Below are 111,219 nucleotides of genomic sequence, written 5' to 3'. Positions count from 1 at the left end.
GGGGAGTCGTCAAGCGGTTAAGACACTGGATTTTGATTCCAGCATGCGAAGGTTCGAATCCTTCCTCCCCAGCCAAATAAAAGCGTGTAAGTTCTCTTACACGCTTTTTTACGCTAAGAGCAAAATAACGCTGAAAAACTTTTTTTTACCCGTCTTTACGCGTATAATCGCGTAATTAGTGTCTTAGACATAGGGCAAAGGGAAGCGTAATGTTTTCTGCGCGTAAATCAAATCTAGAATCAGGTGAAGATATGGCCGCTTATGACAGTTTAATGGTGTTTACCGGTAATGCAAATCCGGAATTGGCGCAACGTGTTGTCAAACATTTGGATATTTCACTCGGTGAAGCCACTGTTTCCAAATTCTCTGATGGCGAAGTAGCCATTGAATTGTTGGAAAATGTGCGTGGTCGCGATGTGTTTATTTTGCAACCTACCTGCGCGCCAACCAATGACAACCTGATGGAAATTTTGACGATGGCTGATGCACTTAAACGTGCTTCTGCCGGTCGTATTACTGCCGCGATTCCTTACTTTGGCTATGCGCGTCAAGATCGTCGTCCTCGCTCTGTCCGTGTGCCGATTTCTGCTAAATTAGTGGCAAATATGTTGTACTCAGCAGGTATCGACCGCGTATTGACTGTTGACTTGCATGCTGATCAAATTCAAGGTTTCTTCGATATTCCGGTAGATAATATTTACGCTACCCCGATTTTGTTGAACGATATTAAACAACAGCGCATTGAGAACCTGACTGTTGTCAGCCCTGACATTGGTGGTGTTGTACGTGCACGTGCTGTTGCTAAATCTTTAAATGCTGATTTGGCGATTATCGACAAACGTCGTCCTAAAGCCAATGTGGCTGAAGTGATGAACATTATTGGCGATATTCAAGGCCGTACTTGCTTGATCGTAGATGATATGATCGATACAGCAAACACCTTGTGTAAAGCAGCCGTTGCCCTGAAAGAGCGCGGTGCAGATCGTGTACTGGCATACGCCAGCCATGCAGTATTCTCCGGTGAAGCAGTGAATCGAATTGCTTCTTCCGAAATTGACCAAGTAGTTGTGACAGATACGATTCCGTTGTCTGAAGCAGCTAAAAAATGTGAACGCATCCGTCAAGTTACTATTGCCGGTTTGCTGGCTGAAACGGTACGCCGTATCAGTAATGAAGAATCTGTCTCATATCTTTTCAATGAAGATGTGATGACTGGCGGCATGTTGCTGCCATAACCCGATGTCGTCTTAAGCTGGTCGCGGCCGATGACGACGATTTTATCTAAATTGGAGTATTAAACATGACTTACGAAATTCAAGCCTCTGTTCGCGAAGCCCAAGGCACTGGTGCGAGCCGCCGCCTTCGTCGCGAAGGCCAAATCCCTGGCATCCTGTACGGTGAAGGTCAAGAGCCTGTTGCTATCGCTGTAGACCACAAAACTGTATTCTACGCATTGGAAAAAGAATCTTTCCATACTGCTTTGATTAAACTGTCTTTGAACGGTGAAACTAAAGACGTTATCGTGCGTGACTTCCAAATGCACCCATTCCGTCGCGAAGTTCAACACATCGACTTCCAAGCTGTAAAAGCTGATCAACCTGTACGCATCCGTGTTCCTCTGCACATTGTTAACGCTGAAAACTCTCAAGCTGTTAAATTGCAAGGTGGTCGCGTATCTCTGTTGAACACTTCTGTTGAAGTAGTTGCTTTGCCTGCAAACATTCCTGCTTTCTTGGAGTTGGATTGTGCATCAGTAGTTGCCGGCGACATTCTGCACTTGTCAGACGTCAAATTGCCAGAAGGTGTTGAAAGCGTTTCCCTGAAACGTAATGAAAACCTGGCTGTTGCTACTGTTACCGGTAAAAAACGCTAATCGGTAGTTAATATAAGAAAACCGTATCAGATTTATCTGATACGGTTTTTGTTTTACATATAAAATCATTTGTTATAAAACTTGGGTAAACGTAACAGCATATGTACTTTATAAAATTGAAGCAATTTCATTGCGAAGTTTATTAAGAAAGCGGCCATGCCGTACCCATTGTGCGGCTGATTCATAATCCTGTTGTTCAAATGCTTGTTGTAAATCTTGATATAGGCTGCTTTGTACTTCTTGAATTTCTTGATCCAGTGCCCGGATGGCATCATGGTTTTGTTCTATTTGTGCATCCATCAATGTTTCCCGCCATTCCATTTGCTGCATGAGGAATTCTGGTGAAAACGAAGTGTGTTCAGGTGCATCAGCATCGATATTTTGGCTTTTCAAGAGATAAGCAGCCCGATCAATAGGACTTTTTAATGTGCGGTAGGCATCATTAATTGTAGAAGACATCATAACGGCTTGTTTCTGCTCAAAAGCTGAAGCAGAAGCAAATTTATCAGGATGAAATCGGGCAGCTAAAGCCCGATAGCTTTGTTCGAGTGCTTCGGTATCAATATTGAAAGATGGCTCAAGCTGGAAGAGGTTGAAGTATTGAGACATGATATTAAAGGAAAAAATCTAAAGAAGAGGATTATTTTACGATATAATCCGGAAACTGTTTATATGAAAGGAAAACAATATGACCGGTAAGGTGCAACACAATAAAGGCAAAATACGAGACAATACCTTAAAAGCCTTAGTCAAATCTGATTTGTTCCGACACAAAGTAGAACGAAAAAGAAAAGGCAAGGGTAGCTATAATAGGCAAGAAGCCAAAAAATGGCGGGATGGTTTTGATACTTTCCCGCCATTTTTTATATTTTAAACGTGGAAGCTCTCACCGCAGCCGCAAGAGTCTTTGACATTTGGATTTTCAAATTTGAAACCTTCCTGCAAACCTTCTTTAGTGTAATCAACTTGCGTGCCGTCTAGATAAACCAAGCTTTTCGGATCGATATAAACTCGTGCGCCGTGTTCTTCAAAAATCAGGTCATCCTCGTTCACTTCATCGACAAATTCAAGGTTGTATGCCATGCCTGAGCAGCCGCTGGTTTTGACACCCAAGCGCACGCCCAAGCCTTTGCCGCGTTTGGTCAAGTAGCCGTTGATGTGTTTGGCTGCGTTTTCTGTGATGGTAATCATGCTTTTTTCCTCATTTCGCAATCATTTTCTGTTTTGTCTGCTTTTTATTTCAGACGGCCTCTTGATTTTCAGGCCGTCTGAAAACGCTGTTTTGCCCACTCTATTGCGGTGGCAATGGTAGTTTTTGCCTGCGGACTGTTTTTCCAACAGGTCGAGCCGGTCAATTGTGCGCCCTGTTCCAAAATATCGTCTAAATCCGCAACCGCCAAAGTGGCAATATCATCCAATCCCATTTGCTGCAAACGCTGCAATATGGTTTTACCTATGCCTTTGACAGCAAGTAGGGATTGGACTTCTTTATCAGTAAAAGGCATATCGTCTTCTTTGATTTTGCAGGTATAACGACTAAATATAAGCTGTAGCTTATTGCCCTCTCCCTAACCCTCTCCCGTGGGGAGAGGGGATAGATTGGCAGGTAATCCCAAACTTGGTAGCAACTTCAAAACGATTAAGTTTCTGTACAGTTGGTTTTGTCTCACAAAAGAAGAGGGGGGAAACCATTAGATTTGCTTTTCTCGAAGATTCGCCGGGAATCTTGGGCACCTGCCGATAAGGGTTCGTTAAATCCGGTTATTTGTTTTCCTGACGTTTGCGATAGTCTGCAACGGCCGCTTTTACCGCATCTTCAGCCAAGATGGAGCAGTGGATTTTAACTGGAGGTAATTCCAACTCTTCGGCAATTTCGCTGTTTTTGATTGCCAGTGCATCGTTAAGGCTTTTGCCTTTAACCCACTCTGTGATCAGACTGGAAGAAGCGATGGCGGAGCCGCAGCCGTAAGTCTTGAATTTTGCATCTTCGATAATACCCTCATCGTTTACTTTGATTTGCAGACGCATTACGTCACCGCAGGCCGGAGCACCGACCATGCCGGTACCGACAGATTCGTCGTTTTTGTCGAAAGTGCCGACGTTGCGGGGGTTTTCGTAGTGGTCGATTACTTTATCGCTGTATGCCATGATGTGGTTTCCTTTGTGTTTTTAGTGGTGTAAATGGTTTGTTTACGAATATTCAGACGGCCTGAAGTTTAGATTTTGCATGCGCCGCCTTCGCAGCCGTCATCATTCTCTGAATCAACGCCGCCTTCTACGGTAACGTCGTCAAAATCTTCGAGCAGGTTGTCGAGATTGTCGAGGTCGATTTCTTGTTCGTTCATGGGTTGTATCCTTGATTCTAATGTGGTGGCTTTTAGGTCGTCTGAAAAGGCCTTTGGGGATTTTCAGACGACCTTTTTTTATTTATAGGTAGGTTGGGTTATTAAACTCAACATTTCAGGCGCTTTAATAGACTCGTTGGGTTTCCAACCCAACCTACGCTTGCTTAAAATATCGTGGTTTGTTGATGTTTTAGTCGTCTGAAAAAGACGATTGTTCTAAATTTTCTAAAATTAGGCGTGCCAATAAGCTGCTATCGACATGGTATGCCTGAATACAGGCTTGAATCATTTGTTCGGCAGAGATATTTTGCCAATGTATCTGCAAACCGTTTTTCATTGCCAATTGCGTCATAAACAGGCGCAATGTTCTGCCGTTTCCTTCACGAAAAGGATGTAGGACGTTCAACTCGCCCAAATAATAGGCCACACGCTCGGCGAATTTATCTTTATCCAACCCCCGCAAATAGTTTTCGCTTTGCAGCTTCTCCAAAAGTGTACGGCTTTCGTTTTCGATAAAAGCAAAATTGGCAAATCGGGTATTACCTTTGGAAATATCAATTCGCCGGATTTCTCCTGCCCAATCATAAACATTGCCAAACAGTTTGCGATGAATGGTCTGTAAATGCGCCAAATCGAAATTGCCTGTAATGGGTTGCAAAAGCAGATTTTGGGCGGAAATAGCAGAAATGTCTCTTTCGACCTTTTCTAATTTAAGTGGATCTTGAATGGCTAATTTATTTCTAAATACACCATCATTCATATAGATTATGTCTTCACCACCGTATTTACTCATTTTTTTAGAACCTTTGTTTAATTTTTCTTATTTCTTTCTCAATATTTGTTTTACCAATCTTTAGAAGTTGCATTGCATATTGAGTTTGTCGACTAATTTCTAAATTCTCCATTTTCCATGAACCAGTGATATCATCAACATCTTTTGTCCAATGATCTTCAATAGTTAACCATTCCAAACTTCCTTTATCACGATCAATAATATCAAGATGATGTCCTCCTTGATAAACAAAAATGTTTTTACTCTTAAATAAGGAAGAGAATTTATTGAATATAGATCGATTGTATTCAATAACAGATAAAGCAAATTCAATATCTTTTTTTAATACGTCTAAATCTTGTTCATAATCTAAGTCAAATTGTTCAAAATATTTTCCATAAATAATACGTTTATAACCATTTGGCAAATTAATAATTTTAACTTTCATGGTATTCTTTCTATGAAAATAGCATACAAGACTGTCTATAAAAAGTGTTTTACTGTATTCAAAAATCAGACTCACTTTCTTAGACAGCCTTTGTTTGACATCAATCTTAATGCGCTGCCCATTCAATCGAGTTCAAATCAATCCCGTCTTTGAACATTTCCCACAGCGGCGACAGTTCGCGCAGTTTGCCGATTTTGGATTTGATCAGTTCTGCCGCAAACTGCACTTCTTCTTCGGTGGTCATGCGGCCGAAGGTGATGCGCAGGGAGGAATGTGCCAATTCGTCGTTGCGGCCGAGTGCGCGTAAAACGTAGCTTGGCTCAAGGCTTGCGGAAGTACAGGCGGAGCCGCTGGATACGGCGAGTTCTTTCACTGCCATAATCAGGCTTTCGCCTTCGACGAAGTTGAAGCTGACGTTTAGGTTGTTCGGAGCGCGGTGTTCGAGGTCGCCGTTGATGTAGACTTCTTCAATGCCTTCGATACCTTTGAGGAAGATATCGCGCAGTTTCAAGTAGTGCGCAGTGTCTCGTGCCAATTCTTCTTTGGCAATGCGGAAGGCTTCGCCCATGCCGACGATTTGATGGGTCGGTAATGTGCCGGAACGGAAACCGCGTTCGTGACCGCCGCCGTGCATTTGGGCTTCGAGACGCACGCGTGGTTTACGGCGTACATACAGGGCGCCGATGCCTTTAGGGCCGTATACTTTGTGGCCGGACATAGACAACAAATCAACTTTGGCTGCGTCAACGTCGACAGGCACTTTGCCGCATGCTTGTGCTGCGTCAACGTGGAAAATGATTTTGCGTTCGCGGCAGATTTCGCCGATGGCAGGAATATCTTGAACCACGCCGATTTCGTTGTTTACCCACATGACGGAAACAAGGATGGTGTCTTCGCGGATGGCGGCTTTTAGTACGTCTAAATCAACCAAGCCGTTTTCTTGTACGTCCAGATAAGTTACTTCAAAGCCTTGGCGTTCGAGTTCGCGCATGGTGTCGAGCACGGCTTTGTGCTCGGTTTTGACGGTAATGAGGTGTTTGCCTTTGGTTTTGTAGAAGTTTGCCGCGCCTTTGATGGCAAGGTTGTCGGACTCGGTCGCGCCGCTGGTGAAGATGATTTCTTTGGGGTCGGCGTTAATCAGGGCAGCGATGTCGGCACGGGCTTTTTCGACGGCCTCTTCTGCTTCCCAGCCGAATGCGTGGCTGTTGGAAGCGGGGTTGCCGAAGGTTTCGGTCAGGTAGGGAATCATTTTTTCGGCAACGCGTTTGTCAACGGGGGTTGTAGCGGCGTAGTCGAGGTATACAGGGGTTTTGACGGTCATGGTTTGCTCTTTCGTTTGGTCATCTGCCTGCGGTCTTTGCCGTAGGTCGGTTTAATGAATGTGTGTAAAGGTAACGACATGACTGCTGTCGCTGCAGTTTTTTTGTTCAATGATGCTTTGCAGCGTAACGCCGCTGAGGTAGTCATTGATGGTTTTGTTTAAGTTTTCCCAAAGGTCATGGGTCAGACAGGGGGCGCCGTGGTGGCAGTTTGCTTTGCTGCCGCATTGTGTGGCATCCAGTCGGTCTTCGGCTGCGGAGATGATTTGTGCAATATTGATTTGCTCGGCGGGCGCGGCAAGGATGTAGCCGCCGCCTGGGCCGCGTAGGCTTTCAACCAATCCGGCACGGCGCAGCTTGCTGAATAATTGTTCGAGGTAGGAGAGCGATATGCTTTGTCGTTCGCTGATGGCACTGAGTTTGACAGCACCGGTTTGCGCGTTCATCGCCAAATCTATCATGGCGGTTACTGCAAATCGCCCTTTGGTAGTCAGTCTCATGGTGTGGTTGCCTGTGTGGGGCGTTTTTATTAGTGGGGGAATTGTCTAATATCTGAGTGTTTCAGTCAAGTATGTGGCGGCTCGGTTTGATTGTTTGTTTAAATGGTGGCATGGGTTGATTTTTAAATCGGAAAATATTTTCTTTATTTTTCTGTAATTTGGATTTTAGGCCATCTGAAAAAAGGCTATCAACCCTACAAATGGCAGGGTTAAAATGTTTTGATTTAATATTGATACTGATATAGATTATCAAAATTATTCTTAAAATTTAGTTGTTTTGATGGAGCAAAGTGAAGGGTTGTTTGAAATGTTCAGACGGCCTGAACCATCCGTCTTTACCTTAACAGAGGCAATCGACAATGAAATGTGATTTAAGCAAAATAACCTGTATCGAAGACTTGCGCCTTGTTGCCAAACGTAAAATGCCGCGTATGTTTTATGACTATATCGATTCGGGCTCTTGGACAGAAACTACTTATCGTGAAAACACTTCGGATTTCAAAGACATCCGTTTCCGCCAAAAGGTATTGGTTAATATGGAGGGACGCAGTCTCGAAACCAAAATGATTGGGCAGGATGTGAAAATGCCGGTAGCGATTGCGCCGACCGGTTTTACGGGCATGGCGCACGCCGACGGTGAAATTTTGGCGGCACGTGCGGCGGAAAAGTTTGGTATTCCGTTTACGCTGTCAACCATGTCCATTTGTTCGATTGAGGATGTGGCTGAAAACACCAGCGCGCCGTTTTGGTTTCAGCTTTATGTGATGCGCGACCGCGAGTTTATGGAGAACCTGATTAAGCGTGCGAAAGATGCCAAATGTTCAGCTTTGGTATTGACCGCCGATTTGCAGGTTTTGGGTCAACGCCACAAAGACATTAAAAACGGCCTGTCTGCGCCGCCGAAACCGACCATTGCCAATTTAATCAATTTGGCGACTAAGCCGGAATGGTGCATGAAAATGCTGAACACGGAACGCCGCACCTTCCGCAATATTGTCGGACACGCTAAAAACGTCGGCGATTTGTCTTCGCTGTCTTCATGGACTTCCGAACAATTCGACCCGCGCCTGAGCTGGGACGATGTGGCGCGTATTAAAGATTTGTGGGGCGGCAAGCTGATTATCAAAGGCATTATGGAACCTGAAGACGCGGAAAAAGCAGCGAAAAGCGGTGCGGACGCATTGGTCGTTTCCAATCATGGCGGCCGTCAGCTTGACGATACTGTGTCTGCCATTAAGGCTTTGCCTGATGTGGTCAGCGCGGTGGGCAGCGACATCGAGGTTTGGATGGACAGCGGTATCCGCAGCGGTCAGGATATTTTGAAGGCTTGGGCTTTGGGTGCGAAAGGTACGATGATAGGCCGCGCGTTTCTGTATGGTTTGGGCGCCTATGGTGAAGAAGGCGTAACCCGTGCACTGGAAATTCTGTATAAAGAAATGGATATTTCTATGGCGTTTACCGGCCATCGCAATATTCAAGATGTGGATTCCAGCATTTTGCGTTCTACGCGTTGGCATCAAGATGAATTTTAATCTTTGAACATAGGAAAAGGCCGTCTGAAAATCTGTTTTCAGACGGCCTTTTCCTAGACGGCTATTTTTCGTTTTGGCGATACCATTCAATGAAGGCATCGGGTTTGACAAAGCCTAATAAGGGTTCGCTATGACTGCCGTCGGCGCGGACAACAAACACGCCCGGAGGGCCGAAGAGGCCGTATTCTTTCAGTAAGGCCTGATGGTCGGGAGTGTTGGCGGTTACGTCGATTTGGAAGAAGCGTTGCATATCGACTGCTTCGTGTACCTGCGGCTGGTTGAGCGTATAGGCGGCCATTTCTTTGCAGGATACGCACCAGTCGGCGTAGAAATCAATCAGCACGGGCTTGCTTGGGTCGGCTTTCAAGGCGGCATCCATAGCGGCTTTAAGTTCGCCGATATCGGTAAACATCTTGCCGTGGTCGGTTTCTTGGCCGGCTTCGGATGGAGGAACCAGCGTTAAGAAGTGGTGCAGGGTGGTGGTTTGTTTATTGAAGCTTTGCCAGCCAAACCACGAGCCGCCAATCAGCAGTAAAAAGCCCAATACGGCGGCAACTGTTTTCAGACGGCCTTTTTGTTTGCCGGATTTCGCCAAAAGCATCAGGGCGGGAACAATCATCAGCAAGGTGTAGAGGCCGACTACTGCGAAATAAGGCAGATGCGGTGTGGCAAGGTATACGGCAACGGCCAGCAGAATGAAGCCGAATGCGTATTTGATGCCGTTCATCCAGTCGCCTGCTTTAGGCAGGATATGGCCGCCGAATGTGCCGATGATGATGAGCGGTACGCCGGTGCCGAGTGCCAAGACATAAAGCGCAAGGCCGCCCAATACGGCATCGCCGGTTTGGCCGATATAGCCCAAAGCAAACGCCAGCGGAGGCGCAACGCACGGGCCGACAATCAGCGCAGACAAAATACCCATGATAAAGACGGAAACGATTTTACCGCCGGAGAGTTTGCTGCTTTGATTTTGGAAATAGGATTGGACGGAGTTGGGCAGCTGGATATTGAAGAAGCCGAACATTGACAGCGCCAATACCACCATCAACGCAGCGGCGGCAAGTACGACCCAAGGCTGTTGCAGCCATACGGTCAACAGCGCGCCTGTCAAACCGGCAATCACGCCGACCAAGGTATAGGTCAATGCCAAGCCTTGTACATACACCATCGACAAGGTGAACGCGCGGCCTTTGCCGGCTTTTTTATCGCCCACAACAATGCTGGAAACAATCGGCAGAAGCGGATACATACAGGCGGTAAAGCTTAAGCCCAAACCTGCGACAAAAAACGCCAATAGGTTGGCGTTTAAAGTATCCCAAGAGAGCTTGAAGCGGCTGCTGTCGGGATTGTTTGTACTGGGTTGGGCGGGCATTTGGCCGTCTGAAGAGGCGGATGGTTGCAAAAAGCGGTCTTTGGCAGAAACCGGCTCGTCGCTTTGAGGCTGGTAAACCCCGTTGCCTTTTACGTCAAATTCGGTGTCCACAGGCGGATAACACACACCCACTTCGGCACAGCCTTGATAAGTCAGCGTCAGTTTGTATTGCGGCGCGGCTTGTTTGTAAGGCAGGTCAACCTGTGCGGTATGGTGGTAAACCGTTTGTTTGCCGAAGAATTCGTCTTCTTTTTCTTCGCCTTTGCTGAATTTGGGTTCGGCCAAGACTTTGTCAGGATTGGTCGCTGCAACGATTTTGGACTGGTACATATAGTAGCCGTCAGCGATCTTGAACTGCACGCTGATGCCTTGATCGGTTACATTGACTTGAGGCACAAAGGCTTGCTCTGGAGGCAGCAAATCATTGGCATCTACTGCAAATGCGAAGCTGCTCAAGCCTAAAAATGCAATGAGGAAATAAAGGAATTTTTTCATAGTATCTACGGAGATGCCGTTGAGGAACCGTCATTATAAATGATGGAAAAACAATCGGCTTAATTTATGTCAAATATTGCGAGAGAAATCTAATACTTTTGAATTATATCGAAATAGGGTTGCCCATATATGACCGATAGTCTCATGTTATCGTTCAATTTATGCCAAAGGCCGTCTGAAATTTTCAGACGGCCTTTGTTTCTATTCGGCTCGGCTTTTAAGGATAAGCGATATAAGCGTAAGCGGAATGGTTGTGTATCGATTCGAAGTTTTCGCTTTCGACAACAAACGATTCAATGCGTTTGTCGGCAATCAACGCAGTGGCCACATCGCGAACCATGTCTTCGACAAACTTAGGATTTTCGTATGCTTTTTCCGTTACATACTTCTCGTCAGGGCGTTTGAGCAAACCGTAGAGCTGGCAGCTTGCTTGCGCTTCGACGTAATCGATGATTTCTTCAATGTCTACATCCGCGTTTGCAATCAGGCTGACGGTCACATGCGAACGTTGGTTGTGCGCGCCGTATTGGGAAATTTCTTTGGAACACGGACACAATGAAGTAACCGGAACCATTACTTTCAGATTGTGGCTGTATGTGCCGTTTTTGATTTCGCCGGTCAGTGTGACATCATAGTCCAGCAGTGATTGGATGCCGGAGACGGGCGCACTTTTCTTGCGGAAAAACGGGAAGGAAACGCTGATTTTGCCGGAATGCGAATCCAACAGGGCAACCATATCGGCAGTCAGTTTGTGCAGCGTATCGAAATCCAAAGCATCGGTTTGTTTTTCCATCAGGGCGACAAAGCGCGACATATGCGTGCCTTTTTGGTCGGCAGGCAGGAAAACCGTCATGGTCAGGCGGGCGACGGTGGATTGTTCGCCTTCTTTGCTTTTGAGGGAGATTGGAAAGCGCAGGTCTTTGATGCCGACCTGATTAATCGGCAGGTTGCGTAAATCGCGGCTGGATTGCACGTCTGCAATGGCGTTCATGCGTGGTATGTCCTTCATGATAGGATTGTTGAGATGCGTGTGGAGGGAATCGGCTCGTGTCGGCCGATTTGCAAATGCGAGATTATATCACTTGCTTTATCCGCCTGCATTGATTGTTTCTATTTTTCAGATAGTGATAAAATCTTCGATTATTCACATCTATATAGGCAGAGACCAAATGAAATTCGCCACGAAAGCCATTCATTCCAGCTACGATTGCGACGAACACAACCGTGCGCTGATGCCGCCGATTTATCAAAACAGTATGTTTGCGTTGCACGAGATTGGCGAAAATGTGCCTTACCGCTACTCGCGCCTGAGCAACCCGACCCGTCAGGTTTTGGAAGATACCGTTGCCGATTTGGAGCATGGTGCGGCCGGTTTTGCGTTTTCCAGCGGCATGGCGGGGATTGATGCCGTGTGGCGCACTTTCCTGCGCCCGGGCGATACCATTGTCGCCGTCGCCGATATTTATGGCGGCGCTTATGATTTATTGGTCGATGTTTATCAAAAATGGGGTGTAAACGTTGTTTTTGCCGATTTGGGAAATCCGGATAATTTGGACGAGTTGCTCAAAGTACACAATGTCAAACTGGTTTGGCTGGAAACGCCGTCCAATCCGCTTTTGCGCTTGGTAGACATCAAAGCGCTTGCCGCAAAAGCCAAAACAGCCGGTGCGCTGGTCGGTATCGACAATACTTTTGCTACGCCGTATTTGCAACAGCCGTTGGATATGGGCTGTGATTTTGTGTTCCATTCCGCAACCAAATATTTGTGTGGCCATTCCGACGTATTGATGGGTGTAGTCGTTGCCAAAACCAAAGAGCTGGCTCAGCCTTTGCACGACATGATGGTTCATACCGGCGCGATTGCAGGTCCGATGGACTGTTGGCTGGTGTTGCGTGGTATTAAAACGCTGGCCTTGCGCATGAACGCCCATTGCCAAAACGCACTCGAAATCGCACGCCGTTTGGAAGCCCATCCTGCCATTGAAAAAGTGTTCTATCCCGGCCTGCCGTCGCACGAACATTACGAACTCGCCCAAGCACAAATGCCCAAAGGCATCGGCGGCGTGGTTACGGTTTATCTCAAAAACGACACGCGTGAAGCGGCCAATAGCGTGATTAAAAACATGAAACTGGTCAAAATGGCTTCCAGCCTCGGCGGCGTGGAAAGTCTGGTCAACCATTGCTATTCCCAATCCCACAGCGGCGTGCCGCATGATGTGAAAATGGAAATGGGCATCAAAGTCGGCCTGCTGCGTTTCTCTGTCGGTATTGAAGATGTGGACGATATTTGGAACGATATTTCCAAAGCATTGGATACGACTTTGTAAATAAGGCGTAAAGGCCGTCTGGAGGTAAATAGTTTTTCAGACGGCCTTTAGTAATACATAAGGAATAGATATGAAAACATTATTCGGCGCATTGATAAGTATGGTAGTTTTGGCAGCTTGTACATCTCCTTCAGCATCTAAGCCTGAACAAGCCTCTAAAGTGCAGGTACAAACTCAACAAGCTGCGCAACCTACTTTAGCCGCCAAATGGCGTGTTGTCGCTTTCAATAAATTCACTGAAAAAGAATTGGCAGATAAAAACGCCTATTTGGATTTCAGCAAAATGCCTAAGGCGTATGGCAAGATGGGGTGTAACGGTATGATGTTCCAAGCCAATACGATTGGTTCGGACAAAATTGATTTTGGCCATATTGCGGTAAGTATGATGCTGTGTGAAGACATGAAGCTGGAAGATGCGTTTTTGCGTAAACAAAGCGTGTGGAACTATCGTTTTGACGGTAACGATTTGATTTTGGAACAAAAAGGCATCAGTATCCGTTTGCGCCGTGAATAATCTTAAAGGCCGTCTGAAAATAAATATTTCAGACGGCCTTTTGAATCTTTATAATAAGCCCTATTTGAAACTGATACCGAATATCAAGGAAACCTATTATGGCAGCTTCTCCAGAAGCCAAGTTTACCGAAGAAAAAGTCTTGTGGATCAAACACCATACGCCTAAGCTGATGACTTTTGCCATCAGCCGCCCTGAGTCCTACCGTTTTTCAGCAGGGCAGTTTTCTCGCCTTGGTTTCCGTGACGGCGAGGGCTTTATTTGGCGCGCGTATTCCGTCGTGTCTGCCGAATACGCCGATACGCTTGAGTATTTCGCAGTATTAATCGAAGGCGGCCCGATGTCGGCGCGTTTTGCTGCGATGAAAGAGGGCGACACTATTTTATTGGATAAAACGGCTACCGGTTTCCTCTTGCCCGAGCGTTTCCCCGACGGAAAAGATTTGGTCATGCTCTGCACGGGTTCCGGCATTGCGCCTTTCCTTTCCATTATCGAGCAACCTGAAATCTGGCAGCGTTTCGACCGTTTGGTTTTGGTGCATTCAGTTTCTTACGCCGACGAGTTGATTTTCAACCAACGCCTTGCTGATTTGAAAAAGCATCCGCTGATTGAAGAATATTTCCATAAATTCACTTTTGTTCCGGTCACTACGCGTGAGGAAACGGAAGGCGCATTGAGCGGCAAACGGATTCCCGAATTGCTGAAGAATGGAGGCTTGGAAGAAAAAATCGGCTTCAAGTTCACCAAGGTCGATACGCGCTTTATGGTTTGCGGCAATCCGGCAATGGTCAAAGACACTTTCCAAGCCCTGATGGATTTGGGCTACGCCATGCACCGCAACCGCATCCCCGGCGAAATCATGATGGAAAATGGTTTTTAACAGGTAAATGTTCAAAGGCCGTCTGAAAGTTTCAGACGGCCTTCAATATTAAATATAAACCGAAAATTAGAGAAAATGAGACCTTTGCAAAAATAGTCTGTTAACGAAATTTGACGCATAAAAATGCGCCAAAAAAATTCAATTGACTAAAACCTTCCTGATATTGAGCAAAAAATAGGAAAAATCAGAAAGGTTTTGCATTTTGAAAATGAGATTGAGCATAAAATTTTAGTAACCTATGTTATTGCAAAGGTCTCAAAATATGAATATCAAACAAATTATCCAAGCCCTGCCCAAAGCAGAGTTGCACGTCCACATCGAAGGGACGTTCGAGCCGGAGTTGATGTTTGAAATCGCCAAGCGCAACCACATAGCGATTCCTTATGAAAATGTCGATGCGGTACGGCAGGCTTATGATTTTCACAATTTGCAGTCGTTTTTGGATATTTATTATGCCGGTGCCGGCGTATTGTTGCACGAGGCGGATTTTTACGATTTGACCCGCGCGTATCTTGAGCGTTGCCATGAAGACAATGTCGTGCATACGGAAATATTTTTCGATCCGCAAACCCATACTGTGCGGGGCGTGGCGTTTGAAACCGTGATTAACGGCATTGTCCGTGCCTGCCGTGAAGCCGGGCAGCAATGGGGCATAAGCACGCGTTTGATTATGTGTTTCCTGCGGCATTTGTCGGAAGAAAGCGCATTTGAAACGCTGTATCAGGCTTTGCCTTATAAAGAACACATCATCGGCGTAGGCTTAGATTCAAGCGAACTGGGGCATCCGCCGTCCAAGTTCGAGCGCGTGTTTGCGCAGGCGCGGGCGGAGGGTTTGTTGACAGTGGCTCATGCCGGAGAAGAAGGCCCTCCCGAATATGTTTATGAGGCTTTGGACTTGCTGCATGTCCGCCGTATTGATCATGGCGTACGGGCGGAAGAAGACGAGGTGTTGATGGCGCGTTTGATTAAAGAGCAAATGCCGTTGACCGTTTGCCCGTTGAGCAATTTGAAATTGAAAGTATTTTCGGAGATGGCAAAACACAATTTGCGCCGTATGTTGCAACGCGGCGTGTTGGTAACCGTCAATTCCGATGATCCGGCGTATTTCGGCGGCTATATGAACCACAATTTTGAAGCGCTTGCCGAGGCATTGGATTTGAGTGCGGAAGAAACCAAAACCTTGTGCGCCAATTCGTTCCGCGCTTCGTTTTTGAGCGAGGCGGAAAAGGAAGAATGGATACGGAAGATTGAAAGTTTTGATGTTGAATAACGATAAAAGGCCGTCTGAAAAAGTTTCAGACGGCCTTTTATGATGGCGGTTAATAGTCAACTTTGATTTTGGGCGTTTCCTGCGCGGCTTTGTATTCTTCTTCCAATTCAAAGCGCAGCGGATACAAATTCAATTTTTCCATCAGCAGGCGGTCGCCGTCTTCGTCCGGATTGCCCGTAGTCAGCAGCTTGTCGCCGTAGAAAATCGAGTTTGCGCCAGCCATGAAACACATGGCCTGCATGGATTCGGGCATATTGCTGCGGCCTGCGGAGAGGCGGACGTAACTGTGCGGCATGGTAATGCGTGCGACGGCGATGGTACGGACAAATTCCGTCCAGTCCAAATCTTCGGCATCGGCCAGCGGCGTGCCTTCTACTTTGACCAACTGGTTGATCGGCACGCTTTCAGGCTGCGGGTCGAGGTTGGCAAGACTGGCAATCAGGCCTGCGCGTTCGGCGCGGGTTTCGTTCATGCCGACAATGCCGCCACAGCAGACTTTCAAACCGGCATTGCGGACTTTGCCCAAAGTATCCATGCGGTCTTCGTGTTTGCGGGTGTGGATGATGTCGTTGTAGCGGTCGGGGTCGGTGTCGAGGTTGTGGTTGTAGTAGTCCAAACCGGCTTTTTTGAAGTCTTCCGCCATGCCGTCTTCGAGCATGCCGAAGGTGCCGCACACTTCCATGCCCAAGCTTTTCACCGCGCTGATGATTTCGGAAACGACAGCCACGTCTTTAGGTTTAGGGCCGCGCCATGCCGCGCCCATGCAGAAACGGCTGGCACCGCGCGATTGGGCAATTTTGGCTTTTTCGACGATTTCGTCCACGTCCATCATCTGCTCTTTGCCCAGATTGGTGTTGTGGTGTGCCGATTGCGGGCAGTAGGCGCAGTCTTCGGGGCAGCCGCCGGTTTTGATGGAGAGTAGGGTGGAAAGTTGGATTTCGCGCGGATTGAAGTTTTGGCGGTGGATTTCGGCGGCTTGGAAAACGAGGTCGAGGAAAGGCAGTCCGAACAAAGCCTCGACATCGCATTTTTTCCAATAACGCGCAGTCGGATGCGGCTTGCGCTCGGTTTGACGGCGCAAGGCTACGGGAGATACGGTCATAGTGTGTTCTTTCGTGTTTACAGCGGCGCAGTGTCGCTGACGGCTTGACTGCCGGCGCAATGACGGCAGCAGCAGGTTTGAAATCAATATAAAAGGCCGTCTGAAACGGCGCAGCAAGTGTAACGCTTTTGATAATGTAGGGCAAATGTTTCAGACGGCCTGAAATATGGTCTGCCCGGGTTTGCTATAATCGCATTTTTAATTTTTCCGTTTTCTTATGAACGCGCCCAAAGCCTTCGCCGTACTCGGCCCGACTGCCGGCGGTAAAACCGCACTGGCCTTAAATATTGCCCAATCGTTGCCGGTGGAAATCATCAGTTTGGATTCCGCGCTGGTGTATCGCGGTATGGACATCGGTACGGCCAAGCCGACTGCCGAAGAGCTTGCCGCCATACCGCATCATTTGATTGATATTATCTCGCCGCTGGAAAGTTACAGCGCGGCGGATTTTGTCGGCGACTGCGTGCGCTTGGTGAACGAAATACATGCGCGCGGACGCTATCCGCTGATTGTCGGCGGCACGATGATGTATTTCCATGCGCTGACGGAAGGTTTGAACGATTTGCCCAGCGCGGATGCGGCGGTGCGCGCACAGCTTCAGGCGGAAAAGAACGAACACGGTCTGGCAGGACTGTATCGCCGTTTGCAGGAAGTTGACCCGATTACGGCAGGCCGTCTGAAAGCCAATGACAGCCAGCGTATTGAACGCGCTTTGGAAGTCTATCTTCTGACCGGCAAGCCTTTGAGCGAACATTTCACAGAGCAGAAGCAGGCTGTGCCTTTATTGGATTTATGCACGGTTGCCCTTATCCCCGAAGACCGTCATTTGTTACACCGCCAAATCGAAAAACGCTTTTTAAATATGCTGGAACACGGTTTCCTCGATGAAATGCACGCCTTACGCCGCGTTTATCCGCAACTGCATGCGGATATGCCGTCTATGCGCTGCGTGGGCTACCGTCAGGCTTGGGATTATCTCGAAGGCGAAACAGATTATGACACCTTTGTCGAAAAAGGCATTGTTGCCACGCGCCAGCTTGCCAAACGCCAGTTGACCTGGTTGCGAAAAATTCCTTTGGCGCACACGCTAGACCCTTACGCAGACAGTGATTATGTTCAGACGGCCTTAGCCTTGGCGCGACGGCATTTTCAGGAATAATCCATGCTGACCACGCCACCACTTGCGCCTAAAACATTGGCAGCATTAAAAGAATTAGGTATTTACACACTGGAAGATTTGCAAAAAATCGGCGCAGTCCGCGCGTTTCTATTGCTGAAAGCGTCGGGTTTGACCGTAACCAAAAGCACCTTGTGGCAACTGGCTGCGTTGGTTTCGGGTGTGGATGTCCGGCATATTTCCGAGGAGAGAAAGACTGAGCTGGGCGAAGCATTAAAAAACCATCCGCCTGTTGTCGTTTTCCCTTCGCAAAACGATATGGAAGCCTTTATGTGGTTGGCGATAGAGCAGGCCAGACAATCGGCAGCATTGGGCGAAGTACCCGTTGGCGCGGTCATCGTATATCAAGGCGAGGCAATCGCAGCGGCACACAATACCTGCATTGGCGACCACAATGTCAGCCACCACGCCGAAATCAACGCGCTTGCCGCCGCAGGAAAAGCCTTGCAAAACTATCGCTTGGAAGATTGCGATGTGTACATCACCTTAGAACCTTGCGCCATGTGCGCATCTGCCTTGATACAGGCGCGGGTCGGGCGCGTGATTTATGGTGCGGCCGAACCCAAAACCGGTGCGGCAGGCAGCGTGGTCGATTTATTTGCCGACAAACGTCTGAACAAGCATACTGCAATTTTCGGCGGCATATTGGCGGATGAATGCCAAAGCGTATTGCAGGATTTCTTTGCGGCCAAACGGAAGGCCGTCTGAATTTCAGACGGCCTGTCGGCAAAAATACTTTATTTTAAATTTTCGGATTTCCCATGTCAGTCAATCATTACGAAAATTTCCCAGTCGGATCCATTGTGCTGCCGCGCCGTTTGCGTAAGCCGGTTCACGCCGTTTACGCTTTTGCACGGACGGCGGACGATATTGCCGACGAAGGCAATGCAGAAGCAGCCGAACGCCTGCGCCAACTGGACGAACTGAAATCAGAGTTAGACCGCATTGCACAAGGCGGGAAACTGCAAACGGCTTTGATGCAGCGTTTGTATAACGAAGCGATTGAGCCGTTTCAATTGCCGTTGCAGCCGTTTTATGATTTGCTGGCGGCGTTCAGTCAGGATGTGGTCAAAACCCGTTATGAAAACTTTGGCGAATTGATTGCCTATTGCCGTTTGTCCGCCAATCCGGTGGGGCGCATTATGCTGCATTTGTACGGGCAAACCGATGAAGTGAGTATGGCGCAAAGCGACGGCATTTGCACTGCCTTGCAGCTGATTAATTTCTGGCAGGACGTGGCGGTAGATTGGCAAAAAGGACGCGTGTATATCCCTCAGGAAGATTTGCAGAAGTTCAAAGTCAGTGAAGAGCAGATTGCGGTCGGCAAAGCCGACTTTGCTTTTCAACGATTGATGGCGCACGAGTGTCAACGTGCTTTTCAAATGCTGAAGGCCGGCTCGCCGTTGGGCAAAACCCTCAAAGGACGAATCGGTTTTGAGTTGCGCATGATTATTGTCGGCGGCCAGTTGATTTTGCAGAAGCTGGACGGTTGCAAATATGATGTGTTTAACCAGCGGCCGCTGTTGGATAAAAAAGACTGGATGATTATCATCAAGCGGGCTTTGATGAAGAAATAAAAAAAGGCCGTCTGAAATTGATGTTTCAGACGGCCTTGATGTTTTCTATTAGCGGTTTTTCAAACGGTTGATGCGATTGTCCAAAGAAGGATGGGTGCTGAACCAAGAATCTTTGGCTTCGCTGGCAATGCCCATTGCCGTCATGGTTTGCGGCAAATCGCTGGGGTTGCCTTTCAAGCGTTGCAGGGCGGCAATCATTTTCGGCGCGCCCACCAGTTTTGCAGCACCCGCATCGGCACGGTATTCGCGTTGGCGGCTGAACCACATCACAATAATGCTGGCAAGGAAGCCGAATACAACCTGCAAGACCATGCTGACCATGAAATATGTGCTTTGGGAAGTGCTGCCGTCATTGTTGCGCGCCACCATGCTGGAAACGATACGCGCCAAGAAGACGACAAAAGTATTCACAATACCTTGAATCAGCGTCAGCGTTACCATATCGCCGTTGCCGACGTGCGCCATTTCATGCGCCAAAACGGCTTCGACTTCATCGCGGGTCATGTGGTCGAGCAGGCCGGTACTGACAGCGACGAGCGAGCTGTTTTTGGTTGCGCCGGTTGCGAAGGCGTTAGGCTCGGGCGAGTTGTAAATGGCGACTTCCGGCGTTTTCAGATTCCATTGGCGGGCTTGCGCTTCAACAGTTGCCAACAGCCAAGCTTCTTCTTCGTTTTGGGGCTGGTCGATGACGACGGCGCCGACCGAATGTTTGGCGATGGTTTTCGACATCAGCAGGGAGACAATCGAGCCACTGAAGCCGACGACTGCGGAATAAGCCAACAGGCTGCCGACTTGGTCGGTACTGTTGATGCCCAAGATGGCCAAAACAACACGGATGACAACCAAAACGGCGATATTGGTTGCAATAAACAAGAAAATGCGTTTCACCGATTATTCCTTTTTAGTGTGGTTTGTGAGGTGATTTTTATATGGGCGCATTGTCTCAAAAACTCTATAGAGATGAAACAGCATGATAGGCAAAGGTATGCAAATTCAAAGCAATTGAAGCAAAGGCCGTCTGAAAAGGCAGTCTCAACCAGTGAGAATCGCTTTTCAGAAGGCCTTTGATAGGTAAAACTATCTGCCGGCTTCTTCTAGCCAGTTGCGCGGTATGAGGAATTGATTGAGGCGTGCTTCGGGCGAACCCTCTTCCGGCACATATTGATACTCAAAGCGCACCAAAGGCGGCATGGACATCAAAATGCTTTCCGTGCGTCCACCGCTTTGCAGGCCGAACAGCGTGCCTCTGTCCCAAACCAAGTTAAATTCCACATAGCGTCCGCGGCGGTAGAGTTGGAAATCGCGTTCACGTTCCCCATAAGGCGTGTTTTTGCGTTTGGCCACAATCGGCAGATACGCTGCGATATAGCCTTCCCCAACTGCCTTGATAAAATTCAGGCAGGTATCGAAATCCCAGCAGTTTAAATCGTCAAAAAACAGACCGCCCACGCCGCGTGTTTCGTTACGGTGTTTCAAGTAGAAATATTCGTCACACCATTGTTTGAATTCAGAATAAACCGATTCGCCAAATGGCGCGCATACGTCTCGCGCTACGGTGTGCCAGTGCACAATATCTTCTTCAAACGGATAAAACGGCGTCAAATCAAAGCCGCCGCCGAACCACCAAACCGGCTCGGCATTTTCAGGATAGGCAATAAAAAAGCGTACATTGGCATGGCTGGTCGGGACATAAGGATTTTTCGGATGAATGACCAGCGACACGCCCATGGCTTCAAACGCCGCACCCGCCAATTCAGGACGATGGGCAGTGGCAGAAGCCGGCATTTTGCTTCCCTTTACATGCGAAAAATTCACACCGGCCTGCTCGAATACCGCGCCGTTTTTTAATACGCGTGTTTTACCGATGCCCAGTTTCCCCGTCCATGCTTCATGCACAAATTTGGCTTCGCCATCTTCTTGCTCCAGCGCGGCGCAGATTTGGTTTTGCAGGGTTTTGAGGAGGGTTAGAACGGATTCTGTGTGCATGATATATCCTTGATGGTTTCGTATTTGTAAAATGACAGGGCGGAAGATGATTTAAGTTTTTGAAACTAATTGTTATTTTTCTGTTTTCTTTATTATGGGTAAATTTTTGCATGGGCGTATCTTGCAATCAAGCGTTACTCATCGGCAATAGATTGAAAGGTATTACGGGGTTAAAAATACAGTTGCTACTCTTGCTGCATGATATTGGCAAGATTTAATTTAAATGTTTGTTGAATCTTGTTTACATCCTTAGCAAAAATATGATAATCACTCGAAGAATAGATAGATTTTATTCTATCCAAATTAGTTTGTTGATAACATTTTTTCATTTCCGCGATGAAAAAATTATCTTTTCCTCTTTCATTGAGACAGTTATTTTCTAACAGATAGATTGCCCATGCTGTAAAAATAAATGTACTATCTTCCGGATATTCAGATAAATAAATTTCGAATTCAATTATAGAATATTCAGCTGCTTCAATTAATGTTATATCTAAATCTCTGACAAATTTTTCCGTTATATTTTTAAATAATTTCTTGAATTCTATATAATTTTTTATTTTTTCCATGATTCTATTTTCCTGTAAAAATATTTAATTGAATATTTGGATAGCGATTTCTAAACTCTAAAATAACATTGCTGCAAGATTGACAGGCCTTTAATGATGATATTGCGATACCTTTCAGATGGCCTTGATTTATTCAGTAAAAAAGGTATGTGCGCCCAAATAGTTTTTGGCATAAAACGGGGTGGAAAGTTTTTCGGTTTTGATGGTTTTGCCGCTGCTGGGGGCGTGGATGAATTCGCCGTTGCCGATGTAGAGGCCGACATGGGAATATTTGTGTGCGCCGCCGGTGTTAAAAAAGACCAGATCGCCGGCTTTTAATTTGTCATCGGAAATTTTACGGCTGGCGGCGGCCATATCGCGTGCGGTGCGTGGCAGGTTGACGTTGAGGGCGTTTTTATAGACGAATTGGATCATGCCGCTGCAGTCAAAGCCTGTGGCTGTGGTACTGCCGCCCCATTTGTAGGGCGTGCCGATCAGACCCATGCTGTGAAGCATCAATTCCTGTGAACCTTGTGTGCGGTCGATATGGGAAATGCGGACAGGTTGGACTTTTCTGGCGGTTGTTTGCGGCTTGTGGGATTTGTGCTTGCCGGTGGTGCCGCAAGAGGCCAACAATAGGCCGGCGGTACAAACAAATAGGGTTTTGCAGATGAGTCGAGACATGATGAATTCCTCCGGCCGCATGATTTATGTTTTCAGACGGCCTCTATAATAATCCTTCTATAGGCAGGATGGACAAGATTTTTGAAGTAACCCGTTTCCAGAATTTGGCTTCTGGTTCTTGTGCGTAAGTTCGTTTTTCACTTGGGTCATACCAGTATAGTTTATTGTAATTGCCAAGCGTTACCTGATAGGCGTAGTTTGGGGTGGTCGTAACGAGGGTGCGCTGCATTTGGCCTGCGATTTCGGGACTTTCGATGACGACACCCATTTCGGTATTGAGCCGTGCGGAACGTGGGTCGAGGTTGAATGAGCCGATGAAAATGCGTTTCTCGTCTACGATGAATGTTTTGGCATGCAAGCTGGTGGCGGAGCTACCGGTCAAGCCGCGGTCTTTAGAGGTCGGAACGGCATGATTGGGTTGGAGTTCGTATAGTTTGACCCCGGCTTTGAGCAAGGGCTTGCGGTATTTGACGTAACCGGAATGGACGGCGGCAACGTCGGTTGCTTGAAGCGAATTGGTCAAAACGGTAACGTCTACGCCGTTGTGTATCAGCTTTTCTATGGCTTTGACACCTGATTTTGTGGGCACAAAATAAGGCGAGACAAGGTAAACGCTTTTTTCGGGTTGCTTGAGGGCGTCTTGTAGGCGTTCGGAAATAGGCGGTTTATGCCGGTCACGGTCTAAGCCTTTGGCCGGATCGTCGCTGATTAAACGTGTGCTGACGCTTTGCCACTCCATAAGGTTACTCTGTATTTTTTGATAGAGGTTGGAGTGTTCGATGCTTTGACGGTAGCGGATGAGCGTTTGGTTTTTATCTTGGTCGGTGTAATTAAGCTCTGCCAATCCTTTTTGCAGGTTTCCCCGTTTGATGACGCTGGTCGCGTTATAGGCGGAATGGCTTGCCCAGTAGCGGTCGAAGTCTAGGGAAACTTCTGTTACTACGCGGCCTGTGGCGAGGATATCGAGGTCGGCAAAGATGGTATCGTCGTTAACCTTAAAATATTCGTCGCCGATATTGCGTCCGCCCAAAATGGTGGCACGGTTGTCGGCGGTAAACGATTTGTTGTGCATCCGGCGGTTAAGTCGCGGAAAGTCAGCAACGTAGCCGAGTGCACGCCATTTTCTGAAAATAAAGGGATTAAACAGACGGACTTCAATATTGGGATGATTGTCGAGTGCCAGCAGGAGATCATCCATGCCGTTGGTGTTGTTGTCGTCCAGAAGCAAACGCACACGGACGCCGCGTTCAGCTGCACGATGAATCAGGTTGAACAGAAGCTTGCCGGAGATGTCGTTGTGCCAGATATAGTATTGTAAATCGAGGGTATGGTCGGCGGATTCAATCAGGGTAGCACGAGCGACAAAGGCTTCATGGGCATCGTTCAGCAGATAGATATGGGAAACATCAGTCTTGGAGGATGTAGAAGGAATACCTAATGCGCTGTCCAGCCGCGGGGTTGCAGGTATGTCAAGATAACTGCTTTGGGTGCGTTCGTCCAATGATGGCAAAAACGCGGCGCAACCGCCCAATAGCAGGGTATAAAGAAAGGGAAGATGAAATTTCATGGGAAACCGGTACAAACAATCCCTACCTAAATGACATTTAGGCAGGGATTGAATTGAAATTAGGTTGCTTGAATCAGCTTAGAAGGCAACATAATTTGCCGGATTGACCGGTTTGCCGTTTTGACGGATTTCAAAGTGCAACTGAGTACGAGATGCATCGGTATTACCCATGTGCGCAATGGTTTGACCGCGTTTAACGGTTTGGTTTTCATTAACCAGCAGACGTTGGTTGTGGCCGTATGCGCTCAAGAATGAGGAGTTGTGTTGGATGATGACCAAGTTGCCGTAACCGCGCAAGCCTGAGCCTGCGTAAACGACTTTACCGTCTGCCGCTGCAACGACAGGCTGACCTTGTGTACCAGCAATATCCACGCCTTTGTTGCTGCCGCCGAAGTTGGCAATAACGTTACCGGTAGTCGGACGCTGCCATGTGATGCCGCTGACGTTGCGGCTGCTGCCGGTAGATACGGTTGGTGTATTGGCAGGAGTGCTTGGAGCCGGAGCAGTGGTTGTCGTTGTTGGCGTAGAAGGTTTGCTTGCAGAAGCTGCAGGTGCAACGTAGCCTTCAGGTTTCACGCGCAGGGTTTGACCAATGCTGATGGTGTTGTCGGCCAGGTTATTCCATGCACGCAGATTGTCTTGGGTAATATTGTAACGTTTGGAGATGTTGTAAACGGTATCACCACGAACAACGGTATGTGTCGCTGCATTAATATCAACAGGCGCGTAAGAAGGCGTGTAAGTGCCGGTGCTGCCGCTGTTGTATGTTGGAGCAGGTGTACTTGCCGGCGGAGTGTATGGAGCATCTGCCGCTGGGCTGGTGTTGGTATTGTAAGGCGCTGCGCCGTAAGGATTGTCAACGGTAGAGCCTGTTGTTGAACCACCGCTTTGTGTGCCGACGACTACAGGAGCCGGTTGTTGGCTGGCACAGGCTGCAAGTAATAAAACCAAAGCTGCCGATCCGGCATAAGATACACTTTTTTTCAACATGTTAATGACTTTCGTATTCGGGTAATTGTTCTCGTCGAGGCATATCATAATAAAAATATGCTTGATTCTCAAGTGTTCGGCTGTTAGGGACTGTTAAGGCGCAGGGATTTCTGACCAAAAGGAAGCAGTTTGCTCCATTTGTCCGTAGGCAGTCAAATCGACTTGCAGGGGGGTTATCGTGATGAAGCCGGACGCGCATTCGCCAAAGTCGGTACCTTCTTCGCTATCGGAAACATCGCCGACCGGCCCAATCCAATAAATTTGTTCGCCACGTGGATTATACATGGGAACAATGCTTTGTTCATGATGACGGCGGCCGAGCCGTGTAATTTTTATGCCTTGGATATCCTCAGGTGCGACGGCAGGGATATTGATGTTCCATAAGATGGGTTCGGAAATAGGGCGTTTGAGAAAGTAGGAAAGCAGTATCCAAGCGGCTTTTTCTGCGGTTTCCCAATAACGGCCGCTGGAGTCGGCAAGTGAGAAAGCAATGGCGGGAATGCCCATCAGGTAGGCTTCCGTCGCGGCGGCAACCGTACCGGAATAAAGCGTATCGTCGCCCATGTTTGCGCCGTTGTTAATGCCGGACAAAACTAAGTCGGGTTTGAAATCGGCGAGGGCGTGTTGGCCGACATGAATGCAGTCGGTGGGCGTACCATTCACATAGTAAAACCCGTTTTCCGCCTGTTTCAGTTGTAAAGGACGGTCTAAAGTCAGGGAATTGCTGACGCCGCTGCGATCGCGTTCGGGCGCAACCACCCTAACATTGGCAAATTCCGAGCACACTCTTGCCAAAATAGCCAAACCGGGCGCAAGATAACCATCGTCGTTTGAGATTAATATGTTCATGTGACAATATTGTGTCTATCGGTAAGATAGGCCGTATTGTACTGGTTTGCTTGAGCGATTGTCCATGAATCGGCAACGTTTGGGCGGAAAGGATAATAATGAAACATTATGAGTTAGACCCCAAAGCTTTATTGGGCGGCGTGATTGCTTCAGACGGCAATCAGGAGATTGTTCAGCTTTCACTGCAGAAGAATAATGAAATTCCGGCATATGAGGCGGATGCGATTATTTTGCTTTTGGTTTTAAACGGCAAAGCCGAAATCAAAACGGTGGACGAAGTTTTGCAAACCGAAGGCTTGCAAGTTATCCGTCTTGAGCCAATGGAAGCGCATAGCATTCGCGCGTTGGCCGATAACACCAATATTTTGGTTATCAAACAATTGATTCATGAAACAGGTCTCAGCAAACGTTTGAGATTTGGAAGTTGCTGTCTGTGATGTCAATAAAGGCCGTCTGAAAAGTATCAGACGGCCTTTTTAAAATCAACCAGATTTATTTCAAACCTTTTTTCACCAAGTCTTCATAACCGCCATGGTTGGTTACGTTGGTGTAGCCCGCTTTTTTCAGCTCAGTCAGCGCGGCTTCTGCACGGCGGCCACTGCGGCAGTAGAGGTTGACCGGTGCGTTTTTATCCGGGCTGACGGATTTGATGCGGTCAACGATTTGGTCATGCGGAATATTGAGCGCACCTTGCAAATGGCCTTCTTTAAATTCTTCGGCAGAGCGGACATCAATCCAAACGCCTTTTGCTTTTGCAGGTTGTGCCGCAATTTTTTCAATTTTAGGCATAGAGGCAGCGGAAGCGGCCAAAGGAGTGGCAACAGCGGCGGCAAAAAGTACGGCGGTCAGCAGTTTCTTCATGGTTCAATCTCCTATTAGACAGAAAACAATATGATAACTTTATCAGTTTAGCATTTCATCAGGCCGTCTGAAAGGGGAGTTGGCTTTCAGACGGCCTGATTTTACAAACCGATTAGCGTTGGGTTTCTACTGCTTCCAAAGCGCGCAAAGCGTAGGTATAAGCGGCACCTGCATTCAGAGCGATAGCGGTGGCCAATGCGCCGGCGATTTCGCTTTCGGTTGCACCTGCTTTAGCTGCAGCGGCAGCATGCACGCTGATACAGCTTTCGCAACGTGTGGTAATGGCAACGGCGATGGCGATCAGTTCGCGTGTTTTGGCATCCAGTGCTTCGGCAGCGGCTGCTTGATCCAGTGCGCCGTAGGCTTGCAGCATTTTAGGATGGTTTTTACCCAGTTCACCGAATGCTTTTTTTACCAAGGCGGTATGTTCAGGCCAGTCTTTAAACATGATATGTCCTTTCTTAATGTGAGTGGATAAGATAAAAAATCCTATCCGTTTGTGTTTAGTGTGTGTATTATTGCAATAATTGGAAGAATAAAATCGTCAAAACATCTCATTTATTGGTAAAAAACACTATGGATATTTTGGATAGGCTGGTCGAATTGGCGCAGGTAAAAGGCAGCGTGGATGTTCAATGTCTTTTTCGGGGGAAGTGGTATGTGCGGCATGAGCCCAAGCGTGCGCATGGTTTGGTGCATATCGTAACTGCCGGTTCGGGTTATATCCGAATTGATGGGGAGCAAGAGGCAAGGCTGCTGAGTGCGGGGGATGTCATTTTTTTCCCGCGTAGTGTAGGGCATACTTTGAGCAGCGATAGCAGTTGTGAAAATCTTGGTGTTAATGTGCTGACGAGTGAAAAAGGCGCATTTAAAGTCAAGCAAAGTCATGCAGGAGGCGATGCGGCTTTGCATCTTTTCTGTGCACGGTTTGAATATGAAGCGCAGGCGGATATTATGGCGGGGCTGCCTGATACGGTTTTACTGAATATCAACCATCCTTCTTTGCAGTATTTGGTGGCGTTATTGCAATATGAGAGCGGTCAAGCTTTGTCAGGTTCGGTAGCGGTTGTGAACGCATTGGCTTCGGTGTTGTTGGTATTTCTACTTCGAGCCAGCCTAGAGAAAAATGGGGAAGCGCAATTAAGCGGTTTGCTGAATGGTTGGCAGGATAAACGCCTGCGGAATCTGCTTCAGGCAGTAGTGGATAAGCCGGAAGAGGAATGGAATATCGAGAAAATGACCGCGATGGCCAACTTATCTCGCGCCCAGTTGATGCGGGTATTTAAGCAGCAGACGGGAACAAGCCCGCATGCCTTTGTAAACAGTATCCGCTTACAGCAGGGGGCATTATTGTTGAAACAGACGGCGGATTCGGTTTTATCGGTTGCGCTCTCGGTGGGTTTTCAATCGGAAACGCATTTTGGCAAGGCATTTAAAAAGCAATATGGGATATCGCCGGGGCAATATCGAAAAAATGATCGCGCTGATGAAGCGGCAGTACAAGCGGAAGAAATACCGATTTACTTTATTTGAACAGATGATAAAAGGCCGTCTGAAAGTGTGAAAATGAAATCTAGGATTTCTAAAACACTTTTCAGACGGCCTTAATTTTAAAACGTATCAATCAAACAGAATTAGTCCAGTTTTTTGAAATGACGGCGACGTTCCAATTCGCTCAGGTAGCGTTTACGCAGGCGGATGGATTGTGGCGTAATTTCAACCAGTTCGTCATCGTCGATGAACTCAACTGCGCCTTCCAAAGTCAATTTGATCGGCGTAGTCAGGCGCACGGCTTCATCTGTACCGCTGGCGCGGACGTTGGTCAGTTTTTTACCTTTCAGAGGGTTTACCACCAAGTCGTTGTCGCGACTGTGAATACCGATAATCATACCTTCGTAGACTTTGTCGTTTGGAGAAACGAACATACGGCCGCGGTCTTCCAAGTTCCACAGGGCGTAAGCAACGGCTTCACCTTGCTCTTGAGAAACCAGTACGCCGTTGTGACGGCCGGGCATATCAGGTTTAACCGGAGCATAGTCGTCAAAAACGTGGCTCATCAAGCCGGTGCCGCGGGTCAAAGTCAGGAATTCGCCTTGGAAACCGATCAGACCGCGTGCAGGAATGTGGTATTCCAGACGGGTACGGCCATTACCGTCGCTTTCCATATTGGTCAATTCGCCACGGCGACGGCCAAGCTCTTCCATAACGGCACCTTGGTTGTCATCAGGTACGTCCACGGTCAGGTTTTCGTAAGGCTCGCATTTTTGACCGTTGATTTCACGGAATACCACGCGCGGTTTACCGACTGCCAATTCAAAGCCTTCACGGCGCATGTTTTCCAACAAAATGGTCAGGTGCAATTCGCCACGGCCGGAAACGCGGAATACATCAGCGTCGGCAGTATCTTCAACACGCAGGGCAACGTTGGTCAGCAATTCTTTTTGCAGGCGGTCGCGGATTTGGCGGGAAGTCACGAATTTGCCTTCAGTACCGGCCAAAGGAGAAGTATTGACCATAAAGTCCATGGTCAAGGTAGGCTCGTCCACGCTCAACATAGGCAAGCCTTTAGGATTGTCTTTGTCGGTAATGGTTACGCCGATACCGATGTCTTCGATACCGGAAATAATCACGATATCGCCGGCTTCAGCTTCTTCCAAAGGTACGCGTTCCAAGCCTTGGAAGCCCAACAGCTGGTTGATGCGGCCTTGGGCAACTTGTTCTTCATGATTCATCACGGCAACAACTTGGCCGGGTTTGATGCGGCCGTTCAGGATGCGGCCGATACCGAGGCGGCCGGTATAGTTGTCGTAGTCCAGTTGGGAAATTTGGAGTTGCAGCGTTTCGTCCGCGCTGCCGCTTGGTGCAGGCGTGTGTTTCAAAATGGTCTCGAACAGAGGACGCATATCGCTGCTCTCGTCGTTCTCATCCAGTTTGGCAAAGCCGGACAGGCCGGAAGCATAGACGATAGGGAAGTCCAATTGTTCGTCGGTTGCGCCCAGGTTGTCGAACAATTCGAATGTTTGGTCGATAACCCAGCTTGGACGGGCAGACGGTTTGTCGATTTTGTTGATAACAACGATAGGTTTCAGACCCAAAGCCAAGGCTTTTTTGGTCACGAAACGGGTTTGCGGCATAGGGCCTTCTTGTGCGTCAACCAACAGTACGACGCAGTCAACCATGCCCAATACACGTTCCACTTCGCCACCAAAATCGGCGTGTCCCGGGGTATCTACGATGTTGATGTGGTAGCCTTCGTATTCGATGGCGGTATTTTTAGCGAGAATGGTAATGCCGCGTTCTTTTTCAAGATCGTTGCTGTCCATGACGCGTTCTTCGACTTGCTGGTTGGAACGGAATGTACCGGACTGGCGCAGCAATTGGTCAACTAATGTGGTTTTGCCATGGTCGACGTGGGCGATGATGGCAATATTGCGGATTTGTTTCATGATAATTTATAAGGTTTAGCTGGTTGCTTAAAAAAAAGATAACTGGCGATTATAGCACGATTCGCAAGTGATGACGGAATGGGAGATTCAAAAAAATCAGGTAAAAGCAGTTGAGAATAATTCATAATTAAATTTGATTGATTTTGTTGGATTATTTGCTTTTATTTATGGTTAACGAATGTAAATGTTTTTGAATAATGCAATGGATTCTTAATACTAATGTCAAAAAATTGTTATTAAAAACAGGGGATTAATTTTTCAGACGGCCTTTTAAGCGGGTTAAATTTTTTGATAATTGTTTGTATTTTAAATAGAAAATTTGTCAAAAGTGCTACTTGTGCATACAATTACCTCATTCCATAACAACACACGAATCTTCATTTCGTGATTATCAACTTTTAAAAGAAAGAGAAAGAATTATGCAAGGCAACCAAGCAGTTATTGATTACATGAACGAATTATTGTCTGGTGAGTTGGCTGCTCGCGACCAATATTTTATCCACTCTCGCCTGTACTCTGAATGGGGTTACACCAAACTGTTCGAACGTTTGAACCACGAGATGGAAGAAGAAACCACTCACGCCGAAGACTTCATCCGTCGTATCCTGATGTTGGGCGGTACGCCTAAAATGACCCGTGCCGAACTGAACATCGGTACTGACGTAGTCTCTTGTCTGAAAGCAGACTTGAATACTGAATACGAAGTACGCGATGCGTTGAAAAAAGGCATCAAATTGTGCGAAGAAGCTCAAGACTACGTTACCCGCGATTTGATGGTTGCCCAACTGAAAGACACTGAAGAAGATCACGCTCACTGGTTGGAACAACAACTGCGTCTGATCGAATTGGTCGGCGAAGGCAACTACTACCAAAGCCAACTGTAATCTAGCCTATAACATATAAGGAGCTGAATATGAAAGGCGATCGCTTAGTTATTCGCGAGCTGAACAAAAACTTAGGTTTGTTGCTGATTACCATTAACCAATACTTCCTGCATGCCCGCATTTTGAAAAACTGGGGTTTTGAAGAATTGGGCGAACACTTCTTCAAACAATCCATCCGCGAAATGAAATCCGCAGACGATTTGATCGAGCGTATTTTGTTCTTGGAAGGCCTGCCTAATCTGCAAGAATTGGGTAAACTGTTGATCGGTGAATCTACCGAAGAAATCATTGCCTGCGATCTGAAAAAAGAGTATGAAAAACATGATGCTCTGGTTGCAGCCATCGCTCTTGCAGAAGAGCAACAAGACTACGTCAGCCGTGATTTGTTGGAAAAACAAAAAGACATCAACGAAGAACACATCGACTGGCTTGAAACTCAGCAGGAATTAATTGGTAAAGTTGGTTTGCCAAACTACCTGCAAACAGCGGCGCAAGAGGACTAAAACACAAACCACTGCCAAATATAGCAGTCCCTGCTCCCATCAACGGCATATCTTTACGATATGCCGTTTTCTTTTGTGGAAATGCTTAAAGGCCGTCTGAATGTTCAGACGGCCTTGATTTTATATCGCTTTCAAACAGTATAGATAAGTAGTTTCCTTGTTTCTGGCAAACGCCAAAGGATCGGATTCATCTATTGCTTTTTTGTGTTGCGGTTTGGTTTTCAAAATATCGACTACATTGAGTGAGGCCGTCTGAAAGCATTGGTTTAGAAAGTCTTTATCACGCAAATGCAAGTGTTCTGCCAAATCTGAAATAATCAGCCAAGCTTCGCCGTTTGGATTTAAGTGATGACGTACGCCGTTGAGGAACGCAGTCAGCATGGCATGATTGGGGTCGTAAAGGGCAGTCTCAATAGCGGAGGTCGGTTTTGCCGGCAGCCAAGGCGTATTGCAGACGATAAGGTCGGCGCAACTTTCGGGAAATAAATCAATCGATTGAATGTTTACGGCTTTATCAAGGCCTAGGCGTTCGAGGTTTGCTGTGGCGCAGCCTATTGCTTTTGGGTTGGTGTCTGTAGCAATGATGTCGGGTACGCCTCGCTTGGCCAAAATGGCGGCAATAACGCCTGAGCCGGTGCCGATGTCAAAGGCCGTCTGAATATGGGGAGCGAGTGGTGCTTGGGCGATTAAATCCAAATATTCGCCACGCAGTGGAGAGAATACGCCGAAAGGAACATGGATTTTTCCGTCTAGCTGCGGAATATCTATACCTTTTTTGTGCCACTCGTGCGCACCGATAAAGCCCAGTAATTGATTCAGCGGCAAGAGAAACGGTTTGTCGTTTGGTGTATCGTAAACATCGCACAGGGCGGCGTAGATGTCGGGTGCACGTGCATTATCCAGTTGAAAATTCGGTTGGATTTCAACGGCAAGCATATTGAGCAAACGACTTTGTTGCGCCTGTTTCATACGGTGGGCGTGAAAGGCCGTCTGAATATCGGCAGGTGCGCCTTTCTTTTTTTCAGACGGCCTGCGGATACGTTTTTTCATTGCAGATAAGACTTGCTTGGCATTGTGAAAATCGCCAGTCCAAACGGTTGCAGTTTGCGCGTGGGCATTTTTTAAAATTTCTGCTGCGCCTGCTTCTTGGATGTAAACTGCCTGCTTAGGTGGCTTTTGTGTACTTTCATTGCGCCATTCAATGTTGGAGCGGTTGGTAGGGATGGTATAGGGCATAATGCGCTTCAAATCGAGGAAATAGGGGATTAGTTTACTATATTTAGGATGGGTTCGGTTTGAGATGGGCTTTTAATAGTCTGAATTAGACAAAATGTATAAAAATTTCTCAAGTTTTAAAATTTAAGCTAATATTTTTATAAAAACAGATTGTCGTTTTGTCTAAAATGAGTATAATGCAAAACCAGAATACAATAATCTTAATCAGATTTGGACAAGGAACATCATGCAATTAGACATTGACCGTTTGGTTGCCTATTTTGGTGGCGTAAACGCGCTGGCCGAAGCCCTGAAACAGCACGACCCGGAAAATGCTGCAACGACGGCGGCTATCTATAAATGGCGTACACGCGGTTCCCTGCCTTTGGCTCAGTTGCAAAAACTGACCGCTTTGGCGGAAGTGCAAGGCAGACCGCTTGATTTGAATGCTTTTTTACAAAAAAACGAATCTCTGGAGAGAACAGAAATGACACAAACCAACCGCGTTATCATTTTCGATACCACCATGCGCGACGGCGAGCAGTCGCCCGGTGCATCCATGACTAAAGAGGAGAAAATCCGTATTGCCCGCCAGTTGGAAAAGATGGGTGTTGATGTGATTGAGGCAGGTTTTGCAGCAGCCAGTCCGGGCGATTTTGAATCGGTTAATGCGATTGCCAAAATCATTACCAAATCTACAGTTTGCTCATTGGCGCGTGCCGTTGAAAACGATGTGCGCAAAGCAGGCGAAGCTGTTTCCCCTGCTCCGAATAAACGTATTCACACTTTTATCGCTACCAGCCCCATCCACATGGAGCACAAACTGAAAATGAAGCCGCAGCAGGTCATCGATGCGGCGGTCAAAGCGGTAAAAATTGCCAAAGAATACACTGACGATGTGGAATTTTCTGCCGAAGACGCAGTGCGTTCGGATTTGGACTTCCTTGCCAAAATCTTTACGGCGGTTATCGAGGCAGGCGCAACCACCATCAATATACCCGATACTGTCGGCTACTCCATCCCTTCCGTATGGTACGAGCGTATCAGTAACATCATCAAAAGCGTGCCCAACGGCGACAAAGTAGTTTGGTCGACCCACTGCCATAATGACTTGGGTATGGCGGTTGCTAACTCATTGGCTGCTGTTCAGGCAGGTGTGCGTCAGGTGGAATGTACCATCAACGGCTTGGGCGAACGTGCGGGTAATGCCAGCCTTGAAGAAATCGTGATGGCGTTGAAAGTGCGCCATGATTTGTTTGGCTTGGAAACCGGCATCGATACCACGCAAATCGTACCGGTATCCAAACTAGTATCTACTATCACCGGCTATCCGATTCAGCCAAACAAAGCAGTAGTCGGCGCAAACGCCTTTGCGCACGAATCAGGCATCCATCAAGACGGCGTGTTGAAACACCCTGAAACCTATGAAATCATGACTGCCGAATCAGTCGGCTGGTCAACCAACCGCCTGACTTTGGGTAAACTCTCCGGCCGTAATGCTTTCAAAACCAAGCTGGCAGATTTGGGTATCGAATTGGAAAGTGAAGAAGCGTTGAATGCGGCATTTGCACGCTTCAAAGAGCTGGCGGATAAGAAACGCGAAATCTTTGATGAAGACCTGCACGCTTTGGTGTCTGACGAAATGGGCAATATGAATACCGAAAGCTACAAATTCATTTCCCAAAAAATCAGCACTGAAACCGGCGAAGAACCGCGCGCCGATATTGTGTTCAGTATTCGCGGTGAAGAAAAACACGCTTCCGCTAGCGGCTCAGGCCCTGTTGATGCCATCTTCAAAGCCATTGAAAGCGTAGCACAAAGTGGCGCAACTTTGCAGATTTACTCTGTCAATGCGGTGACGCAAGGTACAGAAAGCCAAGGCGAAACTTCAGTCCGCCTGCAGCGTGGCGATCGTGTGGTTAACGGTCAAGGCGCAGATACCGATGTGTTGGTGGCGACTGCCAAGGCTTATCTGTCTGCACTGAGCAAATTGGAATTCGGTCAAGCCAAGCCTAAAGCACAAGGCAGCGGCATGATTTGATTTATTGAAAAAAGTAAAGGCCGTCTGAAATCGTAGTGATGCGTTTCAGACGGCCTTTTTTATTTGGTCAAAAAATAGTTTGTTTATTGAAGTTTAAGCAGTCGGTCTTGTTCAACAGACAATACGCCGTTTACTTTTTTGAAATAGGCAATGGCATCTTCAATATTGGTCTTGGAAGCCGGACGAATAGCAATGCCGTTCAGGTTTTTGTATTCGTAAACCAAAGTTGCACCAGAGGTTTTCACTGCTTTTAGCAATGGCGCAGAACCAGTTTGGGCATCATAGAAGATAATCAGGTTGCCGGTTGTATCTTGGGTTTGTTGCTGAGATGGAATAGCAGTTAATTGAGTAGGAGTGCTTGGGCTTTGACAGGAACAAAGCAGGGTGGAGAGTAGGACGAATGCTAGGATTTTCATGGCATTAATTCAATTTGATAAAAGAAAAAAGGCCGTCTGAACAATCGTAAAACAAAATCAAAGTTTCTCTTTACAACTTTCAGACGGCCTTTGTTCCTTATGCTTCAGGCAATTCCATGGCTAGAACGGTTTGTTCTTGTTTGGCACGGAAAGCAGCCAATTTTTCAGCCAATTCAGGATTTTCGTTGGCCAAAAGTGAAATGGCAAACAGCGCTGCATTGGCCGCGCCTGCTTCGCCAATGGCAAATGTGGCAACAGGAACGCCTTTGGGCATTTGCACAATCGAAAGCAGGGAGTCTTCGCCGCGCAGATATTTGCTGGGAACGGGAACGCCCAAGACGGGAACCGTGGTTTTGGCTGCAACCATGCCTGGCAAATGCGCTGCGCCGCCTGCGCCGGCAATGATGGCTTTGATGCCGCGTTCGCGTGCGGTTTCGGCGTATTCAAACATCAAATCAGGCGTACGGTGTGCAGAGACGACACGCGCTTCGTATTCAACGCCGAATTCTTTGAGAAATTGTGCTGCCTGCTGCATCACCGGCCAATCGCTGTTGCTGCCCATAATAATGCCGACTTGGATCATGAAGAGTTCCTTTTGCTTGAATGGATTAAGGGTAAAAAAATATTCAGACGGCCTTGGGGATGACAAGGCCGTCTGAACGTTTATCTTTGTTTGAGACTGATGGAAGCACGTTTTGCCGCTTCACTATTGGGGAAGCTTTGTATCAGTTTGCGCCATGTGCTGCGGGCGATGTCTTTTTGTTGCAGTTTGTATTGGCATTGGCCGATGCTGTACATGGCATCGGGAGCTTGCGGGCTGTTGCGGAATCGGTTGGCGTAGCGGTTGCCGATTTCGATAACGGATTCGCAGTTACCCAGACGTTGTTGGCTTTGCAGGAGCAGATACATATTGCGGCGGGCAATTTCGCTGCCGTTGCCGCCGTCAGCCTCTTTCAAAATGGCCACTGCGGCGGAATAGTTGTTACGCTGATAGTATTTTTGCGCCTGATTATAAAGGCGTAATTCGTTTTGTGCGGCTGAGTCTGTTTCAGACGGCACGCCGCCGCCATTTGCCAAATAGTTCATTTTCAGCTTGCGGTCGTCTAATCGCTGGGCCTTGGGGTTGGAAGCCGAAGTAGTCGGACGCTTTATGGTTCGTTGTTGTTCCAATGTGTGCAAGCGTTGATTTAATTCTTCAACCGTGCGTTCCAGTCGGGCAATTTGTATACCTAAGTGGTCAATCTGGGTTTGTGCGTCCAAACGCGGATAGGGGATACTTTTTTCGTGCAAAGGCTCATGCGGAATATCCGGCAGGACAAAGTTGGGATTGTCGGCAGATTGGGGAGGGTGGGAAACAGCGCATGATGCGGCCAATAGAGTAAGCGGCAAAAGAAACAGGGAATGTGATAATGTTTTCATCGGATTGTGTCGTTTTATTTTTTTAGCAGCAGTGTCAAACCGTCGCCGATAGGCAGGGTAATGGGAATAATGCGTGTATCGTGCGGCAGATTTTGGTTGAAATGGCGCAGGATATCCAAGCTGGGTGGATCATTTTCGCCAGCTTCATTCATGACGCGCCCGCCCAATAAGATATTGTCGATGGCAATTACGCCGCCACTCCGTACCAGTTGTAAACAGCGTTCAAAATATTTCGGCGTAGGCGGTTTGTCGGCATCGATAAGCGCCAAGTCATAGCTTTCCGATTCGCCTTGCACAATCAAATCGTCCAAAGTCAGCAAAGCCGGTTGCAGATGAAGCGAGATTTTATGCGCTATGCCTGCTGCCTGCCATGTTTCGCGGGCAATATCGGTAAAGGTTACATTGATGTCGCAAGCCGTGATTTTGCCGTCCTCGGGGAGGGTAAGTGCCATGGCGGTGCTGCTGTAACCGGTAAAGACACCAACTTCCAAATATTTTTTGGCATTCAATAATTTGGCCAACCACACCAACATGGCTGCCTGCTCTTGTGCGATGGCCATCTTTCCCAGACGATGTGATTGGGTGCGCTCGCGCAATGCGGTCAAAACGGGATGTTCAGATTGACCGATGCTGTTGAGGTACTGCTGTAACGCCGGATCGGTATTGTGGGTGTTGGTCGTCATACCGATATGGGTTAGTCTTGATAATAGGTGTAAGGTTTTTTGTTGACTTTGGCCGCTTCAAATTCAGCCTGTTCGGCCGGATTGAGGGTAACATCCCACAGCAAATGGCGGTTTTCGAGGCGTTGCGCTTCCATTTCGGGATTGTCTTCCATGAGTTTGTCGAGGAATTGGGTAGCTTCGGATTTGTAGTGGTACATGATGTCTTGCCTGAATCGTTGTCAGACCGTCATTATAGCCGATATTTTTTGTCAATACGCTAATTAATCGAACTTCCATAAGGTATAATGGCACGTCTTTTTTAGGCTGTCTGAAGCCTTTGCTCAATGTTTTGTTCTTTCTACGGCAGGATATTGTGCAAAGGCTTAAGCCGGACAAGTTTCAGACGGCCTTTTTTATTGTGAAAAGAGCTGCTTATGTTAAAAAAATGGCTGCATAAAGTGTTGCCTAAAAAACACGTCAAGTCGTTGCCCGAAAAGGAAATTATCTCACTTGAGCAACATGGTATCCATGCGGATATGTTGAGCTTTGCCGCTGAGAAAATTGCTAAACGCCTGCATGAAACCGGTTTTCAGGCTTATGTTGTAGGGGGAGCCGTTCGGGATTTGTTGCTCGGGGTTGAGCCCAAAGATTTTGATATTGCAACCGATGCCACGCCGGAGCAAATCCGCAAAGTATTCCGCCGCAGCCGCATTATCGGCCGCCGCTTCCAAATCGTTCATGTGATGATCGGCCCTGAAACCATTGAAGTGACAACGTTCCGCGGCGGCGATAAGGTTCAGCAAAATGCGCAAGGCCGCATTATGAAGGACAATACTTACGGCAGCATTGAAGAAGATGCCATGCGTCGCGACTTTACTTGCAATGCGCTGTATTACGACCCGATTAAAGAGGAGATTTGGGACTTCCATCAGGGCGTGGCTGATGTTGCCGATAAAAAATTGGTGATGATAGGCGATCCTGCCGAACGCTATCAGGAAGATCCTGTCCGTATTCTTCGCGCCGTCCGTTTGTCGGGTAAATTGGGTTTTGAAGTGGAAGAGCAAACCGCTTTGCCGATTGCCGAATATGCAGGCCGTCTGAAAAATGAGCCTGTTGCCCGTCTTTTTGATGAAATTCTGAAAATCCTGTTTTCCGGTTATTCTCGTGCCTGTTTGAAGCGGCTAAACGAGTTGGGCATTCCCGAAGGCATTCATCCACTTTTAGATGCCTTGAAAACTGCTGAAGCGGCTGAAAACCGTATGATTATGTTGGCCTTGAAAAATACCGACGAGCGTATCCGTGCGGATAAGTCCGTTTCCGTCGGCTTCGTATTGGCGGCGGTATTGTGGCCGACACTAAATACTATGTGGCAACGCAATCAAAGCCATGGTCAAAAACCTGTCCCTGCATTGATGGATGCGATGAACACCATGCGGGATACGGTAGAGAAGGGTTGGGGCGTACCGCAACGATTTTCTGCAACCATGCGTGAAATCTGGCAATTTCAGCCGCAATTCGACAATATGCGCGGCGCCCGCCCGTATCGCCTGCTATCGCAAACACGTTTCCGAGCCGCTTATGATTTCCTGATTTTGCGTAGCGAGGTTGGCGAGGTTGATAAAGAGATGGCTTCTTGGTGGACAACTTTCCAACATGCCGATGAGGAAACACGCCAGCAAATGATTGCGGCCAATGATCACAAACGTCAGAAACAAAGTGGATCAACTGATGGCAAACCCAAACGTCGCCGCCGTCGTTCGAAAAAGAAAACTACAGAGGCTGAATAAATTATCAAAATAAATTTAAGGCCGTCTGAAACCATTAAATCTTTTGAGATTTGTTTTTCAGACGGCCTTATTATATTTCAATAAAAAACCGCAGGTCTTTCAACCTGCGGTTTGCTTTTATGATTTGTTTTCCTCGCTGTCGAGGAAGCTGCGGAGGCGGTCGCTACGGGTTGGGTGGCGCAGCTTGCGCAGTGCTTTGGCTTCGATTTGACGGATACGTTCGCGGGTTACGTCAAATTGTTTGCCGACTTCTTCCAAAGTGTGGTCGGTATTCATATCGATACCGAAACGCATACGCAAAACTTTGGCTTCGCGCGGCGTCAGGCTTTCGAGGATTTCTTTGGTTACTTCGTGCAGGCTGGTGTACATTGCAGCTTCTGCCGGCGCAACGTTGTTTGCATCCTCGATGAAGTCGCCCAAGTGCGAATCGTCGTCATCGCCAATCGGTGTTTCCATGGAAATCGGCTCTTTGGCAATTTTCATGATTTTGCGGATTTTATCTTCCGGCATTTCCATCAGCTCGGCCAGTTTGGCAGAATCAGGCTCTTCACCGGTTTCTTGCAGGTATTGGCGCGAGATACGGTTCATTTTGTTGATGGTTTCAATCATGTGAACCGGAATACGGATGGTACGCGCTTGGTCGGCGATGGAACGGGTAATCGCTTGACGGATCCACCATGTGGCGTAAGTCGAGAACTTGTAGCCGCGGCGGTATTCGAATTTGTCTACCGCTTTCATCAGGCCGATATTGCCTTCTTGAATCAAATCAAGGAACTGCAAGCCGCGGTTGGTGTATTTTTTGGCAATGGAAATAACCAAACGCAAGTTGGCCTGAATCATTTCCTGTTTCGCGGCTGAGGTTTCTTTTTCGCTCAACACCATGTTTTTGTTGATTTCTTTCAACTCTTCGATGGAAATGCGGGTTTCGGCTTCCATATTGGCCAGCTCGGTTTGTTTTTCGAGGATGGCATGGCGGAAACGATCCAATGCGTTTGCCCATACACGGCCTTTGGCTACTTCTTCTTCTACCCATTCCAAATCGGTAATGGCTGGCAGGAAGTTTTTGATGAAGTAGTCGCGCTCCATGCGGACGCGGTCGATACAGATGTCGCGGATTTCGCGTTCGAGTTTGCGGATGTTTTCAACGCGGCTGCGCAGGTTGCTGCTCAGGTTTTCGATTTGACGTGTAGCGAAACGGACTTCCAACAGTTTGTTGGCAATGGCATCACGGTGTTTCAGGTAGTTGGCGTGCTGACTACCGTGTTTTTCCAACTGCTTGATCATTTTGCCGTATTCGCTCTCGATAAAGGCGAAGTGTTCCAAAACTTTTTGCTTCAGTTCGGCCAAATGGGCAGCGGATATGGCTTCAGAGTCGCTACCTGAATCGTCTTCATCTTCATCGTCGCCATCTTCATCATCGCTAACGGTTTCGCCTTCTTCGTCATCTGGTTTGGCATTTTCCAAATGACCCAAGCCCAATTCGTTCAACAAGACTTCATTAGGGTCGATGATGGCTTCAACCACTTCATCAACACGGATTTCGTCGTTGCGGACTTGTTCGATCAAAGCCAGAATTTCGGCAATCGAGCCAGGGCAGGCGGAGATTGCCTGCACCATGTTTTTCAGTGCATTTTCGATTTTTTTGGCGATGATGATTTCGTCTTCACGCGTCAACAGATCGACTTGACCCATTTCACGCATATACATACGTACAGGATCGGTTGTGCGACCGAATTCTGAATCTGCGCTGGAGAGTGCTGCTTCGGCTTCTTCAACGGCATCGTCGTCGGTCATGGCGGCGGCGTTGTCGCTCAAGAGGATGTCTTCAGCATCGGGAGCTTGCTCGGTTACTTGGATACCCAAGCCGGAAATCATGCTGACGATGTTGTCGATTTGCTCGGCGTCGGACATATCGTCGGGCAGCGCGTCGTTAATTTCGGAATAAGTGATGTAGCCGCGTTCTTTACCCATAATAATGAGTTGACGCAGGCGGGCGCGCTGCTCTTCGATACTCAAGGGACGGTTGTCATCTTGGTCTTGGTATTCTTCGTAGTTTTGGTTTTTAGACATGGATTGCTCTCTAGGTTGATAGGATGCCGACGGTTTACGGTGATGTGGCCGTACCTGAAGGCAGAGCAGAGCTTTTTGTTGTGAAATCAGATTTCACTTTAATACTCTGAGGCTGTCTGAAAATATTACGGATGGAGTGTTCTGCGTGTCATGCTTCGCAGCGTGTGTTTAGATTGTTCAGACGGCCTGAGGGGTTAGTTTTGCTTTGCCGTCAAAAGCGACAGCAAAAGTCTTTTTTCATTTTCGGTCAAACCAGTTTGAATACTTTTTTGCTTTAAAGTTTCGATTTGACTGTATTTTAATTCATTTAACAACTTTTTCATGCCGATTTGGAAACTTTCGCAATCTTCTTCGTTATCCCCTTCCATTTCTTCAGAGTGAAGGGTCGATAAAAAGATTTGATTGACGGTTTCCTCATAGGGCGAACCGCGCATATATTCAAGCACTTGTGCAGTTGCAGGAGTCGTATCGTGATGCTTGATGGTTTCGGCTAAATTGGCAAGGCAGGCAAAGTCGCCGCTTAAAGCCAGATAATCGGGTAGGTCTATATATGAAGCCCAAGCCGGATTTATCAAGAGGCTGCGTATCTGTCTTTGAACCAGCGTCAGCATGGTTGGCTGTTTGACAGAAATAGGCGGCAGTTTGTAACTTTTTTGTTTGACGTGCCGTTTTGGCGCTTCTTGTCCGAGTAATTGGGCGAGGTTGTCCGGGTCAATGCCTACGAGCTCGCTGAGTTTTTGTTTCAGAAGATAGCCCAATGCCGGCGCGGTAATCTGAGCCAAGAGCGGAGAACTGGTTTTGACCAATTCTGCTTTGCCTTCTTGCGTATTGAGGTTGAGGCCGTCTGAAAGATGTTCCCAAAAGTATTCCGATAGGGGCTTGCTTTGGTTTAACAGGGCATCTTCAAATTGCGTTTTGCCGTAGGCGCGGATGTAACTGTCAGGGTCGTGTTCTTCGGGTAGGAATAGAAAATGCAGTGATTTATCGTCTTTTAATTGCGGCAACGCATTTTCCAGCGCGCGCCAAGCCGCTTTACGTCCCGCGCTGTCGCCATCAAAACAAAAATAAATACTGTCGGCCTGACGCATCAGGATTTTGACGTGTTCCGCCGTGGTTGCCGTACCTAAAGCCGCTACGCCGTAGCCGACGCCGAACTGCGCCAATGCAACCACGTCCATGTAGCCTTCGACCACCAAAATCCGTCCTGCCTCTTTTACGGCAGCACGCCCTTCATATAGTCCGTAAAGGTTTTTCCCTTTATCGAACAAAGGCGTATCGGGAGAGTTCAGGTATTTGGGTTTGGAGTCGTCCAATACGCGGCCGCCAAAGCCGATTACCTGCCCACGCGGATTACGGATAGGGAACATAATCCGATGGCGAAAGCGGTCGTAATGTTTGCCTTCGTTGTCGATGACCATGCCCGTATCCACCAACGCAGTATTAGGATAGGGTTGGAATACTTGCGCCAAAGGTTGCCAGCCGTCGGGTGCATAGCCCAAGCCATAATGCGCAATAACTTCCGCACTCAAGCCGCGCTTGTCCAAATAAGCCTTCGCCGCCGGATTGAATTTCAACTGTTGCGCATAAAAATCCGCTGCCGCTGCTGTCGTTTCTTCCAAAGTCTGCTGTTTTTTCTTACGTTCGGCACGGATTTCGGGGTTGTCTTCCTGCCCACGAACTTTAGGTACCGTCATGCCGACGCGATCAGCCAAAAACTGCACTGCCTCCGGAAACGACAGCCCCTGATGTTCCATCACAAATCCAATCGCCGAACCATGAGCCCCGCAACTGAAACAATGGTAAAACTGCTTGGTCGGGCTGACCGAAAACGACGGCGTCTTTTCCTTGTGAAACGGACAGCAGGCCATATAGTTCGCCCCACCTTTCTTCAGCGGAACCTGTTCGTCGATAATATCGACAATATCGACTTTGGACAAAAGCTCATCAATGAAATCAGATGGAATCATGGCTCGGCAGAAGAGGATGGACGGAAAATATTTCAGACGGCCTTATAAACAGACAAAGGCCGTCTGAGAATGGAATTTTGGATGAGTGTTGAAATGAGTTTTGTATTATAGCAAATTGTTGTAATACATGTGTCTTATCCTTTTGAGGTAGAGTATTAATCATCGTATTTCATTCGTTATTTAAGATAGATATGATGTCGTTAAAGCAAAGGCCGTCTGTAAGATATTCAGACGGCCTTTGATGTTGGTTTATTTTTTGATTTAGTTGCACTTTGATGGTATGAATATGATAATGAACGTATATCCTCGGTTTTAGAAAGGTCGTTTCTCATGAAAGATTTTGCCCGTTTGCTCAACCATCCCGATATTTCCTTTTCTCCGATTCCAAATGCCATTAAAGTTGATAACCCTGCAACAGGTGAGGCTTTGGCGTTTGTCCGTAAGACTGATTCAGACGGCCTGAAGCTTTTGATTCAAAAGGCGGAGGCGGCACAAAAATTATGGGCGGCAAAAACTGCGTTGGAGCGCGCCGATGTGTTGTGGCGTTGGTATTTTTTAATTAAAGAAAACAAAGAAGAACTGGCGCGTATCATGACGATGGAGCAGGGCAAAAGTCTGACTGAGGCGCGTGGCGAGATTGATTATGCGGCTTCGTTTGTGCGCTGGTTTGCGGAAGAGGCTCGGCGGATTGACGGTGATGTGCTGACGAGTGTGAAAGCGTCGCAAAAACTGGTTGTATTGAAACAACCCGTCGGCGTTACTGCTGCGATTACGCCGTGGAACTTCCCGTCTGCGATGATTGCGCGCAAGGCTGCACCTGCTTTGGCAGTGGGCTGTGCGATGATTGTCAAACCTGCATCGCTCACGCCTTTGAGTGCGTATGCGTTGGCCGTGCTGGCTTATGAATCAGGTATGCCGCAGGATTTGTTGCCTGTTGTCAGTGGTAGCGCTTCGGAAATCAGCCATGAATTTGCTACGAACCCGACTGTACGCAAAATCAGCTTTACCGGCTCAACCGAAGTAGGTGCGAAAATTTTTGCCGACAGCGCGGCAGACATTAAAAAACTCAGTTTGGAGCTGGGCGGTAATGCGCCGTTTATCGTGTTTGACGATGCCGATTTGGACAAAGCCGTCGAAGGCGCGCTGGCCAGCAAGTTCCGTAACAGCGGTCAGACCTGCGTCTGCACCAACCGCGTTTACGCTCAATCCGGCATTTACGACGAATTTTGCCGCAAATTGAGTGAAAAAGTGGCGGCGCTTAAATTGGGCAACGGCTTGGAAGATGGCGTAAACCAAGGGCCGTTGATTGAGGAAAAAGCGGTAGAAAAAGTTGAGCAGCACATCGCCGACGCATTGGCTAAAGGAGCAAGTTGCCTGACCGGCGGCAAACGCAGCGCATTGGGCAGAACGTTTTTTGAGCCTACCGTTTTAAGCGGCGTTACGGCGCAAATGGCGGTAGCTCGCGAAGAAACCTTCGGGCCTTTGTGTCCCGTGTTCCGTTTTGAAACCGAAGCCGAAGTCATCGAGGCTGCGAACAATACGGAATACGGTTTGGCAGCTTACCTTTTCACCTCCGACGTCGCCCGTCAATGGCGCGTCGGCGAAGCCTTGGAATACGGCATGGTCGGTATCAATACGGGCTTAATCAGTAATGAAGTGGCACCATTTGGCGGCGTAAAACGCAGCGGTTTGGGACGTGAAGGCAGCAAATATGGTGCGGATGAATATTTGGAATTGAAATATTTGTGCATTGATGTAGCGGAATAAAGCTGCACAGTAAAGGCCGTCTGAAATTTGGTTTTCAGACGGCCTTTTTTAAATGCAGAAAAGGTATTGGGTAATTTTCATATTATGAGGACGAGCTTTATAAAGAAGCAAAACCATAAGAAACAAAGTTGCAAAAAATTTGTCACATGTTTATAAAATTAGTTTGATAACTATTTTATATGTTTTTAATTGCATTAGATGTGTATTCCAAATTTCTGGCAGTAGTTTTTCTTTGAGTGATGGCAACGGAAATTTTGGTACATATATCGGCGGCAATACAACAGTGAGCAAGGTAAGATTAGTTCTTTTTGCTTGCACAGTGTGGCTCATATCGATAGCGTAGAAACTTTATTCAGGGTACAATTTTTGGGTGTGACTTTTATAAAAAAGGTGATGTGAATGTTGAAGAAATTTTTAATCCTGTTTTGCGTAGCTTTCACCGGCGCATGCAGTTCATTTGATGGAGATGGTTTGACAAATGGCTCATATTCTCAAGGAAAACGTCTTGATCCGAATTGTGATCATTATGCTGTCGGCGGTAGTGGCGGCGGTTGTACACCGGCAGGTCAATGGCATCTTAAAGATAAACAAGGACAAAGAGTGCCATTCTAGCTTTTAAAAATGATTGTAGAACGGGCATTTAATTATTTAGGCCGTCTGAAATTTCGTTTTCAGACGGCCTTTGTTTTAGAGTAGATCCTGGATGGCTGAACGTTCTTCTTCTAATTCGGCCAGTGTGGCGGCAATACGTTTTTGGCTGAATTCGTCCGACAAATCCAAGCCCTGGACGATGCGGTAGCTGCCTTCGTCGCAAATGACGGGGAAGCCGAAAATCAAACCTTCGGGAATGCCGTAAGAGCCATCTGATGGAACGCCCATGGTTATCCATTTACCACTGCTGCCGAGCAACCAGTCGCGCAGGTGGTAGATGGCGGCATTGGCGGCGGAAGCTGCGGATGATGAACCGCGTGCGGCAATAATGGCGGCACCGCGTCCGGCGATTTTCGGCATGAAAACTTCGGTGTTCCAGTCGGGTTCGGTAATCATGTCTTGGACGGACTCGCCGTTGCTGGTGGCGTAGCGGTAGTCGGCGTACATGGTCGGGCTATGGTTGCCCCAGACGCACATTTGCTCGATGGAAGTAATCGGGCGGTCGATTTTTTCGGCAATTTGGCTAACGGCACGGTGGTGGTCGAGACGCATCAGTGCGGTGAAATTTTCTGGCGGGATGTCGGGGGCGGATTTCATGGCGATGTAGGCGTTGGTATTGGCCGGATTGCCGACGACGAGGACTTTAACGTTGCGATTGGCAACTTTGTTCAACGCCGCGCCTTGTACTTTGAAAATTTCGCCATTGGCGTGCAGCAAGTCGGCGCGCTCCATGCCTTGGGTACGCGGGCGCGCTCCAATCAAGAGGGCAATGTCGGCATCTTTGAAGGCGACTTCGGGGTCGTCTGTGGCGAAGATGTCGGCAAGGAGCGGGAAGGCGCAATCCTGCATTTCCATAATCACGCCGCGCAATGCCTGTTGTGCCTGCGGCAGGTCGAGCAGCTGCAGGATAACGGGTTGGTCGCGTCCTAGCATGATGCCGCCGGCGATACGGAAAAGGGTGGCATAGGCGATTTGGCCTGCCGCGCCGGTAACGGCGATTCGGACGGGTGGCTTGAGGGTCATATTTTTCCTTTTGAAGTCGTTGTTTTACTTGATTTTCGGATTATAGCAGTATTATGTGGCGAATGATGTAGGAAGGCCGTCTGAAATTTGATTTTCAGACGGCCTTCAGTGTTTGAAAAGATTATTCGCCGTTTTTCTTTTCAGCTTGTTCTTCTGCTGCTTCATAGGCTTCGACGATTTTCTGCACCAAAGGATGACGGACGACGTCTTCGCTGGTGAAGGTGTGGAAATACAGGCCTTCTACGTCGCGCAGTTTTTCGCGTGCATCTTTCAAGCCGGATTTGATGTTGCGTGGCAGGTCGATTTGGCTGATGTCGCCGGTAATGACTGCTTTGGCACCGAAGCCGATACGGGTCAGGAACATTTTCATTTGTTCGGGCGTGGTATTTTGCGCTTCGTCCAAAATGACATATGCGCCATTTAAGGTACGGCCGCGCATATAGGCCAGCGGCGCAATTTCAATCAAACCTTTTTCCATCAATTTGGTTACGCGGTCGAAACCCATTAAATCATAAAGCGCATCATAAAGCGGTCGCAGGTAGGGATCGACTTTTTGCGCCAAATCGCCCGGCAGGAAGCCTAATTTTTCGCCTGCTTCGACTGCGGGACGCACCAAAACAATGCGTTCGATTTGATGTTTTTCCATGGCATCGACTGCGGCGGCAACGGCAAGATAGGTCTTACCCGTACCGGCAGGGCCTAAGCCGAACACGACATCGTGGTTGAGCAAGGCGCGGATATAGCCGTTTTGACGCGGGGTGCGGCCGCCGATGCTGCCGCGTTTGGTGCGGAAATAGTATTGTTGGTCGTGGTGTTTTTCTTCGTGTTTTTCATCTGCGGTTTTTGCTTCGACGGCCGCGAGGCTGATGGCGTTGTCGTCCAAGTCGCCTTTTTCTGCGGCTTCGGCAAGCGACAGCAAGGCACGGCGGCCAGCATGTGCCAGTTCGCCCATGAAGGTGAAATGTTCGAAGCGGCGGCTGATTTGGATATCAAGGGCTTTGCCTAAGGCTTCGAGATTGCTGTCGAGCGCACCGCACAGGCGTTGCAACACGGTATTGTCAATTTCTTCAAACTGCAGATGGACGGTGTGGGTCATATCGGTTTCCGTAAATAAATCTAATTTTTCCATATTATACCCTTGTTCAGACGGCCTGATTTATAATACGTCGCTTCTTTTTAATAAACCGTTTCAATCAAAATGAATCACACTGCTTCTCCTCAATCGGAATTTCTGCGCGGTATCAAAGAATGTTCTCCCATGCTGATCGGCTTGTTGCCGTGGGCGCTGATTTTGGGCATGCAGGGTGGGCAGAAAGGCATGAGTTGGCTGGAAATGCTGCTGATGACGGGCATGAACTTTGCCGGAGGTTCGGAATTTGCCGCAGTCAATTTGTGGGCAAATCCCTTGCCGATACTGCTGATTGCAACGGTTACGTTTATGATCAATTCGCGCCATATCCTGATGGGTGCGGCGATTGCGCCGTATATGAGGGATATGCCGCTGAAAAAGGCGATGCCCGCGCTGTTTTTTATGTGTGATGAAAGCTGGGCAATGGCGTTTGCTGAAATTCAAAAGCGTAAGGCGGCAGGTTTGCCTGCATTCAATATGCCGTTTTATGCCGGCGTGTGCTTTATTTTGTATGTAACTTGGATTGGTTTTGCGGCGTTTGGTGCGGCAGTAGGTCCAATGTTCGGCGATGTGGCGGCTTGGGGCTTCGGCATGGCGTTTCCTGCGGTGTTTTTGGTGTTGCTGCGCGGGATGTGGAAGAGCTTTGCGGCTTCGCGCCCTTGGTTTGTCAGCCTGATTGTGGCGTGCGCAACCTATTTGATCGTGGATGGCGCATGGTATGTTCCGGCCGGAACGTTATCGGGTTTATTGGTGGCGTATTTGTGGGGAGAGCAAAAATGAAGGATTTGTTGTCGCTGCAATCGTTTTTGCTGTTTTTAAGCATGTTGGCCGTTACTTATTCAACCCGATTAATCGGCTTTTTTGCATTGCGCAACCGTACGTTGAGCCGTCGCGCGCAAGTGGTTATGGAGGCTGCGCCGGGTTGTGTGTTGATTTCTGTGATTGCGCCATATTTTGTGTCGGATAAACCGCATGAGCTGATTGCCATTGCTTTGACGGTATTGGCGGCTAGCCGGTTTTCGATGTTGGTGACGGTATTAATCGGCGTTGGCACTTCGGGCATACTCGGTTATTTGATGAAATAAAAAATTTTCAGACGGCCTTACTTGTTATAATGGCCGTCTGAATTTTTCGATAAAGCAAAAACATGGCAAACCAACGACTCATCTATGGCTTTCACGCCGTCAATGCCCGTTTGTGGCAAAACCCGAAATCAATTACCGAACTCTATATCCAAGAAGGCAAATCCGATGCACGCACCCGCGATGTATTGGATAAAGCGGCCTCTGAAAACGTACGCGTGCATTTTGCTGATGCCGACCGCCTGAATGCCATCAGCAAAGGGGCGCGTCATCAGGGTGTGGTCGGGTTTATCGATGCCTCCAAAAACCATGTTCACTTGGAAGATGTGTTGGAAAACCTGAGCGAACCGCCGTTTTTGCTGGTATTGGACGGCATTACCGACCCGCACAACCTTGGCGCATGCCTGCGTACTGCCGATGCGATGGGCGTACATGCCGTGATTGCGCCCAAAGACAAAAGCGCCGGCCTGAATGCGACTGTCAGCAAAGTTGCCTGTGGCGCGGCGGAAACCGTGCCGTATATTACCGTAACCAATCTTGCCCGTACTTTACGTGAATTAAAAGAGTACGGTATTTGGATTGTCGGCACAGACATGGGCGGCGACTCCGACCTTTACCACTGCGACTTGCCAGACAGCGTGGCTTGGGTAATGGGCAACGAAGGCGAGGGTATGCGCCGCCTGACGCGCGAACATTGCGATATGCTGGTATCGATTCCGATGTTTGGCACGGTAGAAAGCATGAACGTTTCCGTCAGCGCAGGCATGGTATTGAGCGAAACCCGCCGTCAACGCGTGTTGAAATCGGAAAAATAAAAAGTTTAATTAAAAGGCCGTCTGAATGTTTTTCAGACGGCCTTTCAAAATTTTAATGTTGTTCCAAACGTTTGATTTCCGTTTCTTCTAAAACTTCCGCCTCCACCAAAGGAATCGTAACATCGGCATCTGTTGATGGTTTTAAAAGCTCATATACGGTTTTTTTAACGGCTGTTTCAATACGAGAACGCATTGCCCATACAAATAAAAACAATAAGATAAAAAATGAGGTAAAGATAAATAGTCCGTATAGGTAGCTGCCTAAAAGCTGGCCTATATAGAGTGAAAGGCTAAGTAAAACCAAAATGACGGCTACTGCTCCTGTAATGGCGAAGAGTAGGTAGAAAACGCTTGGTGCCGCATATTCAGAAGCCGTTTCTGCCAATTGTTCCTGTTTTTCTCGAACACTGTCGGAAATCGGGTCAATGATGGCTTCACGAAATTTCCGCTTTATAAAATCAAACATAGTTTCCCCTTTTTTATAATGGTTAAAGAAATAGCATTATCTTATAAATAAGAAATTTATGCCAAAGCATTTGGAAATTTGGATGTATTGGGAAGTAGTAAATATACCGATTAGTTGAGATGAAGGGATAGGCTATTATTGAGTACAGCCTTGTGAAGGTTGGAGCAGCTCTGCTTATATTTAATAATAAAGTAGAAAAAATATAAATTATTCAAATATTTAAAATAAATGGAATAAATTTGTAATAATATGTTTTGTGCTAAGAGATTTGAGTTTTAATTCTCTTGATTTTTATGACTAAAGCAAGATGTTATAAGGCTGAGACGATTTTGCAAAAGTCTCAGCCCCGATTTATCTTACATTAACTTTTCTTCCGGCGACGTTCGCCAGGCAGCAGCATATCTGCCCATTTGATGATGTTGGCGACTTCTGCCGGATTGAGTTCGTAGAACTGGCCGCGTTTGAGGCGGTTTGGCAAGCCGATAGGGCCGAAGCCTACACGGACGAGACGGCTGACGGTCAGGCCTTGGCTTTCAAAAATGCGGCGTACTTCGCGGTTGCGGCCTTCTTTGATGACCACGTTATACCATTTGTTTGCGCCTTCGCCGCCTTGTTCGTAGATACGTTCTACTTTTGCTAGACCGTCTTCGAGCATCACGCCTTCTTCGGTTAGGACGCGCATTTGTTCGGTGGTCAACTCGCCCAATACGCGTACGGCGTATTCGCGTTCGACTTCAAAGCTGGGGTGGGCAAAGCGTTGAACCAGTTCACCTGAAGTGGTCAGGATCAAGAGGCCGCTGGTATTGATGTCCAAACGGCCGATGGCCACCCAGCGGCTGCTGGCTGCTTGCGGCAGGCGGTCGAAAATACTGACGCGGCCTTGCGGGTCGTCGCGGGAAACGATTTCGCCTTCTTGTTTGTAGTAGAGGATGATGCGTGGCAGGCGGTCTGCCCATTTGAGTTTGATGATGCTGCCTTTGACGGTAACATGATCGTCGGGCGTGACTTTTTCACCCAGTTGGGCTACGCGTCCGTTGACCGTTACCCAGCCGTTGCTGATCCATTCTTCCATTTCGCGACGTGAACCGACGCCGGAAGCGGCCAGGACTTTTTGCAGGCGCTCGGGTTCAAAGCGTGAAAGGTCGCTGCGGCGTTCTTTCAAATCGCGGGCGTGCTCCATGATTTTTTGGTTTGGGTTGCGGACCACCAGTTTTTTGGCTTTGGCAGCACGTTGTTTAGGTGCGGTATTTTGAGCTTTGGGGCCGTCTGAAACTTTTTGGCCGTAAGGTTTGCCTGATGTTTTTCGCTCGTCGTCGGGACGTTTTTTATTGGCAAAGGATTTGGCCGGTTTGGAAGGTTTTTTGGCGGTAGATGATACGCCGTCGCGCCATTGGCGTTTGCTGGAAGGCTGTTTGGACATGATTTTTCCTAACTCGCTTGAAAAAGCGGTTCTTCTGCGGCATTTGCGGCAGGGGTTGGATTGGGGGAAAAGGCCGTCTGAAAATCAAATTCAGACGGCCTGCCGATGAAAGGCTGTATTGTAACTCAACCAGTAAATTTTTGTTTGAAAATCCGAAAATTATGGCGAAAGGCGTTCGCGTATCCAGTTGCCGTCAACCAGGCGGTATTGGATGCGGTCGTGCAGGCGGCTGGGGCGGCCTTGCCAGAATTCGATGCGGTCGGGAATAACGAGGTATCCGCCCCAATGCGGAGGGCGGGGAACATGCAGGGGATGTTTGACACCGACGGCCGCGGCTTTGGCCACCAATACGGCTTTGCTGGAAATCACTTCGCTTTGCGCACTTGCCCATGCGCCGATACGGCTGGTATATGGGCGGCTCTCAAAATATTCGTCCGAAGCGGCAGCATCAAGTTTTTCAATGCGTCCTTCAACGCGCACTTGGCGTTCGAGTTCCGGCCAGAAAAAAGTCATAGCGGCAAAAGGGTGTGCCGTATAGGAGCGGCCTTTGCGGCTATGGTAATTGGTAAAGAAAACAAAGCCTTTGGGGTTGACCTCTTTCAGCAGTACCATGCGGCTGTTGGGCCTGCCGTCTTCGCCTACGGCGGCAACGTTGACCGCGGTCGGCTCGTTGACTTCGGCGTGAATCGCTTCGTTCAGCCATTGCTCGAATTGGACAATCGGGTCGGCGTGGCATTCGGCTTCCGACAGCTCGCGTTTGCTGTAATCTTCGCGGATATTGTGCAGATCCATGATTTTTCTCCTTAGGTCTGACTGAATCATACTCCGTTTTTTCAGACGGCCTCAAGGGCATTTGTGTATAATCGTAGCCCTTTCCAATATAGAACAATACGGAGTCCTGTCATGCAAACCGAAGTCGAACTGAAAATCTTAAATCCGAAAATGGCCGATTCCCTGCCTGCTTATGCAACGCCCGGTTCTGCCGGTTTGGACTTGCGTGCCTGCCTGGATGAAGCCGTTGTATTGCAGCCGGGCGATGTATATCTCGTGCCGACCGGTTTGGCGGTGCATTTGGCCAACCCTGCGTATGCGGCCGTTTTGTTGCCGCGTTCCGGTTTGGGTCATAAACACGGTATTGTTTTGGGCAATTTGGTCGGTTTGATTGACTCGGATTATCAAGGAGAATTGAAGGTTTCTCTGTGGAACCGTGGTAAAGAAGCGTTTACCATCGAGCCGATGGAGCGCATCGCGCAAATGGTGATTGTGCCGGTTGTCCAAGCCGCGTTTAAGGTTGTGGACGAGTTTGCCGCCAGCGAGCGGGGTGAAGGCGGATTCGGCAGCACCGGCAAAGCCTGATGATTTGAAAGGCCGTCTGGAACAGGATAAATTGAAATATTCGATTTCGGTTTGCCACGGTTCAGACGGCCTTTTTGTTGTGCCAACCTTTGCATAATTACACACAAGATTGCATTTTTATATCTTGCCTGCATGGCCGGCGCACCTAATAATACAGGCCGTCTGAAACCTTTACGGAGCGTTGTTATGTCCCGCCCCTCACTTTTTCTGCCTTTGTTTTTGATTATCTTTGGTGCGATTTGGTTTTTACGTGCTACGGATATTTTGCCTGCGACATCAACCATGATTGCCGGCGCATTAATTATTTTGGGCTTTGCCGTGTTGATTATGGACGGCATCAATAAACAGTCCATCGTTTCCGGTCCGATGCTGGTTTATATCGGTACAGCCATTTATCTGCACATGAGCTACTGGATTTACCTCTCGCCGTTATTGGCCATCGGCATGGTCGTGTTGGGTTGCCTGCTGTTGCTCTCGCGCAGCGATATGATTCCTGAGAAACACACAAAATAGAAAGATGAGAGATTTGGGTTTTGCCCTATAAAGGCCGTCTGAACAATGGTATAATCCGCCGATTCAGACGGCCTTTTTTATTGTGGTTTAAATTTGAAATTTACCCTCTCGGCCGCACCGTTTTCTTACATTTTACAAAGTTTCCGCCATGACCCAAGACAAAATCCTTATTCTCGACTTCGGCTCGCAAGTTACCCAGCTGATCGCCCGCCGCGTGCGCGAAGCCCACGTTTACTGCGAACTGCATTCTTTCGACATGCCTTTGGAAGAAATCAAAGCCTTTAACCCGAAAGGCATCATCCTCTCCGGCGGCCCTAATTCCGTTTACGAATCCGATTATCAAGCCGATACCGGTATTTTTGATTTGGGCATTCCGGTCTTGGGCATCTGCTACGGCATGCAATTTATGGCGCACCACTTGGGCGGCGAAGTTAGCCCGGGCAACCAACGCGAATTCGGTTATGCGCAAGTTAAAACCATCGACAGCGAGCTGACACGCGGCATTCAAGACGATGCGCCTAATACGCTCGACGTATGGATGAGTCATGGCGATAAAGTTTCCAAACTGCCTACCGGCTTCTCTGTTATCGGCGACACCCCGTCTTGCCCGATTGCCATGATGGAAAATGCTGAGAAACAATTCTACGGTATCCAATTCCACCCTGAAGTGACCCACACCAAACAAGGCCGCGCGTTGTTGAACCGCTTTGTCTTGGATATTTGCGGCGCACAACCAAGCTGGACCATGCCGAACTACATCGAAGAAGCTGTTGCCAAAATCCGCGAACAAGTTGGTAGCGACGAAGTGATTTTAGGTTTGTCCGGCGGCGTGGACTCTTCCGTAGCGGCCGCGCTGATTCATCGTGCCATCGGCGACCAACTGACCTGCGTGTTTGTTGACCACGGTCTGTTGCGTTTGAACGAAGGCAAAATGGTGATGGACATGTTTGCCCGCAACTTAGGAGTACGCGTGATTCACGTTGATGCCGAAGAGCAGTTTTTGGCGAAACTTGCCGGCGTGACCGATCCGGAGAAAAAACGCAAAATCATCGGTGCGGAATTTATCGAAGTATTTGACGCTGAAGAGAAAAAACTCACTAACGCCAAATGGTTGGCGCAAGGTACGATTTACCCTGACGTAATCGAATCCGCAGGCGCGAAAACCAAAAAAGCCCATGCCATCAAATCCCACCACAATGTCGGCGGCCTGCCTGAAAACATGAAGCTCAAATTGCTTGAGCCGTTGCGCGACTTGTTCAAAGACGAAGTACGCGAATTGGGCGTCGCTTTGGGTCTGCCGCGTGAAATGGTGTACCGTCATCCGTTCCCGGGCCCAGGTTTGGGTGTGCGTATCTTGGGCGAAGTGAAAAAAGAATACGCCGACTTGCTCCGTCAAGCAGACGATATTTTCATTCAAGAATTGCGCAATACTACCGATGAAAACGGCACATCTTGGTACGATCTGACCAGCCAAGCCTTTGCCGTATTCCTGCCTGTGAAATCCGTCGGCGTAATGGGCGACGGCCGTACTTACGATTATGTCGTAGCTTTGCGTGCCGTGATTACCAGCGACTTTATGACTGCCCACTGGGCTGAGCTGCCATACTCGCTGCTTGGTCGAGTGTCCAACCGCATCATCAACGAAGTCAAAGGCATCAACCGCGTGGTTTATGATGTCAGCGGCAAACCGCCTGCCACGATTGAATGGGAATAATCCCTAAAAAATAAAGGCCGTCTGAACAGATATTGTTCAGACGGCCTTATTCTTTAGGGAGTAAGCCCAATTAAAATTGATTTTTTAATTCACGCAAGGCGGCGAAGACTTCGAGTTCGCTGTTTAATTTTCGTCCGCTCAATTCTTCGGCGCGTGCCTGAACTTGGGGCAGGTGTACGCGGAAAAATGGATTGACTTTGCGTTCGTGTGCCAGGCTGACGGGCAGTGTCGGCGTGTGTTCGGCTGCGGCCAAGGCCGTCTGAATGTCGGCATTGTCCGGCTCGATATGCTGGGCAAAGCGCAGATTGGAGGCGGTGTATTCGTGCGCCGGATAAAACAGCGTTTCTTCGGGCAGCTGGTTGAATCGGTGGAAGCTGTCGTAAAGCTGCTCGATTGTGCCGGTAAATACGCGGCCGCAACCAGCGGAGAACAAGGTATCGCCGCAGAAAACGTGCAGGCCGTCTGAATTTTCCAGCAGATAGCTGATGTGGCGGTCGGTATGGCCGGGGGTTGCCCAAACGGTAACCAAGCCTTCGCCAAACGGGAACTGCGTACCTGCGGTGACGGTATGCGTCGCTACGTCGATGTCACTTTCGCCATAGATTGGGGATTCTAAAAAGCCGTGGAACAGGCTTTTTGCGCCGCCGGTATGGTCGGGATGCGGATGGGTAATCCATGTTTGCGCCAGCATCAGGCGGTTGTGGACGAGGAATTTCAAAACGGGCGTGGCATCGGACGGATCGACGCAGGCAGCATGGTTGCCTTCTTGAATCATCCAGATGTAGTTGTCGTTTAGGGCTTGGATTGGCGTGATTTTCATATGCTTTCTTCTGGTTTGGGGTTTCAGACGGCCTCTAAATAATCTTTGATATTAGGGCTTTGGCCGAATACGGCTTCATGGGCTTGCTGGATGCACAGTCGGTTGAACAGCAATCTTTGGGTTTGATCGCCGTCGATAATCCGCACTTGGCCTTGCAGTTTGGGCGCGTCGTGATGAAAGGTATTCTTAAACGCGTGCCAACGGTCGGTTTGCAGATGGACGACGGCAAACATATCGTGTGAAATATTAACGCCGACACTGAATAGCTTGGCCGAGGCTTGCAGGCAGAAACTGCTGTCGCCAAACAGGCACAGCCCCATGTTTTCCGGATAGCGGAACAATTCGATTTTCACGGCTTCGGGTGCGGCAAAGATGTTGCAAAACAGCCGTTCAAACAACGATGGCTGCGCCACGCCTTCGCTCAACATGCCGTAAAGCCCACCCAGCCAATCGACATAGCCGAGAAAAGTGAAACGGTAGTCCTGCATAATGGCTTCGATGCGCTTGGGATCGCGTTTGCTGATCAAGCGGACAAATTCAAAACCGACTTCCGGCAGCCGCGCCCGAAGCGTTTGGTGCAGGCGGTGGGCAAACAGGTTTTTGTGGTTGTGCGGATTGCGCAGAATGCCGAGGAATTTCAGCCGCAATATCCGCCACAAGGCATCCGGTACTTTGACGGTATCGGCATTTGCCGTAGGTGTTTTCAGACGGCCTGCAGGCAGGGTGCGCAGGTGGTTGCAGGCATCTTCGTAGCCGCTTTCATGACGGTTGAACCAGCTTTCCAGATTGTATTGGTTGGCGGAGTCTTCGACAAAGGTCAGCGTATAGAGGTTTTTCGCCGCCAAGTTGCCGATGATGTTGACGCTTATCGCTTCGCTGCGGTTTTGTTCTTTGCCACGGGCTTTTTCGCCAGTATGGAACATAGACAGCGGTAAGCGATAAACGTTTTGATTTTGCGGGCTGACCTGCGGATTATGCGAATGTTGCCGCTGCTCGGTTTGGGCGATGAAGTGGTGTTCCTTCGTCGGATTCGCGGTCAACAGGGCGTAAGGCTTTTCGCCGCATTCGGAAAATTCGCAATCGCTGAGGATAAAGGCTTGTCGAGTCATAATGTCGGGAAAGGCCGTCTGAATATGTCGATTATAGCTGATGGGGAGCTAAGGGGGATTATGATTATACGGAATGATGCTTTTGCTTGCAGAATACGCTAATAGAATGACGATGGTCGGTTTGGTCTTTATATGCAAAAGGACGCAAAAAGGTCGTCTGAAAACAGGTATAGCGGATTTTGTGCCAACCCGTTTTCAGATGACCTTAAATCAACGGACTGTTCAACACTATTTATTCTTCTTTTGGGAAAACATGGTTGCGGTGATACTCGAAATATTTTTCGCTTTCCGGTCGAATTTTTAATTTCATATCGGGAGAAATTCCCAACCGCTTTTGATTTTCCGAATCGATTGTCGGGCTGATTTTTATCGTACCGTCGGTATCAAACGTAATCAGTCCATTATCGAATAATCTGTCGATATTGGGTGCGAGCATCAGACCATTGAAGCGACATAAACGCTCGTTATCATCGCACACGCTCCAAGGTTTAATATGGCTGGCGATGAGTAAAGGCTGGATATCTAGACCGGTCAGCGGACAGCTCGGATACAGTTCGAGTAGTTTTTGCCGGAATCTGCCTTGCCCTTGACGAGCTTTTATTAAGGTTTCGATTTCGGTTCGCTTTTCTGGTTCAATTTCGGATGCTAATTGTTCTTTGAGTTTACTGAGATCTTGTTCCAAAGATTGGGTTGAGTTTATTTGAAAATTTGTTGGTTTGTATAATTCAAATATTCCTCCTTTTTTCCACCATAAAAAGTCTTGGTGCATTGATTCGTGATAATGCTTCCTTGAGTTTGAATTGACACTAAGTACATGCAAAGAAGCATGTGTATCATCATTATAGTCAGGAGTAATCTGCCATTGGTTTTTTAGTTCTTCAATCTGTTCATCTACATCTTTTACCTTAAATTGTGTTTTGCCCATATCATGCAGATGTAAGACGATTCTTTTTATAATTTCTATCGTTCCATCAATATGTTCCCCATTGATCCGTGCGGAATATTTTGTTTTCGCCATTAAGTCTTCCTATCAAAGTTAAGTTTTCTAATTTAATTATTTGGGGTAATGCATTGATTTTCCTATGACCGTCATTCCCGCGTAGGCGGGAATCCAGAAGCTTGAATTTACAGTAGTCTTTGAGTATTTCTGAAATGCAGGGGGCTGGATTTCCACCTGCGCGGGAATGACGGCGGTTGGTTCGGTATTATACGCAAAAGAACATATAAAGGTCGTCTGAAAACAGATATAGCAGAATGCGCTAAATCGTTTTCAGACGACCTTTCTCTTTAAAGCCGAATCAAATCAGCCTGCCGGTTAACCCAACGCCTTCCTTGCTCCGGCAAAGAGGCGGTACCAGCCGGACAGTTCCGTCCAGTCTTCCGGTTTCCAGCTCATTTGTGCGGCGCGGTATACGCGTTCCGGATGCGGCATCATGATGGTCACGCGGCCGTCGGTGTTGGTAACGCCGGCGATGCCTTGCGGCGAGCCGTTGGGGTTGAGCGGGTAGGTTTGGGTAACCTGGTTTTGTCCGTCGACGTATTGCAGCGCAATGCCCAAATCGGCGGAGATATTGCCGCCGTGAAGCGCGAAGTCGGCGCGGCCTTCGCCGTGGCTGACGACAACAGGCAGGCTGGAGCCTTGCATTTCATTCAGAATCAGCGATGCGGATTTCGGAACATGAACCATGCTCAGGCGCGCTTCAAACTGTTCGCTCAGGTTGCGCTTGAATTTAGGCCATGCTTCTGTACCCGGGATAATCTCGGCAAGGTTGCTGACCATTTGACAGCCGTTGCACACGCCCAATGTCAGCGTGTTCGGATCGGCAAAGAAGGCGGCAAATTGGTCGCGCAGAGCAGGGTGGAACAGAATTGATTTCGCCCAGCCTTCGCCTGCGCCGAGTACGTCGCCGTAACTGAAGCCGCCGCACGCCGCCAGCATTTTGAAGTCGGCAAGGTGGACGCGGCCTGCCATCAGGTCGGACATATGCACGTCGTAGGCATCGAATCCGGCGCGGGTGAAGGCGGCGGCCATTTCGATTTGCCCGTTCACGCCCTGTTCGCGCAGGATGGCGATTTTGGGTTTCGCGCAGCTGTTGATAAACGGCGCGGCGATGTCTTCGTTTACATCAAACTTCACGTCGGCAAACAATGCGCTGCGGTCGTTGTCGCCAATCAGTGCGAACTCGCTGTCGGCGCAGGCAGGATTGTCGCGCAGGCGTTGGATGGCGTGGCTGGTTTCCTGCCATACGCGTTGCAGGTCGGCGCGGTTTTGTTCCAGTACGATGCCTGCCTGATTGCGGATAACGATTTTCTCGTCAGTACCGATGGTCGCAACAGCATGCAGTGCCAAATCAGCTTCTTTAAACAAGGCTTCTACGGCTGCAACATCTTGTTTGGCAATTTGAATCACTGCGCCCAGCTCTTCATTGAACAATGCACGGATGCTTGCTTCGTTGACATCGGCTTGGTTGGCAACCAGCGAGGTCAAATCCACATTCAAGCCGCAACGTGCAGCAAATGCCATTTCTACCAAAGCGGCAAACAAGCCGCCGTCGCTGCGGTCGTGGTATGCCAAGAGTTTGTCTTCGGCGACAAGCTGTTGAATTATGTTGTAAAACGCTTTCAGACGGCCTGTATCGTCCAAATCAGGTGCATCGCCGGTCATGTTGTTGTAAACCTGACCGAATGCAGAGCCGCCCATACGCGCTTTGCCGTTGCCCAAGTCAACCAGCAGCAATACGCTGTCTTCGACGTTTTTCAACTCAGGCGTAACAGTCTTGCGTACGTCTTCTACTGGAGCAAACGCAGAAATAATCAGGCTCAACGGCGAAACCACGGATTTTTTCTCTTCGCCATCCTGCCACACGGTTTTCATCGACAAACTGTCTTTGCCCACGGGGATGCTCAAATCCAATGCCTGACAGGCTTTAGAAACTGCTTCAACGGTGCGGTAGAGTTTTTCATCTTCGCCCTCGTTGCCGCATGCCGCCATCCAGTTGGCGGAGAGTTTGATGTTGCCGATGTCGCCGATATTGACCGCAGCGATGTTGGTAATGGCTTCGCCGACGCACATTCTGCCCGAAGCAGGCGCGTCAAACAGGGCGACAGTCGGTTTTTCGCCCATAGACATCGCTTCGCCGCGATAGGTATTGAAGCCCATCATGGTAACGGCGCAGTCGGCTACGGGGGTTTGGTATTTGCCGACCATTTGGTCGCGGTGGGTCATGCCGCCGACACTTCGGTCGCCGATGGTAATCAGGAAGTTTTTGGCGGCTACTGTAGGCAGACGCAAAACGCGGTAGGCGGCTTCAGTAATGTCGATATCGCCCACGTTAAACGGTTTTTCAGACGGCGTAACCGTTTTGTCGGTACGCGTGGTTTTGGGCGGTTTGCCGAGCAAGACGTTCAACGGCAAATCGACGGGATTGTTGGAGAATAAATCGTCGCGTACTTTCAAATGACCATCGTCGGTCGCTGTACCGACTACGGCGAACGGGCAGCGTTCGCGTTCGCAGATGGCGCGGAAGGTCTCCAAATCTTTTTCCAAAATGGACAATACATAACGCTCTTGCGATTCGTTACACCAAATCTGCAACGGATTGAGGCCATGTTCTTCCAGCGGCACTTCACGCAGTTTGAATACCGCGCCACGTCCGGCATCGTTGACGAGTTCGGGGAAGGCGTTGGACAGGCCGCCTGCGCCGACGTCGTGGATGGAGATAATCGGGTTTTTGTCGCCAAGCTGCCAGCAACGGTCGATGACTTCTTGCGCGCGGCGCTCGATTTCGGGGTTGCCGCGTTGTACGGAGTTGAAGTCCAAAGACGCGTCGTTTGTGCCGGTGTTCATGGAAGAGGCCGCGCCGCCGCCCAAGCCGATGAGCATACCCGGGCCGCCCAGTTGGATCAGCAATGCGCCTTCGGGGATTTCATCTTTGTGTGTTTGTTGTGCCTGAATGCTGCCCAAGCCGCCGGCAATCATAATCGGTTTGTGATAGCCGCGGACCTGACCGTCAAATTTTTCTTCAAAGGTACGGAAGTAGCCCAAGAGGTTCGGGCGGCCGAATTCGTTGTTGAACGCTGCGCCGCCAATCGGGCCTTCAATCATGATGTCTAGAGGAGAAGCAATATGGCCGGGTTTGCCGTAGGCTTGTTCCCAAGGCTGCTCCAAGCCTGGAATATTCAGGTTGGAGACGGTAAAGCCGGTCAAGCCTGCTTTCGGACGCGAGCCTTTACCTGTTGCGCCTTCATCGCGGATTTCACCGCCCGCACCCGTTGCCGCACCGGCAAACGGCGCGATGGCGGTCGGGTGGTTGTGTGTTTCCACTTTCATGATGATATGGGTGTCTTCCTCGTGGAAACGGTAGCCTTGGTTTTCCGCTGCATTCGGATAGAAACGCTCGATTTTCGCGCCTTCGATCACGGATGAGTTGTCTTTATAGGCAACGACTGTGCCTTCAGGATGCGCATTGTGCGTATCGCGAATCATGCCGAAGAGGGATTTCGGTTGTTTTTCGCCGTTAAGGATGAAGTCGGCGTTGAAGATTTTGTGGCGGCAGTGTTCGCTGTTTGCCTGAGCGAACATCATTAATTCAACATCGGACGGATTGCGGTTTAAAGCCTGATAGTTTTCAACCAGATAATCGATTTCATCGGCCGAAAGCGCCAAGCCCATTTCGGTATTGGCTTTGACCAATGCTTCTTTACCGCCGCCCAATACATCTACGCTGGAGAAGGTTTCCGATTGGATGTGGTGGAACAGTTGCGCCGCTGCATCGATGTCGGTCAACACGCTTTCGGTCATGCGGTCGTGCAACAGGGCTGCCCATTGTTGTTTTTGCCCGTCGGTAAGCGCACCTTCCAACCATACGGCCATGCCGCGTTCGATACGTTCAATGCCTTCCAAACCGCAGTTTTCCGCGATATTGGTTGCTTTGGAAGCCCAAGGAGAAATGGTGCCCAAACGGGGCGTTACCAAAAATAAATGCAAGCCCTCGCGCGCTTTGGGCGTTTGTTCAACGCTTTGCGCTGCCAGTAAGGCTTGCAGTTTTTCGACTGTCGCGGCATCAAGTGTTTTTTCGCTACCGACAAAATACCAAAATTCGCTGCTTAATTTGACTTCGGGCAGGCCGAGTGCGGCTGCTTTTTGAAAGAGTTTTTCAACACGGAAATCGGAAAGGGCGGTTACACCGCGCAAGGGCAGAACAACAGACATGGATTCAGCTCACAAAATGCAGTTGGGGAATCCATTATTATACCTGAAAAATGCAATTTTGCTTGTGAATTTATACTTCAAGTGTTGACAATTTTTGCTTGTAAATTGAAGAGGAATGGAGCAATCGTGTCACTTGATTTTTTATTTTGTACCTGATTATTCGATTATTTTTGTTTATTTTTGAAGAATCGGGAGGAATGGGAATAGATGGGCACAAAGGTATAAAGTAAAAATTATTTGATTGTTGACTTTGACATTTTGCTGACAATAAGGCCGTCTGAAATCCTGTTTTCAGACGGCCTTGCTTTATCCTTTTCTTTTATTTCCCAGCATATCCAGTAAACACGCCAGATTACTTTTTCCTTCTTCCTTGCTCACAATCGGCTCGCCGCCTTTGCGGCCTAGGATTTTGATGTCTTCCTGCGGCATTTCGTCTATAAAGCGGCTCGGCTCGGGGAACTGCCATGTGCCTTGCTTTTTACGTTTGAGGCAGTGGGTCAGCGTAAGTTGGCGTTTGGCACGGGTAATGCCGACGTACATCAGGCGGCGTTCTTCTTCGACATTGTCTTCTTCTATACTGTCATTATGCGGCAAGATGCCTTCTTCGCAACCGACAAGGAAAACGTAGGGATATTCCAAGCCTTTGGAGGCGTGCAGGGTAGAGAGTTTGACGGCATCGACTTCTTCTTCGCTTTTGCCTTCCAAAAGCGTCATCAGGGCGATGGTTTGGGCAAGCTCGATGATGTTTTTACCGTCTTGCTCGCCTTTGCGTTCCAGCCAGCCGGTCAGGTCGGTAACGTTGCGCCATTTGATTTCGCCTGCTTTACCTTCTTCGTTGGCCAACAGGTGGTTTTCGTAGTCGATTTCTTTCAGCAAGTTATGAATAAGCTCGCCTGCTTCGCTGGTTTCGGCTTTGGCGCGGTAGCTTTCAATCATATCCATGAAGGCTTGCAGGTGTTGGCGGTTGGTATGGTTCAACAGGGCAAGCGCTTCTTCGGTTTGCGCGGCTTCATACAGGCTGCATTCGTGTTCGTGCGCGTAGGTATTGAGTTTGCCCAGCGTTACATCGCCGATGCCGCGTTTGGGCGTGGTTACAGCGCGAAGGAAGGCGGGATCGTCGTTGGGATTGGCAAGCAGGCGCAAATAGGACAACACGTCTTTGATTTCGGCTTTGTCGAAAAAACTCTGCCCGCCGGAGAGTTGGTAAGGAACGCGCGCGCTGCGCAAGGCTTCTTCAAAAATCCGCGCCTGATGGTTGCCGCGGTATAACACGGCGAAATCGGCGTATTGGGTTTTGTCGCCACCGACCAGCTTCTGTTTGACGATTTGGCTGACGACCCAGTCGGCTTCGTGTTGCTCGTTTTGGCAGGCAACGACTTTGACGATTTCGCCTTCGCCGAACTGCGACCAAAGTTTTTTCGTGAACAGCTTGGGGTTGTTTTCGATGACTTTGTTGGCGATTTTGAGAATCCGCGTGGTGGAGCGGTAGTTTTGCTCCAATTTGATAACCTTCATCTGTGGATAGTCTTCCTGCATTTTGCGCAGGTTTTCCATGTTCGCGCCGCGCCATGCGTAGATGGACTGGTCGTCGTCGCCGACGGCAGTAAACATACCTTCCGCGCCGGTCAGCAGCTTCATCAGCGTAAATTGGCAGGTGTTGGTGTCCTGACATTCGTCAACCAACAGATAACGCAGCCGCCGCTGCCATTTGTTGCGCACTTCGCTGTTTTGCTGCAACAGCACGGCGGGCAGACGGATTAAGTCGTCGAAGTCCACCGCCTGATAGCTTTGCAGGGTTTCCTGATAGCTCGCATAGACGCGTGCTGTTTGCTCTTCCCACACATTAGAGGCCGTCTGAAGCACGTCTTCGGGCGTTTTCAAATCGTTTTTCCACAGGGAAATCTGATGCTGCGCTTTGAATAAGGCTTCTTTTCCCGTACCGCCCAAAAGTTCGCCGATGATTTTTGCGCTGTCGGTGGAATCGAGGATGGAGAAGTTTTTTTTGTAACCGATATGGTTCGCCTCTTCACGCAAAATCTTCATGCCCAAAGAGTGGAACGTGCAAATCGTCAGCCCGCGCGTTTGCGATTTGGGCAGCATTTTGGCGACGCGCTCCTGCATTTCCGTGGCGGCTTTATTGGTGAAGGTAATCGCGGCAACGGTATGCGGCAGATAGCCGACATTGACAATCAAATGTTTGATTTTTTGCGTAATCACGCCGGTTTTACCGCTGCCAGCGCCGGCAAGCACGAGTAGGGGGCCGCCTAGATATTTGACTGCGGCTTGCTGTTGGGGGTTGAGTTTCATTGAAGGGGAAGACGGGTAATGTGGGGAGCAATTATACAACAAGGCCGTCTGAAATTTTCAGACGGCCTTGGGCGTTTTTTAGAGTAAACCTTATGAAAAATATTTCAATTTGCCTTTGAAGTCTTCCAGTTTTTCGTAGCCTTTTTGCGCCATGATGGCTTTTAATTCAAGGGAAACCCGTTCAAAAATGTCCACACCTTGCTGGTGTAGTGCCGTGCCGATCTGCACCATGCTTGCGCCGCACAAGATGTGTTCAAAAGCATCCCGGCCGCTGTAAACGCCGCCTGTGCCGATAATTTGGATAGATGGATCCAGTCTTTGATAGAACGCGTGGACATTGGCGAGCGCGGTCGGTTTAATGTATTGGCCGCCTATGCCGCCGAAGCCGTTTTTCGGGCGGATCACGACGGATTCGTCTTCGATATACATGCCGTTGCCGATGGAGTTGACACAGTTGACGAATTTTAGGGGATAGCGGTTGAACACTTTCGCCGCTTGATCGAAATGGGCAATATCGAAATACGGCGGCAATTTGATGCCCAAGGGCTTGTCGAAGTAGGTAAAGGCATTATCCAAAATCATCTCGGTGGTTTCAAAGTCGTAGGCAATTTGCGGTTTGCCGGCGACGTTTGGGCAGGATAGGTTGAGTTCGGTAATACCGTTAAACCCGCTATTTTGCACCTTTTCCAACAGGATATGTGTTTCGCCGGGCGACAGGCCGACCAGTGATAGGAAAAATGTCCGTTCCGGCTGAGACTCTTGAAGGGTAAGCAGGTAATCCAGATAGTAATCGATGCCTTGATTCGGCAAGCCCATCGAATTGATGCTGCCGAGAGGGACGTCCCGATAACGCGGCTCGGGGTTGCCTTGACGAGGGGTAAGCGTTGCGGTCTTGGTAATGAAAGTGCCTGCCGAAGACTGTCTGACTGCTTCTAATTCCTCAACAGTCATGCATGACACACCGGCCGCGTTCATCAGGCAGTTGTCAAAAGAAAAACCGGCGATTTGGGTTTTCAACGATACCATCTCCTGCTCCTTTTCTTCGCAAAATCAAATTGTTTGCCAAGCGTAACACGAAGAGGCGGTACGATTTTTAACAAACATCAAATGACAAAGCATGTAGGCGGATGTTGTTTTCAATATTGAAAAAAGGCCGTCTGAAAAACTCAAATAGTCTTTCAGACGGTCTTTACTATATGGAATTAATAGAACCAAAAGCTGTCGGCTGATTTGAATATTGGGTTTTAAAAATCAGGCCAACCATTCGGCTAAGGCCGCTTCAAAACGTTTCAAGCCTTCGGCCATGTCTTCATCGTTCAGCAGCAGGCTGGGAGCAAAGCGCACCACATTGGCACCGGCAACCAGTACCATCAGGCCGTGTTTTAAAGCGGCGGCAGTGATTTCCGATGCCTTGCCTTCGTATTTGTCTGCCAACACGCAGCCGAGCAGCAAGCCCATGCCGCGGACTTCTTTAAATACGCCGGTTTTTTCGCCCAATTCACGCAATGCCGTCTGAAGTTTTTGGCCTTGTTGTTTAACGTGTGCCAATGTTTCGGGGGCATTGATGATGTCGAATGCGCAACTGCCGACGGCACACGCCATTGGGTTGCCGCCGAAGGTCGAGCCATGTGTTCCGGGGCCGAAGGTTGGGGCGATTTTATCGGTTGTCAGAATCGCGCCAATCGGGAAGCCGCCGCCCAAGGCTTTGGCGGAGCTGAGGATATCGGGTGTTACGCCGTAATGCTCGTAGGCAAACAGTTTGCCCGTATGACCCATGCCGGTTTGCACTTCGTCCAAAATCAGCAATGCGCCTTGTTTGTCGCATAAACGGCGTGCGGCTTGCAGATATTCTTGGGTAGCAGGCAGGATGCCGCTTTCGCCCTGAATCGGCTCGATAATCACGGCGCAGGTTTTGTCGCCGATGGCTGCTTCCAATGCGGCAATATCGTTAAATGGAACGTGGGTAATGCCGGCCGGCAGCGGCGCGTAGTCTTTGCTGTATTTGGGCTGGCCGCCGACGGATACGGTAAACAGGGTGCGACCGTGGAAGCTGTTGAGGCAGGAGATGATTTCGGTTTTGTGTTCGCCAAAATGATCGCGGCCGTATTTGCGCGCCAGTTTCAGCGCGGCTTCATTGGCTTCCGCACCGGAGTTACAGAAAAATACTTTGTCGGCAAAGGTGTTTTCGACCAGTTTTTGGGCCAATTCTTGCGCCGGTTGGGTGGTGTAGATATTAGAAATGTGCCAGAGTTTTTGCGACTGCTCGGCCAAGGTTGCGACCAAATCGGGATGGCAATGACCCAGCGCGTTCACAGCAATACCGCCTGACAGGTCAATGTACTCTCGTCCTTCGGTATCCCAAACCCGGCTGCCGATCGCGCGTTCCGGAATCATGGGGGCGAATGAGAAATTGGGCGTCAGGTAGTTTTGCATGTTCTTTTCCTTTTAATATTGTCAACAATTTCTTCAATTATGCGCTTATTGATTGAGAGATTCAATATGGCAATCAGGCCGTCTGAAAACTGGCTTTCAGACGGCCTGATGTTTATTTATGCTTGATTTCCCAACACTGATGGATTTTCTTGTTGCGGAAATCGTCGGGAACGGATTGTTTGGAAATGTCTTTGACGGCGTATTGTTCCGATACCGAATCGTCCAAGACGAAGCTGCGCAAGTTGTTGGAGAAGTACAAAAGACCGTCTGAAGCGAGCAGGTTCATCGCGCCGTCAATCAACTTTTTGTGGTCGCGCTGGATGTCGAGGATGTCGAGCATCTTTTTGCTGTTGGAGAAGCTGGGCGGATCCATGACGATAAGGTCGAACTGTTTGCCTTCGGCGGTGGCGTTTTGCAGGTATTGGAACACGTCGGCGCGGACGATTTTGTGTTGTTCGGAGTCGATGCCGTTAAGTTCGAAATTGCGTTTTGCCCACTCGAGATAAGTGTTGGATAAATCGACGGTTTCGCTGGATACCGCGCCCCCGGTTGCGGCATAGACGGTAAAGCTGCCTGTGTAGGAAAACAGGTTGAGGAAGCGTTTACCCGCTGCGGTTTCGCCGACTTTTTTGCGCGTGTTGCGGTGGTCGAGGAAAAGGCCGGTATCGAGGTATTTGTCGAGGTTGACCCAAAACTTGCGGCCGTTTTCAGTGATGACGAAATCGTCGCCGGTTTTGCCGGTTTTCTCGTATTGTTGTAAACCTTTTTGACGTTCTCGGCGTTTGAGGTGGATTTGTTCGGGCGCAAAACCGGTCACAAAACCGATGGCTTCCAATACATCGGCAAGCCATGCTTCGTATTCTTCGGGCTGCATCAGCCAGCCGGTATCGTATTCCTGAAGATGGATTTGGTCGCCGTAAACATCGACGGCAAAGGGAAATTGGGGAATATCGCGGTCGTAAATGCGCCAGGCTTCGATATTGTTGCGTTTGGCCCATTTCATAAGATGTTTGATGTTTTTACCTAAGCGGTTGGCAAAGGGGGTAATGTCGGTCATGGTTTCAGACGGCCTGAATAAGTATTGGGAAGGGGTTGGATTTTAACGCACTTGATGCCTTTTTGCTTGACTGTTATCCATAAAATCTATATTATCCGCCATTCGCCTTTTGATACGAAGCCATCGTCATCCAACCTAAACCGCCGTTTCGGGCGCGTTTCTTTTATTGCTTGCATATTTGCAAAGCCTTTTCTGTGCAGGTTGTCGTCGATGTTAACCACAAGCAAGATGCTTGCGACAACCCTGTAACTTCACATTTCCCGTATCGTTACTTTCCTTTGCTTCAGGTCGTCTGAAATTGTTCAGGCGTGCGCGTTGTTGTCTCTTAGGATAGATATGTCTATTAAATTTGCCGATTTGAACCTTGATAAAAACATTTTGTCTGCCGTAAGCAGCGAGGGTTATGAAAGCCCGACCCCGATTCAGGCGCAAGCGATTCCGTTTGCTTTGGACGGCCGCGACATTATGGCTTCGGCACAAACCGGTTCAGGCAAAACCGCAGCCTTCCTGCTGCCGACTTTGCAAAAACTGACCAAGCGCAGCGAAAAACCGGGCAAAGGCCCACGCGCTTTGGTGTTGACTCCGACCCGCGAACTAGCGGCTCAGGTGGAAAAAAACGCGTTGGCGTATGCTAAAAATATGCGTTGGTTCCGTACTGTCAGCATTGTAGGCGGCGCATCTTTCGGCTACCAAACCCGTGCTTTGAGCAAACCGGTTGACCTGATTGTCGCTACTCCGGGTCGTCTGATGGACTTGATGCAGAGCGGCAAAGTTGATTTTGAACGTTTGGAAGTGCTGATTCTGGACGAAGCCGACCGTATGTTGGACATGGGCTTTATCGACGACATCGAAACCATCGTTGAAGCAACGCCGAGCGACCGTCAGACTTTGTTGTTCTCTGCCACTTGGGACGGCGCAGTGGGCAAACTGGCGCGCAAACTGACCAAAGACCCTGAAACCATCGAAGTTGAGCGTGTGGATGATCAAGGCAAAATCGAAGAGCAGCTGCTGTACTGCGACGATATGCGCCACAAAAACCGCCTGCTCGACCACATCTTGCGCGATGCCAATATCGATCAATGTGTGATTTTCACGTCCACCAAAGCCATGACCGAAGTCATCGCGGATGAATTGTATGAAAAAGGTTTTTCCGCCAACTGCCTGCACGGCGATATGCCGCAAGGCTGGCGTAACCGTACGCTGATGGACTTGCGCAAAGGCCGCTGCAAAATTTTGGTTGCCACCGATGTAGCCGCACGTGGTATCGACGTACCAACCATTACCCACGTTATCAACTACGACTTGCCGAAACAGGCTGAAGACTACGTTCACCGCATCGGCCGTACCGGCCGCGCTGGCCGTACCGGTATTGCGATTACTTTTGCCGAAGTGAACGAATACGTCAAAGTACACAAAATTGAAAAATACATCGGCCGCAAATTACCTGAGCTGACCATCGAAGGCATGGAGCCGACACGTAAACGCAAATCTGCCGGTGGCAAACCGAAAGGTAAAGGCGGCTGGGGCGATCGTAAATCCGGCGGCTGGCGTGGTGATAAGAAACCGGCTAAAGAAGGTTTCGGCGGTAAAGCTCACGGCGAAGGCCATAAAAAAGACGGTTTCAAGAAAGATGGCTTTAAGAAAGACGGTTTCAAGAAGTCTGACGGTTTCAAAAAAGGCGGCGAAGGCTTTAAAGGCAAGCGCAAGTCTAACGACAGCTTTGGCGGCAAACATAAAAGAGGTTAATTTTTTCAATCTTAAGGCCGTCTGAAAAAACATAAGGGCGTGTGAAAACACGCCCTTTTTTATGGTTTCAAGTTTCGCATATAAAAAAGCGCGGGATTGATCCCACGCTTTTTCAGACGGCCTCTTACAAAGCAGCCAATACGGCATCGCCCATTTCTGAGCAGGAAACCAGTTTGGTACCTTCTTCGTAAATATCGCCGGTACGCAAGCCTTGTTGCAGTACTTTTTGTACGGCGTTTTCGACTTGTTGCGCGCGTGCTTCGTCGTTCAGGCTGTAGCGCAACAACATAGCGAGGGACAAAACGGTTGCCAGCGGATTGGCTTTGTTTTGACCGGCAATGTCAGGAGCAGAGCCGTGAGACGGTTCGTACAGGCCTTTGCCGTTTTCGTCCAAAGAAGCGGAAGGCAGCATACCGATGGAGCCGGTCAGCATGGAGGCTTCGTCAGAGAGGATATCGCCGAAGATGTTGCCGGTAGCAATCACGTCAAATTGTTTGGGCGCGCGTACCAACTGCATGGCGGCGTTGTCGACGTACATATGGGAAAGCTCGACATCAGGGTATTCTTTGCCGATTTCTTCAAAGATTTCGCGCCACAGTTCGGTGGTTTCCAAAACGTTGGCTTTGCCTACGGAGCAGACTTTTTTGCTGCGTTTTTGGGCGGATTGGAAGGCAACGTGGGCAATACGGCGGATTTCGCTTTCGCTGTATTTCATGGTGTTGTAGCCTTCGCGTTCGCCGTTTTCCAAAACACGGATGCCGCGCGGCTCGCCAAAGTAAATATCGCCGGTCAGTTCGCGTACGATAAGGATGTCGAGGCCGGCTACGATTTCCGGTTTCAGAGTGGAAGCATTGGCCAGCTCTTTATACAAAATGGCAGGGCGCAAATTAGCAAACAGATTCAAGTCTTTACGGATGGCCAACAATCCGCGCTCAGGGCGCAATGGACGGTCGAGATTGTCGTATTGAGGAGAACCGACTGCACCAAGCAGTACCGCATCGGCTTTACGGCAAAGGTTTTGCGTGAATTCTGGATAAGGATGGCCGTATTCGTCATAGGCTTCGCCGCCCAAAGGCGCGTATTCGTAGCTGACATCCAAACCTTGTTCGATAAGTTTGTCGAGTACGCGGACGGTTTCTGCAACGATTTCAGGGCCGATGCCGTCGCCGCGCAAGATAGCGATATGTTTGGTCATTTCGGGTTTCCTTATGGGAAGGTTTTAGGTAAAGGGCAGGTCGTCTGTTTTTCAGACGGCCTTAAATCAATTTGCTCTGAAAACGCTGATTGTACCATTATGGTACTGGTAAAGCTGGGTAGAAATCGCGTAGGCAGAGTCTTCAAATGCCTGCAGGGCAATATTTGCCATCGCCTGCAAAGCCTCTTCATCGGACGGGCTGCAAACGAGCAGGGCGTTGCGTGCCGGGACTGCAAAAACGGGGTTGGCCGGCAGCATAGGATCGTCTTTAAGTACTTCGTCCAAAAGCAAAATCAGGGAAGCATCATAGTCGTTGTCCAAATGGATTTGAGCCAATGACCAACCTTCGGCATGATGAATTTGAACACGTCCATTCATTCGTTGGCGCAGATTATCCATGGCGGTACGATACAAGGCGTCCTCATCTTCAATACCGGCCTCTTTCATATGCTCACGATTGAGCGTATGCATGGATTCTTCCGTATCCACCATATAAAGCAACATGATATCGCCGGCAATCGGTTTGTATACCAGGTAATCGTCAGGTTCGGCTTCGTCCGTATTTGTAATCAGTCTGGCATTTTCCAGATAAATCGTATTTTTAATCGTCGGAAGAATTTGTTGTGCTGAAACACTGGCATCAGCGTCCTGAATCTTATCGATAACTGCTAAATTAGCTGCAACAATAGCTTCCAAGGCCTCGGGATTTTGCAGATAACTTGTGTAATGGTTGCTCAAATATGTGCTGAACGATGCTTCATCGTCTTCGGAAAACTGGACAATGATGGGCGAAGAAGCAATATTTTCACCCCAGTCGATTTTCGCCTCAAGATCCAATTCTTCTTGGATGCGACGGGCAAAGTATTCGACAAATTCCTGCCAAGTCATTAATTTAGGTTTGGAGCGGAACAACCTGCTGAAAAAAGACATATTGTGTCCTGAATAAGGGGATAAGGCCGTCTGAAAAATTATAGACGTTCGGTTTAAACACGGATTTTAAAAACAACTTTGCGTATGTTCGCCCTGTCGCCGATCAATGGGGCATGCGCATCATTCGGGAAAAATAGCGCAAATTCGCCGGGCTCCAAGGTCAGCCATGTTTCCGGTTCACAGTCGAAAAATTCGATATCGCGCTTTTCGTTGTAGCCTAAACCGTTTTTCAGACGGCCTCTGTCTATCCAGCCATACGTTTCGCTGCCATCAATCGGTGTTTGAATATCAATATGTTTTGAGTGCGCTTCTGGCTGGGCTTTGCCTTTAGTCCTCATCGGCTCGCTGCCGATAAAAATACGGATATTGGGATTCTCGCATGGCACTTGACCGTCCGGCAGCTTGGTAAAATCCAAGGTCTGCAACAGATGGAAGGCTTCGGCAAAGTCGGGATGCAAGGCGGCGTAGCGGGTGGCATTGCTTATGGTGTCGGTAATCATGGTATATTTTTGTAGATTAAAGGCCGTCTGAAACACTTAAATTTTTCAGACGGCCTTTTGTATATCAACCGTTAAACAGCCAAGGCTGGCTTTGGCGGCGTTTTTCTTCAAAGGCGTGAATTTCGTCAGCGTGTTGCAGGGTCAGGCCGATTTCGTCCAAGCCGTTTAAGAGGCAGTGTTTGCGGTGTTCGGTAATGTCGAATGTGAATGTTTCGCCGCTAGGAGTGGTCAGGGTTTGCTCGGCAAGGTCGATGGAGAGCTGATAGCCTTCGTTGGCTTCAACTTCTTTGAAAAGCTGGTCAACCTGTTCTTCTGTCAAAACGATAGGCAAAAGGCCGTTTTTGTAGCAGTTGTTGAAGAAGATGTCGGCAAAGCTGGGGGCGATGACGGCGCGGAAGCCGTAGTCGTCCAATGCCCAAGGGGCGTGTTCGCGTGAAGAGCCGCAACCGAAGTTTTTACGCGTCAACAGGATTTGTGCGCCTTGATAGCGTGGCTGGTTCAGGGAGAAATCCGGGTTTAACGGACGTTTGCTGTTGTCCATGCCAGGTTCGCCGTGGTCGAGGTAACGCCATTCATCAAAGGCATTGGGGCCGAAGCCGCTGCGTTTGATGGATTTCAGAAATTGTTTGGGGATGATGGCATCGGTGTCGACGTTGCTGCGGTCGAGCGGGGCAACGATGGCGGTAATTTTGGTAAAGGCTTTCATGTCAGATTCTTATAGTAATAATGGGAAATTATTTTATGGCTATTCGGGTTAGCATGTGCTGTGCAAACCGATTCGGTTGCCTTCTGTGTCTTCGATAAATGCTGCAAAGCCGTTGGCAATGCGGAATTTCTCTTGTAACAGTTTGCCGCCTGCTGCAACGGCTTTTTCTGCTGTTTCGGCACAATCCGGGCAATTGAAGAAAATGGTTGTACCGCCGTGGCCGGGCTGGGCATTGCTGTCGTGCCAAATCATGCCGGCCGTACCGTGTTGGGTGTAATCGGCTGGGAAAATGATGAAACGGAATCCGTTGCCGCCAACGTCTTGCAGGGGCTTGTCGAATACGGATTCGTAAAAGGCTTTGGCGCGATCCAAATCATGAGCGTGAATACCAAACCAGCTTGACGGATTACTCATTGTTTCTTCCTTTGCTTGGAATCGTGAAAATGTCTGAAAAATTAATAATGTATCAGGCCGTCTGAAACGGAGTCAGGAGCTTCAGACGGCCTGATTTACCGAATTATTCGGTAGCGGCTTCGATTTTTTCTCCAACATGGCTCATGCCGCGGCCTACTGCATTGCCGCCTTTTTTAACGGCTTCACCGGTTTTGTCGACAACGTGTTCTGCCGTTTCTTTGGTTTTATCGGCTACGCGCTCGGCAGTCTCTTTGGTTTTGTCCCAATTGCGGTTGGTATCGTCTTTTGCGCCGGACCAAGTGCTGGAACAAGCTGACAGGATGAGGGCTGCGGCAGCTAATGCAAACAGTTTTTTCATACTAGATTCCTTTCAAGTTATCAATGATTAAGAAGGTTTTCGGACGTTTTGCGCAATAGAAAAACTTACTTGAGCAAGGTATTGTTTCAGACGGCCTGATCAATAAAGGCCGTCTGAAAATACTTTAAGCCATAGTGCGGATGTCGGTAAAGTGGCCGGTCACCGCAGCTGCGGCTGCCATGGCAGGGCTGACGAGGTGAGTGCGTCCGCCGTTGCCTTGACGGCCTTCAAAGTTACGGTTGGAGGTGGAGGCGCAACGTTGTCCCGGGGTCAGGCGGTCGGCATTCATGGCAAGGCACATAGAGCAGCCCGGCTCGCGCCATTCAAAACCGGCTTCGATAAATACTTCGTGCAAGCCTTCTTTTTCTGCCTGCTCTTTAACCAAACCGGAGCCGGGGACAATCAATACGCGTTGCACATTGTCCGCTTTTTTGCGGCCTTTGGCGATAGCGGCGGCTTCGCGTAAGTCTTCAATACGGCTATTGGTGCAAGAGCCGATAAAGACGATATCGACAGGGATTTCGTTTAATGGCGTACCGGCTTCCAAGCCCATGTATTCGAGGGCGCGTTCCATGCCGCTGCGTTTGACCGGATCGGTTTCTTCGGCGGGATTAGGCACTTTACTGCTGATGTCCAAAACCATTTCAGGCGAGGTACCCCAAGTTACTTGAGGCTCGATGTCTTCGGCTTTGAAGTGGTATTCTTTATCGAATACGGCGCCTTCGTCAGATACCAGTGTGCGCCAGTACTCGACGGCTTTATCCCATGCTTCGCCTTTAGGTGCGAAAGGTTTGCCTTTTACATAGTCGATGGTGGTTTGGTCGACGGCAACCATGCCTGAGCGCGCACCGGCTTCAATCGCCATATTGCACAAGGTCATGCGGCCTTCCATAGAAAGGCTGCGGATGGCTTCGCCGCCAAATTCAATGGCGTAGCCTGTACCGCCGGCCGTACCGATTTGACCGATGATATAAAGTGCTACGTCTTTGGCAGTAACACCGGGTTTCAGACGGCCTTCAACGGAAATCAGCATGGATTTGGATTTTTTAGCGGTAATACATTGGGTCGCCATGGTGTGTTCGACTTCGGAAGTGCCGATACCGTGCGCCAATGCGCCGAATGCGCCGTGGGTAGAAGTGTGCGAGTCGCCGCAGACAACGGTCATGCCGGGCAGGGTTGCGCCTTGTTCCGGGCCCATAACGTGCACAATGCCTTGGCCTTTATCCATAAACGGGAAGTAGGCGAGTGCGCCAAACTCTTTAATGTTTTTGTCCAAAGTATCGACTTGCAGTTTGGAAATCGGATCTTGGATACCTTTGTCCCAGTCGCCGGTCGGGGTGTTGTGGTCGGCTGTGGAGACCACGCTGTCGATACGCCAGAGTTTGCGGCCGGCCATTTTCAAGCCTTCAAATGCTTGCGGGCTGGTTACTTCGTGAACTAGGTGTCGGTCGATGTAAAGCAGGACAGTGCCGTCTTCTTCTTCGCGGACGACGTGGCTGTTCCAAAGTTTATCGTAAAGGGTTTGTGCGCTCATGATGAGTATTCTTTGCTATTGGTAGGTATGAATGATGGTTTGCGTTTATGGGCGGATTTTAGGCTTTTTATAGGGGCTGTGCAATAGAAATTTGTCCAATTTCTAAAATTTGTCGCAAAGTTTCAAAAATATTTATTAAAAATTAGACAAATTGTAGAATTGTTGACAAAAAGATGCATCTTATCTGAAAGAATGCTTGTCGAAATGCACTAAAAAGTTCTATCATTCTCACTCAATATCCACATTTACCAAGAGGTATAGAGAATGAAATTACCGGTAATGGCTCCTGAGCATCTGACTCAATTACGGGAATTTGAGAAAAAAGTCCTTGCCAATCATGCCAAAATCGAAGCATGGTTCCGTTCGCATTGGAACGAACACCGTCCGCCATTTTATGGTTCGGTTGACATCCGTAATGCCGGTTACAAAATTTCATCTATCGATATGAACCTGTTTCCGGGCGGCTTCAATAATTTGAATCCCAACTTTATCCCGCTGGCGGCGGTTGCCGCGCAAGATGCGGTACAGCGCGCATGTGAAACGGCCAAATCCGTATTGATTATTCCTGAAAACCACACACGCAACACATTCTATCTGCAAAACGTTTACGCACTCAGCGAGATTTTGCGTTCGGCAGGATACGAAGTGCGCTTGGGCAGCTTGAATCCTGAAGTGACTGAGCCAACCGAGTTTGAAACCGCGTTGGGCGAAAAAATTTTGCTTGAGCCTTTATTGCGTACCCGTGAGCGTGTACATCTCGCAGACGGCTTCTCGCCTTGCGTTGTTTTGTTGAATAATGACTTGTCTGCGGGCATCCCTGAAATCCTTAAAGACATCAGCCAAACCGTATTGCCGCCATTGCACGGCGGTTGGACGACTCGCCGTAAAACCGAACACTTCGGCGCGTACAACCAAGTTGCTGCCGACTTTGCCAAGTTGATTGACATCGACGAATGGCAAATCAATCCTTATTTTGAAAAAATCAGCGGTTTGGATTTCCAAGAGCGTGAAGGCGAAGATGCGTTGGCAGGCGCGGTAGAACGCGTATTGGCGAAAATTCAAGCCAAATACGATGAATTGGGTATTACTGACCAGCCTTTCGTTATTGTGAAAGCCGACGCAGGCACTTACGGCATGGGCGTGATGAGCGTTAAATCTGCCGATGAAGTGCGCGGATTGAACCGTAAAAACCGCAATAAAATGGCAAAAGTCAAAGAAGGTTTGGAAGTCAGTGAAGTCATTGTCCAAGAAGGTATTTATACCTACGAAACCATGAACGGCGCCGTGTGCGAACCCGTCGTTTATATGATGGACCGTTTCGTTATCGGCGGCTTCTTCCGTGTACACGAAGGCCGTGGTGCAGACGAAAACCTCAATGCCGGCGGTATGGTGTTTGTTCCGCTGTCCAACAGCATCCCTACCGGTAACGGCGACAACTCCCAAGAAGCGCCTGAAGCCTGCAAACGCGTATTTGAACAATGGGATTCGCTCGGCATGCCGCGCTCCGAAAAAGACTGCGACGTGGACAATGAACACAACCGCCTCTACGTTTACGGCGTAATGGCGCGCCTGTCCTTGCTTGCTGCCGCATTGGAGTTGGAGAAAACCGCGCCTCAAGCCTAATAAAGCATAAAGCGTTGATCGATATTGTCAGGCCGTCTGAAAATTTGTTTTCAGACGGCCTTTTCTGTCTGTACAATTCATTCTAACTAAAAAACATGATTTATTTTTATGAGCAAACCAGCCAATCCAGTTGAGACAACCGACAATCTGCAAGACCAAACCATGCAGCGCAGCAATACCGACAATGCGCCGCGTTCTGCTATCCATCAAACCTTGTATTCCGCCGATACCTTTGCTCAGCATGATTATCTTGCCGGAAAAAACTTGCCCGATATTGCCCGCCCGCAAGAAGGTCAAATCAACTGGCTGCATTTTGTCGGCATCAATGATGTTGTCTTGCTCAAACACGCGCTTGAGCCTTACGGCATTCATGAGCTGGTTATTGAAGATATTCTCAGCCGCAAACAGCGTCCGAAAATTGAAGACTACGGCAGCTATGTTTTTACTGCCGCACAGGTTTACCACTATACCTCCACAGGCAAGCTCCATTCCGACCAAGTGTATGTGATTATCGGCAAAGATTTTGTGTTGTCTTTCCAACAAAAACCGTTGGGCTTGTTCAGCCATCTCCGCCGGCAGATGCACGAAAATCCACACAATATTTTGAACAAAAATACAGCGTTTCTTGCTTATTGCCTGCTTGACCGTATTGTAGATGACTATTTCATCGTTTTGGAGTCGTACAACAACCGTGTCGAAGTAATAGACAAGTCCCTGTTTAAAAATGAAAACAGCGATATTCTCAGTAAGATTCACCGCCTCAAGCGCGATGCCGTCCGTCTGCGGCGCACGCTTTTGCCATTGCGCGATGTGTTCTACCAACTGGCCGTACGCGGCGATTTTGCTATTTTCAAAGGCGAATCGACCGTCTATTTGCGCGACGTGTACGACCACAATATGCAGCTTATCGAATCGCTTGATGCCTCGCGTGATATGGTGTTGAGCATGATGGACATTTACCTTTCCTTCCAATCCAACCGCATGAACCAGCAAATGCGCGTGTTGACGGTTATCACCATCATCTTTATGCCGCTGACCGTCATCACCGGTATCTACGGCATGAACTTCGACAATATGCCCGAGCTGCATTGGCATTACGGCTATTTCATGGTTTTGGGTGTGATGCTGTGCATCATCATCGGACTGCTGATTTTCTTTTCGCGTAGAAAATGGTTATGATCAGGTGTGGCAGATTGAATTTTTCCACTCAAAAACGGTAGAATCAAAATTCCTACAAAACATGCCGTCTGAAATAACAGGCGGCCTTAAAAACAAACCACTTCAAGAGGTCAAACCATGGAACAAGCACGCCAACTTCCTTCTCACGAACTCATCATGTCCGAGCTGATGATGCCGGATACGGCAAACTTCAGCGGCAACGTCCACGGTGGCGAATTATTGCGCTTGCTCGACCAAGTCGCTTATTCCTGTGCCAGCCGATACAGCGGCAACTACTGCGTTACCTTGTCTGTCGATAAAGTTTTGTTTAAAGAGCCTATCCATGTCGGCGAACTGGTAACCTTTTACGCCAGCATTAACTACACCGGCCGCACTTCTATGGAAGTCGGCATCCGTGTAGAAGCGCAAAACATCCGCACCGGTGAAGTGCGCCATACCAACAGCTGCTACTTCACCATGGTTGCCGTAGAAGACGGCAAGCCGGTTGCCGTGCCACCTTTGGAAATCAATACATCGCGCCAACGTTGCCGTTATGAAAAGGCTAAAAAGCGCAAAGCATTGAGCTTGCAGGCTTCCGATGAAGATTCTTGCAGCAACTAAATTGAATTTATTAAATAACGAAGGCCGTCTGAAATCCTGTTTCAGACGGCCTTCACGCAAAAGCCATAAACCGCTTGTTTTGTGGTAGAATCAACAAGATTTTTGCCATACGAAATTACAGATAATCATGACCGACGCAACCATCCGCAACGACCATAAATTTGCACTTGAAACCCTGCCTGTCAGCCTTGAAGACGAAATGCGCAAGAGCTACCTCGATTACGCCATGAGCGTGATTGTGGGCCGAGCCCTGCCGGATGTCCGCGACGGTCTCAAGCCGGTACACCGCCGCGTGTTGTACGCGATGCACGAGTTGAAAAACAACTGGAATTCCGCCTATAAAAAATCGGCGCGTATCGTCGGCGACGTTATTGGTAAATACCACCCCCACGGCGATACAGCCGTTTACGACACCATCGTCCGTATGGCGCAAGACTTCTCCATGCGTTATGTACTGATCGACGGTCAGGGCAACTTCGGTTCTGTCGACGGCTTGGCCGCAGCAGCCATGCGTTATACCGAAATCCGCATGGAAAAAATTTCCCATGAAATGCTGGCGGATATCGAGGAAGAAACCGTTAATTTCGGCCCCAACTATGACGGTAGCGAACATGAGCCGCTGGTATTGCCGACCCGTTTCCCTGCGCTGTTAGTCAATGGTTCGTCCGGTATTGCCGTCGGTATGGCAACCAATATCCCGCCGCACAATTTGGGCGATACCATCAATGCCTGCCTACGTTTGTTGGACGAGCCTGAAACTGAAATCGACGAGCTGATCAATATCATCCAAGCGCCCGATTTCCCAACAGGCGCAACTATTTACGGTTTGAGCGGCGTTCGCGAAGGCTATAAAACCGGCCGTGGCCGCGTGGTAATGCGCGGTAAAACCCATATTGAGCCTATTGGTAAAAATGGCGAACGCGAAGCCATCGTTATCGATGAAATCCCATATCAAGTAAACAAAGCCAAGCTGGTTGAGAAAATCGGCGAGTTGGTACGCGAAAAAACGCTGGAAGGCGTATCCGACCTGCGCGACGAGTCCGACAAATCCGGTATGCGTGTCGTAATCGAATTGAAACGCAATGAAAATGCCGAAGTCGTTTTGAACCAACTCTATAAACTGACCCAGCTGCAAGACAGCTTCGGTATCAACATGGTGGCCTTGGTTGACGGCCAGCCGCGTCTGCTGAACCTGAAACAAATCCTGTCCGAGTTCCTGCGCCACCGTCGCGAAGTCGTTACCCGTCGTACTTTATTCCGCCTGAAAAAAGCGCGTCATGAAGGCCATATTGCCGAAGGTAAAGCGGTGGCCTTGTCCAATATCGACGAAATCATTCGTCTGATCAAAGAATCTGCCAATGCGCCGGAAGCCAAAGAAAAACTGCTGTCCCGCCCATGGCGCAGCAGCTTGGTTGAAGACATGCTCAGCCGTACCGATTTAGACCTGCACATGATGCGCCCTGAAGGCTTGCCAGAGAATTTGGGTCTGCACAGTCAAGGCTATTATCTGAGCGAATTGCAAGCCGATGCCATCCTGCGCATGAGCCTGCGTAACCTGACCGGCCTCGATCAGGAAGAAATTGTCGGCGAATATAAAAACCTGATGAGTAAAATCATTGATTTCGTGGATATTCTTTCCAAACCAGAGCGCGTTACCCAAATCATCCGCGAAGAATTGGCAGACATCAAAGCCAACTTCGGCGATGAGCGTCGCAGCGAAATCAATCCGTTTGGCGGCGATATCGCCGATGAAGACCTGATTCCGCAACGCGAAATGGTCGTTACCCTGACTCATGGCGGCTACATCAAAACCCAGCCGACTACCGATTATCAGGCGCAACGTCGCGGCGGCCGCGGCAAACAGGCAGCGGCAACCAAAGACGAAGACTTTATCGAAACCCTGTTTGTTGCCAACACGCATGATTATTTGATGTGCTTCACCAACTTGGGCAAGTGCCATTGGATTAAAGTGTACAAACTGCCGGAAGGTGGCCGCAACAGCCGCGGACGTCCGATTAACAACGTTATCCAATTGGAAGAAGGCGAAAAAGTCAGCGCCATCTTGGCCGTCCGCGAGTTCCCGGAAGACCAATACGTCTTCTTCGCTACTGCACAAGGCATGGTGAAAAAAGTCCAGCTGTCTGCGTTTAAAAACGTCCGCAGCCAAGGCATCAAAGCCATCGCGCTTAAAGAAGGCGATTACTTGGTCGGCGCAGCGCAAACCGGCGGTGCGGACGACATTATGTTGTTCTCCAACTTGGGCAAAGCCATCCGCTTTAACGAATATTGGGAAAAATCCGGTAACGATGAAGCAGAAGATGCAGATATCGAAACCGAAAACGAAGATTCAGACGGCCTGGATGATGAAAATGCCGAAAACGCATTGCCAAGCGGCAAACACGGTGTCCGTCCGTCCGGTCGCGGCAGCGGCGGTTTGCGCGGTATGCGCCTGCCGGCCGATGGCAAGATTGTCAGCTTGATTACCTTCGCCCCCGAGGCCGAGCAAAGCGACTTGCAAGTATTGACTGCTACCGCCAACGGCTATGGCAAACGTACCCCGATTGCCGATTACAGCCGTAAAAACAAAGGTGGACAAGGCAATATCGCCATCAATACCGGCGAGCGTAACGGCGATTTGGTTGCCGCCACTTTGGTTAGCGAAACCGATGACCTGATGCTGATTACCAGCGGCGGCGTCCTGATTCGTACCAAAGTTGAGCAAATCCGCGAGACCGGTCGTGCTGCCGCAGGTGTCCGCCTGATTAATCTGGATGAAGGTGAAACCTTGGTCAGTTTGGAGCGTGTGGCCGAAGAGGCTGAAGATGAAGCTGCTCTGGAAAGCGATGCAGCTGAAAACCAAGTGGTAGAAGCTGAAGATACCCCGTCTCAAGAATCTTAAACCTCAATGAACAAGGCCGTCTGAAAAGTTTTCAGACGGCCTGCTTATTCCAAAAGAAAATCCCGTGAGCGCAACCGAACCGTTCGATTTACCACTTTTTCTAAAAAATCTGCCCAATCTGCCGGGCGTGTACCGTTTTTTTGATGAAGACAACAATGTTTTGTATGTCGGCAAAGCGGTCAATCTCAAGCGGCGCGTTTCCAGCTATTTCCAAAAAAACGATCATTCTCCGCGCATCGCATTGATGGTAAAACAGGTTCACCATATCGAAACCACCATCACGCGTTCCGAAGCCGAAGCGCTGATTCTCGAAAACAACTTCATTAAAGCTCTATCGCCGAAATACAATATTCTTTTCCGCGATGACAAAAGCTATCCTTATTTGATGCTCAGCGGCCATCAATATCCGCAAATGGCGTATTACCGCGGTACGCTGAAAAAGCCTAATCAATATTTCGGCCCGTATCCCAACAGCAATGCCGTGCGCGACAGCATTCAAGTGTTGCAAAAAGTCTTTATGCTGCGTACCTGCGAAGACAGTGTATTCGAGCATCGCGACCGTCCTTGTCTGCTGTACCAAATCAAACGCTGCACCGCGCCTTGTGTCGGCCACATCAGCGAAGAAGATTATCGCGACAGCGTGCGTGAAGCCGCGACTTTCCTCAATGGCAAAACCGACGAATTGACGCGCACCTTGCAACACAAAATGCAAACCGCCGCCGCCAATCTGCAATTTGAAGAAGCCGCCCGTTACCGCGATCAAATTCAAGCGCTCGGCATCATGCAGAGTAATCAGTTTATCGACAGCAAAAATCCAAACAATCCCAACGATATCGATTTGCTTGCGCTGGCGGTTTCAGACGGCCTGGTTTGCGTACACTGGGTCAGCATCCGCGGCGGACGGCATGTAGGCGACAAAAGCTTTTTCCCCGACACCAAAAACGATCCCGAGCCAAACGGACAAGATTACGCCGAAGCCTTCGTCGCCCAACATTATTTGGGCAAAAGCAAACCCGACATCATCATCAGCAACTTTCCCGTTCCCGATGCATTGAAAGAGGCTTTGGAAGGCGAACACGGCAAGCAGATGCAATTTGTCACCAAGACCATAGGCGAACGCAAAGTCTGGTTGAAAATGGCGGAGCAAAACGCACAAATGGCGATTGCACAACGCCGCCTGCAACAAAGTAGCCAGCAACACCGTATTGATGAACTGGCCAAAATCCTCGGCATGGATTCAGACGGCCTCAACCGCCTTGAATGTTTCGATATCAGCCACACGCAAGGCGAGGCCACTATTGCATCCTGCGTTGTGTACGATGAGCAAAACATCCAGCCTTCGCAATACCGCCGCTACAACATCACGACTGCCAAACCCGGCGACGACTACGCCGCCATGCGCGAAGTCCTAACGCGCCGTTACGGCAAAATGCAGGAAGCAGAAGCCAACGGCGAAAGCGTCAAATGGCCGGATGTCGTGTTAATTGACGGCGGCAAAGGGCAAATCGGCGTAGCCGTATCGGTATGGGAAGAACTCGGGCTGCACATTCCTTTGGTCGGTATCGCCAAAGGCCCCGAGCGCAAAGCCGGTATGGAAGAACTCATACTGCCATTTACCGGCGAAGTCTTTCGCCTGCCGCCCAACAGCCCGGCCTTGCATTTATTGCAAACCGTACGCGATGAATCGCACCGCTTTGCCATCACAGGCCACCGAAAAAAACGCGACAAAGCACGCGTTACTTCCTCACTCAGCGAAATCCCCGGTATCGGCAGCAAACGCCGCCAAGCATTGCTTACTCGATTCGGCGGTCTGCGCGGTGTGATTGCGGCCAGCCGCGAGGACTTGGAAAAAGTGGAAGGCATCAGTAAAGCATTAGCGGAAACCATTTATGAGCATCTGCACTGATTGGCTTGAAGAGCAAAAAGGAACAATATGAAACCTGTCATCATCAAAAATATCGAGATCGGCAAAGGTCTACCTAAAATTGCCGTGCCGCTGGTGGCTGCTAATACGCAGGAATTGGCGCAGGCTTTGCGCGTATTGAAAGAGACGGCTTTTGACATCATTGAATTTCGTGCGGATTTTTTTCAAGAAGCGCTTGATGCCGATTTTATTGCCGAGCAATTAAGCATTGTTCGACAGGCTTTTCCTGACAAGCCCTTGCTGTTTACGTTTAGAAGGGCGCAAGAGGGCGGCAATACGCCTTGTTCGGAAGACTATTATTTTGAATTATTGGAAAAAATCATCCGTTCCAAACAAGCCGATATTATCGACATCGAGCTTTTTGCCGAGGAGGGCGGCGTCAAACAAACCATCGCTTTGACGCATAAATATCAAGCTGCCGCCTTGCTTTGCAATCACGATTTTCAAGCCACGCCGTCTTTGGCAGACATTACAGGCCGTCTGAAAACAATGGCCGAGTGGGGCGCGGATATCTGCAAAATTGCCGTCATGCCGCAATCGCCGCAAGATGTGTTGACCCTGTTGCAGGCAACATATGATGTTTCACAAATTATCGACCGCCCGATTATTACTATGTCCATGGGTAAAACCGGAGCTGTCAGCCGCTTGGCCGGTTCGACTTTCGGCTCAGCCGTCACCTTTGGCGCGGCACAAAAAACGTCGGCACCCGGCCAAATTGATGCTAATGAATTGAGGAAAATCTTGGCAATTTTGGGATAGTTTAATTATTAATATTCAAGGCCGTCTGAAAAATATTTTTCAGACGGCCTGATTTTTTTAAATTTTTTTCTTTTAATTTTGAATAAAACCTGTAACAATGAGTTTCCTATTTCTAATAACTAGAGGAGAAATAAAATGACTACTACTAAAGAAAACCTGGCGAACCCTGGTCCTGTCGGCTTGTGCGGCTTTGCATTGACAACTTGGTTGCTCAGTCTGATTAACGGCGGCTTTTTTACTGCTCAAGAGGGTGTCGGCTTAGTTTTGGGCATGGCTCTCGCCTTTGGTGGTATCGCCCAAGTTATTGCCGGTATGTTTGAGTTCAAGAAAGGCAATACGTTTGGCTTTACCGCTTTTATCAGCTATGGCGCCTTCTGGTGGACATGGGCTTTGTTTACCATCTTTTTTAAAGGTGAAACAGCCCCGGCATTTATCGGTTGGTATCTCTGCGTATGGGGTATGTTTTCGCTGATGATGTTTGTGGCCACCTTGACCAAGCCTAAAGTATTGAGCGGTATTTTCTTTTTCTTGACACTGACGTTCTTTGCTTTGGGTATTGGCGATGGCATGGAAAATCATAGCATCGTCCATATCGGCGGTTGCTTAGGCTTGGTAACTGCACTTGGTGCGTTCTACTTGGCAGCGGCAGAGGTCATCAACGAATCTTTCGGCCGTACTGTTTTGCCAGTTGGTGAGCGTAAATAAGCTTAACCATACAAAATGCCGTCTGAACGGTGGAAATGAAATCAAAGATTTCGACCGCAATGTTCAGACGGCATTTTTTATTTGTCTTCAAATAAATCGACATCAAATAAATCCGGCTCTTTGATGCGCTCCCGACAATCGAGTTTGATGTCTTCAGTAACTCGGCAGCAGCACGGCAAAATTTCTCCGGGCGCGACAAAAGCGAGCGGAAAATTATCATAAGAGACTTTCCCATCCAAGATTTTAACCCGACATGAACCGCAATAACCGCTGCGACATTGGTATTCAACTTCGTGTCCGGTGCGCTCCAAGCCCTCCAATAAGGTTTCGCCTTGTTGGAGTTGGAAGGTTTTGTCGTGTGTGCTAATGAGTGCCATGTGATTAATTTGGATTGGAAAGGCCGTCTGAAACGGTGTAAAGACGAAATCAAAGATTTCTGCCACACCGTTCAGACGGCCTTAATCATAAAACCGAATGTTCGATTACAGCTCGAAATCGCCCAAATCGTCGGCATTGACTTCCGAATCAATCTGACCAATCAGGTAAGAGGAAATTTCCACTTCCTGCGGCGCAACCTGTACATTGTCAGAAGACAGCCATGCGTTAATCCAAGGAATCGGGTTTTGGGTCGCACCCTCAAATCCGGCTGGAAGGCCAACCGCCTGCATACGCAGATTGGTAATGTATTCAACGTATTGAGCCAGAATTTCCTTGTTCAGACCAATCATCGAACCGTCTTTAAACAGATAGGCCGCCCATTCTTTTTCCTGCTCGGCTGCTTTTTTGAAGAGGTTGAAGCATTCGTCCTGCAATTCATTCGCAATTTCAGCCATTTCAGGATCATCGGCACCAGCGCGCATCAGGTTGAGCATATGCTGGGTGCTGGTCAGGTGCAGGGCTTCGTCACGGGCAATCAGTTTGATGATTTTAGCGTTGCCTTCCATCAATTCGCGCTCAGCAAAGGCAAATGAGCAGGCGAATGAAACGTAGAAGCGGATGGCTTCCAACACGTTGACGCACATCAGGCAGAGATAGAGCTTTTTCTTCAACTCACGCAAAGATACGGTAACAAGTTTGCCGCCGATATTGTGCGAACCTTCGCCCAACAGATTGTAATATTGGGTGTATTCAATCAAATCATCGTAATAGCAGGCAATGTCTTCCGCACGGGCGATGATGTATTTGTTTTGCACAATATCATCAAACACGACTGACGGATCATTCACGATATTGCGGATGATGTGGGTATAGCTGCGCGAGTGGATGGTTTCGCTGAAGCTCCACGTTTCAATCCACGTTTCCAGCTCGGGAATCGATACTAAAGGTAAGAACGCAACATTCGGGCTGCGGCCTTGGATCGAATCGAGCAGGGTTTGGTATTTCAGATTGCTGATGAAAATATGTTTTTCGTGTTCAGGCAGATTGGCGTAGTCAATACGGTCGCGCGACACGTCGATTTCTTCCGGCCGCCAGAAAAACGACAGTTGCTTTTCAATCAGTTTCTCAAATACTTCGTATTTCTGCTGGTCATAACGAGCGACATTTACCGGCTGACCAAAAAACATCGGCTCTTTCAACGCGTCGTTTTTGGTCTTGGAAAAGGTGCTGTATGACATAGTTAGGTGTTCGCAGGACATAACGTCTCTCTTTTTAAAAATTAGTCGACTTTTCTATTAATTTTTAATTCACCATATGAAACATGTTGAATTTTATCAATAAATCGCCATGCTAAAATAGCGAAGACTGAAAGAACACTAATAAATATATAAAGTTTATATTCAGCTAAGAATAACCCAATGGTATCCATACTTTTCCTTTTCTGGAAAATAACAACTTAGCTTCATATAGTAGTAGGTACTAATTTAAGAAAATCCTTAAAGCCTTCTACTATCTAGAAGCCTTGGATATATTTCAAAAATCAACCTGTTTTAAATCTTACAAGCCCCTCCAGCGCAGCCATCATCTTGGATATCGGCTTGCGTATCGTCCGCACCATCGCGGGTGTTATGGTAGTACAGGGTTTTGACGCCGTATTTATAGGCGGTCAGCAGGTCTTTCAGCATTTGTTTCATGGAAACTTTGCTGCCTTCAAATTTGTTCGGGTCGTAGGCGGTATTGGCAGAAATCGATTGATCGACGAATTTTTGCATTACGCCAACGAGTTTTAGGTAGCCTTCGTTGCCGGGAAGCTGCCACAGGGTTTCGTAGGCATCTTTTAGGGTTTCAAATTCCGGTACGACTTGTTTCAAAATACCGTCTTTTGATGCTTTAACGCTGACCAGGCCGCGTGGAGGCTCAATGCCGTTGGTGGCGTTGGCAATTTGCGAGCTGGTTTCAGACGGCATGAGTGCGGTCAGGGTAGAGTTGCGCAGGCCGTATTTGACGATGTCGGCGCGCAGGCTTTCCCAGTCGTAGTGCAAAGGCTCGTTGCACACGGCATCCAAGTCTTTTTTGTAGGTGTCGATAGGCAGTTTGCCTTGCGAATAAACGGTTTGGTTGAACAGCGGGCATGCGCCGTATTCTTTGGCAAGGTTTACCGATGCTTTGAGCAGGTAATACTGCATGGCTTCAAAGGTGCGGTGGGTTAGGCCGAGGGCGGAGTCGTCGCTGTAACGTACGCCGTTTTTCGCCAGATAGTAGGCGTAGTTGATGACGCCGATGCCGAGTGTGCGGCGGTTCATGGTTGCGGTGCGTGCTGCTGCAACCGGATAGTCTTGATAATCCAACAGGGCATCAAGTGCGCGTACGGTCAAATCGGCAAGCTCTTCCAGTTCGTCCAAGTTGTTCAACGCGCCCAAGTTGAAGGCGGACAGGGTACACAAAGCAATTTCGCCGTTCGGATCGTTGATGTTGTCCAAAGGTTTGGTCGGCAGGGCGATTTCCATGCACAAGTTGGACTGATGAACAGGCGCAACGCGTGGATCAAACGGGCTGTGCGTGTTGCAGTGGTCAACGTTTTGAATATAGATACGACCGGTACCGGCGCGCTCCTGCATCAGGGTGGAGAACAATTCTGTTGCCGGCAAAGTACGTTTGCGGATGTTTGGGTCTTGCTCGTATTGAGTGTAGAGGCGCTCGAATTCGTCTTGATCGGCGAAGAAGGCATCATACAAACCTGGAACTTCATTTGGCGAGAACAGGGTAATATTGCCGCCTTTAATCAAGCGGGTGTACAGCAGACGGTTGATTTGTACGCCGTAGTCCAGTTGGCGGATACGGTTGTCTTCTACGCCGCGGTTGTTTTTCAATACCAACAGGCTTTCGGCTTCGATGTGCCACAATGGGTAGAACAAGGTTGCAGCGCCGCCGCGTACGCCGCCTTGCGAGCAGGACTTAACCGCCGCTTGGAACATTTTGAAGAATGGGATACAGCCGGTGTGTTGCGCTTCGCCGCCGCGGATTTCACTGCCCAAACCACGAATACGGCCGGCGTTGATGCCGATGCCTGCTCGTTGGGAAACGTATTTTACAATCGCGCTGGTGGTGGCGTTGATGGAGTCGAGGCTGTCGTCGCATTCAATCAACACGCAGCTTGAGAATTGACGGGTAGGCGTACGCACGCCGCTCATGATAGGCGTAGGCAGCGATACTTTGAATGTGGAAACGGCGTCGTAAAAGCGTTTGACGTAATCCAAACGGGTCTCTTTCGGATATTTGCTGAAGAGACACATGGCCACCAAAATGTATAAAAACTGCGGCGTTTCATAAATTTGGCGGGTAACGCGGTTTTGAACCAGATATTTGCCTTCCAGCTGTTTTACGGCAGCATAAGAGAAGGTCATATCGCGGCTGTGGTCGATATAGGCATTCAGCTCGTCGAATTCTTCGCGGCTGTAATCTGCGATGATGTGGCGGTCGTATTTGCCTGCTTCTGTCAGTTTTTTAACGTGATCGTAGAGGTGAGGCGGTTCGAATTCGCCATAAGCGATTTTACGCAGATGGAAAATGGCGAGGCGGGCGGCCAGATATTGATAATCGGGCGTATCTTGTGAGATCAGGTCGGCCGCGGCCTTGATGATGGTCTCATGGATGTCGTCGGTACGGATACCGTTGTAAAACTGAATATGTGATTTGAGCTCGACTTGCGATACGGAGACGTTTTGTAAGCCTTCCGCCGCCCAAGTAACAACGCGATGGATTTTGTCTAAATCGATATTTTCCAAGCGTCCGTCGCGTTTGGTTACTTTAATATTCGTTGCTGCATTCATTATTCAGTCTTCCCATTAAAAAAACACAAGATACGGTATGTGATTGCTTTGAACGGCACAATATAATGTATTTTTCTTTGTTTAACTAGACTTGACAATGCGCTTTTTTCGGGGGCTGATTAAGGAGGGGGAAGGCTCGGACTAGGTTTCATGTGGCTTTGTGGCGATTTGGCATTATTTTGTATTTGCATCACATTTGGTCAGACATTGGCTAGAGGCTTATGAAATAAAGAAATTTATATTCGGCTTCTGTCTAAATAGAAGGTGTGTTAAATTTTGCAAAGCAAGAAGGATAATGTCGTAATTGATGACAATCGCCTGTCATGCAACACATCAGGCAGTTTGTTGATGTATCAGGCGAGGCATATAATGGGATGACTATCCAACCTGAATTGGGAGCGAATCATGTTGATACTTAAAACTTTAGATTCTGCACTGGCAGTGGTTGCTGTATTGAGCTTGGGTACTTATTCTGCCGAAGCGGCGGCCAAACCGCATGGTCATCATGTGAGCAAACACCAGCAGGTGAAGAAAAACAAATTGCATCCTGCTTGTAAGAGATACCTTGAGCGCCGTGCCGCTTGGTATCGTTACAAAGGCAATAAGGCCGAGTTGAGAGAAAACCGAAAAGCGGCAAAAGCGTTCCACGGTTTGCCTTATGCCGAGCAAAAAATTCAATGCCAAGCTGCTTATCAGGCATTTGATGATTTTGATCACGGCAAATTCCGCCGCCGTTAATCGTCTGATTTGATCAAAGGCCGTCTGAATGTTTCAGACGGCCTTTGATATTTATTTCTCAACAATGATTTTGCTTTCGGCTTGAGGCTCGTATTGGGTAGATTCATCACCGTAATACAATACGCCCAGCTTGATGGGTATGCGGCCTTGCGATTTGCGGTGGGCATTGGAATCGCGCAGGGAGTAGGCGCAACCGCAATATTCTTGTTGGTAGAAATGCTCGCGCTTGCTGATTTCAATCATGCGTGCGCTGCCGCCGCCTTTGCGCCAGTTGAAATCCCAATAAACCAAGTCGTCATACGGCTCGGCGGCGCGATGGCCGCAGCCGTTGATCTGTTTCATGTCTTTCCAGCGTGAAATGCCCAGTGAGCTGGTGAAAACATGAAAGCCGTTTTCATGGGCGTATTGAGCCGCTTTTTCAAAACGCATGTCGAAACACATGGTGCAGCGGATACCGCGTTCGGGTTCAAATTCCATGCCTTTGGCTTTGGCGAACCATTCTTTACGGTCGTTTTCGTAGTCGTCGTCTTTATCGACAAAGGGGATGCCGAATTTGTCCGCAAAGCGCATATTTTCTTCTTTACGCAACATATATTCTTTGTGCGGATGAATATTTGGGTTGTAAAAATAAATAGTGTAGTCGATGCCGCTGGCAAGCATGGCTTCCATCACTTCGCCGGAACATGGGGCGCAGCAGGAATGCAGCAGGACTTTCTTATGGCCGCCGGGCGGAACGAGGATGGGGCGGTCAATATCGGTAACGATGGGAGTGTTTAATTCGGTCATGGTTGGATTCTATTTATTGTTAAGTGTTTCAGACGGCCTTGGATATCGAGGCCGTCTGAAATATAAGATGAAGCGTATATTTTAACAGAGCTGCACTTTATGGAACAGTTTGCTACTGCTTTTTCTTTTCGTTCAATGGCTTGAACTCTTGCGCATCAGGAGGCGGGGCTGCGAAGATGGTGTCTGGATTGGGGTGTGCCGCAAATTCTGCCAGTAGGTTGCGATAGTCCAGCGACTGCTTCATCAGTTCTGCGGCGGCGGTGCGCAGGTTGTCCACGTCTTCCGGTGGCAGATAGAAACTGGTCGGGATATTCAATACCTTGTCCCTCAGCCGGGATGGCGGAAGGTCTTTGAGATTGAGGCTGACAAAAGAGAAATAGATATTGTCATTCTGCTTGTCTTTGTTCCATTGATCGACAAAAGCCCTGAAGCGGCGCAAAGACTCTTGCGAATGTTGGTCAATCGGGATATTCACGATGGCGGAAACGACATCGCGTAAGCCGGGTACGGCCGCTTTTTTATCCAAATCGCTGCTGACTTCGTTTTGGGCATTGACGTTGATGACGACAATATGGCGGATTTTGTTTTGTTTGATTTTATGCGTCAGAATTTTTTCCGGATACATTTCCGTCATATCCAAAAGGCTGCGCATGCCCAGATTGTCGGTCAGGCCGCCGTCTATCAGGTGGATGTAGGGGCGGTTTTTGCTGTTGCTGTATTTTTGGAAACGCTCAAAAAATTCTTTTCGGGTTTGCAGCTGTCTTTTACCGGCTTCGCTGTCGGAGACAAGTTGCAGCGGCGGCGTGTATTGGCAATGGCCGCCGTTGTTATTGAGCGTAATCGGTGCGAACACCATAGGCACGGAGCTTGAAGCGGCAACGGCGCGGGCAAGTCGCAAGTCGCCCAAGTCGATACACATCGGGTCGAAATATTCCTGTGTGAAATTGAAACGCTCGCCTATGCCCATATCGGTGGCGGAAATGATGGCAAACGGGCCTTTGGCATTTTTTTCCAAATCGCGGAAAGTGGTTTTACCGAAAAGGTAGTTTTCAAACTGCTCCTGCAACAGATCGCCGCGTCCGTATTCAGGCGAGGCCAGTCGGGGCAGATTGGACATGGAAAATGCTTGTTTGACGACTTGGCGTTGGAAGTTTTGGTGTAGGAAACGTTTATAAAACAAAGGAATGGTTTCTTCGCCCTTGAGTGCAAAATAAGCTGCCAAAACCGATCCGCCGGATACGCCGACCACGACATCGACATTCGACATCAAAGACTGTTTTTTGCCGCCGATGGTAATCTGTTGCTTATGAAGCTGCTCCAACACGCCATAACCCAAAGCCGCCGCACGCGTACCGCCGCCGGAGAACATCAACACAATAAGCGTATCGTCTTCGTCGTTGCGCTGAAGCCGGCTGGTTTCAAAAGCGGTAGCCGCGTTTCAGGTCGACCGTATCAATACCGGCGACAGGCTGATATTTCACCAGCGAGCAGGCGGATAATAGGGCTGCGGAGAGCAGGGAAATGACAGATTTAAAAGGGAATTTCGGCATAAACACAGGAAAGTCGGTTGTTCATTCAAAACGGATTATAAAGGTTTTCAGACGGCCTTTATAGAAGGCGAATTTTCAGACGGCCTTTTTGCGTCGATTTTCCGTTATAATCGACACAATCTTTATCTTTCCAAACCCTTATGGCGCAACCAAACCGCATCAACCACGAACCTATCTTTCTGCTTGCTTCCGCCCCTTGGCGCGAGAGCAGCTTGTGGGTGGAGGCTTTCAGCCGCCGTTATGGGCGGGTGGCTTTGTTGGCCAGAAGCGCGCGCAAACGGCAGAGTGAATTGCGCGGCGTGTTGGTGCCGTTTGTGCCGGTGAGCGCATCTTGGTATGGTTCGCAAGAGTTGAAGACCCTGCATCGCGCCGAATGGATAGGCGGGTGGCCGCAACCGCAGGGCAGGGCTTTGTTCAGCGGATTGTATGTGAACGAGTTGATGCTGAAGTTGACCGTCCGCGAAGACCCGTTGCCCGAGCTTTACGATGTTTTGGCGGAAACCATGAAAACCATCTGTTGCGAGGCCAACCACATTGCCGCTTTGCGCCGTTTTGAATGGTCTCTGTTGACACGCTTGGGCTTTGCCCCCGATTTGTTTCATGACGGCAACGGCAATGAAATTAACGGCGAAGAAACTTATTGGCTCACGCCTGAAGAAGCTGTGGTTCCCCTGGCCGAGGCCGACCGTTTCCATGCGCTTAATAAGGGCGTTGCCGTATTGGGCGCGACTTTAATCGATTTGAGGGAAGGCAGTTTCGTTCATCAGGAAAGCCTCGGTCAGGCTTTGAAAGTAACGCGGCTTTTGATTGACAACCTTCTACCCGAGGGCATCAAGTCTCGGCAGGTTTTGCAGCAGTTGCAGCAGTTTGGTTTGGGCAGTTGAATTTTTTCAGACGGCCTTTGATAGGTAAAGGCTCAGGCCGTCTGAAACCTTAAAGAAAGGACATTATTGTGTTGTTAGGCGTAAACATCGACCATATTGCCACCGTCCGCAATGCGCGCGGTACGATTTATCCCAGCCCTGTCGAAGCGGCGCTGATTGCGGAAACCCACGGCGCAGATTTGATTACCATGCACTTGCGTGAAGACCGCCGCCATATTAAAGATGCGGACGTGTTTGCCGTTAAAAACGCCATCCGTACGCGCCTGAATTTGGAAATGGCGCTGACGGAAGAAATGCTGGAAAATGCGCTCAACGTCATGCCGGAAGACGTGTGCCTTGTGCCTGAAAAACGTCAAGAAGTGACCACTGAAGGCGGTTTGGATGTATTGGCGCAACAGGATAAAGTGGCAGAGTTTACTAAAATCCTGACCGACGCAGGCATCCGCGTGTCCTTGTTTATCGATGCCGACAATGCGCAAATCCAAGCCGCTTATGATGTCGGTGCGCCCGTTATCGAGTTGCACACCGGTGCATATGCCGATGCGCACAGCCACGCCGAGCAAATGAAACAATTCGAGCGCATTCAAAACGGCGCGCATTACGCCAGCGATTTGGGTTTGGTCGTCAACGCCGGACACGGCCTGACCATTCACAACGTTACGCCGATTGCTCAAATTCTCGCCATCCGCGAGTTGAACATCGGCCATTCGCTGATTTCCCAAGCACTCTTCCTCGGCCTGCCTGAAGCTGTCCGCCAAATGAAGGAAGTCATGTTCAGAGCCAGAATGCTGCCTTAACGGCATCAGTATCAGCTATACCGGCTAAGTCGATTTGCTTTGGCCGGTATCCACACTTTCAGACGGCCTGACTATTTAAACAAGGAGCAGACCCATGATTTACGGAATAGGTACAGACATTGTTTCCCTCAAACGCATTATCCGCCTAAACAAAAAATTCGGACTGGCATTTGCGCAACGCATTCTCAGTCCGGAAGAGCTGTTGGAGTTTCCACAGGCAGGCAAGCCGGTCAACTATCTTGCCAAACGCTTTGCCGCCAAGGAGGCTTTTGCCAAAGCCGTCGGGACGGGCATACGTGGCGTGGTGTCTTTCCGCAATATCGGTGTCGGGCATGACGCATTGGGCAAGCCTGAATTGTTTTTTGCACCGGTTTTGAGCAAATGGCTGGAAGAACAGGGTATCCGAAGTTGCCATCTCAGTATGAGCGATGAAGAGGATACCGTCATGGCTTTTGTCATTGCGGAAAAATAAGGCTGGATTTAGGTATTCTGAAAGATAGAATCCTTTTCAGACGGCCTGAAGGGTTAGGTATTTGTTGAAGGTCGGGCGTATGGGCCCGACATCGTTTTTTTACGCATAAATCGGCAGGTGTCGCCGCCTGCCGCATATTAAGAATAATCTCATGATGACTGAAGACACACGTCCATTGGTGCAAGTGGTTGCCGGAATTTTGCTCGACCAAAACGGCCGCTACCTGCTCAGTTCGCGCCCAGAGAGCAAACCGTATGCCGGTTATTGGGAATTTGCCGGCGGCAAGGTTGAGGCAGGCGAAAGCGATTTTCAAGCCTTGCAACGCGAGTTTGAAGAAGAACTCGGCATCCGTATCCTTACCGCTACGCCGTGGCTGACCAAAGTCCACTCCTACGAACACGCACATGTACGCCTGCATTTTTTATGGGTGGAAGCCGACCAATGGACGGGCGAAATCCAATCGAGGGAAGGGCAAAAATGGGCATGGCAGAAGGCAGGGGATTTTACCGTTGCGCCGATGTTGCCTGCCAATAGCGCATTGTTACGCTCCCTATCCATTCCGCGCCAACTTCAAGGCCGTCTGAAAAGCGGCTTGAGCGGTCAAAACAGCATGGGCGAATATCATGTTGCGCCATATGAATTGGCTCATCAAACCGCCTCTGCCGTATTGCTGGATTTTGCCGATTGGCAACAAGGCAAGCCGATAGAAGCGCCCAGCGTATGGCCAATCATTGAAAACGCCGAACAATGGCAGCAGGCGAAAAATGCCGATGCTGTCGTATGGAAAGTAGCGAATGAAGCGGCCGCCAAGCAAGTTGTCGATATTTTGGCGCAAGGCGTGGCTATGCCGCTGATTGTGGCAGCTCCGGAAAGCATGGTTTCCATTTATCGCGAACAGTGGCAGAGCATGGGTGTGCATGCCGTTTTGACCGATAATGACATTGAGGCCGTCTGAAATGAGTAAAAATCAAAAACTGCTGATTGCCGCTGTTTTACTGATTGTGTTTGCGGCGGCCAAACTGCTGCTTTTGGATTGGTGGCAGAAGCAACAGTCAAAAGCTAATGTAGTCGAATGTAGTCTAACACAAGGCTGCGTCCTGCCTGACGGTTCAAAAGTGCGTGCGACCTCTATCAATACACACGAGCCGTTTGATATTGTGGTGGAGAATGTGCCGAAGAATACGGGTGCGGTCAGTATCAGTTTCAGTATGAAAAACATGGACATGGGCTTCAACCACTATAACCTGACGCAACAATCGCCGCAAAGTTGGCAGGCTGCGCAAATCCGCTTGCCATTTTGCGTCGAAGGCCGCCATGATTACACTGCCGACATTACCATTGGCAAACAGACTTTTCAGACGGCATTTAGTGCAGAGTAGTCATCATGCAAAGGCCGTCTGAAAATTTAAAGGCAAAAATTTTAATTTTTTCAGAAGGCATATTTAAAAGTTCTTTATAAATGAATCAATTATAAATTATTTTTAGACAGATTGTTTACAATTATTCTGACTATCAGCCAAAAGTACAAAACGGACAGAAGCTAGGCCACACAAGGATTTGATGTGGTGCAGCCTGTCCGTTTTTTACATTTGTTGCAAAAAAATCGTTTATTAATAACTGAATTTTTTATAATTTTTTTGAAAAAAGTGTTTGACAAGACCGGTTTTATTTTTTAAATTTGTTTCCATAAATAAAAACTACATCGCACTACAAAGGAACATCATCATGAATCTGTATCAAACCACTCTCTCTTGTTATAGATTTTCTCCCATCTCTGCCGCTCCCGTCGTCGCCAGCTTATTGCCAGTCGCGGCGGTCTGAAGGCTCTCAACCCGAATCCAGTTTCCGCATTCCTACAAACGTTTCGGGTTTTAAAATATCTGTATCCCCCAACAGCATTCATATACTGATTAATAAAAATTAAAAAACGTATACCTTCGCTTCAGCCTTATTGTATGTATTGTATTTGATAACTATTTGTATTTATTAATTTTAAATTTTTTAGATGGTTAATGATTGAAATTTTACAGGCCGTCTAAAAACAGTTTTTAGAACGATTGTTTCTTTTTAAACGGTTTGTTTCAAGTTGTGAAAAAACCGAGCCGTCCGATTAATACTGATGAAAAAAGTCTATAAAGGAGAAATATGATGAGTCAACACTCTGCCGGAGCGCGTTTCCGTCAAGCTGTGAAAGAATCGAATCCTCTTGCTGTAGTTGGTTGCGTCAATGCTTACTTTGCACGATTGGCCACCCAAAGCGGTTTCAAAGCCATCTACCTGTCTGGCGGCGGCGTTGCAGCTTGCTCTTGCGGTATCCCTGATTTGGGCATTACCACAATGGAAGATGTGCTGATTGACGCACGACGCATTACGGACAACGTGGATACGCCTTTGCTGGTGGACATCGATGTGGGTTGGGGTGGTGCATTCAATATTGCCCGTACCATTCGCAACTTTGAACGCGCTGGTGTTGCAGCGGTTCACATCGAAGATCAGGTAGCGCAGAAACGCTGCGGCCACCGTCCGAACAAAGCCATTGTATCTAAAGATGAAATGGTCGACCGTATCAAAGCTGCCGTCGATGCCCGCGTTGATGAGAACTTTGTGATTATGGCGCGTACCGATGCGCTGGCGGTAGAAGGTTTGGATGCCGCTATCGAACGAGCTCAGGCTTGTGTCGAAGCCGGTGCGGACATGATTTTCCCTGAAGCCATGACCGATTTGAAAATGTACCGCCAATTTGCAGATGCAGTGAAAGTACCTGTATTGGCCAACATTACTGAGTTTGGTTCCACTCCGCTTTATACCCAAAGCGAGCTGGCTGAAAACGGCGTGTCACTGGTGCTGTATCCGCTGTCATCGTTCCGCGCAGCAAGCAAAGCCGCTCTGAATGTTTATGAAGCGATTATGCGTGATGGCACTCAGGCCGCAGTGGTTGACACTATGCAAACCCGTGCCGAGCTGTACGAGCATCTGAATTATCATGCCTTCGAGCAAAAACTGGATAAATTGTTTCAAAAATAAGTAACTGCTTTCAGACGGCCTTTCAACAAATCCGCATCGGCCGTCTGAAAAATAAAACCCATAAAAATACAAAGGAGAAATACCATGACTGAAACTACTCAAACCCCGACTTTCAAACCTAAAAAATCCGTTGCGCTTTCTGGAGTTGCGGCCGGTAATACCGAATTGTGTACCGTTGGCCGTACCGGCAACGATTTGAGCTATCGCGGTTACGATATCTTGGATTTGGCACAAAAATGCGAGTTTGAAGAAGTCGCCCACCTGCTGATTCACGGTCATCTGCCCAACAAATTCGAGCTGGCCGCTTATAAAGCCAAGCTCAAATCCATGCGCGGCCTGCCTATCCGTGTGATCAAAGTTTTGGAAAGCCTGCCTGCACATACCCATCCGATGGACGTGATGCGTACCGGCGTATCCATGCTGGGCTGCGTTCATCCTGAACGTGAAAGCCATCCGGAAAGTGAAGCGCGCGATATCGCCGACAAACTGATCGCCAGCCTCGGCAGCATCCTGCTGTACTGGTATCAATATTCGCACAACGGTAAACGCATTGAAGTTGAAAGCGACGAAGAGACCATCGGCGGTCATTTCCTGCACCTGTTGCACGGCAAACGCCCAAGCGAATCACACATCAAAGCCATGCACGTTTCACTGATTCTGTATGCAGAACACGAGTTCAACGCTTCTACCTTTACCGCCCGCGTGATTGCCGGTACAGGTTCTGATATGTACTCCAGCATTACCGGTGCAATCGGCGCGTTGAAAGGTCCGAAACACGGCGGTGCGAACGAGGTGGCTTACGATATTCAAAAACGCTACCGCAATGCCGACGAAGCCGAAGCAGACATCCGCGAACGCATCGGCCGCAAAGAAATCGTGATCGGTTTCGGTCATCCGGTGTACACCATTTCCGACCCTCGCAACGTTGTCATTAAAGAAGTGGCACGCGGTTTGAGCAAAGAAACCGGCGATATGCGCCTCTTTGACATTGCCGAACGCTTGGAGAGCGTGATGTGGGAAGAGAAAAAAATGTTCCCGAATCTGGACTGGTTCTCCGCCGTTTCCTACCAAAAATTGGGCGTACCGACCGCTATGTTCACACCGCTGTTCGTAATTTCCCGTACAACCGGTTGGAGCGCACACGTTCTCGAGCAACGCAAAGACGGCAAAATCATCCGTCCGAGCGCAAACTACACAGGCCCTGAAGATTTGGCATTCGTGGAGATTGAAAACCGCTAATACGCGTAACAGCAGGGTGGGCCGCCTGCCCGCCCCATCTCGAAATGTCGTTTGAAAACAATGAATAAATGATGTTTTCGTTTTTCGACGGCCTAGTGCAGTATGCGAGAGAGAGAGCCGGCCGTTTGGAAAACATGCTGCTCTGCTGTCGTCATTCCCATACAGGCAGAAATTCAAAAGTTGAAATGTTCTGCCGTAAAGAGTGCTGAAAGATTTAAGTTTGGATTTCCGTCTATACGGGAATGATGGTAGCGGAGCAGCAATTTTTTTCATACCGCGAATAGATTTCAGACAACAAGCAATAAAACAGAATTTATGGTTTCAGACGGCCTTAAGGTCCGAATCAACAGGCCGTCTGAAACCCAAAACCAAAAAAATAATAGATTTAGGAGAACCGACATGACTGCCAACCAACGCTACCGCAAAGCTTTGCCCGGTACGGATTTGGAATATTACGACGCGCGTCAGGCGTGTGAAGACATCAAACCAGGCTCTTACGACAAGCTGCCTTATACAAGCCGTATCTTGGCTGAGAACTTGGTCAACCGCGCAGATAAAGTCGACCTGCCTACGCTGCAAAGCTGGTTGGGCCAGCTGATTGAGGGAAAACAGGAAATCGACTTCCCTTGGTATCCGGCGCGCGTGGTGTGTCACGATATTCTGGGTCAGACAGCGTTGGTGGATTTGGCAGGCCTGCGCGATGCGATTGCCGAAAAAGGCGGCGATCCTTCCAAAGTGAATCCTGTGGTGCAAACCCAGCTCATCGTCGACCACTCTTTGGCCGTTGAATGCGGCGGTTACGATCCTGATGCCTTCCGCAAAAACCGCGAAATCGAAGACAGACGTAACGAAGACCGTTTCCACTTCATCAACTGGACAAAAACCGCATTTGAAAATGTGGATGTGATTCCGGCGGGCAACGGCATTATGCACCAAATCAACTTGGAAAAAATGTCGCCGGTTGTCCAAGTTAAAAACGGCGTAGCTTTCCCTGACACCTGCGTCGGTACTGACTCACATACGCCGCACGTCGATTCACTGGGCGTGATTTCCGTAGGCGTGGGCGGTTTGGAAGCCGAAACCGTGATGTTGGGTCGTGCCTCCATGATGCGTCTGCCTGATATTGTCGGCGTTGAGCTGACAGGCAAACGCCAGCCGGGCATTACTGCCACCGACATCGTGTTGGCACTGACCGAATTTTTGCGTAAAGAGCGCGTGGTTGGCGCATTTGTCGAATTTTTCGGTGAGGGCGTAAGAAGCCTGTCTATCGGCGACCGTGCCACCATTTCCAATATGACCCCTGAGTTCGGCGCGACTGCTGCGATGTTCGCTATTGATGAGCAAACCATTGATTATTTGAAACTGACCGGTCGCGACGATGCGCAAGTGAAATTAGTGGAAACCTACGCCAAAACCGCAGGCTTGTGGGCAGATGCCTTGAAAAACGCCGTTTATCCGCGCGTATTGAAATTTGATTTGAGCAGCGTAACGCGCAACATGGCAGGTCCAAGTAACCCGCATGCCCGTTTTGCGACCGCCGATTTAGCCAGCAAAGGCTTGGCAAAACCTTACGAAGAGCCTTCAGACGGCCAAATGCCTGACGGTGCAGTGATTATTGCCGCGATTACTTCGTGTACCAATACTTCCAATCCGCGCAACGTTGTCGCCGCCGCGCTGTTGGCACGCAATGCCAACCGTCTCGGCTTGAAACGCAAACCTTGGGTGAAATCTTCATTTGCCCCGGGTTCAAAAGTAGCCGAAATCTATTTGAAAGAAGCAGGCTTGCTGCCTGAAATGGAAAAACTCGGCTTCGGTATCGTTGCCTTCGCATGTACCACCTGTAACGGCATGAGCGGCGCGCTGGATCCGAAAATCCAGAAAGAAATCATCGACCGCGATTTGTACGCCACCGCCGTATTGTCAGGCAACCGCAACTTCGACGGCCGTATCCATCCGTATGCGAAACAGGCTTTCCTCGCTTCGCCTCCGTTGGTCGTTGCCTACGCGCTGGCAGGCAGCATCCGTTTTGATATTGAAAACGACGTACTCGGCGTTGCAGACGGCCGAGAAATCCGCCTGAAAGATATCTGGCCGACCGATGAAGAAATCGATGCCATCGTTGCCGAATATGTGAAACCGCAACAATTCCGCGACGTTTATATCCCGATGTTCGATACCGGCACAGCACAAAAAGCACCAAGCCCGCTGTACGACTGGCGTCCAATGTCCACCTACATCCGCCGCCCACCTTATTGGGAAGGCGCACTGGCAGGGGAACGCACATTAAGAGGTATGCGTCCGCTGGCGATTTTGCCCGACAACATCACCACCGATCACCTTTCGCCATCCAATGCAATTTTGGCCAGCAGTGCCGCAGGCGAATATTTGGCAAAAATGGGTTTGCCTGAAGAAGACTTCAACTCTTACGCAACCCACCGCGGCGACCACTTGACCGCCCAACGCGCAACCTTCGCCAATCCGAAACTGTTTAACGAAATGGTAAGAAACGAAGACGGCAGCGTACGCCAAGGTTCACTGGCACGCGTTGAACCAGAAGGCCAAACCATGCGCATGTGGGAAGCCATCGAAACCTATATGAACCGCAAACAGCCGCTCATCATCATTGCCGGTGCGGACTACGGTCAAGGCTCAAGCCGCGACTGGGCTGCAAAAGGCGTACGCCTCGCCGGCGTGGAAGCGATTGTTGCCGAAGGCTTCGAGCGTATCCACCGCACTAACTTGATCGGTATGGGCGTGTTGCCGCTGCAGTTCAAACCGGGTACCAACCGCCACACCCTGCAACTGGACGGTACGGAAACCTACGACGTTGTCGGCGAACGCACACCGCGCTGCGACCTGACCCTCGTGATTCACCGTAAAAACGGCGAAACCGTCGAAGTTCCGGTTACCTGCCGCCTCGATACCGCAGAAGAAGTATTGGTATATGAAGCCGGTGGCGTGTTGCAACGCTTCGCACAAGACTTCTTAGAAGGAAATGCAGCGTAAGGTAAATCGGGTATCGTCAAAATACCCGGACTACGCTCAAAAAGGTTTTCAGACGGCCTTGAATGTTTGAGAGGCCGTCTGAAAAAACCATACTAGAAATACAAAGGAGAACTCGAAATGCCGCAAATTAAAATTCCAGCCGTTTACTACCGCGGCGGTACATCCAAAGGCATTTTCTTCAAACGCACCGATCTGCCGGCTGCTGCGCAGGAAGCAGGCGAGGCACGCGACAAAATCCTCTTGCGCGTACTCGGCAGCCCCGACCCTTACGGCAAACAGATTGACGGTTTGGGCAACGCCAGTTCGTCCACCAGCAAAGCCGTAATTTTGGACAAATCCGAACGCGCCGATCACGATGTCGATTACTTGTTCGGACAAGTTTCCATCGACAAACCTTTTGTCGATTGGAGCGGTAACTGCGGTAATTTGACCGCCGCCGTGGGCGCATTTGCCATCGAGCAAGGCTTGGTCGATAAATCCAAAATCCCTTCAGACGGCCTGTGTACCGTCAAAATCTGGCAGAAAAACATCGGCAAAACCATTATTGCCCATGTGCCGATGCAAAACGGCGCAGTTTTGGAAACAGGCGATTTTGAGCTTGACGGCGTAACGTTTCCGGCAGCCGAAGTACAAATTGAATTTCTTGATCCGGCCGACGGCGAAGGCAGTATGTTCCCAACCGGCAACTTGGTCGATGAAATTGATGTGCCGAATATAGGCCGTCTGAAAGCCACGCTTATCAATGCCGGCATTCCAACCATTTTCCTGAATGCCGCAGATTTGGGCTACACAGGCAAAGAGTTGCAAGACGACATCAACAACGATGCCGCGGCGCTGGAAAAATTTGAAACCATCCGCGCGTATGGCGCGCTGAAAATGGGCTTGATCAGCGACGTATCCGAAGCCGCCACCCGCGCCCATACTCCGAAAGTCGCTTTTGTCGCCCCTGCGGCCGATTATACCGCTTCAAGCGGCAAAACCGTCAAAGCTGCCGACATCGACTTATTGGTACGCGCGCTGAGCATGGGCAAATTGCACCACGCCATGATGGGCACCGCTTCAGTCGCCATCGCTACCGCTGCCGCCGTGCCTGGTACGCTGGTCAACCTTGCAGCCGGAGGCGGAGCGCGTAAAGAAGTCCGCTTCGGTCATCCGTCAGGCACACTGCGTGTCGGTGCAGCCGCCGAATGTCAGGACGGACAATGGACGGCCACCAAAGCGGTCATGAGCCGTAGTGCACGCGTGATTATGGAAGGACAAGTCCGAGTGCCGGAAGATTGCTTTTAAGTTTTCATACGGCCGCAGCACTAAACAAGGCCGTCTGAAAACCAAATAAGCAGATTTTAGTCAGGTAGCGATACCTGCAATGGAGATTAGGGTTGGGCATGAAGCCTGACTAAACACCAAATCAAAGGCAATCTGAAAAGCTCTCAAATGTTCTTGCTCTTTTCAGGCGGCCTGAAGTCAAAAAAACAATCAAAAATTCAAAGGAGAAACACCATGTCCAACCAACTCATTCTTGTTCTGAACTGCGGCAGCTCTTCACTCAAAGGTGCCGTTATCGACCGTAAAAACGGTAAAGTTCTCTTAAGCTGTCTCGGCGAACGTTTGGGTACGCCCGAAGCAGTCATTACGTTCAGCAAAGACGGCAAAAAATGCCAAACAGCTTTGACCGGCCGTAACGATCATGCCGGTGCAGTAGGTATGCTGTTGAAAGAGCTTGAAAAACACGGCCTACACGACCGCATTAAAGCCATCGGCCACCGCATCGCACACGGCGGCGAAAAATACAGCGAATCTGTTTTGATCGACCAAGCAGTAATGGACGAACTCAATGCCTGCATTCCGCTCGCTCCGCTGCACAATCCTGCTAATATCAACGGCATTTTGGCTGCGCAAGAGCATTTCCCGGGTCTGCCCAATGTCGGCGTGATGGATACTTCGTTCCACCAAACCATGCCGGAGCGTGCCTACACTTATGCCGTTCCGCGCGAATTGCGTAAAAAATACGCTTTCCGCCGCTACGGTTTCCACGGTACCAGTATGCGTTACGTTGCCCCTGAAGCCGCACGGATTTTGGGCAAACCTCTGGAAGACATCCGTATGATTATTGCCCACTTAGGCAACGGCGCATCCATTACCGCCATTAAAAACGGCAAATCCGTTGACACCAGTATGGGCTTCACGCCGATTGAAGGCTTGGTGATGGGTACCCGTTGCGGCGACATCGATCCGGGCGTATACAGCTATCTGACTTCACATGCCGGTTTGGATGTTGCCCAAGTTGATGAAATGTTGAACAAAAAATCAGGATTGCTCGGTATTTCCGAACTCTCCAACGACTGCCGTTCTTTGGAAATCGCGGCGGACGAAGGTCACGAAGGTGCGCGTTTGGCCCTGGAAGTCATGACCTACCGCCTTGCCAAATATATTGCTTCGATGGCTGTGGCTTGCGGCGGCGTAGATGCACTCGTGTTCACCGGCGGTATCGGCGAAAACTCGCGCAACATCCGTGCCAAAACCGTTTCTTATCTTGATTTCTTAGGTCTGCACATCGACACCAAAGCTAATATGGAAAAACGTTACGGCAATTCAGGCATTATCAGTCCGACAGGTTCTTCTCCGGCTGTTTTGGTTGTGCCAACCAATGAAGAACTGATGATTGCCCATGATACGGCGCAGTTGGCAGGCTTTTTGGAAGAAGTAGGCTAGGGCAGTGTAAACAAAAAGTGCGGATTCATCATCCGCACTTTTTAATTACATCTCAATCAAGCCACTTGGGTTTGATGTTCGTCGCCGTTGCGCTCACGAACTACGCCCAAGCGGTAAACGGTTTCGCCTTGTTCACTCAAGAATGCTTGTACCGCATCGGCATCTTCTTTGGCAATGATAACGACCATGCCGATACCGCAGTTGAATGTACGGTACATTTCTTGGGTTTCTACATTGCCTGCTTTTTGCAGCCATTGGAACAGTTTAGGCAATTCCCACGCTTTGGCATCGATTTGTGCGACGGTATTTTCAGGCAAAACACGAGGTACGTTTTCAGTAATGCCGCCGCCGGTAATATGGGCCATGCCTTTAATGGTAAATTTTTCCAAAGCGGCAAGGATAGGTTTCACATACAGGCGAGTAGGGGCGATGATGGCTTCGCGCAAGGTTTTGCCGTTGTCGAATTCCGCGTCCAAATCGGGATTGTCGCGCTCGATGATTTTGCGTACCAAAGAGTAGCCGTTGGAGTGTGCACCGTTGGAAGCCAAGCCCAAAACAACGTCCCCGGACTGAATGCTGCGACCGTTAATCACGCGTTCTTTTTCAACCACGCCGACGGCAAAACCTGCCAAGTCGTATTCGCCTTCGGGATACATGCCCGGCATTTCGGCAGTTTCACCGCCAATCAAAGCGCAACCGGATTCTTCGCAGCCTTGGGCAATGCCTTTAATCACATCAGTTGCGCGGGCAACATCCAGTTTGCCGCAAGCGAAATAGTCCAAGAAGAACAAAGGTTCTGCACCTTGAACCAAAATGTCATTGACGCTCATGGCAACCAAATCGATGCCGACAGTATCGTGTTTGTCCCAGTCGAATGCCAGTTTCAGCTTGGTGCCGACACCGTCCGTACCGGAAACCAATACCGGATTTTTGTATTTTTTGCCGATTTCGACCAAAGCGCCGAAACCGCCCAAATCACCCAACACTTCAGGGCGCATAGTACGCTTGGCAAAGGGTTTGATGTTTTCGACCAGTTGATCGCCTGCGTCGATATCCACGCCTGCGTCACGATAGCTCAAAGAAGTGCTCATTGGATTTCCTTATTCGGGTATGGGTAGATTGTCGGAGCGTATTTTATCTTAAATTGGAGGATTCAGGCTGAATTTTTTGGCATTATTGTCAACAATTTTTATTTTATCTTAATAGCCGTCTCACTTTCAGAGGGCCTTTGTGAATCTGTTATACTGCTTATTTATTTTGAAAACCTTAAGCATCAACTGGGGAACACCTTTTTATGTATCAAAAGAAAACGCGCGGCGCTAAACCGTGGATTATTATGGCTTGCGTCATCGCAGCCTTTATTTGGCTTTTATATGCCTTGGGCGATGTTTTGACGCCGTTTATTGTGGCCGCCGTTTTGGCCTATGTTTTGAATCCCTTGGTCGAGTGGCTTCAATTGAAGCGTATCCGCCGCGCGCCGGCCTCTATGATTATTATGGCACTGGCTTTGCTGATATTGCTGTCGTTGGTGCTGATTATCGTGCCTATGTTGTTGAACCAGTTTAACAATCTGGCCGAACGCCTGCCGCAAATCGTGGGCTTTGTTCAAAACAAACTGCTGCCGTGGCTCAACAGCGTCAGCGGGGATTATATTCAAATTGATCAAGAATCAATCATCGCATGGTTGCAGTCGCATACGGATGAGTTGAGCAATACGCTCAAAGCATGGATTCCTACCTTGATGCGCCAGAGCGGCAACGTAATCAGCGGCGTCAGCAATTTGGTGTTGCTGCCTTTGCTGTTGTATTACTTTTTGTTGGACTGGAAACGTTGGTCTTCCGGAATCAGCAAATTGGTTCCACGCCGTTTTATCGAGACCTACACGCGAATCAGCAGCAATATGGACGAAATCTTGGGCGAATTTCTGCGCGGACAGCTGATGGTGATGATGATTATGGGCTTGGTTTATGGATTGGGCTTGATGCTGGTCGGTTTGGATTCCGGCTTTGCCATCGGTATGATTGCCGGTATTTTGGTATTTATTCCGTATTTGGGTGCATTTACCGGCCTTTTGCTGGCGACAGTTGCCGCGCTTTTGCAATATGGCTCATGGCAGGGCTTATTGATGGTCTGGGCCGTATTCGGTGTCGGACAATTCTTGGAAAGCTTTTTCATTACGCCTAAAATCGTTGGCGACCGCATTGGTTTGTCTCCGTTCTGGGTGATTTTCTCGTTGATGGCTTTCGGACAGCTGATGGGTTTTGTCGGTATGCTTGCCGGCTTGCCGCTTGCCGCCGTGACGCTGGTTATATTGCGTGAAGGTGCATCTGCCTATTTCGGCAGCCATTTCTACAAACATAAATAAATCGATAATATTAAGGCCGTCTGAAATCCAAGTTTCAGACGGCCATTGATAACAAAGGAAGTTTATATGTTAGCCATTATCGGCGGCAGCGGTTTGACCAAACTGCCGGAACTCGAAATTACTGAGCGAAAAATCGTACGCACTCCATACGGCTTAACCAGCAGCCCTATTTTGTTCGGCAGGTTGGGGCGCTTGGATATTGTTTTCCTCGCCCGACACGGCTTCAGCCATACCATCGCGCCGCATGAAATCAACTATCGCGCCAATATCTGGGTGTTGCACTCTTTAGGCGTTGAAAACATTATTGCCATTTCTTCAGTCGTCGGTATCAACCCTGATTTTGAAAACGGCAGTCTGGTGTTGCCGGACGATTTGATTGACTATACCTATGGCCGTAAAGATACTTTTTTTGAAGGCCAAGAATGCCCTGTCGTCCATACCGATTTTTTCAACCCTTATTGCGATGAATTGCGACAGAAGTTATTAAATATCACGAAAGCGCACAATGTGCCAATTTATGACTCCGCCGTTTATGGCTGCCTGCAAGGCCCACGCCGTCCAACCCGCGCAGAAATCGCCCGTTATCGCCGCGATGGCGTAGATGTACTCGGGATGACCGGTATGCCAGAAGCCGTTTTGGCCAGGGAGTTGAAAATGGCTTATGCCCACTTTTGCAGTGTCAGCAGCATTGATTGCTTTGATAGCGGAGTAGGGACTGAGGGCTGTGATGAACAGACTTCTATGGCGATGACGAAAATCCGACAATTATTGAATGGTTTGTAACTAATAATGCCGTCTGAAATAATGTTTTCAGACGGCATTGTTTTATTTAAGAAGCCGTTTCACGCGCCCAATGAGGCAGGGAGGCTTTTTGTTTGCGGAACGAGGCAAGTTTCATACCCTGACATTTTTCAAAAATCAATTCAACCCCGCTTTGCAACTGCAAAATTAAATTGGTATGCGTTTCCGTTTTAATAAAGTCAATATTGCGTTGCACCAAGCGCTGAATGACGGCATAAACATCGAGGCAGCCATTTGCAAAAAACCACGGATTTAACTTTACCCAACGGCCGCCGCTTAATGCAGCATTAGGCTGAAAATCAGCACGAATCTGTGTCAGCCGATTGTCGGAGAAATGCAGTTCGATATCGCCATAAAGCCAAATATTCCAGCCTTTTTGTACCAACAAGCCTTTAGGGACGCAATCAGGCGCAGGAAACATCTGCAAAATAGACTCTGCCGATTGTCCGATTTCCAGATAGTCAAATCGGCCGGTATACAAAAAATCATAAATATCAACGGCAATAGGAAAGTGGTAGCGCATGGTAACAACCATAGAAAAGCAATTAACCAAGCTATCTTAAACTTTAAATATAATGAAATCAATTCTTATTTCTATTTATTTAATATAAGAAAGGCCGTCTGTTATTCAGACGGCCTTGTAGGCTTTGATTTAAATCGGTATTGGTTTAATCAGCCTTTAAATCAGCTACGCATTGCTTATCGCGTGCCTCAAAAGCTTCTGCGCCACCCAAGAGCTTGAGTTGCTCCTCAGGACTGATTTTGCCGAAGTTTCGGATTTGCTCGTCAGAGAGTTTGCTCAAAGGCTGATCCCACATGCAGACACAATAGTCTTGAGCCAATTTCTCGTTTTGCGCATCCAAACCTTTTGCCTTCAAATCAGCTTGCCATTTTTCAGCAAAAGGAATGTTTTTCACGCAAGATTCCACCACATTTTGCTTCATCTGCGGCTTGTTCATCGCGCATTGTGAGAGCAGGGCGGTCAGCGCCAGCAACGATAAAATAATCCATGCCCAAATGCGGATGGTGCGGATTTTTGCCTTGGCTTTTTTTCTGGCTGCCAGTTGCTCTTCAGATGGCCTTTCCGTTTGTTGCTCAGTCATGCAGGCTTTCCATGCGGATCATGGTGATCGGAGCATCCACGCAGCTCAGAGCTTCAATCGCTGCGATAGCGCGTTTGACATTGTGTTCCACTGTGGTGTGAGTCAGAATCACGATTTCAGCAGTACTCTGATTAATCACGCCTTTTTGAATCAAAGCCTCGATAGAGACATTTTCTTTGGCCAAGAGTGCGGCAATTTGACCCAAAGTGCCCGGTTCATCAGTTGCTTGAACACGCAAATAGTAGCTGCTGGTGATTTCATCCATAGGCAGAATATTTTGCGCTTGAACTTGCGAAGGTTGGAATGCCAAGTGAGGGACACGATGGTCAGTCTCAGCTTCAATCAGGCGGGCAATATCAATGATATCGGCAACCACGGCAGAAGCCGTTGGCAATGCACCGGCGCCTGCACCATAATACAAGGTTTCACCAACCATATCGGCATTGACGCGGACAGCATTCATCACGCCGTTAACGTTAGCCAGCAGACGGCTTTCAGGAATCAGAGTAGGGTGTACGCGCAACTCGATGCCTTTGTCGGTTTTACGGGTAATACCCAACAACTTGATACGATAGCCAAGTTCTTCAGCGTATTTGATATCGCGGCTGTCAAGTTTGCTGATGCCTTCCAAATAGCAGGCAGAAAAGTTCATCGGCGTACCGAATGCCAATGCGCTCATAATCGTAATTTTATGGCCGGCATCATGACCTTCGATATCAAAAGTAGGGTCAGCTTCTGCATAGCCCAAAGCCTGAGCTTCTTTTAAGACGTCTGCAAACGCGCTGCCTTTTTCACGCATCTCAGTAAGGATGAAGTTGCTGGTACCATTAATAATACCGGCAATACTGCGGATTTGATTCGCAGCCAAACCTTCACGCAAAGCCTTGATAATAGGGATACCGCCGGCAACAGCAGCTTCAAACTGTACCATGACATTTTTTTCTTCCGCCAAAGGGAAAATTTCATTGCCGTATTCAGCCAACAGTTTTTTATTGGCAGTAACAATGTGTTTGCCGTTTTCAATCGCTTTCAATACCGCATCTTTAGCAATACCGGTACCGCCAAACAATTCCACAACAACATCAACATCTTGCTGTTGAACCAGCTCAAACGGATCTTTGATAAAAGCAGCATTCGGGCAAATTTGTTTGGCTTTTTCTTCGCTCAAATCACAAACAGCAGAAATACGGACTTCACGTCCCAAGCGGCGGCTGATTTCCGCAGCGTTGTCCTGCAATACAGTGGCCGTACCGCCACCGACTGTACCCAAACCTAAAAGACCGATATTTACTGGCTTCATTGTGTCTCCTTTTGAGCCGATACTTTAAAATAATCACGAAAAACCAAGGCTTGTTATAATCGCTTGCAATCGTAAATTCAGAGCAAAGCATCAATGCACAAGGTTAAACGTTGAATCCTACCTGATATTGCTTGATTTTGCACCTTTTTTTGCAAGTTTCCCAAGGCCGTCTGAAAAATCGTTCTACCATAAAAACAGGAATTGCCATGAAAATCACAGAAAACCATATCGATGAAACCGCATCATTTTTTTCATCCTCACAAGGCATATTGCAAATCGGTGAACAAACATACTCAAAACCCATTTGCTGGCAAGATGGCAAAGTGAGCATCATTCCTCAAACAACCATCGAAGAATTAAACGAACAAATTTTTATATCAGCAATTGAAACAGCAGAAAACCGTCCAGAAGTCATTATTATCGGTACAGGAGAAAAACAAAAATTCCTGCATCCCAAAATTGCTGCAGCCTTATCAGCCTACGGAATCGGCTTTGAATGCATGAACACAGCCTCCACTTGCCGAACTTTAGTTTTACTGCAAGGCGAAGGCCGAAGCACATGGGCTTGGTTGTGGCCATAATTTGTAGAAAAGACTTTTGCATCATACTAGTACAAATTCGCATAATTTATATTATGTTAAATTTATAAAGTAATAATTTAGTCTTCTAGTTTCTATTTCTCTCAATTGTACAATTACTTACAGAATTCGAAAGCAAAAAGACCGTCTGAAATTTTCAGACGGCCTGAGACCTTTGCAAAATCCCCCCAAATCCCCTAAATTCCCACCAAGACATTTAGGAGATTTTCCATGAGCACCTTCTTTCAGCAAACCGCCCAAGCCATGATCGCCAAACACATCGACCGTTTCCCACTATTGAAGTTGGATCAAGT

104 protein-coding genes, 1 tRNA gene and 3 pseudogenes are annotated in these 111,219 nt (G+C 48.7%); 48 read left to right on the top strand and 60 right to left on the bottom strand.

Annotated features, from left to right (window positions below):
• The 3 genes from ACTHSN_RS04005 to ACTHSN_RS03995 all read left to right on the top strand — a co-directional run bounded on the left by ACTHSN_RS04005 (nucleotide 1) and on the right by ACTHSN_RS03995 (nucleotide 1,873).
• Nucleotides 1–75, top strand: a tRNA-Gln gene (locus tag ACTHSN_RS04005).
• 176 nt (nucleotides 76–251) lie between these two features.
• Nucleotides 252–1,235 carry a ribose-phosphate pyrophosphokinase gene (locus ACTHSN_RS04000; protein WP_107723665.1) on the top strand — a complete coding sequence of 328 codons (984 nt, stop codon included), beginning with the start codon at nucleotides 252–254 and terminating at the stop codon, nucleotides 1,233–1,235.
• A 65-nt stretch (nucleotides 1,236–1,300) separates the two neighbouring features.
• The gene (locus ACTHSN_RS03995; protein WP_070461775.1) at nucleotides 1,301–1,873 is read left to right on the top strand and encodes a 50S ribosomal protein L25/general stress protein Ctc; all 573 of its coding nucleotides are present in this window, start codon (nucleotides 1,301–1,303) and stop codon (nucleotides 1,871–1,873) included.
• Between the two features lie 108 nt (nucleotides 1,874–1,981).
• Here the strand turns inward: ACTHSN_RS03995 and hscB are convergent, their stop codons facing one another.
• Nucleotides 1,982–2,482 carry a Fe-S protein assembly co-chaperone HscB gene (gene hscB / locus ACTHSN_RS03990; protein ID WP_070461776.1) on the bottom strand — a complete coding sequence of 167 codons (501 nt, stop codon included), beginning with the start codon at nucleotides 2,480–2,482 and terminating at the stop codon, nucleotides 1,982–1,984.
• A gap of 79 nt (nucleotides 2,483–2,561) precedes the next feature.
• Here hscB and ACTHSN_RS03985 point away from each other — a divergent pair.
• Nucleotides 2,562–2,784: pseudogene (locus ACTHSN_RS03985) on the top strand (alternative ribosome-rescue factor A).
• Here the strand turns inward: ACTHSN_RS03985 and iscA are convergent.
• The 8 genes from iscA to iscR form a co-directional block, all read right to left on the bottom strand.
• A complete protein-coding gene (iscA, locus tag ACTHSN_RS03980; protein WP_063075834.1) occupies nucleotides 2,744–3,064 on the bottom strand; it encodes an iron-sulfur cluster assembly protein IscA in 321 nt (106 codons plus the stop codon). The pseudogene ACTHSN_RS03985 and the gene iscA overlap by 41 nt on opposite strands.
• 68 nt (nucleotides 3,065–3,132) lie before the next feature.
• Nucleotides 3,133–3,378: a recombinase RecA gene (locus ACTHSN_RS03975; protein WP_070461779.1), complete on the bottom strand. Its 246-nt coding sequence runs from the start codon at nucleotides 3,376–3,378 to the stop codon at nucleotides 3,133–3,135.
• A gap of 256 nt (nucleotides 3,379–3,634) precedes the next feature.
• Complete coding sequence (gene iscU / locus ACTHSN_RS03970; protein WP_070461780.1) at nucleotides 3,635–4,021, bottom strand: Fe-S cluster assembly scaffold IscU; 387 nt, start codon at nucleotides 4,019–4,021, stop codon at nucleotides 3,635–3,637.
• A gap of 68 nt (nucleotides 4,022–4,089) precedes the next feature.
• Nucleotides 4,090–4,218, bottom strand: a complete 129-nt coding sequence (locus ACTHSN_RS03965) for a hypothetical protein (RefSeq protein WP_256388723.1) — start codon at nucleotides 4,216–4,218, stop codon at nucleotides 4,090–4,092.
• Between the two features lie 190 nt (nucleotides 4,219–4,408).
• Nucleotides 4,409–5,011: a Fic/DOC family protein gene (locus ACTHSN_RS03960; protein WP_070461783.1), complete on the bottom strand. Its 603-nt coding sequence runs from the start codon at nucleotides 5,009–5,011 to the stop codon at nucleotides 4,409–4,411.
• 4 nt (nucleotides 5,012–5,015) lie between these two features.
• The gene (locus ACTHSN_RS03955; protein WP_225905478.1) at nucleotides 5,016–5,438 is read right to left on the bottom strand and encodes a hypothetical protein; all 423 of its coding nucleotides are present in this window, start codon (nucleotides 5,436–5,438) and stop codon (nucleotides 5,016–5,018) included.
• A gap of 106 nt (nucleotides 5,439–5,544) precedes the next feature.
• Nucleotides 5,545–6,759 carry an IscS subfamily cysteine desulfurase gene (locus tag ACTHSN_RS03950; RefSeq protein WP_440365094.1) on the bottom strand — a complete coding sequence of 405 codons (1,215 nt, stop codon included), beginning with the start codon at nucleotides 6,757–6,759 and terminating at the stop codon, nucleotides 5,545–5,547.
• Nucleotides 6,760–6,810: 51 nt separating this feature from the next.
• Entirely contained in the window at nucleotides 6,811–7,257 is a 447-nt protein-coding gene (gene iscR, locus ACTHSN_RS03945) for a Fe-S cluster assembly transcriptional regulator IscR (protein WP_003746476.1), read from the bottom strand.
• Between the two features lie 359 nt (nucleotides 7,258–7,616).
• Here iscR and ACTHSN_RS03940 point away from each other — a divergent pair, with 359 nt between their 5' ends.
• Nucleotides 7,617–8,789, top strand: coding sequence for an alpha-hydroxy acid oxidase (locus ACTHSN_RS03940; RefSeq protein WP_070838113.1), 1,173 nt, complete (start codon nucleotides 7,617–7,619; stop codon nucleotides 8,787–8,789).
• Between the two features lie 61 nt (nucleotides 8,790–8,850).
• Here ACTHSN_RS03940 and dsbD read toward each other — a convergent pair whose 3' ends face one another.
• A complete protein-coding gene (gene dsbD, locus ACTHSN_RS03935) occupies nucleotides 8,851–10,656 on the bottom strand; it encodes a protein-disulfide reductase DsbD (RefSeq protein ID WP_440365093.1) in 1,806 nt (601 codons plus the stop codon).
• 217 nt (nucleotides 10,657–10,873) lie between these two features.
• Complete coding sequence (folE2, locus tag ACTHSN_RS03930) at nucleotides 10,874–11,647, bottom strand: GTP cyclohydrolase FolE2 (RefSeq protein WP_107791863.1); 774 nt, start codon at nucleotides 11,645–11,647, stop codon at nucleotides 10,874–10,876.
• Between the two features lie 178 nt (nucleotides 11,648–11,825).
• On the opposite strand from folE2, the gene ACTHSN_RS03925 reads away from it, so the two are divergent.
• From ACTHSN_RS03925 to ACTHSN_RS03910, 4 genes are all read left to right on the top strand, one after another.
• On the top strand, nucleotides 11,826–12,983 hold the full coding sequence (locus tag ACTHSN_RS03925; protein WP_070461793.1) for a trans-sulfuration enzyme family protein: 1,158 nt from the start codon (nucleotides 11,826–11,828) through the stop codon (nucleotides 12,981–12,983).
• A gap of 70 nt (nucleotides 12,984–13,053) precedes the next feature.
• Nucleotides 13,054–13,497 carry an META domain-containing protein gene (locus tag ACTHSN_RS03920; RefSeq protein ID WP_070461795.1) on the top strand — a complete coding sequence of 148 codons (444 nt, stop codon included), beginning with the start codon at nucleotides 13,054–13,056 and terminating at the stop codon, nucleotides 13,495–13,497.
• A gap of 98 nt (nucleotides 13,498–13,595) precedes the next feature.
• Entirely contained in the window at nucleotides 13,596–14,375 is a 780-nt protein-coding gene (locus ACTHSN_RS03915) for a ferredoxin--NADP reductase (protein ID WP_070461797.1), read from the top strand.
• A gap of 262 nt (nucleotides 14,376–14,637) precedes the next feature.
• Nucleotides 14,638–15,645 carry an adenosine deaminase gene (locus ACTHSN_RS03910; protein ID WP_440365092.1) on the top strand — a complete coding sequence of 336 codons (1,008 nt, stop codon included), beginning with the start codon at nucleotides 14,638–14,640 and terminating at the stop codon, nucleotides 15,643–15,645.
• Between the two features lie 49 nt (nucleotides 15,646–15,694).
• Here the strand turns inward: ACTHSN_RS03910 and bioB are convergent, their stop codons facing one another.
• Nucleotides 15,695–16,747, bottom strand: a complete 1,053-nt coding sequence (gene bioB, locus ACTHSN_RS03905; RefSeq protein ID WP_070814209.1) for a biotin synthase BioB — start codon at nucleotides 16,745–16,747, stop codon at nucleotides 15,695–15,697.
• Between the two features lie 217 nt (nucleotides 16,748–16,964).
• Here bioB and miaA point away from each other — a divergent pair, with 217 nt between their 5' ends.
• The 3 genes from miaA to hpnC are packed head-to-tail and all read left to right on the top strand — an operon-like array spanning nucleotide 16,965 to nucleotide 19,501.
• On the top strand, nucleotides 16,965–17,906 hold the full coding sequence (miaA, locus tag ACTHSN_RS03900; protein WP_440365091.1) for a tRNA (adenosine(37)-N6)-dimethylallyltransferase MiaA: 942 nt from the start codon (nucleotides 16,965–16,967) through the stop codon (nucleotides 17,904–17,906).
• A gap of 3 nt (nucleotides 17,907–17,909) precedes the next feature.
• Nucleotides 17,910–18,632, top strand: a complete 723-nt coding sequence (tadA, locus tag ACTHSN_RS03895) for a tRNA adenosine(34) deaminase TadA (RefSeq protein WP_440365090.1) — start codon at nucleotides 17,910–17,912, stop codon at nucleotides 18,630–18,632.
• A gap of 53 nt (nucleotides 18,633–18,685) precedes the next feature.
• Nucleotides 18,686–19,501 (top strand): squalene synthase HpnC, encoded by an 816-nt coding sequence (hpnC, locus tag ACTHSN_RS03890; protein ID WP_315116235.1) that lies wholly within the window; start codon nucleotides 18,686–18,688, stop codon nucleotides 19,499–19,501.
• A 48-nt stretch (nucleotides 19,502–19,549) separates the two neighbouring features.
• Here hpnC and htpX read toward each other — a convergent pair whose 3' ends face one another.
• The 8 genes and pseudogenes from htpX to surE form a co-directional block, all read right to left on the bottom strand.
• Nucleotides 19,550–20,389 carry a protease HtpX gene (gene htpX, locus ACTHSN_RS03885; RefSeq protein ID WP_315116237.1) on the bottom strand — a complete coding sequence of 280 codons (840 nt, stop codon included), beginning with the start codon at nucleotides 20,387–20,389 and terminating at the stop codon, nucleotides 19,550–19,552.
• A gap of 189 nt (nucleotides 20,390–20,578) precedes the next feature.
• A complete protein-coding gene (gene hemF / locus ACTHSN_RS03880; protein ID WP_440365089.1) occupies nucleotides 20,579–21,487 on the bottom strand; it encodes an oxygen-dependent coproporphyrinogen oxidase in 909 nt (302 codons plus the stop codon).
• A 185-nt stretch (nucleotides 21,488–21,672) separates the two neighbouring features.
• Nucleotides 21,673–22,056, bottom strand: a complete 384-nt coding sequence (locus ACTHSN_RS03875) for a hypothetical protein (protein ID WP_002219725.1) — start codon at nucleotides 22,054–22,056, stop codon at nucleotides 21,673–21,675.
• A 4-nt stretch (nucleotides 22,057–22,060) separates the two neighbouring features.
• Nucleotides 22,061–22,156 (bottom strand): annotated as a pseudogene (locus ACTHSN_RS03870) (deaminase domain-containing protein); the annotation flags it as partial.
• 29 nt (nucleotides 22,157–22,185) lie between these two features.
• The gene (locus tag ACTHSN_RS03865; RefSeq protein ID WP_036491269.1) at nucleotides 22,186–22,719 is read right to left on the bottom strand and encodes a C40 family peptidase; all 534 of its coding nucleotides are present in this window, start codon (nucleotides 22,717–22,719) and stop codon (nucleotides 22,186–22,188) included.
• A 43-nt stretch (nucleotides 22,720–22,762) separates the two neighbouring features.
• Nucleotides 22,763–24,286, bottom strand: coding sequence for a phospholipase D family protein (locus ACTHSN_RS03860; protein WP_440365088.1), 1,524 nt, complete (start codon nucleotides 24,284–24,286; stop codon nucleotides 22,763–22,765).
• Between the two features lie 78 nt (nucleotides 24,287–24,364).
• A complete protein-coding gene (locus ACTHSN_RS03855; protein WP_070461814.1) occupies nucleotides 24,365–25,276 on the bottom strand; it encodes a peptidoglycan DD-metalloendopeptidase family protein in 912 nt (303 codons plus the stop codon).
• A 93-nt stretch (nucleotides 25,277–25,369) separates the two neighbouring features.
• Entirely contained in the window at nucleotides 25,370–26,125 is a 756-nt protein-coding gene (surE, locus tag ACTHSN_RS03850) for a 5'/3'-nucleotidase SurE (RefSeq protein ID WP_070461816.1), read from the bottom strand.
• 98 nt (nucleotides 26,126–26,223) lie between these two features.
• On the opposite strand from surE, the gene ACTHSN_RS03845 reads away from it, so the two are divergent.
• Nucleotides 26,224–26,562, top strand: a complete 339-nt coding sequence (locus ACTHSN_RS03845) for a hypothetical protein (RefSeq protein WP_004520298.1) — start codon at nucleotides 26,224–26,226, stop codon at nucleotides 26,560–26,562.
• A gap of 55 nt (nucleotides 26,563–26,617) precedes the next feature.
• Here the strand turns inward: ACTHSN_RS03845 and ACTHSN_RS03840 are convergent, their stop codons facing one another.
• Entirely contained in the window at nucleotides 26,618–26,986 is a 369-nt protein-coding gene (locus ACTHSN_RS03840; protein WP_070461818.1) for a rhodanese-like domain-containing protein, read from the bottom strand.
• A 112-nt stretch (nucleotides 26,987–27,098) separates the two neighbouring features.
• On the bottom strand, nucleotides 27,099–27,434 hold the full coding sequence (locus ACTHSN_RS03835; protein WP_003686488.1) for a carboxymuconolactone decarboxylase family protein: 336 nt from the start codon (nucleotides 27,432–27,434) through the stop codon (nucleotides 27,099–27,101).
• Nucleotides 27,435–27,562: 128 nt separating this feature from the next.
• Between ACTHSN_RS03835 and ACTHSN_RS03830 the strand changes: the two genes are divergently transcribed.
• Nucleotides 27,563–28,519, top strand: a complete 957-nt coding sequence (locus ACTHSN_RS03830; protein ID WP_070461820.1) for an AraC family transcriptional regulator — start codon at nucleotides 27,563–27,565, stop codon at nucleotides 28,517–28,519.
• Nucleotides 28,520–28,620: 101 nt separating this feature from the next.
• On the opposite strand, the gene typA is transcribed toward ACTHSN_RS03830, so the two are convergent.
• Entirely contained in the window at nucleotides 28,621–30,432 is a 1,812-nt protein-coding gene (typA, locus tag ACTHSN_RS03825) for a translational GTPase TypA (protein WP_070461822.1), read from the bottom strand.
• Nucleotides 30,433–30,851: 419 nt separating this feature from the next.
• Between typA and bfr (ACTHSN_RS03820) the strand changes: the two genes are divergently transcribed.
• Entirely contained in the window at nucleotides 30,852–31,316 is a 465-nt protein-coding gene (gene bfr / locus ACTHSN_RS03820) for a bacterioferritin (RefSeq protein WP_070461824.1), read from the top strand.
• A 29-nt stretch (nucleotides 31,317–31,345) separates the two neighbouring features.
• Complete coding sequence (bfr, locus tag ACTHSN_RS03815) at nucleotides 31,346–31,819, top strand: bacterioferritin (RefSeq protein ID WP_003680736.1); 474 nt, start codon at nucleotides 31,346–31,348, stop codon at nucleotides 31,817–31,819.
• 120 nt (nucleotides 31,820–31,939) lie between these two features.
• Here bfr (ACTHSN_RS03815) and ACTHSN_RS03810 read toward each other — a convergent pair whose 3' ends face one another.
• The gene (locus tag ACTHSN_RS03810; protein WP_070644858.1) at nucleotides 31,940–33,055 is read right to left on the bottom strand and encodes a methyltransferase; all 1,116 of its coding nucleotides are present in this window, start codon (nucleotides 33,053–33,055) and stop codon (nucleotides 31,940–31,942) included.
• Between the two features lie 226 nt (nucleotides 33,056–33,281).
• Between ACTHSN_RS03810 and ACTHSN_RS03805 the strand changes: the two genes are divergently transcribed.
• Nucleotides 33,282–35,075 carry a 2-isopropylmalate synthase gene (locus ACTHSN_RS03805; RefSeq protein ID WP_070644856.1) on the top strand — a complete coding sequence of 598 codons (1,794 nt, stop codon included), beginning with the start codon at nucleotides 33,282–33,284 and terminating at the stop codon, nucleotides 35,073–35,075.
• 83 nt (nucleotides 35,076–35,158) lie between these two features.
• Here ACTHSN_RS03805 and ACTHSN_RS03800 read toward each other — a convergent pair whose 3' ends face one another.
• From ACTHSN_RS03800 to ACTHSN_RS03780, 5 genes are all read right to left on the bottom strand, one after another.
• Entirely contained in the window at nucleotides 35,159–35,491 is a 333-nt protein-coding gene (locus ACTHSN_RS03800) for a hypothetical protein (RefSeq protein WP_070461830.1), read from the bottom strand.
• 97 nt (nucleotides 35,492–35,588) lie between these two features.
• Entirely contained in the window at nucleotides 35,589–36,074 is a 486-nt protein-coding gene (gene purE / locus ACTHSN_RS03795) for a 5-(carboxyamino)imidazole ribonucleotide mutase (protein ID WP_003686478.1), read from the bottom strand.
• Between the two features lie 80 nt (nucleotides 36,075–36,154).
• Nucleotides 36,155–36,910, bottom strand: coding sequence for a tetratricopeptide repeat protein (locus ACTHSN_RS03790; protein ID WP_440365087.1), 756 nt, complete (start codon nucleotides 36,908–36,910; stop codon nucleotides 36,155–36,157).
• Nucleotides 36,911–36,924: 14 nt separating this feature from the next.
• Nucleotides 36,925–37,593, bottom strand: coding sequence for a class I SAM-dependent methyltransferase (locus ACTHSN_RS03785; RefSeq protein WP_070461834.1), 669 nt, complete (start codon nucleotides 37,591–37,593; stop codon nucleotides 36,925–36,927).
• 11 nt (nucleotides 37,594–37,604) lie between these two features.
• The gene (locus ACTHSN_RS03780) at nucleotides 37,605–37,790 is read right to left on the bottom strand and encodes a DUF3460 family protein (RefSeq protein WP_070461836.1); all 186 of its coding nucleotides are present in this window, start codon (nucleotides 37,788–37,790) and stop codon (nucleotides 37,605–37,607) included.
• 216 nt (nucleotides 37,791–38,006) lie between these two features.
• Between ACTHSN_RS03780 and ACTHSN_RS03775 the strand changes: the two genes are divergently transcribed.
• On the top strand, nucleotides 38,007–39,359 hold the full coding sequence (locus ACTHSN_RS03775) for a polynucleotide adenylyltransferase PcnB (protein ID WP_107769024.1): 1,353 nt from the start codon (nucleotides 38,007–38,009) through the stop codon (nucleotides 39,357–39,359).
• Nucleotides 39,360–39,476: 117 nt separating this feature from the next.
• On the opposite strand, the gene rpoD is transcribed toward ACTHSN_RS03775, so the two are convergent.
• Nucleotides 39,477–41,429, bottom strand: coding sequence for an RNA polymerase sigma factor RpoD (gene rpoD / locus ACTHSN_RS03770; protein ID WP_107769025.1), 1,953 nt, complete (start codon nucleotides 41,427–41,429; stop codon nucleotides 39,477–39,479).
• A 194-nt stretch (nucleotides 41,430–41,623) separates the two neighbouring features.
• Entirely contained in the window at nucleotides 41,624–43,396 is a 1,773-nt protein-coding gene (gene dnaG / locus ACTHSN_RS03765) for a DNA primase (RefSeq protein WP_107723327.1), read from the bottom strand.
• A gap of 330 nt (nucleotides 43,397–43,726) precedes the next feature.
• Here dnaG and ACTHSN_RS03760 point away from each other — a divergent pair, with 330 nt between their 5' ends.
• A complete protein-coding gene (locus ACTHSN_RS03760; RefSeq protein WP_107810365.1) occupies nucleotides 43,727–45,163 on the top strand; it encodes an NAD-dependent succinate-semialdehyde dehydrogenase in 1,437 nt (478 codons plus the stop codon).
• 399 nt (nucleotides 45,164–45,562) lie between these two features.
• Nucleotides 45,563–45,775 carry a hypothetical protein gene (locus ACTHSN_RS03755; RefSeq protein WP_159068520.1) on the top strand — a complete coding sequence of 71 codons (213 nt, stop codon included), beginning with the start codon at nucleotides 45,563–45,565 and terminating at the stop codon, nucleotides 45,773–45,775.
• A gap of 75 nt (nucleotides 45,776–45,850) precedes the next feature.
• Here the strand turns inward: ACTHSN_RS03755 and ACTHSN_RS03750 are convergent, their stop codons facing one another.
• Entirely contained in the window at nucleotides 45,851–46,837 is a 987-nt protein-coding gene (locus ACTHSN_RS03750) for a malate dehydrogenase (RefSeq protein WP_107810366.1), read from the bottom strand.
• A gap of 121 nt (nucleotides 46,838–46,958) precedes the next feature.
• Nucleotides 46,959–47,933, bottom strand: coding sequence for a PhoH family protein (locus ACTHSN_RS03745; RefSeq protein WP_004520317.1), 975 nt, complete (start codon nucleotides 47,931–47,933; stop codon nucleotides 46,959–46,961).
• A 102-nt stretch (nucleotides 47,934–48,035) separates the two neighbouring features.
• On the opposite strand from ACTHSN_RS03745, the gene ACTHSN_RS03740 reads away from it, so the two are divergent.
• The 3 genes from ACTHSN_RS03740 to rlmB all read left to right on the top strand — a co-directional run bounded on the left by ACTHSN_RS03740 (nucleotide 48,036) and on the right by rlmB (nucleotide 49,863).
• Entirely contained in the window at nucleotides 48,036–48,746 is a 711-nt protein-coding gene (locus tag ACTHSN_RS03740) for an AzlC family ABC transporter permease (protein ID WP_070461846.1), read from the top strand.
• The gene (locus ACTHSN_RS03735; protein WP_003680717.1) at nucleotides 48,743–49,051 is read left to right on the top strand and encodes an AzlD family protein; all 309 of its coding nucleotides are present in this window, start codon (nucleotides 48,743–48,745) and stop codon (nucleotides 49,049–49,051) included. Before ACTHSN_RS03740 ends, ACTHSN_RS03735 begins: the two co-directional genes overlap by 4 nt.
• A 62-nt stretch (nucleotides 49,052–49,113) precedes the next feature.
• A complete protein-coding gene (gene rlmB / locus ACTHSN_RS03730; protein ID WP_004520319.1) occupies nucleotides 49,114–49,863 on the top strand; it encodes a 23S rRNA (guanosine(2251)-2'-O)-methyltransferase RlmB in 750 nt (249 codons plus the stop codon).
• 52 nt (nucleotides 49,864–49,915) lie between these two features.
• Here rlmB and ACTHSN_RS03725 read toward each other — a convergent pair whose 3' ends face one another.
• From ACTHSN_RS03725 to pdxH, 3 genes are all read right to left on the bottom strand, one after another.
• A complete protein-coding gene (locus ACTHSN_RS03725) occupies nucleotides 49,916–50,329 on the bottom strand; it encodes a hypothetical protein (RefSeq protein WP_070461848.1) in 414 nt (137 codons plus the stop codon).
• Nucleotides 50,330–50,690: 361 nt separating this feature from the next.
• On the bottom strand, nucleotides 50,691–51,749 hold the full coding sequence (locus ACTHSN_RS03720) for a pseudouridine synthase (RefSeq protein ID WP_003686367.1): 1,059 nt from the start codon (nucleotides 51,747–51,749) through the stop codon (nucleotides 50,691–50,693).
• A gap of 159 nt (nucleotides 51,750–51,908) precedes the next feature.
• On the bottom strand, nucleotides 51,909–52,541 hold the full coding sequence (pdxH, locus tag ACTHSN_RS03715; protein ID WP_003686383.1) for a pyridoxamine 5'-phosphate oxidase: 633 nt from the start codon (nucleotides 52,539–52,541) through the stop codon (nucleotides 51,909–51,911).
• A gap of 111 nt (nucleotides 52,542–52,652) precedes the next feature.
• Between pdxH and dut the strand changes: the two genes are divergently transcribed.
• The 3 genes from dut (at nucleotide 52,653) to guaA (ending at nucleotide 55,332) form a co-directional block, all read left to right on the top strand.
• Nucleotides 52,653–53,105, top strand: coding sequence for a dUTP diphosphatase (gene dut, locus ACTHSN_RS03710; protein WP_003680707.1), 453 nt, complete (start codon nucleotides 52,653–52,655; stop codon nucleotides 53,103–53,105).
• 186 nt (nucleotides 53,106–53,291) lie between these two features.
• The gene (locus ACTHSN_RS03705) at nucleotides 53,292–53,618 is read left to right on the top strand and encodes a hypothetical protein (RefSeq protein WP_039862324.1); all 327 of its coding nucleotides are present in this window, start codon (nucleotides 53,292–53,294) and stop codon (nucleotides 53,616–53,618) included.
• A gap of 148 nt (nucleotides 53,619–53,766) precedes the next feature.
• Nucleotides 53,767–55,332: a glutamine-hydrolyzing GMP synthase gene (gene guaA, locus ACTHSN_RS03700; RefSeq protein ID WP_003686344.1), complete on the top strand. Its 1,566-nt coding sequence runs from the start codon at nucleotides 53,767–53,769 to the stop codon at nucleotides 55,330–55,332.
• Between the two features lie 70 nt (nucleotides 55,333–55,402).
• On the opposite strand, the gene gloB is transcribed toward guaA, so the two are convergent.
• The 8 genes from gloB to ACTHSN_RS03660 form a co-directional block, all read right to left on the bottom strand.
• The gene (gloB, locus tag ACTHSN_RS03695) at nucleotides 55,403–56,152 is read right to left on the bottom strand and encodes a hydroxyacylglutathione hydrolase (RefSeq protein WP_107791879.1); all 750 of its coding nucleotides are present in this window, start codon (nucleotides 56,150–56,152) and stop codon (nucleotides 55,403–55,405) included.
• 23 nt (nucleotides 56,153–56,175) lie between these two features.
• Entirely contained in the window at nucleotides 56,176–57,261 is a 1,086-nt protein-coding gene (locus ACTHSN_RS03690) for a hypothetical protein (protein WP_107791880.1), read from the bottom strand.
• Nucleotides 57,262–57,493: 232 nt separating this feature from the next.
• Complete coding sequence (locus ACTHSN_RS03685; RefSeq protein ID WP_225905477.1) at nucleotides 57,494–58,279, bottom strand: HNH endonuclease; 786 nt, start codon at nucleotides 58,277–58,279, stop codon at nucleotides 57,494–57,496.
• A gap of 297 nt (nucleotides 58,280–58,576) precedes the next feature.
• Nucleotides 58,577–62,473, bottom strand: a complete 3,897-nt coding sequence (gene purL / locus ACTHSN_RS03680; RefSeq protein WP_440365086.1) for a phosphoribosylformylglycinamidine synthase — start codon at nucleotides 62,471–62,473, stop codon at nucleotides 58,577–58,579.
• Nucleotides 62,474–62,779: 306 nt separating this feature from the next.
• A complete protein-coding gene (gene rep, locus ACTHSN_RS03675; protein ID WP_070461867.1) occupies nucleotides 62,780–64,780 on the bottom strand; it encodes a DNA helicase Rep in 2,001 nt (666 codons plus the stop codon).
• A 90-nt stretch (nucleotides 64,781–64,870) separates the two neighbouring features.
• Entirely contained in the window at nucleotides 64,871–65,806 is a 936-nt protein-coding gene (locus ACTHSN_RS03670; RefSeq protein ID WP_004520335.1) for a dihydroorotate oxidase, read from the bottom strand.
• A 225-nt stretch (nucleotides 65,807–66,031) separates the two neighbouring features.
• Nucleotides 66,032–67,213, bottom strand: a complete 1,182-nt coding sequence (locus ACTHSN_RS03665) for an aspartate aminotransferase family protein (protein ID WP_070461869.1) — start codon at nucleotides 67,211–67,213, stop codon at nucleotides 66,032–66,034.
• 112 nt (nucleotides 67,214–67,325) lie between these two features.
• Nucleotides 67,326–68,270, bottom strand: coding sequence for a class I SAM-dependent methyltransferase (locus ACTHSN_RS03660; protein WP_070461871.1), 945 nt, complete (start codon nucleotides 68,268–68,270; stop codon nucleotides 67,326–67,328).
• 336 nt (nucleotides 68,271–68,606) lie between these two features.
• On the opposite strand from ACTHSN_RS03660, the gene ACTHSN_RS03655 reads away from it, so the two are divergent.
• Nucleotides 68,607–70,016: a DEAD/DEAH box helicase gene (locus tag ACTHSN_RS03655; RefSeq protein WP_070461873.1), complete on the top strand. Its 1,410-nt coding sequence runs from the start codon at nucleotides 68,607–68,609 to the stop codon at nucleotides 70,014–70,016.
• Between the two features lie 124 nt (nucleotides 70,017–70,140).
• Here the strand turns inward: ACTHSN_RS03655 and leuB are convergent, their stop codons facing one another.
• From leuB to leuC, 7 genes are all read right to left on the bottom strand, one after another.
• Nucleotides 70,141–71,211: a 3-isopropylmalate dehydrogenase gene (gene leuB / locus ACTHSN_RS03650; protein ID WP_004520344.1), complete on the bottom strand. Its 1,071-nt coding sequence runs from the start codon at nucleotides 71,209–71,211 to the stop codon at nucleotides 70,141–70,143.
• A gap of 66 nt (nucleotides 71,212–71,277) precedes the next feature.
• On the bottom strand, nucleotides 71,278–72,141 hold the full coding sequence (locus ACTHSN_RS03645) for a DUF1444 family protein (RefSeq protein WP_070461875.1): 864 nt from the start codon (nucleotides 72,139–72,141) through the stop codon (nucleotides 71,278–71,280).
• Between the two features lie 53 nt (nucleotides 72,142–72,194).
• On the bottom strand, nucleotides 72,195–72,641 hold the full coding sequence (locus tag ACTHSN_RS03640; protein WP_070461877.1) for a YhcH/YjgK/YiaL family protein: 447 nt from the start codon (nucleotides 72,639–72,641) through the stop codon (nucleotides 72,195–72,197).
• Between the two features lie 64 nt (nucleotides 72,642–72,705).
• Entirely contained in the window at nucleotides 72,706–73,347 is a 642-nt protein-coding gene (gene leuD / locus ACTHSN_RS03635; RefSeq protein ID WP_003677355.1) for a 3-isopropylmalate dehydratase small subunit, read from the bottom strand.
• Between the two features lie 48 nt (nucleotides 73,348–73,395).
• Nucleotides 73,396–73,761, bottom strand: coding sequence for a VOC family protein (locus ACTHSN_RS03630; protein WP_070461879.1), 366 nt, complete (start codon nucleotides 73,759–73,761; stop codon nucleotides 73,396–73,398).
• A 103-nt stretch (nucleotides 73,762–73,864) separates the two neighbouring features.
• On the bottom strand, nucleotides 73,865–74,119 hold the full coding sequence (locus ACTHSN_RS03625) for a hypothetical protein (protein ID WP_070589063.1): 255 nt from the start codon (nucleotides 74,117–74,119) through the stop codon (nucleotides 73,865–73,867).
• Between the two features lie 124 nt (nucleotides 74,120–74,243).
• Entirely contained in the window at nucleotides 74,244–75,653 is a 1,410-nt protein-coding gene (gene leuC, locus ACTHSN_RS03620; RefSeq protein ID WP_107848963.1) for a 3-isopropylmalate dehydratase large subunit, read from the bottom strand.
• Between the two features lie 264 nt (nucleotides 75,654–75,917).
• Between leuC and gshA the strand changes: the two genes are divergently transcribed.
• From gshA to ACTHSN_RS03585, 7 genes are all read left to right on the top strand, one after another.
• Nucleotides 75,918–77,276, top strand: a complete 1,359-nt coding sequence (gene gshA, locus ACTHSN_RS03615) for a glutamate--cysteine ligase (protein ID WP_070583930.1) — start codon at nucleotides 75,918–75,920, stop codon at nucleotides 77,274–77,276.
• 108 nt (nucleotides 77,277–77,384) lie between these two features.
• Nucleotides 77,385–78,455: a magnesium/cobalt transporter CorA gene (corA, locus tag ACTHSN_RS03610; RefSeq protein ID WP_070583928.1), complete on the top strand. Its 1,071-nt coding sequence runs from the start codon at nucleotides 77,385–77,387 to the stop codon at nucleotides 78,453–78,455.
• A gap of 117 nt (nucleotides 78,456–78,572) precedes the next feature.
• Nucleotides 78,573–79,055 (top strand): acyl-CoA thioesterase, encoded by a 483-nt coding sequence (locus ACTHSN_RS03605; RefSeq protein WP_128582619.1) that lies wholly within the window; start codon nucleotides 78,573–78,575, stop codon nucleotides 79,053–79,055.
• Nucleotides 79,056–79,182: 127 nt separating this feature from the next.
• Nucleotides 79,183–81,954: a DNA gyrase subunit A gene (gene gyrA, locus ACTHSN_RS03600; RefSeq protein WP_049335215.1), complete on the top strand. Its 2,772-nt coding sequence runs from the start codon at nucleotides 79,183–79,185 to the stop codon at nucleotides 81,952–81,954.
• A gap of 64 nt (nucleotides 81,955–82,018) precedes the next feature.
• A complete protein-coding gene (gene uvrC / locus ACTHSN_RS03595; protein ID WP_114926207.1) occupies nucleotides 82,019–83,860 on the top strand; it encodes an excinuclease ABC subunit UvrC in 1,842 nt (613 codons plus the stop codon).
• 27 nt (nucleotides 83,861–83,887) lie between these two features.
• Nucleotides 83,888–84,637 (top strand): type I 3-dehydroquinate dehydratase, encoded by a 750-nt coding sequence (gene aroD / locus ACTHSN_RS03590; protein WP_311476202.1) that lies wholly within the window; start codon nucleotides 83,888–83,890, stop codon nucleotides 84,635–84,637.
• Between the two features lie 135 nt (nucleotides 84,638–84,772).
• Complete coding sequence (locus ACTHSN_RS03585; protein ID WP_311476203.1) at nucleotides 84,773–85,342, top strand: acetate uptake transporter; 570 nt, start codon at nucleotides 84,773–84,775, stop codon at nucleotides 85,340–85,342.
• Nucleotides 85,343–85,419: 77 nt separating this feature from the next.
• Here ACTHSN_RS03585 and yfaE read toward each other — a convergent pair whose 3' ends face one another.
• The 3 genes from yfaE to nrdA all read right to left on the bottom strand — a co-directional run bounded on the left by yfaE (nucleotide 85,420) and on the right by nrdA (nucleotide 89,550).
• Nucleotides 85,420–85,719 carry a class I ribonucleotide reductase maintenance protein YfaE gene (yfaE, locus tag ACTHSN_RS03580; RefSeq protein ID WP_003686421.1) on the bottom strand — a complete coding sequence of 100 codons (300 nt, stop codon included), beginning with the start codon at nucleotides 85,717–85,719 and terminating at the stop codon, nucleotides 85,420–85,422.
• A 105-nt stretch (nucleotides 85,720–85,824) separates the two neighbouring features.
• Complete coding sequence (gene nrdB, locus ACTHSN_RS03575; RefSeq protein ID WP_039863698.1) at nucleotides 85,825–86,958, bottom strand: class Ia ribonucleoside-diphosphate reductase subunit beta; 1,134 nt, start codon at nucleotides 86,956–86,958, stop codon at nucleotides 85,825–85,827.
• Between the two features lie 312 nt (nucleotides 86,959–87,270).
• Entirely contained in the window at nucleotides 87,271–89,550 is a 2,280-nt protein-coding gene (nrdA, locus tag ACTHSN_RS03570; protein WP_440365085.1) for a class 1a ribonucleoside-diphosphate reductase subunit alpha, read from the bottom strand.
• A 405-nt stretch (nucleotides 89,551–89,955) separates the two neighbouring features.
• Here nrdA and ACTHSN_RS03565 point away from each other — a divergent pair, with 405 nt between their 5' ends.
• Nucleotides 89,956–90,288 (top strand): stress response protein, encoded by a 333-nt coding sequence (locus ACTHSN_RS03565; RefSeq protein ID WP_440365084.1) that lies wholly within the window; start codon nucleotides 89,956–89,958, stop codon nucleotides 90,286–90,288.
• A 51-nt stretch (nucleotides 90,289–90,339) separates the two neighbouring features.
• On the opposite strand, the gene ACTHSN_RS03560 is transcribed toward ACTHSN_RS03565, so the two are convergent.
• Together ACTHSN_RS03560 and ACTHSN_RS03555 are read right to left on the bottom strand one after the other, a co-directional pair.
• The gene (locus ACTHSN_RS03560) at nucleotides 90,340–91,074 is read right to left on the bottom strand and encodes an epoxyqueuosine reductase QueH (protein WP_440365083.1); all 735 of its coding nucleotides are present in this window, start codon (nucleotides 91,072–91,074) and stop codon (nucleotides 90,340–90,342) included.
• Between the two features lie 112 nt (nucleotides 91,075–91,186).
• Nucleotides 91,187–92,624: pseudogene (locus tag ACTHSN_RS03555) on the bottom strand (patatin-like phospholipase family protein).
• A 140-nt stretch (nucleotides 92,625–92,764) separates the two neighbouring features.
• Here ACTHSN_RS03555 and recO point away from each other — a divergent pair.
• From recO to ACTHSN_RS03505, 10 genes are all read left to right on the top strand, one after another.
• Nucleotides 92,765–93,508, top strand: a complete 744-nt coding sequence (gene recO / locus ACTHSN_RS03550; protein WP_070824286.1) for a DNA repair protein RecO — start codon at nucleotides 92,765–92,767, stop codon at nucleotides 93,506–93,508.
• A gap of 68 nt (nucleotides 93,509–93,576) precedes the next feature.
• On the top strand, nucleotides 93,577–94,305 hold the full coding sequence (gene pdxJ / locus ACTHSN_RS03545; protein WP_070589100.1) for a pyridoxine 5'-phosphate synthase: 729 nt from the start codon (nucleotides 93,577–93,579) through the stop codon (nucleotides 94,303–94,305).
• A 94-nt stretch (nucleotides 94,306–94,399) separates the two neighbouring features.
• Complete coding sequence (acpS, locus tag ACTHSN_RS03540; RefSeq protein WP_070588493.1) at nucleotides 94,400–94,777, top strand: holo-ACP synthase; 378 nt, start codon at nucleotides 94,400–94,402, stop codon at nucleotides 94,775–94,777.
• A 154-nt stretch (nucleotides 94,778–94,931) separates the two neighbouring features.
• Complete coding sequence (locus ACTHSN_RS03535) at nucleotides 94,932–95,732, top strand: NUDIX domain-containing protein (protein WP_440365130.1); 801 nt, start codon at nucleotides 94,932–94,934, stop codon at nucleotides 95,730–95,732.
• A gap of 1 nt (nucleotide 95,733) precedes the next feature.
• Nucleotides 95,734–96,156, top strand: a complete 423-nt coding sequence (locus tag ACTHSN_RS03530) for a hypothetical protein (protein ID WP_440365082.1) — start codon at nucleotides 95,734–95,736, stop codon at nucleotides 96,154–96,156.
• A gap of 769 nt (nucleotides 96,157–96,925) precedes the next feature.
• Nucleotides 96,926–97,801 carry a methylisocitrate lyase gene (gene prpB, locus ACTHSN_RS03525; protein WP_002233567.1) on the top strand — a complete coding sequence of 292 codons (876 nt, stop codon included), beginning with the start codon at nucleotides 96,926–96,928 and terminating at the stop codon, nucleotides 97,799–97,801.
• Between the two features lie 84 nt (nucleotides 97,802–97,885).
• A complete protein-coding gene (gene prpC / locus ACTHSN_RS03520; RefSeq protein WP_070711958.1) occupies nucleotides 97,886–99,040 on the top strand; it encodes a bifunctional 2-methylcitrate synthase/citrate synthase in 1,155 nt (384 codons plus the stop codon).
• A gap of 399 nt (nucleotides 99,041–99,439) precedes the next feature.
• Nucleotides 99,440–102,046, top strand: a complete 2,607-nt coding sequence (gene acnD, locus ACTHSN_RS03515) for a Fe/S-dependent 2-methylisocitrate dehydratase AcnD (protein WP_440365081.1) — start codon at nucleotides 99,440–99,442, stop codon at nucleotides 102,044–102,046.
• 117 nt (nucleotides 102,047–102,163) lie between these two features.
• The gene (gene prpF / locus ACTHSN_RS03510; protein WP_049330884.1) at nucleotides 102,164–103,333 is read left to right on the top strand and encodes a 2-methylaconitate cis-trans isomerase PrpF; all 1,170 of its coding nucleotides are present in this window, start codon (nucleotides 102,164–102,166) and stop codon (nucleotides 103,331–103,333) included.
• 213 nt (nucleotides 103,334–103,546) lie between these two features.
• Nucleotides 103,547–104,758: an acetate kinase gene (locus tag ACTHSN_RS03505; RefSeq protein WP_107857985.1), complete on the top strand. Its 1,212-nt coding sequence runs from the start codon at nucleotides 103,547–103,549 to the stop codon at nucleotides 104,756–104,758.
• A gap of 56 nt (nucleotides 104,759–104,814) precedes the next feature.
• Here ACTHSN_RS03505 and purM read toward each other — a convergent pair whose 3' ends face one another.
• Entirely contained in the window at nucleotides 104,815–105,849 is a 1,035-nt protein-coding gene (gene purM, locus ACTHSN_RS03500; protein ID WP_440365080.1) for a phosphoribosylformylglycinamidine cyclo-ligase, read from the bottom strand.
• A gap of 203 nt (nucleotides 105,850–106,052) precedes the next feature.
• Here purM and ACTHSN_RS03495 point away from each other — a divergent pair, with 203 nt between their 5' ends.
• Nucleotides 106,053–107,123, top strand: a complete 1,071-nt coding sequence (locus tag ACTHSN_RS03495; protein ID WP_440365079.1) for an AI-2E family transporter — start codon at nucleotides 106,053–106,055, stop codon at nucleotides 107,121–107,123.
• A 66-nt stretch (nucleotides 107,124–107,189) separates the two neighbouring features.
• Nucleotides 107,190–107,906, top strand: a complete 717-nt coding sequence (locus ACTHSN_RS03490; protein ID WP_440365078.1) for an S-methyl-5'-thioinosine phosphorylase — start codon at nucleotides 107,190–107,192, stop codon at nucleotides 107,904–107,906.
• Nucleotides 107,907–107,952: 46 nt separating this feature from the next.
• Here ACTHSN_RS03490 and ACTHSN_RS03485 read toward each other — a convergent pair whose 3' ends face one another.
• From ACTHSN_RS03485 to ACTHSN_RS03475, 3 genes are all read right to left on the bottom strand, one after another.
• Nucleotides 107,953–108,447 carry a hypothetical protein gene (locus ACTHSN_RS03485; protein ID WP_283114512.1) on the bottom strand — a complete coding sequence of 165 codons (495 nt, stop codon included), beginning with the start codon at nucleotides 108,445–108,447 and terminating at the stop codon, nucleotides 107,953–107,955.
• 145 nt (nucleotides 108,448–108,592) lie between these two features.
• Entirely contained in the window at nucleotides 108,593–109,027 is a 435-nt protein-coding gene (locus ACTHSN_RS03480; protein ID WP_128580684.1) for a hypothetical protein, read from the bottom strand.
• Nucleotides 109,020–110,327 carry a homoserine dehydrogenase gene (locus tag ACTHSN_RS03475; protein WP_070461931.1) on the bottom strand — a complete coding sequence of 436 codons (1,308 nt, stop codon included), beginning with the start codon at nucleotides 110,325–110,327 and terminating at the stop codon, nucleotides 109,020–109,022. The genes ACTHSN_RS03480 and ACTHSN_RS03475 overlap by 8 nt, the downstream gene beginning before the upstream one ends.
• Before the next feature lie 206 nt (nucleotides 110,328–110,533).
• Here ACTHSN_RS03475 and ACTHSN_RS03470 point away from each other — a divergent pair, with 206 nt between their 5' ends.
• Nucleotides 110,534–110,908: an Mth938-like domain-containing protein gene (locus ACTHSN_RS03470; protein ID WP_070461951.1), complete on the top strand. Its 375-nt coding sequence runs from the start codon at nucleotides 110,534–110,536 to the stop codon at nucleotides 110,906–110,908.
• Nucleotides 110,909–111,219: the final 311 nt, after the last annotated feature.

Origin of the sequence: Neisseria sp. P0009.S010, assembly GCF_051958545.1 — a bacterium.
Taxonomy (GTDB): domain Bacteria; phylum Pseudomonadota; class Gammaproteobacteria; order Burkholderiales; family Neisseriaceae; genus Neisseria; species Neisseria subflava_A.
The sequence above is the reverse complement of the archived record's forward strand: the minus strand, read 5'-3'. Positions and strand labels throughout refer to the sequence as shown.

Bases quoted from the DNA above. Each gene is read 5' to 3' on its own strand.
- hscB (WP_070461776.1), bottom strand. From the start codon at position 2,482: ATGTCTCAATACTTCAACCTCTTCCAGCTTGAGCCATCTTTCAATATT.
- gloB (WP_107791879.1), bottom strand. From the start codon at position 56,152: ATGAAAATCACGCCAATCCAAGCCCTAAACGACAACTACATCTGGATG.
- aroD (WP_311476202.1), top strand. From the start codon at position 83,888: ATGAAACCTGTCATCATCAAAAATATCGAGATCGGCAAAGGTCTACCT.
- leuD (WP_003677355.1), bottom strand. From the start codon at position 73,347: ATGAAAGCCTTTACCAAAATTACCGCCATCGTTGCCCCGCTCGACCGC.
- ACTHSN_RS03720 (WP_003686367.1), bottom strand. From the start codon at position 51,749: ATGTCCAAACAGCCTTCCAGCAAACGCCAATGGCGCGACGGCGTATCA.
- ACTHSN_RS03790 (WP_440365087.1), bottom strand. From the start codon at position 36,910: ATGAAAACATTATCACATTCCCTGTTTCTTTTGCCGCTTACTCTATTG.
- bfr (WP_003680736.1), top strand. From the start codon at position 31,346: ATGAAAGGCGATCGCTTAGTTATTCGCGAGCTGAACAAAAACTTAGGT.
- ACTHSN_RS03875 (WP_002219725.1), bottom strand. From the start codon at position 22,056: ATGGAAAAAATAAAAAATTATATAGAATTCAAGAAATTATTTAAAAAT.
- ACTHSN_RS03915 (WP_070461797.1), top strand. From the start codon at position 13,596: ATGGCAGCTTCTCCAGAAGCCAAGTTTACCGAAGAAAAAGTCTTGTGG.
- acnD (WP_440365081.1), top strand. From the start codon at position 99,440: ATGACTGCCAACCAACGCTACCGCAAAGCTTTGCCCGGTACGGATTTG.
- ACTHSN_RS03830 (WP_070461820.1), top strand. From the start codon at position 27,563: ATGGATATTTTGGATAGGCTGGTCGAATTGGCGCAGGTAAAAGGCAGC.
- ACTHSN_RS03630 (WP_070461879.1), bottom strand. From the start codon at position 73,761: ATGAGTAATCCGTCAAGCTGGTTTGGTATTCACGCTCATGATTTGGAT.
- ACTHSN_RS03745 (WP_004520317.1), bottom strand. From the start codon at position 47,933: ATGACCCACACCGTCCATCTGCAGTTTGAAGAAATTGACAATACCGTG.
- recO (WP_070824286.1), top strand. From the start codon at position 92,765: ATGGCGCAACCAAACCGCATCAACCACGAACCTATCTTTCTGCTTGCT.
- ACTHSN_RS03750 (WP_107810366.1), bottom strand. From the start codon at position 46,837: ATGACCCTCAAGCCACCCGTCCGAATCGCCGTTACCGGCGCGGCAGGC.
- corA (WP_070583928.1), top strand. From the start codon at position 77,385: ATGAGCAAACCAGCCAATCCAGTTGAGACAACCGACAATCTGCAAGAC.
- iscU (WP_070461780.1), bottom strand. From the start codon at position 4,021: ATGGCATACAGCGATAAAGTAATCGACCACTACGAAAACCCCCGCAAC.
- ACTHSN_RS03910 (WP_440365092.1), top strand. From the start codon at position 14,638: ATGAATATCAAACAAATTATCCAAGCCCTGCCCAAAGCAGAGTTGCAC.
- ACTHSN_RS03835 (WP_003686488.1), bottom strand. From the start codon at position 27,434: ATGTTTAAAGACTGGCCTGAACATACCGCCTTGGTAAAAAAAGCATTC.
- ACTHSN_RS03940 (WP_070838113.1), top strand. From the start codon at position 7,617: ATGAAATGTGATTTAAGCAAAATAACCTGTATCGAAGACTTGCGCCTT.
- ACTHSN_RS03660 (WP_070461871.1), bottom strand. From the start codon at position 68,270: ATGACCGACATTACCCCCTTTGCCAACCGCTTAGGTAAAAACATCAAA.
- acpS (WP_070588493.1), top strand. From the start codon at position 94,400: ATGATTTACGGAATAGGTACAGACATTGTTTCCCTCAAACGCATTATC.
- ACTHSN_RS03490 (WP_440365078.1), top strand. From the start codon at position 107,190: ATGTTAGCCATTATCGGCGGCAGCGGTTTGACCAAACTGCCGGAACTC.
- bfr (WP_070461824.1), top strand. From the start codon at position 30,852: ATGCAAGGCAACCAAGCAGTTATTGATTACATGAACGAATTATTGTCT.
- ACTHSN_RS03800 (WP_070461830.1), bottom strand. From the start codon at position 35,491: ATGAAAATCCTAGCATTCGTCCTACTCTCCACCCTGCTTTGTTCCTGT.
- ACTHSN_RS03865 (WP_036491269.1), bottom strand. From the start codon at position 22,719: ATGTCTCGACTCATCTGCAAAACCCTATTTGTTTGTACCGCCGGCCTA.
- nrdB (WP_039863698.1), bottom strand. From the start codon at position 86,958: ATGTCATACAGCACCTTTTCCAAGACCAAAAACGACGCGTTGAAAGAG.
- ACTHSN_RS03740 (WP_070461846.1), top strand. From the start codon at position 48,036: ATGAATCACACTGCTTCTCCTCAATCGGAATTTCTGCGCGGTATCAAA.
- ACTHSN_RS03505 (WP_107857985.1), top strand. From the start codon at position 103,547: ATGTCCAACCAACTCATTCTTGTTCTGAACTGCGGCAGCTCTTCACTC.
- ACTHSN_RS03925 (WP_070461793.1), top strand. From the start codon at position 11,826: ATGAAATTCGCCACGAAAGCCATTCATTCCAGCTACGATTGCGACGAA.
- ACTHSN_RS03495 (WP_440365079.1), top strand. From the start codon at position 106,053: ATGTATCAAAAGAAAACGCGCGGCGCTAAACCGTGGATTATTATGGCT.
- ACTHSN_RS03965 (WP_256388723.1), bottom strand. From the start codon at position 4,218: ATGAACGAACAAGAAATCGACCTCGACAATCTCGACAACCTGCTCGAA.
- leuC (WP_107848963.1), bottom strand. From the start codon at position 75,653: ATGAGCGCACAAACCCTTTACGATAAACTTTGGAACAGCCACGTCGTC.
- hemF (WP_440365089.1), bottom strand. From the start codon at position 21,487: ATGCACACAGAATCCGTTCTAACCCTCCTCAAAACCCTGCAAAACCAA.
- leuB (WP_004520344.1), bottom strand. From the start codon at position 71,211: ATGACCAAACATATCGCTATCTTGCGCGGCGACGGCATCGGCCCTGAA.
- ACTHSN_RS03725 (WP_070461848.1), bottom strand. From the start codon at position 50,329: ATGTTTGATTTTATAAAGCGGAAATTTCGTGAAGCCATCATTGACCCG.
- dsbD (WP_440365093.1), bottom strand. From the start codon at position 10,656: ATGAAAAAATTCCTTTATTTCCTCATTGCATTTTTAGGCTTGAGCAGC.
- ACTHSN_RS03655 (WP_070461873.1), top strand. From the start codon at position 68,607: ATGTCTATTAAATTTGCCGATTTGAACCTTGATAAAAACATTTTGTCT.
- folE2 (WP_107791863.1), bottom strand. From the start codon at position 11,647: ATGAACGCCATTGCAGACGTGCAATCCAGCCGCGATTTACGCAACCTG.
- gshA (WP_070583930.1), top strand. From the start codon at position 75,918: ATGAAATTACCGGTAATGGCTCCTGAGCATCTGACTCAATTACGGGAA.
- ACTHSN_RS03755 (WP_159068520.1), top strand. From the start codon at position 45,563: ATGTTGAAGAAATTTTTAATCCTGTTTTGCGTAGCTTTCACCGGCGCA.
- ACTHSN_RS03855 (WP_070461814.1), bottom strand. From the start codon at position 25,276: ATGTTGAAAAAAAGTGTATCTTATGCCGGATCGGCAGCTTTGGTTTTA.
- ACTHSN_RS03640 (WP_070461877.1), bottom strand. From the start codon at position 72,641: ATGATTACCGACACCATAAGCAATGCCACCCGCTACGCCGCCTTGCAT.
- dnaG (WP_107723327.1), bottom strand. From the start codon at position 43,396: ATGATTCCATCTGATTTCATTGATGAGCTTTTGTCCAAAGTCGATATT.
- ACTHSN_RS03995 (WP_070461775.1), top strand. From the start codon at position 1,301: ATGACTTACGAAATTCAAGCCTCTGTTCGCGAAGCCCAAGGCACTGGT.
- rlmB (WP_004520319.1), top strand. From the start codon at position 49,114: ATGGCAAACCAACGACTCATCTATGGCTTTCACGCCGTCAATGCCCGT.
- ACTHSN_RS03560 (WP_440365083.1), bottom strand. From the start codon at position 91,074: ATGACCGAATTAAACACTCCCATCGTTACCGATATTGACCGCCCCATC.
- ACTHSN_RS03975 (WP_070461779.1), bottom strand. From the start codon at position 3,378: ATGCCTTTTACTGATAAAGAAGTCCAATCCCTACTTGCTGTCAAAGGC.
- ACTHSN_RS03805 (WP_070644856.1), top strand. From the start codon at position 33,282: ATGCAATTAGACATTGACCGTTTGGTTGCCTATTTTGGTGGCGTAAAC.
- pdxH (WP_003686383.1), bottom strand. From the start codon at position 52,541: ATGGATCTGCACAATATCCGCGAAGATTACAGCAAACGCGAGCTGTCG.
- ACTHSN_RS03810 (WP_070644858.1), bottom strand. From the start codon at position 33,055: ATGCCCTATACCATCCCTACCAACCGCTCCAACATTGAATGGCGCAAT.
- ACTHSN_RS03485 (WP_283114512.1), bottom strand. From the start codon at position 108,447: ATGCGCTACCACTTTCCTATTGCCGTTGATATTTATGATTTTTTGTAT.
- prpF (WP_049330884.1), top strand. From the start codon at position 102,164: ATGCCGCAAATTAAAATTCCAGCCGTTTACTACCGCGGCGGTACATCC.
- ACTHSN_RS03685 (WP_225905477.1), bottom strand. From the start codon at position 58,279: ATGGCGAAAACAAAATATTCCGCACGGATCAATGGGGAACATATTGAT.
- iscA (WP_063075834.1), bottom strand. From the start codon at position 3,064: ATGATTACCATCACAGAAAACGCAGCCAAACACATCAACGGCTACTTG.
- ACTHSN_RS03840 (WP_070461818.1), bottom strand. From the start codon at position 26,986: ATGAAGAAACTGCTGACCGCCGTACTTTTTGCCGCCGCTGTTGCCACT.
- ACTHSN_RS03605 (WP_128582619.1), top strand. From the start codon at position 78,573: ATGGAACAAGCACGCCAACTTCCTTCTCACGAACTCATCATGTCCGAG.
- ACTHSN_RS03845 (WP_004520298.1), top strand. From the start codon at position 26,224: ATGAAACATTATGAGTTAGACCCCAAAGCTTTATTGGGCGGCGTGATT.
- nrdA (WP_440365085.1), bottom strand. From the start codon at position 89,550: ATGAATGCAGCAACGAATATTAAAGTAACCAAACGCGACGGACGCTTG.
- ACTHSN_RS03760 (WP_107810365.1), top strand. From the start codon at position 43,727: ATGAAAGATTTTGCCCGTTTGCTCAACCATCCCGATATTTCCTTTTCT.
- ACTHSN_RS03950 (WP_440365094.1), bottom strand. From the start codon at position 6,759: ATGACCGTCAAAACCCCTGTATACCTCGACTACGCCGCTACAACCCCC.
- ACTHSN_RS03955 (WP_225905478.1), bottom strand. From the start codon at position 5,438: ATGAAAGTTAAAATTATTAATTTGCCAAATGGTTATAAACGTATTATT.
- hpnC (WP_315116235.1), top strand. From the start codon at position 18,686: ATGTCAGTCAATCATTACGAAAATTTCCCAGTCGGATCCATTGTGCTG.
- ACTHSN_RS04000 (WP_107723665.1), top strand. From the start codon at position 252: ATGGCCGCTTATGACAGTTTAATGGTGTTTACCGGTAATGCAAATCCG.
- ACTHSN_RS03785 (WP_070461834.1), bottom strand. From the start codon at position 37,593: ATGACGACCAACACCCACAATACCGATCCGGCGTTACAGCAGTACCTC.
- ACTHSN_RS03470 (WP_070461951.1), top strand. From the start codon at position 110,534: ATGAAAATCACAGAAAACCATATCGATGAAACCGCATCATTTTTTTCA.
- ACTHSN_RS03920 (WP_070461795.1), top strand. From the start codon at position 13,054: ATGAAAACATTATTCGGCGCATTGATAAGTATGGTAGTTTTGGCAGCT.
- ACTHSN_RS03645 (WP_070461875.1), bottom strand. From the start codon at position 72,141: ATGTCTTTTTTCAGCAGGTTGTTCCGCTCCAAACCTAAATTAATGACT.
- gyrA (WP_049335215.1), top strand. From the start codon at position 79,183: ATGACCGACGCAACCATCCGCAACGACCATAAATTTGCACTTGAAACC.
- surE (WP_070461816.1), bottom strand. From the start codon at position 26,125: ATGAACATATTAATCTCAAACGACGATGGTTATCTTGCGCCCGGTTTG.
- ACTHSN_RS03665 (WP_070461869.1), bottom strand. From the start codon at position 67,213: ATGCAAAACTACCTGACGCCCAATTTCTCATTCGCCCCCATGATTCCG.
- iscR (WP_003746476.1), bottom strand. From the start codon at position 7,257: ATGAGACTGACTACCAAAGGGCGATTTGCAGTAACCGCCATGATAGAT.
- guaA (WP_003686344.1), top strand. From the start codon at position 53,767: ATGACCCAAGACAAAATCCTTATTCTCGACTTCGGCTCGCAAGTTACC.
- typA (WP_070461822.1), bottom strand. From the start codon at position 30,432: ATGAAACAAATCCGCAATATTGCCATCATCGCCCACGTCGACCATGGC.
- purL (WP_440365086.1), bottom strand. From the start codon at position 62,473: ATGTCTGTTGTTCTGCCCTTGCGCGGTGTAACCGCCCTTTCCGATTTC.
- ACTHSN_RS03780 (WP_070461836.1), bottom strand. From the start codon at position 37,790: ATGTACCACTACAAATCCGAAGCTACCCAATTCCTCGACAAACTCATG.
- dut (WP_003680707.1), top strand. From the start codon at position 52,653: ATGCAAACCGAAGTCGAACTGAAAATCTTAAATCCGAAAATGGCCGAT.
- ACTHSN_RS03530 (WP_440365082.1), top strand. From the start codon at position 95,734: ATGAGTAAAAATCAAAAACTGCTGATTGCCGCTGTTTTACTGATTGTG.
- ACTHSN_RS03535 (WP_440365130.1), top strand. From the start codon at position 94,932: ATGACTGAAGACACACGTCCATTGGTGCAAGTGGTTGCCGGAATTTTG.
- ACTHSN_RS03475 (WP_070461931.1), bottom strand. From the start codon at position 110,327: ATGAAGCCAGTAAATATCGGTCTTTTAGGTTTGGGTACAGTCGGTGGC.
- ACTHSN_RS03735 (WP_003680717.1), top strand. From the start codon at position 48,743: ATGAAGGATTTGTTGTCGCTGCAATCGTTTTTGCTGTTTTTAAGCATG.
- ACTHSN_RS03670 (WP_004520335.1), bottom strand. From the start codon at position 65,806: ATGGTATCGTTGAAAACCCAAATCGCCGGTTTTTCTTTTGACAACTGC.
- ACTHSN_RS03705 (WP_039862324.1), top strand. From the start codon at position 53,292: ATGTCCCGCCCCTCACTTTTTCTGCCTTTGTTTTTGATTATCTTTGGT.
- tadA (WP_440365090.1), top strand. From the start codon at position 17,910: ATGCTGACCACGCCACCACTTGCGCCTAAAACATTGGCAGCATTAAAA.
- ACTHSN_RS03585 (WP_311476203.1), top strand. From the start codon at position 84,773: ATGACTACTACTAAAGAAAACCTGGCGAACCCTGGTCCTGTCGGCTTG.
- purE (WP_003686478.1), bottom strand. From the start codon at position 36,074: ATGATCCAAGTCGGCATTATTATGGGCAGCAACAGCGATTGGCCGGTG.
- prpB (WP_002233567.1), top strand. From the start codon at position 96,926: ATGAGTCAACACTCTGCCGGAGCGCGTTTCCGTCAAGCTGTGAAAGAA.
- ACTHSN_RS03690 (WP_107791880.1), bottom strand. From the start codon at position 57,261: ATGACTCGACAAGCCTTTATCCTCAGCGATTGCGAATTTTCCGAATGC.
- bioB (WP_070814209.1), bottom strand. From the start codon at position 16,747: ATGACCGTATCTCCCGTAGCCTTGCGCCGTCAAACCGAGCGCAAGCCG.
- ACTHSN_RS03565 (WP_440365084.1), top strand. From the start codon at position 89,956: ATGTTGATACTTAAAACTTTAGATTCTGCACTGGCAGTGGTTGCTGTA.
- ACTHSN_RS03860 (WP_440365088.1), bottom strand. From the start codon at position 24,286: ATGAAATTTCATCTTCCCTTTCTTTATACCCTGCTATTGGGCGGTTGC.
- rep (WP_070461867.1), bottom strand. From the start codon at position 64,780: ATGAAACTCAACCCCCAACAGCAAGCCGCAGTCAAATATCTAGGCGGC.
- ACTHSN_RS03775 (WP_107769024.1), top strand. From the start codon at position 38,007: ATGTTAAAAAAATGGCTGCATAAAGTGTTGCCTAAAAAACACGTCAAG.
- ACTHSN_RS03480 (WP_128580684.1), bottom strand. From the start codon at position 109,027: ATGACTGAGCAACAAACGGAAAGGCCATCTGAAGAGCAACTGGCAGCC.
- rpoD (WP_107769025.1), bottom strand. From the start codon at position 41,429: ATGTCTAAAAACCAAAACTACGAAGAATACCAAGACCAAGATGACAAC.
- miaA (WP_440365091.1), top strand. From the start codon at position 16,965: ATGAACGCGCCCAAAGCCTTCGCCGTACTCGGCCCGACTGCCGGCGGT.
- purM (WP_440365080.1), bottom strand. From the start codon at position 105,849: ATGAGCACTTCTTTGAGCTATCGTGACGCAGGCGTGGATATCGACGCA.
- ACTHSN_RS03960 (WP_070461783.1), bottom strand. From the start codon at position 5,011: ATGAGTAAATACGGTGGTGAAGACATAATCTATATGAATGATGGTGTA.
- yfaE (WP_003686421.1), bottom strand. From the start codon at position 85,719: ATGGCACTCATTAGCACACACGACAAAACCTTCCAACTCCAACAAGGC.
- prpC (WP_070711958.1), top strand. From the start codon at position 97,886: ATGACTGAAACTACTCAAACCCCGACTTTCAAACCTAAAAAATCCGTT.
- ACTHSN_RS03625 (WP_070589063.1), bottom strand. From the start codon at position 74,119: ATGAAAAAACTGTTTGCATTAGCTGCCGCAGCCCTCATCCTGTCAGCT.